Source organism: Haloferax marisrubri, from assembly GCF_001469875.2.
GTDB classification, from domain to species: Archaea; Halobacteriota; Halobacteria; order Halobacteriales; family Haloferacaceae; genus Haloferax; species Haloferax marisrubri.
The window spans coordinates 66,665-178,521 of the sequence record NZ_LOPW02000022.1; the positions used below are offsets into that span (position 1 = coordinate 66,665).

Sequence of the window (111,857 nt, forward strand, 5' to 3'; positions counted from 1 at the left end):
GAAGACGAGTTCGAAGCGCCGTCCGGCGAGTTCCCGCGACTCACCTACGAGGAGGCCATCCAGCGCATCAACGCGACGGGCAAGCTCGACGAGCAGCTCGTCTGGGGCGACGACCTCCCCACCGAGGGCGAGAAGGCGCTCGGCGAGGACGTCGGCGAGCACTACTTCATCACCGACTGGCCCAGCGAAATCAAGCCGTTCTACATCAAGGACCACGACGACGACGAGACGCTCTCGACGGGCTTCGACATGATGCACCCGAACATGGAGCTCGTCTCGGGCGGCCAGCGTGAACACCGCTTCGACCACCTCGTCGCCGGCTTCGAACAGCAGGGTCTCGACCCCGACGCGTTCGAGTACTACACGAAGATGTTCAAGTACGGCATGCCCCCGCACGCCGGCTTCGGACTCGGCGGCGAGCGGCTCATCATGACGATGCTCGGACTGGAGAACATCCGAGAGGCTGTTCTGTTCCCGCGCGACCGGCAGCGCCTGTCGCCTTAGGCGACGGCGCAACACGAGCGCGGGAGCAGGGAGCAACGCGAAGCGTTGCGACCGAGTTCCCGCGTGATCGCCAGCGTCTGAGCCCGTAAGGGCGAAGACGTGGCGAGCCAACGAGACGAGCGCACGCGAGTCTCGTCAGCCCGTCAGCGCCTGTCGCCTTAGACGACGGCGCACCACCGACGCGCCTCATTTTTGCGAAACAGTCGTTATCTCCCGGACACGTTAGAGCACCATGCACGAACGCCGTCGTCGCGGGGGAGACCGATGACCGACGCGGACCGAATCGTCGGCGACGCCGTCGAAGACGCGGGCGACGACGAGGACTCGGCGCTCGAAGAGCTGGTCGCCGGCGTCGTCATGGCGCTCATCTTTCTGGTCGGCTTCGGCCTGCTCGCGCTCGGGGTGTCGTGGTTCTGGATCGTCTTCCCGGTCGGCTTCGCGGGCGTGCTCCCCGCCGCGCTCGCCCTCGTCCGCATCTACGAGTCCCGCCGCGGCGACGACGCGGACGAGTCGATGACGACCGAGACCGAAGACGCGCTCGAAACGCTCCGGCGGCGCTACGCGACCGGCGAACTCTCCGAGGAGGAGTTCGAGGCGAAAGTCGAGCGGCTGTTAGAGACGGAGACGGTTACGGACGCCCGGAAGTCGACCGCTGCGCGGCGACGCGAGAGCAACGCAGGCGAGGCGGAGCGAGAGTCGGCGTTCGACCGCGACTGACGCGGACGCGACGAAACGCAACACCGTTAACCGACCCCCGTCGTAGAAAGACCGATGAGCGACGACGCGACGGCGTTCGTGCCCGGTCACGTGACTGGGTTTTTCAGCGCCCACCCCGCCGACGACCCGGCAGTCGCCGGCTCTCGCGGCGCGGGACTGACGCTCTCGCACGGCGTCACCGTGACGGTCGAACCGGCACCGGAGACCACCGTCAGTCTCGACGGCGAGGCGGTCGAGATGCCGCCCGTCGCGGACGTGCTTCGGTCGCTGGGCGTGACGGCCGCCGTCGACGCGGAAAGCGACCTGCCTCTCGGCGCGGGCTTCGGCGTCTCGGGGGCGATGGCGCTCGGGACGGCGCTCGCGGCGAACGCGGTCTTCTCCTGCGGCCGGTCGGAGAACGAACTCGTCACCCTCGCCCACGTCGCCGAGGTCCGCGCGGGGACCGGCCTCGGCGACGTGGTCGCGCAGGCCCGCGGCGGGATGCCCGTCCGGGTCGAACCCGGCGCGCCGGACCACGGCCGGATGGACGGCATCCCCGCGCGCCCCGAAATCGAGTACGTCGCGTTCGGCGGCCTCTCGACGGCCGACGTGCTGTCCGGGGACACGACCGCACTCACGGCGGCCGGGGAGACGGCCCTCGAAGCGCTCCGCGCAGAGCCGACGCTCGACCGGTTCGTCGCCGAGTCGCGGCGGTTCGCTCGCGACGCCGGCCTCCTGACCGACCGGGTCGAGACCGCCATCGACGACGTGCGCGCGACCGGCGGCGACGGCTCGATGGCGATGCTCGGCGAGACGGTGTTCGCGGTCGGGTCGGGGCTGTCGGACGCCGGCTACGACCCCGAGCGCTGTCGCGTCCACCCCGCCGGCGCGACGCTTCGGAGCGAGTGACGGCCGCGAGGCCCTCGCGGACAGTCGGCGTCGTTGCGGAATCCCGTCGGCCCCGATGAGAAAACGTGTTACTGCCGCGGCGACGACCCACCACCAATGAGCGACATCGAGATTCCCGAGAGCCACCCGAGATACCAGTCGCTTCTCACCCGCCACCGCATCGAGGAGGGCGTCGAGAAGGGTATCACGAGTCGGCAGGGACTCATCGCGCAGGGACGCGGCGAGGCGTTCGACTACCTCCTCGGCGAGCGGACGATTCCGAGCGCGGACGAGGCGGCGCGGGCGGCCGCGGCGCACCTCCTGCTCGCAGACCACCCGGTCATCTCGGTCAACGGAAACGTCGCGGCGCTCTGCCCCGGCGAAATCGTCGAACTCGCCGCCGCCGTCGACGCCGACATCGAGGTGAACCTGTTCAACCGCACCGACGAGCGCATGCGGGCCATCGTGGACCACCTGCGCGACCACGGCGCGGACGAGGTGAAGGGACTCACCGCCGACGGCCGGATTCCGGGCATCGACCACGAGCGCGCGAAAGTCGACGCCGACGGCATCGGGAGCGCCGATGTGGTCGTCGTCCCGCTGGAGGACGGCGACCGGGCCGAGGCGCTCGGCGCGATGGACAAAGTCGAAATCGTCGTCGACCTCAACCCGATGTCGCGGTCGGCGCAGGTCGCCACGGTCCCCATCGTGGACAACATCGTGCGCGCCGTGCCGAACGTCACGGCTCACGCCCGCGACCTGCGGGACGCCGGCGCGACGCGCGAGGAACTGGAAGCCATCGTCGCCGACTTCGACGCCGACGTTGCGCTCGACGCCGCCGAGCGGGCGATTCGCGCGGGCGGAGACGACGAGTAAGCGACCGAGCCGTCTCGCTCACTCGTCACGTCTCTCGATTCGGTACGCGGGGTCCTCCACAGAAAACATTTCCACGTTGACAGGCATAGCGACCAGTATGCCCTCCTCCGATTCGAGCGCGCCCGACGAAGCCGGAGCGACACACGCGCAGGACGCGTCGACCGACGACACGGCGGACGATAACCACGAGCGCAAGAAGACGATTCTGGACCGCCTCGTCGACGTGCTGTGGATTCTCCCGTGGTGAGGAGAGCCGCTAGCTGAACCCACTCACTAGCACCGCGAGCCACTGCGCCGGGTCGCGTCGCCGACGGACCTCGACCGCATCGACCCACTTGACCCACTGGAACCCGCGGCGGTTCGGCGCGACCAGTCGGAGCGGCGCGCCGTGGCCGTGCGAAAGCGGTTCGCCGCCGACGCGGGTCGCAAGGAGCATCTCGCGGGCCTCCGCGATGGGGAAGGACCACCGAAACCCCGTCACCGACCGGACCGTCACCCACCGCGCCGACGAGTGAACACCGGCGGTATCGAGCGCGTCACCGAGTCTGACGCCGGTCCAGTTCTGCTCGGTGTACCACCCGCTCGTGCAGTCCAAGAGGACCGACCGCGTCTCGTCGGGCGCGAGGTCGGTCCGGCCGAGTTCGAGCGGGCGGTCGACCAGCCCCGCGACCGAAAGTGACCACGAGTCGGGGTCGATGGGGTCGGGGTCGTCGGCGACCCAACTCGTCACCGGAAAGGCGTCGTTGCCCTCGCCCGGCGGGAGCGGCCGCGATCCGGTGAATCGTCGGCCGACGCCGCGGAGCGCCCCGACCGTCTCGGTCGCCCGGTAGGTCGCCGCGCCAAAGACGAGTATCGCACCGTACTGGAGCGCCCGGCGTCGCTCCGCGAAATCGACCCGGCGGGGCGGGCGAAAGCGCGCCCGGAGGTGGACGAGCAGAATCGGCAGCACGAGCAGGCCGAAGCCGATGTGGACGTTGAGAAGCGTCCAGAACCCGATTCGGACCTCGACGCCGAGCACCCACGCGACGCCGGTGCCGAGGGCCGCGAGCGCGACGACCGCGAGGAGCACCGAGAGCGAAGTGTGGCGGTCGCGGAGCCGCGAGTCGAGGACGCGCCGCCGGACCCGGTAGAGTTTGAAGCCGACGAGAACGACGAGCGAGAGACCGGCGACGCCGTGGGCGACGAACAGGAGGCCGTTGGCCGGGTGGCCGGCCCCGAGGCTCAGCACGCCCGAGAGCGTCTCGAAGACGACGAGCGCGAAGATGGACCAGTCGACCGCCCGCGGCGGCGGTTCGAACCGCCGGAGAGCGCGAGTCGCGCGGCTTGCCATGAGAAGTGATAGCGCTTCGAGCGGGAATAGGGTGTCGAGGGGGACGACGAGAACGGAGATGGGGGCGGAGACGGGAACGGAGCGAAGACCGGAACGGAGCGGAGACGGCTCAGTCGTCGGCCGTCAGCGCCGCGGGGAGGTCCGCCGGGAGGCGGTCGCGGTCGTGTTCCGCCTCGAAGTCGAGGTCGGGGCCGACGCCGTAGATGCGCTTGGGGTTGATGTCGCCGTGGCTGACGAAGTAGTGCCGGACGATGTGGTCCATGTTGACCGTCTTCTCGATGCCGGGGAGTTGGTAGAACTCCTTCGTGTAGTTCCAGAGGTTGTCGTACTCGTGGATGGCCTTCTTGTTGCACTTGAAGTGCGTGTGGTAGACGTGGTCGAAGCGAATCAGCGTCGCGAACATCGCGATGTCCGCCTCGGTGAGCACGTCGCCGGCGAGGAACCGCTGGTCGTCGAGCACCTCGTCCCAGTGGTCCAGCGCGTCGAACAGTTCCTCGACCGCCTCCTCGTAGGCTTCTTGGGTCGTCGCGAACCCGGCGCGGTAGACGCCGTTGTTGACCGGTTCGTAAATCTCGTCGATGAGGCGGTCGACCTCCTCCTCGTAGCCGTCGGGGTTGAGGTCCACGTCGTTGTCGGCGATGGGGTCGAACGCCTCGTCGAGCATCCGCATTATCTCGCGGGACTCGTTGTTGACGATGGTCTCGCGCTCTTTGTCCCACAGCACGGGGACGGTGACGCGCCCGGTGAACTCGTCGTCGGCGCGGAGGTAGATGTCGCGGAGGAACTCCTCGCCGTACAGCGGGTCCGGGAGGTCCTCGGAGAACTCCCAGCCGTCGTCGATGCGGACGGGTTCGACGAGCGACAGCGAAATCGCGTCTTCGAGGCCCTTCAGCGCGCGCGTCATCGCGGTGCGGTGGGCCCACGGACAGGCGCGGCAGATGTAGAGGTGGTACCGCCCGGCCTCGACCGGGAACCGCTCGTCCTCGCCGACCCAGTTGCGGAAGTCGGTCGTCTGGCGCTCGAACTCGCCGTCTTCGTTGTTGGCGACGAACTTGTCGGTTCGCCACTCGCCTTCGTAGAGCATGTTCATGCTACCACGACCTGGAGTGCTCGCATCGTCCGTCCGTTAGGACGTGAACACCAAAAGTAGGGAGGCGACATCGGTGTAACCGGCCGTCGATGAGGGTCGGCGGCGACGAACCGACCGGAGACTCCACCGACCAACAGGTTTTACTACTAGGTGGTATCACTAGGTGATATGTCGTTTGACGGATTCACCGACGCGACGGAAGCACAGGTCACACGCGCGATTTCCGACTCGTGGATGGAAGAGTTCCGCGAGCGCACCGATACGGAGGTCATCGTCGTCGGCGGCGGGCCCTCCGGCCTCGTCGCGGCCAAGGAACTCGCCGAGCGCGGCGTCGACGTGACCATCGTGGAGAAGAACAACTACCTCGGCGGGGGCTTCTGGCTCGGCGGCTTCCTCATGAACAAGGTGACCGTCCGCGACCCGGCCCAGCGCGTCCTCGACGAACTCGGCGTCCCCTACGAGGAGAGCGACGAGGCCGAGGGGCTGTACGTCGCCGACGGCCCGCACGCCTGTTCCGCGCTCATCAAGGCCGCCTGCGACGCCGGCGCGAAAATCCAGAACATGACGGAGTTCACCGACGTCGTCCTCCGCGAGGACGACCGCGTCGGCGGCATCGTCATGAACTGGACGCCGGTCCACGCGCTCCCGCGCGAACTCACCTGCGTCGACCCCATCGCGGTCGAGTCCGACCTCGTCCTCGACGCGACGGGCCACGACGCGGTCGTCCTCTCGAAGCTCTCCGAGCGCGGCGTCCTCGACGTGAACGGCATCGAACACGCCAAGGAACACAACACGGGCATGGACAAGACCGCCGACGGCGAGTACGGCGCGCCCGGCCACGACTCGCCCGGCCACGACTCCATGTGGGTCTCCGAGAGCGAAGACAGCATCGTCGACGCGACGGGCGTCGTCCACCCCGGCGTCGTCGCCTCCGGCATGGCCGTCGCCACCGCGCACCACCTGCCGCGCATGGGACCGACGTTCGGTGCCATGCTGCTGTCCGGTCGGCAGGCGGCGCAGTCCTGTCTCGACGAACTCGGCCGCGACGCGCCCGAAGTGAGCATCTCCGGGCCCGCTCCGGCCGACGACTGACCGCTTCCCGGCGGTCCGATTGTCGGTTCCCCCGACGCCTCTGACACTTGTTCTGGGTCGCTCCCGACCCGTTTTCGCCCGTATCCGAGACTCCCGAGACGTGGTGATAGCGCGGCGCTCGAAAGGCGACTTATTCTACTCCACGACGCCCGCACGAACCCGCGCGAAGCCGAGCGCGTGGGTCGTCTGGTGCGTCACCCGACACCGCGATTCGAGCGCCCGGTGGGCCGCGACGAGCCGCCGGTTCAGCATCCGGGTCGGTGACGCGCGCATCGTGCGCGACCCCGGCGGCGCGGTGACACGGACGAGCGCCCGAAACACCGGGTTGAGCGGTCGCCAGCGCCGGTCGGTCGTCTCCGCGAGGTCCACGAGACAGAGTCGCCCGCCGGGGCCGACGAGGTCGGCCCACGACGAGACCACGGCCGCGGGGTCGTCGAACATCCCCGAGACGAAGGTGGCGAGGACGGCGTCCGGCGATTCTTCGAGTTCGGGCGCGACCGGCGGTCGGGTCGCGTCGGCGCGGACGAGGTGGACGTTCGGGTACTCGCGGGTCCGCTCGCGGGCCACGTCGAGGACGCCGGGTGAGAAATCGATGCCGACGACGGTCCCCTCGGGACCGACGCGCTCGGCGAGGTACGGGAGGTTCGCGCCCGTTCCGCACCCCATCTCGACGACCGTCTCGCCCGGGGCGAGCGCGAGCGCGTCGGCGGCTTCGGTTCTGACGCTCCCGACGCCGGGCGCGCGGCGGGCGAGCGCGTCGTAGAGCGTCGCCCACCGGGTGTAGAACGACTGGGCGACCGACGACGGAGAACGAGAGCGAGAGTTGGACTGTTCGGCTGTCATGGGACGGGAGCCTCAGAGCAGGACGCGGACCACGTCGGCGACGGCGGGCGCGTCGGGGCCGAGGATGTACGTGATGGGTTCGATACCGTAACCGCCGCTCTGGTAGACGACGAACGTCTCCGGCAGGTCGCGGGCGGTGAGGAGTTCGCGGACCGGGTCGGTCGGCGCGTCCGGGTCGAACTCGATGCACTCGTAGCCCGCGGCTTCGAGGTCCTGGATGACGCCCGCGTCGTAGACGATGTTGAGCGCGGCGTTCACGTCGGCACCGGCGGCGCGGGCCGAAAGCAGGACGCCCGCGACGTGGCCGCTGACGCCGAACTCGGGTTCGCCGGGAACGGTCGCCTGGCCCTTCACGTCGAAGATGCGGCCGGGGATTGCGGCGATGTCGTCCACGCTGTCGGCGTCCGGCAGCGACTCCACGAGGTTGGAGCCGACGTTCGGGATGAGCCCCGCGAAGCCGGAGGTGTTCGTGAGCATGCGGAGGCCGCGGCGGACCGACGAGCGGACCTGCTCGACGGTTCGGAGGCGACCCTCGGGGTCGTGGATGCTCCGGAAGCCGTCGTGGGAGGCGAGTTCGGGCATCTCCTCCTCGTGGAGGTCGGACAGCAAGTCGCCTTCCTCCAGTTGGCGGATGAGGACCTCGGCCTCGACGAGCGCCTGCACGGGGGTCATATCGCCGGTTGCGAGGCCGTCGCCGACGCGGGAGACGAGGTCGACGACGCGGGGGTCGGTGGCGACCCGCTCGTTCGTGCTGACCTCGCCGTGGGCGTACTTCGAGACGGCGCTCTGGCTGATGCCGAGCGCCTCGGCGACCTCCGACTGGGTGAACCCGCGGTCGCGGAGGTCCTCCGCGAGGAGCGCGCGGAACGTGGGCAGGAACGCGTCCACGACGATTTCTTCGATGAACTTCATTCGTCGCCACCGAACTCGGGGTCGGAGCTGAGCCGCGACGCCTGCGGCCCGCGCTGGCCCTGATACTTCGAGCCGCGTTCGACCCCGTAGGGGCGGTCAGCGGGCGATTTCATCTCCGTGAACACGAGCTGTGAGATGCGCATGCCGGGGGTGAGCGCGACCGGCGCGGTGCCGAGGTTCGACAGTTCGAGCGTGATTTGCCCCTCGTAGCCGGGGTCGACGATGCCCGCGGTGGCGTGGATGACGACCGCGAGGCGGCCGAGCGAGGACCGCCCCTCGACGGTCGCCAGCAGGTCGTCCGGAATCGCCACGCGTTCTTTGGTCGTGCCGAGGACGAAGTCGCCGGGGTGGAGGATGAAGTCGTCGCCCTCCGGGACGTGCGTCTCGCGGACGTACTCGGAGACTTCGTGCTCTCGGTTCGGGTGGATACAGGAGATGTTCGTGCGCTGGAACTCCAGGAATTCGGTGCCGAGACGGAGGTCGACGCTCGCGGGCTGGACCTGCATGTCCACGTCGTCTATCGGGTCGACCACGAGGTCACCCTCGGCGAGGCGAGCGAGGATGTCCGAGTCGGAGAGTATCATACTCGAAGGGAGCGCGTCGCGGACAAGTAAATCCACCTTTCGACGGGAGACGCCACCCCGTCTCGGCGGAGCGACAGCGCCCCGTGTTGATGGTTCAGAGGAGTTCGAACAGGAGACCGACGAGGCTCAGGCCGACGGTGACGACCGCGGCCGACTCGACGTCGAGGTCGCGGGCGCGGGCCATCCCGTAGGTCCGGACGTACGTCGCCCACGCGACCGTGACGACCACGACGGCCCCGCTGACGAGGCCGAAGCCGGACAGCGCGGCCTGCATCGCGGCGACCGCGGCGTCGGGGGTCGACGGGAGGTCGATTCGCGGGAGGGCGTAGGCGAGGTAGCCGGCAATCGCGAGGGCGCGGGCCGCGCTCGGGACCATCCCCCACGCGGCGACCGTCAGGGACTCTGCGAAGCCGCCCTCGCCGCCGACGAGCGACGTGCCGAGGTGGAGCATCGCTCCCTCGAAGAGCCAGAACAGCGGCACGCCGACGAGCATCGCCCACGGGACCCACGAGATTTCGTCCCAGACGAGGTCGCCGAGGCGCTCGTCGAGCTGTTCGGGGACCGATGGGTCACAGCCCGCCGGCGCGTCCATGTCGTCGAACGGGCCGCCCTCTTCGTAGTTTTCGCACATCCAGTCGGGGGCGTGTTCGGGGTTGTCGACGCTGACCTGCTGGTCGAGCTGTTGGGTGAACGTGACGAGGATGCCGCCGACGGCGGCCGCGACGACGAGCGTCACGAGCGCGACGACGACGAGCGCCCGCCCGGTGTCGAGCGGTCGCGGCCGCGACGCGAAGTACTCGCGCGGCTTGAGGAGGGGCGTTCGGGGACCTGCCATCGGTCGAACCACGGAGATGTCGGTGAAATGTCTTCTGCCCGCACGCGACGCCCGCGATGGGAGGACATTTACCGCGTCGGCGGGGAGTAGCGGGCATGAAACAGGCCATCGTCGCACGCGCCGACCTCGGCATGGGCCGGGGAAAGCTCGCCGCGCAGGTCGCCCACGCCTCGCTGTCCGCCTACGAGGACACCGACTCGCAGACCCGGAAGCGCTGGAAGGGCGGCGGACAGAAGAAGGTCGTCCTCAAGGCCAACGGCGAGTCGGAACTGTTCAAACTCGCCGACAAGGCCGAGCGGGCGGGCATCCCCCACGCCATCATCCGCGACGCGGGACACACGCAACTCGACCCCGGCACGGTGACGGCGCTCGCCGTCGGCCCCGGTGAGGACGACGAAATCGACCGCGTGACCGGCGACCTCTCGCTGTACTGATGCGCGAGGCACACCCGCTGGAGCGCGCGGTCGGCATCGACAGCTACGTGAGCGACGCCGACGGCGTCGGCGGCCGCCTTCGCGTCGCCCCCGAGGACTTCCGCGTGCGCGAACTCGAACTCGACTCGCTGAACGTCCGCCCGCCGGACGCGCCGACCGGCGACTTCCCGAACCTCGTCCTCCGCGTCACCCTCCGCGGCTGGGACACCAACGACTTCGCGGGCCGGCTCTCGGACGAACTCGACGCGAGCAGAGAGCGCGTCTCGTGGGCCGGCACGAAGGACAAACACGCCGTGACGACCCAACTGTTCACGGTCAACGGCGGCGACGCCGACGACGTGCCCGAGATACCGAACGCCGACATCGAGGTCGTCGGCCGCCTCGGCCGCACGCTGAACTTCGGCGACCTCGCGGGCAACGGCTTCCGCATCCGCGTCCGCGACCCCGAGAGCCCCGACAACGCCGCGGCCGTCACCGACGCGCTCGCCGAGTTCGGCGGCCGCGAGGGCCGCGTCGGCGTCCCGAACTTCTTCGGCCACCAGCGGTTCGGCAGCATCCGCCCCATCACCCACAAAGTCGGCCTGCACGTCGTCCGCGGCGAGTGGCGCGAGGCCGTGTTGGCGTACTGCGGCGGGCCGACCGAGGACGAACCCGAGGAGACCCAAGAAGGCCGCGCCGTCGTCGACGAGGAAGCCGCGTCGGCCGACCCCGACTGGCACCGCGCGCTCGACCGGATTCCGGGCTACCTCGGCTACGAGCGCGGCATGCTCCACCGCCTCGCCGAGGACGGCGCGGAGACCGACGAGGACTGGCGCAACGCGCTCGAATCGGTCCCGTCGAACCTCCAGCGACTGTTCGTCAACGCCGCGCAGTCCTACGCGTTCAACCGGATGCTCTCGGAGCGCCTCGACCGCGGCCTCCCGTTCGACGAACCCGTCGAGGGCGACGTGGTCTGCTTCGCCGACCGCGACGCGCCCGAGGGGTTGGAACTCCCCGACGTGAGCCGTCTCCAGACCGCGACGGGTCGCAGAGTGGAGGTCATGGGCCGCCACATCGAACGCGGTCGCGCGTTCGTCACGGCCCCGCTCGTCGGCACCGACACCGAACTCGCCGAGGGCGAACAGGGCGACATCGAGCGCGCCGTCCTCGACGACCTCGACCTCGAACCGGGCGACTTCGACCTCCCCGGCAACTTCCGGTCGACCGGGACGCGCCGGGCGGTTCTCGTCCGCACCGACCTCGACGTGGACCGCGAGAGCGGCGACGCCGACGGCGCTGGCGGCGCTGGCGACGCTGACGACCTCGTCTTCGACTTCGCGCTCCCCCACGGCTCGTACGCGACGGCCGTGATGCGCGAGTACCTGAAGGCCGGTCCGCTCGACCTCTGAAAGGCGAACCGAGACGCGAATCTACTGTTTTGCGGCGCTCGCGGCGGGGCTGGCTCCCGCCTGTCGCTTCGCGTCCACGGTGCGCGTGGTCGCGTAGCCGATAGCCGCGAAGGGAAGCGAAAAGAGCGTCGCGGCGACCGCGAACCCGAGCGCGAGACCGACGGTTCCCAACTGGAAGCCGGCGGCCTCCGCGGCCGGTGGGAAGTACGCCCACGCGGGGACGGCGAACGCGAGCGCCGAGACCACCGCGCCGAGACGGAACCGACCGCGGGCGCTGGCGACGCCGAGCGCGTAGCCGACGGCCAGCGGGAGCGCCAGCGTCGCGGTCCGGGCGACCGAGGGACCGGCGACGAGCGACGCGACGACGCCGCCGAGGGCGACCGGTGCCATCGCGGACAGCGACCCGGTGACGACGCCCTCGGCGTTCGACCGGCCGGCGAAGACGGCTCCGGCGGCGGCGAGGAGCGCGACGCCCACGCCGGCGACGACGACGGGCCTGTCGCGGGCGAAGACGACGACGAGCGGGACGGTCGCCGAGGCGACGAGCGCGAACGCGAGTTCGGCGGTCGTCCGCGTGTCCGAGGGGTCGCGGTGGGAGACGAACGCGCGGAAACTCCCGGCGGCGACCCACGAGAGGGCGGCGAAGAGCGCCGTCGAGAGGGGCGCGGCCCGGCGGAGGTACGAGGCGACGGCGCGACCCGTGTCGAGCGCCGACTGGCCCAGTTGCGTGGCGAGGCGGACGGTCGTCTCGGGGTCGAGCGCGAGCGCGACCAGTCCGACGAGGCCGGCGAGCGCGAGCGGCGACAGCGACGCGAGAAGGGCGCGGCGGCGCATACGGAGTGGAGTCTCGGACACGGGGACGAATATGTTTCGCCGGGCGGGTCGTGCGCCGGGAGTCGCGGCGCGTCCGCTCCGACCCGCATAAACGGCCTTTTGTACGCGCACGACCGACACGTCGATATGCACTGTCGGCGGTGTGGAAATCCGTTAGAGAAGCCGGGAGACTACTGTCTCACCTGCAACACCGCCAACTGCGACGCCGTCGTGGCCGTCTTCGAGGCCGACCGCGCGACGCTGACGTTCCTCGACGAGGAGGACGTGCTCGGCGAGACGACGGTCACGACGATTCCCGAGTCGGACGACGAGACGAAGGTCGTCCAACTCCGCAACTTCGCCGGCCTCGTCGCCGACGAGATTCGGCGCAAGCGACCCGAAACGGTGTACGCCGCGGGCGAGCGCGCCCCGCTCCGCGAGACGCGCGCCCAACTCCACCACGAGTTCTATCGCGTCTCCGACGACGACCCCGTCCAGCGCGTCCTCGACACCCGCGGCGAGCGGACGCTGGAGGTCGTCGATATTCCGCCCGCGGAGAAGTTGGGCGGGAGCCACAGCACGCTCATCGGCGGGCGACGGGGTCGCCGGGCAATCGGCGTCGTCGCCGGCCACCCACACGTCAAGAAAGTCATCCCCGGCCCCATCGACGCCGGCGGCACCGGGTCGCGGACGGGCCTCCGAGCGAAGGTCACCCGCGCCGACGACAACGGGAACGTCAGGCTCCTCCTGCGAGACGGGTCGAGCGTCCAAGAGAACCGCATCGTCACGACGGCGATGAACCGAGAGACGGGCGAGCGCGTCCGCGACGACCTGAACGAGGCGCTGCGAGAAGACGAGTTACAAGACACATAGCGGCCGAAAAACACGTCGAGTCGGAATCGAGTGGCCGACTCAGGCCGACTCGGTCGCACCCTCCGGGACCGTCTCGATGTGAATCGGCTCCGTCTCGGCCTCGGCCTCGGCTTCTTCCCGTTGCGTTTCGTACCACGCGACCGTCTCGGCGATAGCGTCTCGCAGAGGAGTCGGTTCGACGGCGTCGCCGAACGTCTCGCGGAACTTCGCGTCGCGGACGACGTACGGCTCCTCGAAGGCGTAACGCATCTCCGAGAGCTCCTTCAGCGGCGCGCTCAGGTAGCCGCCGAGCGTCAGCGCGAGCCCCGGCGCGGCGATGATGTGCGGAAAGCCCGGGTCGACCTCGGCGGCCTCGTAGACGAGGTCGACGAAGCGGCGCGTCGAGACCGTCTCGGGGTTCGGGACGTGCCAGACCTCGCCGAGGGCCTCGTCGCGCTCGCCGAGGAGGACGAGCGCTCGCGCGAAGTCGGGGACGTAGGTGTAGGTGTGGGCGAGTTGCGGGTCGCCGAACACCTTCGCGCGCTTGCCGGCGACGGCGGCCCCGAACACCTGCTCGCCGACGGCCGACTCGCGGACGCGCGGGCCGAAGAAGTCGCTGGCGCGGCCGATGGTGGCCTCGATGCGGCCCGTCTCGTGGGCGTCGAGGACGATATCGGCGCACTCGGCTCTGGTCTGGCCTTTCGGGCCGGTGGCGGCATAGGGGAGGTCCTCGGTGAGGCGGACCTGCACCGGGCCGTACATGTAGAGGTTCTCGGCGACGACGAGGCGCGCGCCGGCGGCTTCGGCTCCCGCGACGATGCCGCGGGTGAGGTCGGGGAACAGTTCGGGCCAGTCGTCGTACGGCGGTTTGGCGCAGTGATAGACGACGTCGGCGTCCGCGAAGGCGGCGACGGCGCGGTCGGGGTAGAGCACGTCCGCGAGGCGGCTCTCGACGCCCTCTGGGAGGAAGTCGGGTTCGTGACGCGTCACCGCGGCCACGTCCGCCCCGCGCTCCCGGAGCTGTTCCATCACCGCGAGTCCGACGGGACCCGCACCAACCACCACGTGTTGTGTCATGGACTCCCGTACGCACGCCGGCGACAAAGCGGTGTCTAGGCCCGTCAGGTCCCGAGACGACTCGTAGGGTTTATCCATACCGGGGAGGTAGTTCGCGGTACTATGGCCGACAAGAAGGCACGATCCGTCGGTAGTTCCGGGCGCTTCGGCGCTCGGTACGGCCGCGTCGCTCGACGCCGCGTCAAGGAAATCGAAGCAGAGATGCGCAACTCCAAAGTCGACGGCGACGACGTCACTCGCGTCGAAACCGGCGTCTGGAAGAACGAGGAGACTGGCGAGATTTTCACCGGCGGCACCTACCGCCCGCAGACCCCCGCAGGCAAGCAGGTCCGCCGTTCCATCCGCGCCGCGCTCACCGGCGAGGACGAATAACGCCCAAGTAGCCTCGACTCTTCACATCTCACAATGAGCTACAAGTGTTCCCGGTGCAAGCGCGATGTCGAACTGGACGAGTTCGGTGGCGTCCGCTGTCCGTACTGCGGGCACCGCGTCCTGCTGAAGGAGCGGTCCCCCAACGTCAAAGAAGTCGCCGTCGAGTAGCGTGCGCCCAGCGCACAGCGCGTCGCTCGAATTCGACTATTCTACCGAGCGACGCGCGCGCGTCGTCGAACGAAGCGTCGCCGTCGAGGAAGGCGAAATAGACGACGCCCGGTCCGGCGCGCGCGTCGCCCGCGAAGGGCGGACCGTCGTCGTCACCGTCGAGGCCGGCGACCTCGTCGCGCTCCGCGCGGGCGTGAACTCGTGGATACGCCTCGTAGAGACCGCAGAGCGCGTCGCTGACGCCGGCGCGACGTATTCGGAGTCCGCGTAGGAGACCGCGGGTGTTTTAGGGCCGGCGTCCCGTCGGTTCGGGTATGCAGGGAAGTCTACCGCCGGAAGCCCAAGAGAAGCTCGAAGAACTGCAGAACCTTCAGGAGACCGCCCAGAACGTCTCCGAGCAGAAGCAGTCCTCCGAGACCGCGCTCAACGAGGCGCAGACCGCGCTCACCACGCTCGAAGAGATCGACGGTGACTCGAAGATGTACCGCGAGGTCGGCGAGCTCCTCATCGAGACCGACTACGAGTCGGCCAAGGACGACCTCGAAGAGAAGGTCGAGAACCTCGAAGTGCGCGTCGAACAGCTCACGAAGCAGGAGACGCGCGTGCAGGAGAAGTTCGAGAGCCTGCAGGAAGAACTCCAGCAGATGCTCCAGGGCGGCGCGGGCGGCGCGGGTCCGATGGGCCCCGGCGGCGCGTAAATGCCACAGCCGACGGACGAAGAAGTGGTCGAAACCGCCGCGGAGGCGGCTGAAGGCCTCATCTTCGCCCGCTTCAAGCAGTCTCGCGTCAAGGACTTCGACGTCACCGTGACGTTCGAAGACGGCGTCCTCGACGTCGACGTGTACGTCAACGCGCCCGACGACGCCGACGACGCGGAGGCAGTCGCCGAGGAGGCGGCGCTGACGGCACAGGAGGCCGTGGACGAACTGTTCGCGGCCGCCGACGAAGAGTAAGGGACGTTCTCGCGGGTACCCCCCGCACTCGGTTTCTCCCGGTGAGCGGCGGCGCTGTGCCGGTCGAGGCGCGGGCCGAACGTGAGAGAGTCGGGCGGTGATTTTTGCATTCCGCAAGTATCACCGAGCGTGGGTGTGACACCATACGACACAATTAAACACGATAGTGGTGTATGTTACCTCATGTCAATCAGAAGGACGCCGAGAGGAACGACTGCGTTGGACCGGTTGCGAGAGCGATACAGCGAGGCCGACCTCACCTGTTCGAAGTGCGGTTTCACCGACAGCGACGGCGAGTGGTCCGCCAAGACGACCGGGTCGAGCGTGTTCTACCGGCGGGTCTGTCCGAGTTGCGGTGCTATCGAGACGCGGACGCTCTCGCTGAAATAGTGCGACGGGGGCCGTTCGTCGCTCGAATCGAATCGTGAGTGGCGACGCGACCGGCGGAAAGAGCGGTGGTGAGGGCGACGGGCGGCGACGAGCCGTCTCGTTTACGCGAGGAAGAACACGAGCAGGCTGACGGCCATCGCCGCGAGGATGAGCGCGAGCGCGAGCGCCCCGCCCATCGAGACGACGACGTTGGCGTGGCTGGCGAGCGTCTCCGTGCGGTCGTTGCCGAAAATCGTCACCTCGGCGCGCTCGGTCGCCATGCCGGCGACGACGGGTTCAGTGTCCGCGAGCGCCTCGTCGACGAGTCGGTCGATGGTCTCGCGGAGTTCGTCGGGGTCGATGGCCGCGCCGACCTGATTTTCCGCCTCGACGGTGTTGACGATGTGCGTGTCGGTCGTCATGACCTCGGCCACGTCGGCTTTCGCGTCCGGCCCGTTCGTGAGCCCCTCGACGATGCGGTCGCGCAGGCCGGGTTCCATGTTGTTCCCGTCGATGAGGACGTACGCGGTCGTCTGGTCGTCGACGTTCGTCACGGCCACGCGAATGCCCAGCGGGCCGATACCCTCTCGCGGCGTCCAGTCGGTCGGGTCGAACGCCGTCCCCATGGAGAGCGGAGCGTGCGACGACGCGGAGAGTTCCTCGCCCGCGAGCCCGGCGGCGGTAATCATGTCGAACGAGCGCTTGCTCCCCGGCGTGACGTGGCCGAGGTCGGCACCCTGGAGCCCGTTGTTGCAGTTGTGGGCGTCGACGAGGAGCACGTCTCTGAGGCCCGTCGTCCGGGCTTCGGCGGACGCCGAGAGGCCGACCGCGTACTCCACGTCGTCGGCGAACTGCGGGGCGTACGTCGACACGAGGAGCGCGTCGTCGCCGAAGCGCTGGCCGAGCATCTTCGCGTCGCCGGACTGCACGCGGACGCTTTCTGTCACGTCCGGGCTGTACTCGATGCGCTCGTAGGCGTCGTCGGCCGCGTCGAGGACCACGTCGACCTCGCGTTCGGTGACGAGGTTGAAGTCGTGGCCGGCGGTGGCGTGCGGGGGGAACGCGAGGCCCTCGGCCCGGCGGGCGACCCGTTCGGGGAAGTTGCCGCCGCCGATTTCGCCCATCGGTCCGGGGTGAATCATCGGCAGGACGAACCGGGCCTTCTCGGTTCCGTCCTCGCGTTCGAACGAGAGCACGGTGACGGGGACGATGGCCTCCTGGCCGAGCTGTTCGAAGAAGTCCTCCAGCTCGCGGGTCCCCTCGGCGATGTGGCCGATGAAGCCGCGGATGAAGTCGAGGACGGACACGCCGAGGCTCCGCCGCCACGGGCGGTCGACGATGCGGAGGAAGACGTAGACGCCGAGGGCGTACACGACGCAGGTGATAGCGAGGAGTTGGAAGTGGTTCAGCGCGATGGCCGACAGCTCAGGCGGGGCCCGGTCGGGGCGGGCGAGGTAGGGCATCAGATAGGCGTCGAGGATGGGGCCGCCGACCTCGAAGAATCTGAGCGTCCCGCTGTAGACGAACAGGAGCGCGGCTGACGTGAGCGTCTGGATGCTCGCCGGGACCGCCGCGATGAGCAGCGACGACCGCGAGACGGCCATCACGATGAGCAGGCGGAAGGCGAACACCGACGCGAGGGCGACCACGAGCGCGTCGAAGATGAACGTCTGGCCGAGGCCGGTGAAGACGGAGATGATGGCGGCCCCGGTGAGGAACGTCACGATAATCACCTCGCCGGCGAGCGCGAGGAGCGACGAGCGGTTGTGCGTCAGTTTCCCGCCGACGAACCGGTCGACGCCGGTGGTGCCGAACGCCGCGACGACAGTCGGAATCCCGATGAAGAAGATGCCTTCCCAAGCGTCTCTCCCGAGGAAGAAGATGCCCCGCCACGAGCCGGCGATATCCCCGGAGTCGAACGCGCCGATACCCGCCATCGCGGCGACGAGCAGGGCGAACCCGAGACTCGTGTACCAGCTGGGCGCGCGGAAGATGAACCGCGAGAGCCCAGCGAGGTCGCTCTGGGTGGAGGTCATTTTCCGAACAGACAGAACGGAGGCCGGTAAATGTCTCGGCTTGCTTCCGAGGAACGACCGTGAGAGACCGCGTCGTGTCGCCGGATTGCGGTTTTTCCCCGCGGCGACGGAGAGAAAGAGGCGCGTCGCCGCGGAGAACGCGGTCGCGGTCGAAGGCGACCGACCGCTCGCAGTCGTCGATTACTGCTCGCAGATGTCGATGAAGTTCTCGAAGACTTCCTCGCCCTCGTCGGTGTGGGCGACTTCCGGGTGCCACTGGACGCCGTAGAGGTCGCGGTCGGCGTCGCTCATGGCCTCGATGGTACACACGTCGCTCGTGGCGGTGTGTGTGAAGCCCTCGGGGACTTCCTTGACCTCGTCGGCGTGGCTGGCCCAGACGCGGGTCTCGGGGGCGAGCGAGCCGATGAGCGGGTCGTCCTCGTCGAGGATTTCCACGTCCACGTCGGCGTAGCCGCCGTAGTCGCCGGAGCCGACGCGACCGTCGAGTTCTTCGGCGAGAATCTGCATGCCGAGACAGATGCCGAGGACGGGGACGTCGAGGTCGAGGTAGTCGGGACAGCGGCCGATGCGGTCCATGTCGGGGCCGCCGGAGAGGACGATGCCGTCCGCGTCGATGTCCGCGGGGTCGGTGTCGTTGTCGACGAGTTCGGTGTCGACGCCGAGGTCGCGGAGCGCGCGTCGTTCGAGGTGGGTGAACTGCCCGTGGTTGTCGATGACGACGATGCGGGTCATGTCCCGGATTGGACCACCGTGCCTAAAAGTCAATCGAAGAACGCCCGAGATACGCGTATCCGTGCATCGAACTGGCACATCGGGGCGGTTAGGTCGGGGAAGGTCGCTTCGGTGTGTGGATGGGTTCGTCGCCGCTTGTCACCTCGTCGGCTTCCGCGACTCACTCGTCGCCGGCGCGGTCCCGCGCCGTCTGAAACCCGAGTTCGTCGAGTTCCTTCGTCCGGCGGCCCTCCCGCTCGGCGAGTGCCTCGACGTCGGGCGAGGCGTCGTCGTCGATGCGGGCGAACGACTTGTGGACCTTCGTGTGGCACCACCGGCACAGCGCGACCGTGATTTCGTGGGAGGGTTCGTCGCCGTCGCCGTCACCGTCACCGTCGCCGCCGCGGCCCCCGTACGAGAGGTGGTGTTCTTCGAGTAACGGGCGGGCGGTCGAGTCGTGGGCCATGCGGACCTCTTCGAGGCCGCAGCGGATGCACTCGCGCCCGCTCGTCGTCGAGGCGTAGTGCGGGCAGTCGCGGAAGTCACAGCCCTCCGCGGCCGCGACGCAGTCGTAGTCCGCTCGGGCGCGCTCGCGGGCGAACGCCGGGTCGCGGTCGGCGTACTCGCGGGCGAGGCGACACGCGCCGTCGCTCGTGAGGTGGTCGCAGCGGCCGGCGTGGTCGTAGGGGTCGTCGACTCCCACGGGCGTGCCTGTCGGCGTCCGCTCCATGGAGCGCGTTCGGGGCGGGGCGGGCCTAAACGTTGCTCTCGACGGCGGACGGCCCGCCGTCTCGGCGGTGGATTCATCACGCCCGCCGTCGAAGCCGCCGTCGTGAGACTCGTTCACCGACAGAACGGTTCCCAATCGACGCTCGCGTCGAACGTCGAGACGGCCGACTCGTTTCTCTCGCAGGCGCGCGGGCTGATGTTCCGCGGCTCCGTCCCGGACGACTACGCCCTCGTGTTCCGGTTCGACGACGCCGACCGCCACAGCCTCCACATGGTGTTCGTCCCGTTCGACATCGACGCGCTCTGGCTCGTCGGCGACGAGGTGACGAAGAAAAAGCGGCTGTCGGCGTGGACGGGCATCGGCTTCGGCATGGCCGACACCATCATCGAACTCCCCGCGGGCGCGGCAGACGACGTGGACCCCGGCGACTTGGTCGAACTCTCGGAGTAGACGCCGGCGCAACCGACCGACTGCGACGCCGACACCGCCGCCGACCCCCGCGCCGCCAAGTGAACGCGCTTCCAACGACGGCCCCGCCGAGACACCAATTTCTGTCGGAACCATCTCTTTTATACACTCGACGACATATGTGTTCAACTACTATGTCGGGACCTACCACACCGACGGAGGATAGAGTAAGTCGTCGCGAGACGGCTGGCTGTGAAATTCGACGGTTCTAACCTACAAGGACACGATTCTACCGTGAACGAACGATTCGGGAAGACCCCCGAGCTACGCACTTCTGATTCAGTACAGCTCTTAGACACCACGCTCCGCGACGGCGAGCAGGCCCCCGGCGTCTCGCTGACGCCGGCCCAGAAAGCCGACATCGCCCAGGCGCTCGACCGCGCGGAGGTCGATTACATCGAAGCCGGGAGCGCCTGCACCGGCCCCGGCGAGCGCGAGACGATAAAGCGCGTCACGTCGCTCGGCCTCGACGCGACGGTGACGAGTTTCGCCCGCGGCGTCAAGAACGACGTCGACCTCGCGCTCGACTGCGACGTGGACGGCATCACGCTCGTCGTCCCGGCGAGCGACCGACACGTCGAGTCGAAGGTCGGGACGACCCGCGAGGGCGTCGTCGAGACGACCGACGAACTCGTCGCCTACGCAAAGGACCACGGCCTCTGGGTCGAGGTCATCGGCGAGGACGGCTCCCGGGCCGCCCCGGAGTTCCTCGAATCGCTCGCCCGAGCCAGCCACGACGCCGGTGCCGACCGCTTCTGTTTCGCCGACACGGTCGGCCACACGAGCCCCGAACACACCTACGAAGTCGTCTCTCGGCTCGCCGAACTCGGGCCGACCTCGACGCACACCCACGACGACCTCGGCCTCGCGATGGCGAACGTCCACGCCAGCCTCGCCGCGGGCGCGGACCTCGTCCACACCACGGTCAACGGCATCGGCGAGCGCGCCGGCAACGTCGCGCTCGAAGAGGTCGCCATCGCGCTCGACCACTGCTACGACGTGGAGTCGGTGAAACTCGACGAACTGTACGCGCTCGCCCAGAAGGTCGCACAGGCCACGGGCGTCGCGCTCCCGCCGAACAAGGCGGTCGTCGGCCAGAACGCGTTCACTCACGAGAGCGGCATCCACACCGACGGGACGCTCAAAGACGACGCGATGTACGAGCCGTACCCGCCGGAGACGGTCGGCCGCGAGCGCCGCCTCGTCCTCGGAAAGCACGCCGGTCGCGCCGGCGTCAAGGCCGCACTCGACGAACACGGCGTCGACGCCACCGACGAGGAAGTCGCGGCCGTCGTCGAACGCGTGAAGGAACTCGGCGACCGCGGCAAGCGCGTCACCGACGCCGACCTCCTCGCGTTCGCAGAAGACGTCCAGGGCCGCGAGCGCGCCCGACAGGTCGAACTGCTCGACCTCACGGCCGCCTCCGGGGGCGGCACCCCGACCGCGAGCGTCCGCCTCCGCGTCGAGGGCGAAGAACGCGTCGCCTCCGGCACCGGGTCCGGTCCGGTCGACGCCGCGGTGAAAGCCGTCCGCGAGGCGCTCGGCCCCGACGCCGACGCCCAACTCGACGAGTACCACGTCGACGCCATCACCGGCGGCACCGACGCCGTCGTGACCGTCGAGGTGACGATGTCGCTCGGCGACCGGAGCGTCACCGTCGCGGCGTCGCACGCCGACATCACGCGGGCGAGCGTCCAGGCGATGGTGAACGCGCTGGACCGACTGCTCGCGCCGAATCACACGTCGCCGACGCCCGCGTCGGCCGACGACTGAGAAAACGACCCTGTCGCGTCCGCGTTCGCTCCCGCTCCCGCTTCCCTTCTCGCGGACGACCGATTTCGCTCCGAGACCGCAGTCGACTCCGACCTACTGCGTGTCTTTGGCGACGAGGTAGGTCCAGCCGCCCCGGCGCTCGAACCCGATAGCGGCGTCGCCGAGTTCCGTCTCCGCGAAGTCGGCGACGCGGCCGGTCCGGACCGTCGTCACGTCGATGCGTCGCGTCCCGTCCCGTTCGCTCGTGTCCGCGCTTGCTACGTTCGCACTCATACCTGCGCTGACGCGGGCAGGGGATATGTATCGCATCCTAGTAGAGTGAAAGTGAAATCGAGGGACTGCGCGGGGGAGGCGCTCACGCGGGGGAGAGCGTGACTCAGGTCGAACTCGGCTTCGAGCCCAGTCCGAAGGTGATGAGAGTGGCCACGATGACGAACACGACGCCGAAGTAGCCGGCAAGTCGGTAGACCTCGATGGTGAGCAACAGGAACAGGAGGGCGATGATGACTTCGAGTCTGTGTTCGAGTGTGGCGTCCATACGGTCCACCATTCGTGTCTGATTAGTAACTATTTCGGCAGGCGAAGCGTGAGCCGTCGGGCGAATCAGAACCGATTTGCAAGCCAGTCTGGACTATCGAAACGATGGTTGCATTCACGGAACGCGAGCGGGCGGGCGTGTACAAGTCGATATACGCGCGGCGGGACATCCGGCGGTTCGGCGCCGACCCGGTGTCCGAGGAGACGCTGGCGCGACTGCTCGACGCCGCGCATCACGCCCCGAGCGTCGGCTTCTCGCAACCGTGGGACTTCGTGGTCGTCGAGGACGACGAGACGAAGGCGGCCGTCGCGTTCATCGCGGAGCGGGCGATTGCGGCGGCCCGCGAGGGCTACCGAGAGCCCCGAAAATCGGAGTTCGGTCGGCTGAAGTTGGAGGGCATCACCGACGCGCCGGTGAACATCTGCGTCACGTGCGACCCGACGCGGGACGCGCCGCACGTCCTTGGGCGCAACACGATGCAGGCGATGGACGCCTACTCGACGTGTCTCGCGGTGCAGAACCTCTGGCTGGCCGCGCGGGCCGAAGGCGTCGGCGTCGGCTGGGTGTCGTTTCTCTACCCGCACGAGGTCCGCGAGGTGCTCGGGATTCCGCACCACGTCGAGCCGATTGCGTATCTCTGCGTCGGCTATCCCGAAGACGGATTTCCCGAGGAGCCGGTGCTTCAGCGGGAGGGCTGGCGCGAGCGCATCGAGACGAGCGAACTCGTCCATCGAGAGCGATGGGAGGCGACATCGGACTGAGAAAACCAGAGTCGCGGCGCGATGAGACGAGACGCGCCGCTCAGAATGTTGTGGCCGCGAGAAGCGCCGAGGGTGAGATTTGAACCTCACTCGCTCACCGTGTTCGCTCGCTGGTTCAAATCTCGGGTCGTCGCAGATCCTCGTCACGCGGGGCGAGAGACACGAACGTCTCTCGCGAGGTGACGTTCGGAAGAAGCGCCGAGGGTGAGATTTGAACCGCAGTCGCTCCCATGCGGTCGCTCCTTGATTCAAATCTCAGGACGTTACACACGCGGCCACGGAGTCGCGGCGCGACGAGACGCGCCGCTCAGAATGTTGTGACCGCGAGAAGCGCCGAGGGTGAGATTTGAACTCACGTGTCCGAATGGACAGTAGATTTCGAATCTACCGCCTTGGCCGGGCTAGGCTACCTCGGCTTCCATCGTTGTCTCTCTCGCGGATAGTTTAATCCGTTTCGATTTCCGAGGGCCGCGGCGAGGTGTCGCACGGACGCAGTCGGCGAGTCTGCACCGAGAGGAACCGAGCGGGCGGACGGGGTCGGAGACGGGCGACCGACCGACCCGAATCCCGCCGACCAACGGGAATAAGTCGCACGCAGACCCGAGAGGTGTATGGATATCGACACGGCCAGCGAGACGTGCGACGAGGTGCTCGACGCCATCTCGGAGGCCGTCATCGCCGACCGAGCCTTCCTCGAAACCGTCCTGACGGGCGTCCTCGCCCGCGGCCACGTCCTCCTCGAAGACGTCCCGGGAACCGGAAAGACACTTACCGCGCGGAGCGTCGCCACCGCGCTCGGACTGTCGTTTTCCCGCGTGCAGTTCACCCCGGACCTGCTTCCCGCCGACGTGACCGGGACGAACATCTACGACGAGCGAGACCGGTCGTTCGAGTTCTCGCCGGGCCCCATCTTCGCGAACGTCGTTCTCGCCGACGAAATCAACCGCGCGCCGCCGAAGACGCAGGCCGCCCTCCTCGAAGCGATGGAAGAGGGACAGGTGACCGTCGACGGCGAGACCCACCAGCTCCCGAGGCCGTTCTTCGTCATCGCCACCCAGAACCCCGTCGAGCAGGAGGGGACGTTCACCCTCCCCGAGGCGCAGGTCGACCGGTTCGTCGTGAAGTCGGCCATCGGCTACCCCGACCTCGACGGCGAGGTCGAACTCCTCCACCGACGCGCGGGCCGAAGCGAACAGAGCCCGAGCGTCGAGCGCGTCCTCGACCGCGACGCCGTCGCCGCCATCCGCCGCGCCCCCGAGTCGGTCCGCGTCGAGGACGACCTCCTCGAATACATGGCGAAGCTCGTGCGGGAGACCCGCACCGACCGCCGGGTCCGCATCGGCGTCTCCCCCCGTGGGACCCAACGGCTGTTCGAGGCGACCCGCGCCCGCGCCGTCATCGAGGGCCGCGAGTTCGTCACGCCCGACGACGTAAAGCGCGTCGCGCAGTCCGTGCTCGCCCACCGCCTCGTCCTGACGCCGGACGCGCGGGTCGAAGACGTACGGAAATCAGACGTCGTCGACGACGTGCTCGGCCGGGTGACCGTGCCGACGCTGGAATGAGTAGATGTTGTGAGGCGGACACGCCGCTCAGCGCGTGACGACCGTCACGAGCGCGACGACGCCGACCAACAGTAAGACGACGGCCGTGATGGGCTGGCCGCCGGCGGCCGCCCGGTCCGCGCCGTAGACGACCGCTGCGCCGACCGCGAGGACGACGAGCGTCGCCGCCGCGTGGACGAGTTCGAGCCGGAGCGTGTCGGTCTCGCGACCGAGGTGCTCGCCGACAGAGCGCGCGTTCTCCGCGAGGTCCCACGCGAGTATCGACCCGAGCGTGGCGAGGAGAAGCGCCTCCGTCCCGGCCCCGCTCGCGCCCGCGAAGAGGAGCGAGAGGAAGAACAGCCCGCCCGCGGCGTCGACGATGCGCCGCGAGCCCCGGAACAGTCCGGCGGCGAGCGCGACCGTCGCGACGAGACCGCCGACCGCCGCCGTCGACGTGGTAAAACCGAGTGTGAACGTCGTGAGCCCGGCGACCGACAGCGCCATCGCGGTCCCCGTCCGGGTCGGCTTGCGGGTGATTTCGCTCACCGCGACCACCCCGCTTCGGCCCGCGCGAGCGCGACGCCGAGGGGTTCGTCACCCCAGTCGATGACGCGGACACCGCTCCGCCGGAGTTCGCGGAGTCGCAGGTCGCGCTCGATGCGCGCGAGTCGCGCGCCGACGGTCGACGTCGTCGTCGGGTCCGGAGAGACGACCGTCACGGCGTGGCCGTAGGCCTCCAGCCGACGGGCGACCGAGACGCCGTAGTCGTCCACGAGCGGCGAGCAGAAGATGACCTGCGCGTCGCTGGCGAGCCGACGCCGGAGTCGGCGGACGGCCACGGAGGGGAAGAAGGCCCCGTCCGGTGGCGTCGGCGCGAACGCCGGGTGGGTCGCGAACAGTCGCCGAGCGCGGGCGCGGTGGTCGGCGCCCGACGAGGGGGCGAGCCAGCACTCGTCGGGGCCAAAGGCTGCGACGCCGACGCTGTCACCGCTGTCGAGGAGCGCCGAGAAGGCGACGCTCGCGGCGTCGACGGAGCGCTCGACCGCGGTCTCCGCCTCGTCGTCGGGGGCGACGTGCGCCTCCGGGCGGGTGTCGACGACGAGGACGACGGACGCCGCGCGCTCTTCTCTGAACACCACCGTGGCGAGTTCGCCCGTGCGGGCGCGGCGGTTCCAGTCGATGCGCCGAATCGGGTCGCCGTGGCGGTACTCGCGGATGGAGGCGAACTCCAGTCCCGACCCCGGCACGTCGGTCTCGACGCGCCCGGCGTACTTCGAGGTGAGGCCCCGAAGCGGCAGGTCGGCGGTCGCGGCGAGTTCCGGCTCACAGCGGAGCGTCGTCTCGGTGCTGACCGTCTCGCGGGATTCGACGGCACCGCTCGGGTCGCGGACGACGACGACCGTCCCCTCCCACGCGTGCTCGCCGCGGACGGCGGTGACGGTGTAGGTCGCGGTCGCGGTCGCCCCCGGTCGGAGCGCCGTCCCCAGTCGGGCGGGGCCGTCGGCGACGCCGAGCGCCGGCGGCACGCCGTCGACGATTCGGAGGTCGAACAGCGTCCGCGACCCCTCGTTGGTGACGCGGAGCGTGACTTCGACCTCGTCGTCGGGGTCGGGCGTCGCGTCCGAGAGATCGCGCTCGATTCGCAGCGACACCTCGGGAATCGCCGCGACCCGGACGTAGCCGAGCACGACGACGCCGAGGCCGGCCGCGAGGAGGAGCGACGGCTCGCGGGTGAACACGCCGACGGCGGCCGCGACGAGGACGAGGCCGTCGAGGCCGGTCCAGCGTTCGGTGTCGAACCCGCGACTCATCGCCGCTCACCCGCGGGGCCGTCGGCGGTGCCGATGCGCTCTATCGCGGCGATGGTCCGCTCGGCGCGGTCGGTGAGCGACGACTTCCCCGACAGAAACAGGCGGACGCGCTGTCGGAGCGGAACCGAGACCGATGCGCCGAGAAAGCGCGCGGCGACCGGGTCGTCGGTCCAGCCGCCGGTGTCGAGGAGCGCGGCCGCTTCCTCGGGGGCGCGGCCGCCGCGGGCGACGAGCGCCGCACGCGCCCGCGCTTCGAGGCGGTCCACGACGCGCTCGCGGGCGGCCCAGCGAGTGCGCCGACCCGCCGCCGACACGAGGTCGTCGTCGAAGTCGGAGCCGGGTATCGGGACCGCGATTCGCGCTTCTGGGTCGCCGGTGACCGTGGTGTTCATCGAGGTGTCGCGGCGACGCTGGACGTACCGAAGCCCCTGAAGCGCCGCCAGCGCCGCCACGAGTCCGAGAAAGATGTCCGTCAGTTCGAGGCCGAGCGAGACGCCGGCGATGACCGCGAAACCCGCGGTCGTGGCGATGACGCCGACGAGCAGGAAGAGCCGACGCGCCAGCGTCATCGGTCGTCCTCCGGTGCATCGGCGTAGGTGTCTTCGATGTTCCTGAGCGCGGCGACCGCCCGGCGCTCGCGTTCCGGCGTCGCCTCGAAGCCGCCGTAGCGGACTTCCTCGAACAGCGTCGTCAGGTCGCCCACGTCGTCGCGGTCCATGCCCGCGTCGACGGCCGAGTCGGCGAACTCGGCGGGCGTCGCGGAGCGGCGGTTCGGCACGTCGAGGAGGGCGGTCATCTCACCCCACGCGCGGAACACTTCGTTTTCCACGTCGGCGTCGCCGTCTTCGATGCGCTGAGCCGCGGCCCCGGCGGCGCGACCCACGGCGGCGACGTTCGGCCCCTCGTCTTCCTCGATGGGTTCGACGTCGTCGTCGTCGGCCTCGGGCGAGTCGCCGGTCCCGGTGACGAGCATGAAGACCGCGACGACGAGCGCGGCCGCGAGCAGGAGGCCGAACACGAGCGTCGGCGGCGAGACGGCCTGTGCTGCGCCCCCGTCGCCGAGGCTACCGCCGCCGCCGGCGGGGAGAAACGACACGTTGCGCGCGGCGGCCGCGGCGCGAGACGAAAACGAGAACTCGCGGCGACACGCCGTGAGGAGGGCGAAAAGCAGGACGACCGGCGGCCCGACCGCCGCGTAGATGGCGAGGGGCGGCAGCAGGGAACCGGTCTCACGGTAGGCGTACGCACCGAGGAGGACGAAGACGAGAGCGACCCCGGCGAGGATTTCGGGCGAGAGCAACCACGGGAGACACGGCGTCGGGATGCTGAGGTCGCCGGACGAACCGCCGGTCGGTTGGATACCGGTCTCGTCTGTGTCACCAGCGACTGCGCCACCAGTCTCGCCGCCACCGAATCCGACCGGGCCGCCGTTACTGACGACGGTCGAGTCGATGGTGGCGGCGACGACCGAGAGGGCGACGACCGCGAGGAGGGCGAGTGCGAGTGCGCGGAGGGCGGAACGGTCCACGATGGTAGGTAACAGTATGCGGGGTAAAGACATTTCGAGGGACGGAGCGGTCGTCGGGCGCGTGGGCGACAGTCAACCGACCGACCCAATCAAGCGGGAGTCCTGCCGTTCGGCCCGCAGATGACGCGGGCGGACAGACCACCGCTACAAGTGAACTGCTCGTCGGTACGGCGGACGAAAGTCGAGGCTCGACACCCACACACCGCGCTTGCAAGTGAATTGGCGTCGAAACAGCGGGGTGGGGTACACCCACAGACACCACCGTTGCACGTGAAGCGCGCTGACGCCGCGGAGGGGGTGGCACCGGCGACCGTGCGGGGAGAGCACCGATACAAGTGAACCGCGAACGGGACTCGTCCCTCGTCACCCACCACCGTTGCAGGTGATTCGTGGCGTTTCAGGGCGGTTACGACTCGTTCACAGCAGACCGGTCCCACCGAGATTCGCATCGTGACCACCGAAACATGTCAACGCTTTAGTTGAACGCGTGCTCTGTTGTTCTACTAGTCACTCTCGCGTACTTACGTTCACTTGCAAAAGTGGTGTGTGTCTGTTCAAACGAGTTCACACGGACCACAATATACGGTAGCATGGAACAGTATACAATCGCAAGCGCCAGTCGAGAGCCGACGGTACCAGACGAGAACACGCGGTCCGACCCCGACGACACCGCCGCCGCAATTCACATGAATCAGATGAAATCGGGGTTTTAAATAAGGGGACGCTACAACGGACCGACGCTAATGCGCCGGTTCGAGCGAAAACAAAACGTCTTCACCAACAAGGACGCCCTCGGGGAGTCCTACAAGCCCGAGCGCATCGAGGAGCGCGACGACGAGATTTCGGAGTACATGGACGCGCTCCAACCGGTCGTCGACGGCTGGGAGCCGAACAACGTCTTCCTGTACGGAAACACCGGCGTGGGGAAGACCGCGGTCACCGAGTTCCTCCTCGAGATGCTCCTCGAAGACGTCTCGCAGTACGACGACGTGGACCTCAGCGTCATCTCCATCAACTGCAAGACGCTCAACTCCTCGTACCAGGTTGCGGTCGAACTCGTCAACGAGCTTCGGCCGCCGGGCGCGGAGATTAGCTCGACCGGCTACCCCCAACAGACCGTCTTCAAGAAACTGTTTCAGGAGTTGGACGACGTGGGTGGGACGGTGCTCATCGTCCTCGACGAGGTGGACTCCATCGGCGACCGCGACGAACTCCTCTACGAACTCCCGCGGGCGCGGTCGAACGGGAAGCTCGAAGACGCCAAGGTCGGCCTCATCGGCATCTCGAACGACTTCAAGTTCCACGACCAGCTCGACCCGCGCGTGCAGGACACCCTCTGCGAGCGCGAACTCCACTTCCCGCCGTACCAAGCGCCCGAACTGCAGAACATCCTCGAATCGCGCGCGGAGGTCGCCATCGCCGAGGACGCCTGCGAGGAGGGCGTGCTCAACCTCTGTGCGGCGCTCGCCGCCCGCGACAGCGGGAGCGCGAGACAGGCGCTCGACCTCCTCCGACTGGCGGGCGAACACGCCGAGAACAAAGACGACGAGCGAATCACGCTCGACCACGTCGATATCGCCCGGCAGAAACTCGAACAGGAGCGCGTCGTCGAGGGGATGCGCGAACTCACCGAGAACGGCCACTTCGCGCTCCTCGCGGTCGTCTCGAAGGCCGCTCACGACGAGACGCCGTGTCGGATGCGCGACCTCTATCAGGAGTACCTCCGGCTGTGCAACTCCGCCGGCATCGACCCGCTCGCCCAGCGGTCGGTCCACAACCACCTCTCTGACCTCCGGATGCTCGGCATCCTCTCGGCGGAGGAGAACCGAACCGGCTCGCGCGGGAACTACTACAGCTACGCGCTCGACGTCCCCTTCGCCAGCGCGATGGAGGCGCTGTCCGACGTGCTCTCGCTCGACTCCGTCCTCGACGAGATTCGGAAGACCGCGACGCAGGCCGAGGCGGCCTGAACCCACCCGGCAGACGCGACTCTCCCACCGGTCGACAGTTCTCCACCGAGAGTCGCGATTGTCGTCTCACAGAACGAACGCGGACACGTCGAGCAACTGCATCGGCACTCCCCCCGAGACGGCCTGAGCCGTGCTGTTCTGCGGCGTGGCACGTCGAGCCTGAGGTGGTTTCTTAGTGTGGCAGGGAGACGTGGACACCATGACGAATTTCTCCCAACGACTCTCCACGGGAATCTCCGGGCTCGACACGGTGCTAGACGGCGGGGTAATCCCGAACCGGACCTACATGGTCCGTGGGGTGTCGGGGGCGGGAAAGACCATCGTCGGCTACCACTTCCTGTCGGCGGGGATGGAACACGGCGAGGACGTGCTGTTCGTCTCGTTCGAGGAATCGGCCACCGAGCTCCGCGCGAACGCCGAGACGCTCGGGTTCGACCTCTCCGAGGTCCCGATTCTCGACTTGAGCCCGTCGCCCGATGCGTTCCTCGACGACGAAGCCTACACCATGCTGTCGCCGAGCGAGGTGGAAGGGAAGTCGACGGCGACCGAACTGCGAGACGCAATCGATGAACACGACCCCGACAGAGTCGTCATCGACCCGCTGAGTCAGCTCGGTCGGCTCTCGTCGGACAGATACCAGTTTCGACAGCTCGTCTCGTCGCTACTGAGCTACCTCAAACGGTCGGGGGCGACGACGCTGTTTACCAGCCAACCGACGAGCGACGAGACGGACGAGACGCTCGCGTACCTCTGCGACGGGTCCGTGTCGCTGTCTCGGTCCGACCAGGGGCGGTCGGCCCGCGTCGAGAAGTTCCGGGGGTCGGACTCCCAGACGGGGCCGCACGCCATGCGAATCGACGGCGGCCAAGGGATACGCATCTTCCCGCGGCTCGTCCCCGAGTCGCACCACCGCGAGTTCACCATCGAACCGCTGTCGTCCGGTATCGACGACCTCGACGCCCTGCTCGGCGGCGGCGGCATCGAACGCGGGAGCATCACGCTCATCAGCGGGCCCAGCGGCGTCGGGAAGTCGACGACCGGAGCCGCGTTCGCGCGAGCGACCGCCGACCGAGGCGAACGCGCCGCCGTCTACCTGTTCGAGGAAAGCAAGCGGAGCTTCCGCCACCGCTCCGAGTCCGTCGGCATCCCGATAGACGACCTCGTCGAGTCGGGGAACCTCCGAATCGACGCCGTCGAACCGCTCTCGCTTTCGACCGACGAGTTCGCCCAGCGCGTCCGCGCTGAAGTCGAGGCCAACGACACCAAATTCGTGCTGATAGACGGCACGGCGGGCTACCAACTCAGCCTCACCGACGAGCGAAGCGACATCCGCCGCGAACTCCACGCGCTGGCGCGGTACCTCAAGAACATGGGCGTCACCGTCGTGCTGACCGAGGAGGTCCAGCAGGTCACCGGCGCGTTCCACGCCTCCGACAACCACGTGAGCTACCTCGCGGACAACATCCTGTTCATCCGCTACATCGAGGTGCGCGGCGAGATTCGCAAAGCCGTCGGCGTCCTGAAAAAGCGGTTCGGTTCCTTCGAGCCGACGCTCCGGGCGTTCGAAATCGGGGCCGACGGCATCACGGTCGGCGAACCGCTGGACGAACTCCGAGGCATCCTGACGGGGACGCCGACGTGGAACGAGGCTGAGTGACAGTGAGCGAAGACGCGTCCCGGAACACACGTTCCGCGCGCGACGCGTCCGGCGAGGAGCGGATACTCCTCGCGATTCATGGCGCTCGCGACCGCGAGCTACTGGCGGACCTCCTCGACGCGTTCGACGTCGTCATCTGGGAACCCGACCGTGCGGACGACGCCGGCCTCCCGGAGTTCGACCTCTGTATCGTCGATATGGCGACGTACTCGGCGGTCGCCGACGCGCTCGCGGAGCGAAAAGTTGACGCCGGCGACCGCTTCGTCCCGGTGTTGTTGACGGTCACGCAAGACGAACAGCGCGTCGCCGCACAACGCCTCAACGACGTTCCGGACGACGTGCTCTCGGTGCCCGCGCCGAGTGCGGTCATCCGGTCGCGGGTCGAATCGCTCCTCCAGACTCGACGGCAGTCGCTCCAACTCGCGCTGTACCGTCGCGCGATGGACAGCGCGACCGTCGGCATCACCATCACCGAGGCCGACGGCGACCAACCGCTCACCTACGTCAACGACGCCTTCGAGGAGATGACCGGCTACGACCGCTCGGAGGCACTCGGTCAGAACTGCAGGTTCCTGCAGGGGGCCGAAACCGACTCCGAGCCGGTCGAGACGCTTCGCGAGGCGATCAAAAACGGTGAGAGCGCCGCGGTCAGCCTCACCAACTACCGGAAGGACGGGACGCCGTTCTGGAACGAACTGGAGATATCGCCGGTGTACGACGACGGCGAACTCACCCACTTCGTCGGGTTCCAGACCGACGCGACCGTCCGCCACGCGCTCAAGAACCAACTCGTCCACGAGACGCAGACGCTCAAACAGCTCTTCGAGACGAGCCCGGTCGGCATCGTGGTCCTCAACGAAGACGAAACCATCATGCGCGCCAACGAGGCGGCCCAAGAGATTCTCGGTCTGGGGCGGTCGGTCGTGCTCGGGCAGCCGTACGACGCGCCCGAGTGGGACCTCGTCGACGAGCACGGAGAGCCGCTCGGCCGCGACGACCTCCCCTTCGACCGAGTGAGAGAGACCGGCGAGATAGTCAGCGGCTACCTGCACGGCATCGGATTCGGCGACGACCGCCGGTGGCTCGTCGCCAACGCCGCGCCCCTGACTGGAAGCGACGGGGAGCACGTCGGCGTGATTGCCGCCATCGAGGACGTGACAGCACAGAAGCGACAGCAGCGCGAACGCGAGCGATTGCTCGACCTGTTCGACCAGAGTCAGAAAATCGCCTCGGTCGGCGCGTGGGAGGTCGACACCCAGACCGATTCGGTGCTGTTCACGAGCGGGCTCGCGGAGCTTCTCGGCGTCGACTCGGAGGCGACGTTCGAACTCGCGGAGGCGTTTTCGTTCTACCACCCGGACGACGAGCCCATGGTCCGCGCGGCGTTCGAGCGCCTCGTCGCGACCGGCGAAGAACAGTCCGTCGAGTGCCGCCTGGAGACGATGGACGGCGAGACGCGTTGGGTGAACGTCCGCGGCGTCGCGACGCAGGAAGGCGACCCCGTCTACCGAGGGACCGTCCAAGACATCACCGAGCGGAAGGCCCGCTCCCGGGAGTTAGAGCGCTACGAGCGCATCGTCGAGACGACCGCCGACCCGATTTACACGCTGGACGACAACCTCCGGTTCGTCCTCGCGAACAGCGCGACCGCCCACCTCGTGGGCCGTGCACCAGACGAACTCGTCGGAGAACACGTCTCGACGGTGTTCGGAGAGCGACACTCGCAAGCGCTCTTGGAGGCCATCGCGTCGCTTCTCGCGGGCGATAGCGTCGAGGAGACCACCGAGACGGTCGTCACCGACCAAACCGGTGCCGAGCGGCAGTTTCAGACGACCATCGCGGCGAAGTCTTCCGAAGACGAGTTCGACGGTATCGTCTGTGTCGGCCGCGACGTGACCGACCTCCACGAACACGAGCGTCGCCTGTCCGTCCTCGACCGCGTCATCAGACACAACCTCCGGAACAAGATGAACATCGCGCAGGCGCACGCGGAAATGGTTCTTGAGGGGACCGACGACGGCGACATGCGCGAGTCGGCGGCGGCCATCGAACGGGCGACGACCGAACTCCTCTCGCTCGCCGAGACGGCCCGGAAGTTCAGTTCCGCGCTCGACCCCGACGTGACGAAGCGGGTGCAACCCCAGAACGTCGCCGACTGCGTCCGCAACGTGGTCGAGGGGGCACAGCTCAGCTACCCCACAGCGACGATTTCCGTCGACACGCCGGAGACCGCGACCGCGTGGGCGCACTCGACGTTCGAACTCGCGGTGAACGAACTCATCGACAACGCCGTCGTCTACGGCGGCGACGAGGTCGAAATCGATCTCACGGTCACCGACGACGACGGGCCGGAGCAGGTGGTTATCCGTGTCGCCGACAACGGGCCGGGAATCCCACCGCTCGACCGCGAAGCGCTCAACTCCGGGCGGGAGTCACCGCTCCAGCACACGAACGGGCTCGGACTCTGGTTCGTCCGCTGGACGGTGACGAACAGCAACGGCTCGATGGATATCGTGGACAACGAACCCAACGGAACCGTCATCGAGATTCGACTGCCGAAAGCGTGAGTCCGGGGCTTCGCGCGGCCGACTCAGGCGATGGTGGCGACGACCGAACCGACCACGGTCGCCCCGAGCATCACGCCGAGGCCGAACCCGAGAATCCGGGCCATCGCCCGCCGAGCGTCTCGTTCTGTCCACCCCGTATCGGTGTCGAGGTGCGTCTGCATCGACTCGATACCGCGGCCGAGCGCGACCGCCCCGGACCAGCCGAGGAGGCCGAACCCGAACGCGAGCGACCCGAGCGCGAACGTCGTCTCGACGCTCCCGGCGAAGTCACCGACGACCAGCATGGCGGCCAGCCAGACGGCGGCGATGAGCGCGCCCGCGAGCGCCGCGGTGCCGACGAGGCGGAGGCGAATCGCCGCCCGCTCGCGTGCGGGGGGCGCATCCACGTCCGCGTCCGCGTCCGCGGCCGGCGGCTCCGGTGGCGCTGACACGGTCGATCAGTCGACCGCTTCGCGCATCCGCGGGTCGAGCGCGTCGCGCATGCCGTCGCCGAGGAGGTTGAACCCCAGCACGGTGAGCGCGAGGAAGAACCCGGGGAAGAACGACCACCACCAGACGCCCGTGAGCAGGCCCTGGCTCACGCCGTTCGAGAGCATGAGGCCCCACGAGGGCGTGCCGGCCTCGGCACCGAAGCCGAGGAACGACAGCGCCGCGAGGTCGATGATGGCAAGCCCGAAGTTGAGCGTGCTCTGGACCGTGATGGGCGCGAGGCAGTTCGGCAGGACGTGCCGAACCAACACGCGCGGGTCGGCCGCGCCGAGTGCGACCGTCGCGTCGATGTACTCGTTTTCGAGCACGGTCAGCGCGGCCCCGCGGACGACGCGGGCGAACCGCGGCGTGTAGACGAGCGTCAGCGCGGCGACCGCCCGCCACAGCCCGAGGTCGTCGGGGAAGATGGCGACGAGCGCCAGCGCCAACAGCAGCGACGGGAACGCGAGCAGCACGTCCATCGTCCGCATGATGACGTTGTCGGTCACGTCGCTGTAGTAGGCGGCGACGATGCCGAGGCCGACGCCGAGGACGGTCGAGGCGGCGACCGTCACGGTGCCGAACAGCATCGCGTACCACGCGCCGTAGGCAACCCGCGGCAGGAGACTCCGGGCCTGCCCGTCGGTGCCGAAGGGGAAGTCGAGGCTCGGCGCGGCGCGGTTCGGGTTCGTCCCGAGTTGCGACTGCGTGATGACCTCGAGGTCCAAGAACAGCCGCGCGTACAGCGCGATGACCACCATCGCGACGATGATGGCGATACCGGCGAGCGCGAGGCGGTTCGACAGCAGTCGGGAGACGAACGGCGACGCGGTCAGGCGGTCGATGAGCCCGCGCTGGTCGACGTCGGTCGCCGTCTCGTTCGTGGTCGTGGTTTCCGTGCTCATTGTTCGATCCGCGGGTCAAGGATGGAGTAGGTGATGTCGACGCCGAGGTTGACCAGCGTGAACAGGAACGCGAAGGTCAGGACCGTCCCCTGGACGATGGGGTAGTCGCCGACCTTGATGGCCTCGACCAAGAGCGTCCCGATGCCGCCGATAGCGAACACCGTCTCCGTGAGTACTGCGCCGCCGAGCAGGCCACCGAACTGGATGCCGATGACCGTGATGACGGGAATCATCGCGTTGCGGAAGCCGTGTTTCAGGACCGTAATCTTCGAGCCTTGGCCCTTCGCGCGGGCGGTTCGCATGTAGTCCTGCCGGATGACCTCCAGCATCGACGAGCGCATCATCCGAGAGATGAGCGCCATCGAGTAGACGCCGATGACCGACGCCGGGAGAATCATGTGGCGAACCGCGGAGACGAACATCTCCCAGTTGCCCGCGATGAGGGTGTCGACCGTGACGAGCCCCGTCACCCGGATGGCCTCGACGTTGTAGAGGACCGAGATGCGGCCGCTCGTCGGGAGCCACCCGAGCACCTGCGCGAACAGCAGGATGAGAAGCGGGCCGCTCCAGAAGATGGGCACGCTGATGCCGGCGAGCGCGCCGATGCGGGTCAGGTGGTCCGTGATGCTGTCCTGCTTGACGGCGCTCAGGATGCCGAGCGGGATGCCCAGCGAGATGCCGATGAGCTGGCCGTAGATGGCGAGTTCGAGCGTGACCGGCAGCTTGTTGGCGAGCACCTCGCGGACCGCGGTGTTCCGCTGGATGATGAAGGACTCGCCGAACTGGAACTGCGCGGCGTCGAGGAGGAACCGCCCGTACTGCACCCAGATGGGGTCGTTCAGGCCGAGGCTCTCTTCGACCTGCCGGACGAACTCCTCGCTGGCGCGCTCGCCCGCGATGGTGAGCGCCGGGTCGCCCGGCGAGAGGTGCAGGATGGAGAAGACGAGCGACGCCACTCCCACCAGCACGGGGACGAGCAACAGCAGCCGCTTGAGTACGAATCGTGTGGAAATCATGAAAGTCGAAAACGCGGTCAGTCCCTCAGTTCAGGCTGACCAGGTTGAGGTACGGACCGCTGATGGCGGCGATCTGGAACCCGCTGACGCGGTTGGAGACGCCGCGAAGCTCGTCCGCGTAGTCGAGGTAGACCCACGGGGCCTCGTCGTGTGCAATCTGGTTCGCCTCGTTGTACAGCGACTCGCGCTCGGCCTCGTCGTAGGTGCTCTGGCCCTGCTCGACGAGGTCCATGTACTCGCGGTTCGCCCACGCCGAGCGGTTACTGGTGTTGTAGCCTTCGGCGTCGAAGCTAACCCAGTCCTGTCCCTCCGTGAGTTCGCTCTCTTCTACCTGCGGGTGCAGGAGGACGTACATGAAGTTGTCCGGGTCGGCGTTGTCGGTGTACCAGCCGAGGAAACACGCGTCGTGGCGGCCCTGGGCGGTGTACTCGAGGAACGGTCCGAACGACTGCTGGTTGATGTCGACTTCGATGCCGACGTCGCCGAGGTTGGACGCGACGGTCTCGGCGGTCTGAATCGGCGACGGGTTGTAGCCGCGGGGGTTCTGGAACGTCGCCAGTTCGAACGAGAAGCCGTCACCGTAGCCGGCCTCTTCGAGGAGGCGCTGGGCCTCCTCGGGGTCGTACGGGTACGGGTCGATGTCGTCGTTGTGACCGAGGACGTTCGGCGGGAGCGGCTGGCTCGCCTGCGTCGCGAAGCCCGAGTAAATCTCGTTGACGATGGCTTCGGTGTTGATGGCGTGGCTGACGGCCTGCCGGACGCGGCGGTCGCGGAACTCCTCGCGGCTCGCCATGTTGAACGCCATGTAGCCGATGTTGATACCCTCGGTGCGGACGAGGTTCGCGTTGCTGGCGTTTTCGACCTGGACGGACGACTGCGCGCCGAGCCCGTCGATGATGTCGAGTTCGCCCGATGCGAGCGACTGGGCGCGCGTCGAGTTCTGCCCGATAGTGACGAAGACGACCTCGTCCACGTTCGGCCCGTCGCCCCAGTACTCGGAGTTGGCTTCGAGGCGGATGAGCTCGTTTGCGTCGTCGAGGTTGCTCAACTGGAACGGACCCGTGCCGACGGGGTTCGAACTGAGTTCCGTGCCGTACTCCTCGATTGCGGCGAGGGAGTGCACCGACGCCGCGAACATCGCCAGGTTACGCAGGAACGGCGCGTACGACTGGGTCAGCTGAATCGTCATCGAGTAGTCGCCGTCGACCTGAATCTCGTCGATCCACGAGCCGAGGGTGAACGGCCCGTACGCCGAGACGTAGTCGTCGCCGGCGTAGTACTCGTAGTCGCTGTCGACGAAGCGGCGATAGGTCGCCACGAAGTCCTCCGCCGTGAACTCCTCGCCGTTGTGGAACATCACGCCCTCGCGGAGCGTGATGGAGGCCGACTGGCCCTCGAGGGAGTACTCGGTGGCGAGTCCCTGCGTCAGCGTGGACTGGCCCGGCTCGAAGTTGATGAGCGTGTCGTAGATCTGTTCGGTCACCTTCGCGACCTCGCCGCTCGTGCTGTTCTGGAAGTCGAGCGTCGGCGAGTGACTGCCGCGACCGTAGCGGAGGACCGACGTGGACCCGTCGTCCTCGGTCTCCGTCTGGGTCTGGTCCGTCTCGCCCTCGCCGGTCGTCTCGCCGGAGTCGGTCGTGGTGTCCTCACCGCCGCCGCCGGAACAACCCGCGAGTCCGGCCGTCGCCGCAGCGGTCCCTGCAGCCGTCAGGAACCGACGACGCGAAAGTTCATTGCCATCTTGTGACATACGTGTACCTATCAATGGCACCCTATAAAAATAACGAAGCGATGAGAGCAGGAACGAGAGACACCGGCGACCTGTTCCGGTAAAAATACGGGACAATCAAAAAACGTCGGATAGGTGACGAGAGGCCGTATAGCCCCCGACGCGCCGTCTATTCGTCGATGAGGTGACACGCCGCGGGGTGTGTCTGCTCGCCCAGTTTGGGGGCGTCGCGCTCGCAGACGCTCTCGAATCGCTCGCGGAGAATCTCGCTCGCATCGTCCCAGTCGTCGTCGACGACGCGTTCGAGCGCGCGGTCGACGACGCCCCGGAGTTCGGGCGACAGCGTGTGCGACAGGTGGGATTCGCGGAGTTCGTCCACGACGGCGTTCGCGTCGGCGGTGCCGCCGTCGGCGCTCACCGTCGCTTCGGCGCTCGGGTCGCTCGAATCGAGCGCCGCGTCGCGGGCGGTCTCCACGTCCAGCGACTCGCGTTCGACGCGCTGGCGGAGGTCCATCACCTCGCGGTAGGCCGCCTGCTCGATGTCGAGGTCCGCCGGCGGGATGACCTGCGGGCACCGCGTCCGGAAGTGACAGCCAGACGGCGGGTTGATGGGGCTCGGCACGTCGCCTTCGAGGATGATGCGGTCGTCGGTCTCGGCGGCCGGGTCAGGCTCCGGAATCGCCGACAGCAACGCCTGCGTGTAGGGGTGTCGCGGGTCGTCGAACAGCTCGTCCGTCTCCGCGACCTCGACGATTTCGCCGAGATACATCACGGCCACGCGGTCGGAGATGTGGCGAACCACCGAAAGGTCGTGGGCGATAAACAGGTACGTCAGCCCGAAGCGCTCCTGGAGGTCTTCGAGCAGGTTGAGAATCTGCGCCTGCACGGACACGTCGAGCGCCGAGACGGGTTCGTCGGCGACGATGAAGTCCGGGTCGACCGCGAGCGCCCGGGCGATGCCGACGCGCTGGCGCTGCCCGCCCGAGAGTTCGTGCGGGTAGCGGTCGTACTGGCCGACTTCGAGGCCGACCGCGTCGAGCAGTTGGTGGACCCGGCGACGCCGGCGCTCGCTGGTGGAGTCGCCCGGCGTGACGCGGACGGTGACGCCCGAGACGACGTCACCCTCGCGCTCGACTTCGACCTCGGCGCGGAGCCGCTCTTCGACGGCCACGTCGACCTCGCCGTCGGCGACCGTCACGGTCACGGTGGCGGTGGCGACGCCGTTCGAGGAGCCGACGATGGCGTCGATTTCGTCGCTCGCGGTGACCGAGACGCGCTCGGCGTCGATGCCGGTCACGGTGACGTCGGCCTTGCCGCGCACGTCAGGGTCGGACTCGGGGAGGTCGTGGACGTCGAGCGGCTCGCGGATGGTCTGGCCGACGGTCATCCGCGGGTCGAGCGACGACAGCGGGTCCTGGAAAATCATCTGCATGTCGCGGCGCATCGCGCGGAGTTCGTCGCTGTCGAGCCCCGAGAGGTCCGTCCCCGAGAAGACGACGCGCCCGCCGGTCGGCGGCGTCAGATGCAGGAGGCTTCGCCCGGCCGTGGACTTGCCACAGCCCGACTCGCCGACCAAGCCGAGCGTCTCGCCCTCGTAGACCGTGAAGTCGATGCCGTCGACCGCCTTCACGCTCCGGTCGTCCGCCCCGAGGAAGCGGTCGAGGATGCCGTCGGCCTGTTCGTAGTATTTCTGCATGCCGTCGACTTCGAGCAGCGGCGTGTCGGAGGGCTCGGTGCCCGTCGAGGACTCGATGGCGTCCCCGCCGTACTCGTCGGTGTCGAAGTCGTCGAGGACGCACTTCGAGCGGTGGTCCACGGCGTCGTCGCCGTGTTGCTTGTACGGTATCTCGCCCGAGGTACACTCCGGCTGGGCCCACGGACACCGGGGCGCGAAGTGGCACCCCGCGGGCATGTCGATGAGGTCCGGCACGTTGCCCTCGATGGGCGTCAGCCGCTCTTTTTCCTCGCTCGGGAGCGATTCGAGGAGCGTGTACGTGTAGGGGTGCGAGGGGTTGTGGAAGATTTCCTCGACCGGCCCCTCCTCGACGATTTCGCCGGCGTACATGACCGCGACCCGGTCGCACGTCTCGGCAACGACGCCGAGGTCGTGGGTGATCATGAGCACCGACATGCCGAGGTCCTCCTGCAGGTCGTCGATGAGGTCGAGAATCTGCGCCTGAATGGTCACGTCGAGCGCGGTCGTCGGCTCGTCGGCGACGAGCACGCGCGGCTGGCAGGCGAGCGCGATGGCGATGAGAACGCGCTGGCGCATCCCGCCGGAGAACTCGTGGGGGTACTCGTCGACCCGCGCGCCGGGTTCGGGGATGCCGACCGATTCGAGCACCTCGATGGTCCGCTCGACGATTTCGTCGTCGATGTCGCGGCTGATGCGGGGGAGCAGTTCGCGGACCGCGTTGAACCACGAGTCCTTGCGGCGGCCGCCGTACTGGTGGAGTCGTAGGCTCTCTGCGACCTGCTCGCCGACCGTCAGCGAGGGGTTCAGCGAGGTCATCGGGTCCTGGAAAATCATCCCGAGTTCGCGCCCGCGGACGGCCCGCAGCGCCTCCTCGGGGGCGTCGACGAGGTTGACCACGTCACCGTCGACGAAGGCGGGGTTGTTGTACTCCTCGCGGAACTCGTCTGCGAGCCGGGCGCTTTCGAGCTCGACCGACCCGGAGACGATTTCGCCGGGGTCGTCGACGAGCCCCATCGCCGACAGCGCCGTCACACTCTTTCCGGACCCGGACTCACCGACCAGTCCGACCGTCTCGCCCTCGCCGACCGTGAGGTCGAGACCGTCGACGGCCTTGACTTGACCCCGGCCGGTCGAGAATTGGGTTCGGAGGTCCGAAAGAGAGAGTAGATTCCTCATTGAATGGGAATGACCTGCATGGAGTGAAATACCTTTTCAATTTTTGCCAATTGATAGATAGCGGTCATAATGGTCATTGGCCTGCGGTCGCCCGCGTGACGCGCGAAAGCGGGCGACGGCGGCGGGAGAAGCCAAAGTTTAGGTAGCGGACTCCGACACCATGCCGCATGGAAGAACATCCGCTCTCGGACGAGTCGGGCACGTGGGAGACCGTGGTCGAAGAGTGCGAGGCGCTCGCTGACGACTATCGGGAGCGAGACTGGACCGTCGTCGTCGCCCTGCCGGGTGACGTGGTTCCCGTCCCCGGGACGGGCGACGAAGTGGTCGAGCACGTCGGCCTCGACGTGGTCGTCGGCGACGACGTGTACCCCGACCTCGAAGCCGCCGTCGAGGGCGCGACGTTCGACGAGTACGAGGCGTTCCGCGCGGTCACCGGCGGCCTCGTCTACCTCGCGCTCGTCGTCCGCGCCACCGACGACGAAGTCGCCGTCTGCCTCCCCTTGTACTACCGCCTCGCGGAGTCCGAACGCATGTTCTCGCTGCTCGACGCCGGCGAGACGATGCGCACGAAGGTCCACCCGCTCGACCCCGACAAGGGCGTCGAGTTCGTCCACGAGGACCCCGACCCGCTGCTCCCGCCGGACTGGGACGCCGACCTCTCTGACGAGTTCGCGTAATCGTCGCGTCGCCGACTACCGAACACCGCTGGATGCAGACTGAACTGAACTGAACTGTACCGAGTCTCGAACAGGACCCGACGCCGCCCCCACCGTCAGTCGTGTCCCGATGCGATGACGAACTCGAACCGCGCGCCACCCGCGTCGCTCTCGGTGACGAGCGTCTCCCAGCCGTGTGCACTCGCAACCTCAGCGACGATTGCCAGTCCTAACCCCGTTCCCTCTCGGTTTGTCGAGTACCCGCTCTCGAAGACGTGTTCTCGCTGTTCGACGGGAATCCCGCGGCCAGTATCGGCGACGTAAAAACCACGGTGGTCCGGGAGGTCGCCGACGGTGATCTGGACGCCCGTTCCCCCGTGTTCGACAGCATTGCGAAACACATTCTCGAGGAGTTCCAGGAACCGGCTTCGGTCGACGTCGAGTCGTTGGTCGGTGTTCACGACGAGCGTCGAGTGCGCCGCATCGATACTGCTCCACGCGTCGAACGCGAGCGTCGCTAACTCGAACGGCTCGGTCTCGTTAATCTCTCTGCCGGCCCGAGCGAGCAACAACAGTTCCTCGATAAGCGACTCCATCCGGTCGTGGGCGCGGGCCACAGTCGCGAGCGGGTCAGTATCCCGGGCGTCTCGCTCGACGGCGAGCCATCCCTGTGCGACGTTGAGCGGGTTTCGGAGGTCGTGGCTGACGACCGACGCAAACTGCTCTAACCGCTGATTCTGTGCCTCGATGTCGTGTTCCCGTCGTTTCCGGTCGGTGACGTCACGGAAGACGAAGAGGTGTCCAATCTGCTGTTCGGCGGCGTTCTCTCCGCTGGTCGGCCGCACCCCGCGCGGGAGGATTTGAGACACGTCGAGTTCGTAGTAGCGCAGTTGACCGTCGATGTCCGCGGCAATCTCGATCGGGGCCCTCGTCTCGTAGAGATCTGGCAGCGACAGGGCGGGATACGACGAAAAAACCGTCTCGACCGTCGACCCGATGGCATCGCAGGGGATGTCGAAGAGGAGCTTTGCTTGCCGATTGAAATCGACGACGCGAGCGTCCATATCGATTGCGAGCACCGCGTCGTTCATGTTCTCGAGCAGCGTCTCGCGGGCGATCGGAACGAAGTCGAGGAAGTCGGCCTCGAAGAGCGCCCAGACGCTGATTCCCGCGCCGATAGCGATACCGACGACGCCGAAATCGAATCCGGGAACCGTGACGATGTCGAGTACCTCCAACAGCGCCGTTCCGACCGGCAGGACTCCGGCGATAACGAGGACGAGCGACTGGATTTCGACGACCCGCCGTCGCGTCGCGGCCTGTCGGTACGCGAAGTGCAGGCCGACGACGACCAGGCCGAGTTTCCAGGCCGCATGAACGTACAGCAGGAAGCCCGGTGTCGGGTCGAGTAAGCCGAGCGCAGAGACGCTCGACTCGGCGCTGATGTACCACTGGTGGAGCGGATTCGTCACGATACTCACCCACTCGAACAACACCAGTCCGAAGACGACCGCTCGAACGCGGGTCGTCTCCCACCACGTGTGGCCCGTGTACTCGACGACGGCGTAGAACCACGCGACCGTTGCCAGCGGGGCGACGCCGTAGACGACGAACTGCGCGGCCCACGTGATGTTCGGGGCCGCGACAAACGACGCCGTCGCGGTTGCGAACGCCCAGATAGCCGCAGTCACGCCCATCATGAAAAGCGGCGTGCCGGCGGGACGGTCCCGGTACTGCCACGAAAGCCCGGCGACGACGAGACACAGACAGCCGATACATGCCTCTAGCAGAGAGGCGGTACTCGGCGAAATCATCGTGAGAGACCCATTGCGGCGAACGTATCTGCGGCTTCGATTCGATTATGACGGCTTCCGTGCGACGCCCCCACGGGGAGCGTCTCCGTCGTATCGTCAGCAAAGTGTACGTTCCCAATCGTCTTGAATTATCCGTTGCGTGATATCTGTCTCTCGCGCCGTTGGAATCGGTCGCCGTCAGGGCTATGGCGCGATATTCTGATTCACACGGAACAGGTTCTCCGGGTCGTACCGGCGTTTCAGTTCGACCAGCCGGTCGTAGTTGTCTCCGAAGGCGGCGCGAACGCGCTCGTTCCCCTCGCGACTGAGGAAGTTCACGTAGACGCCGTCGGAGAGGTTGGGCGCGATCGCCGCGAAGAACGCCCGCGTCCACGCGATGTGTTCGTCGTCCTCGTCGGCGTCCGCCCACCGCGTGAAGATGTTGAACGAGTAGCCCGCGTCGCGGTGGGGGTACGCGGACGCCCCCGAGTCGGGGCGCGAAATCGCGCCTCCCAGATGCTCGATGACGATGGACGTGTACGGCGACGTCACCGCGTTCGCGTACTCGACGAGCGTCTCGATGGCCTCGTCGGAGAGTCCGGCTTCGCCGACGAACTGAGACTTCCAGTAGTTCCGGTAGCCCGGCGGGTACACGTCGTCGAAGAGTCCCTGAAACGCCGTGTATCGGCGCGGCTCGACGAGGTCGACAAGCGGCTCTCGAAACTCCCGGAGCGGCCGAATCGCCCGTTCGCCGTCCTCGATGGGACCCGCATAGCACAGGTAGGCGGTGACGATTCGCTCGCCACGGATGTCCGCCGGGACGAACGACGCGGACGGCGCGGTCCTGACGGAGGCGTAACAGCAGAGTTCCTCGGGGGCCGATGCCGTGAACTCCCGGTGGAATCGCAAGAGGTCGCCGGCGGCCTCGAACGGGTAGGCCAGCACCCCCGCGAGGACCGTCGGCCCGACCTCGTGAAGGGCGAACTCGAAGGCGGTCACGACCCCGAAGTTGCCGCCGCCACCACGGAGTCCCCAGAAGAGGTCCGCGTGCTCGTCGTCGCTCGCGTGACGGACCGCGCCGTCGGCCGTGACGATTTCGACCGCCCGGAGGTTATCGATGGCGAGTCCGTGCGAACGGCTGAGCCATCCCCACCCGCCACCGAGGGTCAACCCGGCGACCCCTGTCGTCGAGACGATGCCACTCGGCGTGGCGAGGCCGTGGGCCTGCGTCGCGCGGTCGAACTCCCCGACGGTGACGCCCGGTTCGACTCGGGCAGTCCTGGTCTCCACATCCACCTCGACCGCCGTCAGCAACGAGCAGTCGAGCAGCAGTCCGCCGTCACAGACGCCGTTCCCGGCGACGTTGTGGCCGCCGCCCTGCACCGCGAGTGACAGTCCGTGCCGACGGGCGAACTCGACGGCGACGACGACGTCGTTCGTGTCCGCCGGCCGGACGACGACTGCGGGGTAGCGGTCGACCATCGCGTTCCAGACCGTGCGCGCCGCTCGGTAGTCGCCATCTGCTGGACCGAGTGCATCGCCGTGGAGACGAGCGTCGAGGTCGCGGATGGCGGTGTCGTCCACCGCTGGGTTATCTCGGTCCATACCGTGTCTACAGACGTTGTCCGTCGGAATATGCGTTCCTCAGGGAAACGAGAGGTGGTTCAAGACGTGCTGACGAGTGGTGACGCCCGCTCGCCGTCAGTCTCGGTCAGTTCGGGTTCAGTACCGCTGTTCTCTCGGAGAAACGCGTTCAATTCAGACGGGCTGAACGTGAGCGCCTCGCAGACGATACACGCCTCGGGGGCCGTCGGCGACGCGGTCGCGTGGACGACGCCGCAGTGCTGGCACACGTGCAGGTGGTTTCTGTCTCCCATATGCACGTTCACAGAGGCGCTCGGACCACGTCATGATGCTTCCTGCAGAATCCACAGGGGGTGTGTGGCTTTCACCTCGTGAGCACGGCGCATCTGCCTGCGCTCCCGTCACAACGCGAACAGCTATGGATACGGCGTGCTACTATGTACCATGGATGGGGCGCTCGACGATATCAGGTACCTCGCGGACTCGCAGCACCGTCCGGTGGTGATTCGGATGCTCGCCGATGGTCGGTGCTCCAGAGCGGCGCTTCGGGAGGCGACCGGTGCCTCGTCGGCTACTGTCGGCCGAATCGTACGGGCGTTCGAGGAGCGTGGCTGGCTCGTACGAGACGGGTCCCACTACTCGCTGACGGCGCTCGGGAGGTTCGTCGCAGCGTCGTTCTCACGCTTCCACGACGACATGGCGGTCGCACACGAACTGAACGAACTCCTCCCGTACGTGCCGCTCGACGAGATCGGTATCGGTGTCGAGCAACTGGCCGACGCGACCGTCACCCGCGCAACACAGTACAATCCGTTCGCCGTGGTCTCTCGCGTCCGCGAACTCGAACGAGTTTCCGAGGACGCGCGCAGTCTCACCGACTTCTTTCCCGACCCGTGCATCGAGGGGCGATACAAATCCATCGTCCACGGCACGCAGACGTTCGAAGCGGTGTTCGCCCCGGTCGTCTTCGAGTCCGCGCTGGCCTCGGACTTCTCGGCGGAGTTCGAAGCCATCCTCGCCTCGGACCGCACAGACGTCTACGTGTACGAGGGAGCGATTTCACATCCCGTGATGGTCCACGACGGGGTCGGGTGTCTCGTCGTGCGGAACGACGTCGACGTCTCGATTGGCATGATCGAATCGGACGACGACGTGTTCCTCGAGTGGGTGACCGACGTGTTCGAGAGCTATCGGGCCGACGCGACCCTGTTGACCGCTGAATACCTCACGGCACCGCTAGAAGACGTGCTCGCCCAGGTCTGCGGCTGAGCGCACCGACCGCTCGCGACCAGCGGTCTCGATTGTCCCGCAGCGAAACGCGAGTCGCAGTCGAGGATTTCACCTAGTGAGCACCGCTCAGCAGGAATCATGACAACTGTTCGCATCGAATAGACCGGTCGAAGCACCATGGAAATCGTCTTCGCCACGTTCGAATCCGAACTCGACCACGACGCAATCGAGGAGACCATGCGCCAGCGGGCACAAAAGTTCCGGGAGGTGCCCGGACTCGTACAGAAGTACTTCGTGCACGACCGAGAGAACGACCGGTACGGCGCGTGTTTCATCTTCGATTCGGCGCAGTCCCGCGACGCGTACTTCGAATCGGACCTCAGCGCCGGCGTCGGAGCGGCCTACGCGGTGACGGGCGAGCCAGCGGTCACGAAAGCTCACCTCCTGTTCCCACTCCGCGAGGCCGACGGACTGCCAGACCCCGCGTGACTCGACTACGAGAGGCGGCTCAACACAGAACGTGGCGTTGTGAGCCCACCCGCCCGCCGAACTCGAATCCACCGTGGCCGCCGTCGGTTCCAAGGGCTCTCGTGTACTCGCGAATCGGAGTTCTCGGTGCGCGTTGTCGCGTCGAAGCCGTCCGAATCGGCCTACGGCTTCCACGTCGCTCGTGAACCCGGCGCGTCAGCGGTGTCAAGACAGCGGAGTGTCCGAGCCTGACCGTCGCCGCGCTGTGTTAGTGAAACCGAGGAGACGCCCAACAAGCGTTCGACCAGTCGGGACCGTTCCGTCACATCCGTGATCAGTCTGCGTTCGACACACCACTGCGGCCTGTCTAAGAGGCAGTCGTAACAGACGACGTGATTCTCGGACACCCGATACTCCAGGTGCCCCCAGCGAAGGTCCCGCTCCACGAGTGTGTGTGCGACGATGCCCATCACGACCGCGCTCGCACCGACGACTGCCCACGTCGCCCCGGCGACGACGTACCCGAGGAAGGCCGCGATGGCTGCCGCAGCGAAGCGTCGAGGGTTCAGCATTCCAAGGACCCCATCGAGAACCGCGCTGGCCCACACCGCACCGCGGTTCGTGTGGAACACATCGCTCGGGTCGCTCGCTGGGATGGTGAGTGGGTCCTGAACATCGTCGTCCGCGGTCTCGAACGCAGCCTCACTCGGGTCACGCGGGTCGAATCGGTCGCGGGGCCCGACCACGCTGTACACGTCGAACCCGACGCGAGCGAGGTAGACGAACACGAAGAGCACCCCCGTGTGCTCGGTCGCTGACGGGACGAGTGCAACACCCCAGACGACGAGTCCCGCGAGGACGACGACACCGAGAGTGGTTCGCGGGGTGAGGAGCGACTGGGGGACGAGTTCGCGGTAGTCGCGCGAGCGGAGATGGTCCGCGAGTGTCGTTCCCTCACGGACAAGCGTCGTCGCGCCCGCCACGAGGAGGCTCTCGACGAATATGCCACTCCCGAGGGTCGCGAACCAGAGTCCACCACCGCTGACGAGCGAGAGGCCGACGACCACCCGCCCGAGTCCGAACACACGCGGAAACGACCGTGGATAGAGCGGTGGGAGTGACGCGTGGAGTTGGACACTTCCACGCTTTTCTCGGAGCGAGCGGAACGGCGACCGCCACCCCCACCGCGAATCGACTGCTGCCCAGTCCGCTGCGGCACCGCGCTGGCCCGCGAAGGTTGCCTCCAGCAGCTGCCGGAGGGCTCCACCGGTCATCTCCGCCCAGTAGACGACGAGCAGGGTGACGAGACGCCAGTCGAACAGGAGGATTCCGACGAGCGGAAGCGCGTTGGCCACCACCAGTCCGACCACCGTGCGTCGCCCCGTCCGGCGTCTATGCTCCATCGTTCCCGAAAAATTGTCAGCGGTTGATTAATTCATTATGGGATATGTCTCGGGTCGTCGAACGGGCCACCCGTTCCGAGACGGGTTGTTCAACCCGTTCGCAACGCACCGAAGTGAGTGCAGTTGAACGGTGTTCTGGACAACTGCAACCGCAGCGAAATACACGTGGTCGACTCAGTTGAAATGTACATATGTAAATTGACAGAAGACGCGTGACATATACAGAGGATGAGTTCAGCAAGATTTCTCCGAGTAGTTGTGCTGACCGGTCAGCGTTCGATGCAAGACCGTCCGAACGCTTATTTGTAGACGCAACTCAGTTCCGATAGAAATGGCCAGCACGACTCGTGACAACCGTAACGGCGGCGTCGAGTTCATCCGCGAGGATGATGGCCGAGTCACCGCAAAGGACATCGAGACGGGTGTCGCTTCCTTCGGTGACGACCGCGCGGAAGCACTACGGATGCTCGCTGACGCTCTCGATGCCTATCACGGGAAGGGCGAGCCTGTCGACGATGACGAGCTGGCCGCCGAACTCGGTCTCGACGAAGACGAAATCGGAAGCGAAGGCCGCCCGCCGTGGGACAGGTAACGTGGGCCGGACGACGTTTACAGGCCGAGACGTCGCGAAGGTGCTGATGAAATTCGGCTACGAGCCGAAGTCACGGACGGGGAGTCACCTCACGCTGGAGTACGTCAACCCCGACACGGGCGAGGTTCGACGACCGACTGTTCCACTTCACGGTGAGATTCCTCGTGGAACACTCGGGAGTATCGCGGAGCAGTGCGGTGCAGAAGACTTCCACTCGTTCTGTGAGTGGATTGACGGCAACTGTTAGGGTTCGCTACGTAGACTGGGACGTTGCTGGCGTAATTCGGGGCCTGAATGGGCTTTCATGTCAAATATCTATATCTGGGCAGACTGAGAAGTATGTTCATTAGTGAAACTCAACGAAACCGAACTCCGCACACGGTTGAAGAGACGCTCATCGGCCAGACAGTCTGGATTTAGGGCGATACGGCGAATGACTGATGAAGGTCGCGTCCCGGTGTCTGCGTTCGACTGGCTGTCTCTCCAAGGGGGAGGACTCGGGACGACTGAACTGCTGCTTGGAGAGGTTCAAACTGCGCGTTCGTGGTTCGCTGAGGGGGCGTTAGCCGAAACGATGGTAAGTGAACTCGTATGGCAGCACCGCGAGGTAGTTGGGGAAGATGAGTGGTCGAATCTTCCCATTACCGCCGAACACGCACTTCGCGACGCGCTACTCTCGGCTGACCCACGAGTTGTCGGTGCCGCCGTTGACGAGATACTTGCACTCGACGAGTCGTACCTTGACGACTATCCCGACATGACGACCCGGTATTACCACCTCACTAGCCTTGCTCACTTGTTGCGCGAGGACACAGCCCAAGCTCGCACCGCGCTCGCAAGCCTCCGTGACTCGGTGGAGAAAGACAACCAGTACCTTGGAACCTACTTCGCCCAAGCGTTCGCCGATGCCCTCGAAGGGTTCCTCGACCACGACGAACAACTCGTTCAGCAGGCACTCGATTCGCTCACAGCCTATCACGAGGATGTTCGAGGCGGCGGCGACGGAACGGCAGAACTCCTCGACCACTACACGTGTGCATATCTCATACTCGCCCACCATCGGGGGATGAACGTTCACGTCGACAACGAGTACGTGCCAGCGGAACTCTACGATCTCGAATGGGGGTCAGTCGAACTCCCCGAGGATACACCTGATGCCTTGCGAGACCTGTACGAGAATGCCGCACCAATAGCGTAGTAACGGCCGAGAGTCGCCAGGTTTGTAATTGTGCTATGTAGGGGCGTGGTCCCTCCAAGTCGCTGTGACCGACTTGCGCGCTCTATTCAGCACGGTCTCAACGAACTACCCAGAGGCTGTCAGAACCGGTGTGCTGAATAGAGAGGATGGATTGGGCAAGCCGTCGCTCTTTTTCGCACTGAATGAGAGTTAAACTGACCGACAACGCATGGTAACTCACGAGGTCGAACTTCGGGTGTGGGTTTATTTTTGCGCTCTAACGTAAACACAGTATGAAGCGACGTGACTACCTTGCGACCATCGGCCTTGGTGTGGCAGGCCTTTTGGCCGGTTGCATAGGTAGCCAAGAGAACTCTCCCACGACGACGACGACCGCAGGCGAGTACTACGGCCCGACGTCGGAGAACTCGACGAACGTTGACCTCCGCCTCCGAGATTTCACCGACGACGGAATCGCTGACGTCCGGAACAACGCTTCATCGCCCGCCTACAATCACCTCCTCGAGAACATCGATTCATACACTAGAGAAGCAGTCCACTACATGGGGACAGTCGGACAGGTGACGAAGTTGGACCGAGAAGATAACTACTACTTCTTGGTCGCTACCGGCGACTCGTGGCACAACCTTCTCTACGCATCTTGGGTCGGCGACACCGTTCATCGAGGGGACGAGATAACCCTCTGGGGACGCGTCCTCGGTACAGAGACCTATCAACCCGTACAGGGAAGCCAGCGAACGGTCCCCGCACTCGCAGTCGCCGACATCGACGTCGAGAGGTCCAACTCGTAGCTTTCCACACACATCGTATCGACTTGTCTTCACGCCCGACGCGGTTGAAGTGGCAGGTTGGTAGGTAGACGTGTCAATCACCGCGTTCCACCGACAGACGACGACTGACGGGTGACCGACTTGCGCGCTGTGATCGGCACGAATAGCAACTGGCACCAATCGATACTCCTTCCTATCCAGAGGCATGGGACACCGTTCTCGGGCCCCCCCCGTCGTTTAGTCCGCCACGAGTGCCTACAGCGGGGGGGTTTACTCCACCGTGACGAGTACGCTCCCCACCTTGTGCCCGGTATCGACGTAGCGGTGCGCGTCGGCGATGTCGTCCAGTGCGTACGCTCGGTCGATCACCGGGCGGAACGCTCCTGATTCGACGAGTTCACGGAGTGTATGGAGGTGTTCGCGCTTCGTCTCCGCAGCCCCCAGCCCGGTGGCTGCGAAGCTCGCTCGCTTGTCACCGATCAGCCGAGTCGACAGCATCTGCAGCAGGATTCGCGTCGAGAGGACGGTCGTGAGGTAGCGCCCACCGGGGGCGAGCGACTCCTTGCACGTCGAGTACGGTCGCTTGCCGACGGCGTCGAAGATGACGTCGTACGTCGTGTCGGTCGCCGCGAAGTCGGTGGTTTTGTAGTCGACCACCGTCTCGGCGCCGAGCGATCGCACCAGCTCGACGTTCGCGGTACTGCAGACGCCGGTGACCGTCGCGCCGAGCGCGCTCGCGATCTGCACGGCAGCCGTCCCGACGGAGCCGGACGCCCCGTTGACCAGGATGGACTCGCCCGCCTGCAGGTGCGCGTGGTCTTCGAGGAACGCCATCGCCGTCAGCCCACCGTCACAGACGGCCGCGGCCTCGCTGTAGGTGAGTTCCGACGGCATGACGGCTACGGCCCCGTCTGCAGGGAGACACAGATACTCGGCGTGTGCGCCGCTCCCAGGAGCGGCGGTTCCGAACACGTCGTCGCCGGGAGCGAACTGCATGACGTCCCGACCAACCGCCACGATCTGGCCAGCGAACACGTTACCCGGTACCGCTGTGGGCCGTCTGAGACCATTGAAGAACCGAATGAGGAACGGACGCCCTTCCCGAGCGGCCGAGTCCGGCGGGCCGACGACTGTGGCATGAATCCGAACGAGCACCTCGTCGTCCTCGGGTATCGGCGTTGGAACCTCCTCGACGCGGAGGATATCCGCCGACCCGTACGTCTTGGCCACGACGGCCCGCATCTGCGTGCGACTCTTGACTGACTGTTCCTCGACACTCGGTGTCATCGCGAGGGAGCATACGACGTCAGAGAGCGTAAAGTGAGAGTACGCTTGCCGAACAGTCGGATTCGTTCGGGAGGTGCCTGCTGGACACGGAGGGGGTATTCAGCCATCCGTCCGTGGCCGTCTCGCACACGCCGTCGGTCGAGTTACTCCTCACGAAGATACGCGGACGCCTCGCGGCGACCTGCGCGTAACAGGAGGACGCCGAGCGCAACGAACCAGACGATCTGGGTCAGGCCGAAGACGCCACCGCCGATCTCGCCCAGCACTGGAATCGCCGAGAGGATGCCTGCACTCCCAACCACGAGCCCGAAGTAATTCACCAGCCTATGGAGTGCTCGCGTTCGAAGCGCGACTACGCTCACGAGAAGTGTCCAGAGGCCGCCGACGATCTCGTTGCCGCCGCCCAGCCCATCGATAACCGGGCTGAGTGCCAGCCAGACCGTCGTCGCCTGCGTCGGGTCGGCACTGTAGAGGTCGACGACGACGCCCGTCGCGAGGGTGGCGACCATCCCGCTGGCGATGACGAGACCCGCCCAGATGAGCCCAAAGGCCGTCGTCGCTCGCATCAGCATCGGTGCATCGGCCGCGAGTCGCTCGTGGAGCGCCAGAACGAGTGCCACCAGCACGATGCCGAAGACCACGTAGATGAGCAGGTACATCGCGGACAGACTCGTCTCGTTCGCGGCGAACAACTCGACCTGCTGGAGCGCCCCGCTAACGCTCGCGAAGTCGAGGACGACGAGGAAGTACGCGATTCCGGCCACGTAGATGGCCGCCTCAATCAGCGCGGCGAGGCCGCCGACTGTCAGATAGTTCCAGCGGCCCGCCGTGGGCGACTGCTCGATTTCCTCTACTGCTTGACCGGTCGTTGCTGCCATACGTTATCTGCCGTAGTGATATTACCGCCAGCGGAGATAGCCGTGTCGAGTACGACCCTCCCCACCAGCCAGACGCCCTCGAGGTAGTGCGGAGCCACCCGTCGTAGTCGACCGTGGGTGAGCGCACGCGCCACCGTCGGTGGCCCGTGATCGGGCGGGGGCTACGAGAGTGGACTCCGACCGAGCATCGTCGCGAGGCCAGCGAACACACGCAGGAGCGGTCGCTGAATCACCCACGGGAGTCCTGCGAGACGCACGTCCGCTCGGTAGTGAGAGAGAACTGCCGCCACCGCGAACAGATCTGGTTGCCTCCCTGCGCCGGCCTCGTAGAGTGCCCGAATGGCGGCTTCGAACTCCCCGGGCGGACGGAGCGTCGTCCGGACGACAAGGCTATCAGCACCGTCGTTTCGGATGCTGTGGGGCGCTCCGGGGGCGATGGTCAGCGCTTCACCGGCGAGCAGGGTGTGTGGTTCACCGCGAACGATCACCTCGGCTCGACCCGACAGCACCTCCGAGTGTGCCTCCGCCCGTGGGTGGAGCCGTGCGGGCCCGCTGTCGGTTCCCGGCGGAAGAACGCCGTCCATCAGCAAATACGCGCCCTGTTCGTCGGCACCGTGTTCGAGGAACGTGATGGACGCCCCTGTCGACGGGTCTTCGATCGTATTCGGGTAGCCAGCCGGGCCGGTTCTCGTGGAGCGCCCCGATCCCGTCAGCAGGTGCTCGTCCGACCGTGAGTCCATTCCGTTCGGTACGACGTAGATGATGCTAAGCGTTCCGCCGGCTCCGGCCGACACCGGAACCCGGGGGCTGTCCCCCGCTCTCATCTGTTCGGTACGGCAACGGCCGGCCGGGCTGTATCGCACCACCGTCTTCGGTCCGAGGGGAGCCGTTCACACCGCTCGTGACGTGGGTTCGTTTCGGGTAGCGGACGTCTTCGGACGCTCTAGGGCACCGTTATGCTGGTGCGAGACCTCCAGAGACGAATGGCTGGAGCAGCTGTTACCCCAGATCAGGAGCGGAGCGTCGAGTATCATCGACCGTCCACAACCGAGACGTCCGTCGGGCGAGCGAGCGTGATCGCTGGACTCGCTCTCTTGCTGATGACTCCCCTCGCTGTGTTCGCTAATTTCGTGGTGTTGGACGGGCTCGTCACGCCGGGGGACGCGACTCGAACGGCGACCGCTATCTTGGGTGCCGAGGGCACGTTCCGACTCGGCATCGCGAGCCTCTTCGCAGTCGCCATACTCGATTTGACCGTCGCATGGGCGTTGTACACAGTATTCAAGCCGGTACACGCTGGCATCGCACTCCTCTCTGGGTGGCTCAGAGCCGTCTTCGCTGGCATCTTCGTCGTCGCGATCAGTCAGCTCATGAGTGTCCCGCAGATTCTGGGTGCGACCGGGACTGGGTTCACCACGGAGCAACAGTCCACGCAAGCACTACTGAGCATCGAGGCGTTCTACAACATCTGGGACGGCGCACTGATTCTGGTCGGTCTCCATCTGGTGTTGGTCGGGTATCTGCTGTACAAGTCTGCGGCTGTCCAGTCGTACCCCTCGGGCTACGTGCCGAAGGTGTTAGGGATGCTCCTCGCTCTCGCTGGCATCGGCTACGTGGTGGATAGTTTCGGACGGGTGCTGTTCGCTGGCTACACCTTCGAACTCGCTGTGTTCACGTTCGTGGGCGAGGTGTTGCTGATCCTCTGGCTGCTCGTCTACGGCCGTCGAATCAGTTCGGCCGAAGACGGCGTGGACGAGGAGTCGGCGTCCGTGATGAGCTGAGACCGGAGCTGACCGCAGAAAGAGAGATACCAGGCCGTAACGCAGGAGTCTCGTTCACCGGGTTCGATCTGTTGAGGCGTACAGTACGAGAGAGGTCATTCGTCACAATCGACCGATGAATGCATCCATCACTATACGCTACTGATTCTGTCACCTCGACTGACTGACTCGCGCCCTCTGTTCAGCACCATCGTTATGAGTTACTAATCAACTGTCAGTACCGGCGTGACCGATACAGAGGGTGTATGCAGCAACCCTCTCGATTGGATTCTGGTAATTGGGTGGCAAACCACGAGTGCAATAGGTCGGCGTCCTCACTAGCGGGGTCAACCGAACCCCGTCTCGCTTTCTACGATGAGCCCGACCACGGCGTATGAACATTGCAGTCTTCGGAGCAACGGGCCGAACCGGGCGGCGAGTCGTCCGCCGATCACTCGACGATGGCCACCACGTGACGGCGGTCGTGCGGACGCCTTCGAAACTCGACGTGAACCACGACCGACTCACCGTGGAGCAGGGCGACGTCACGAACTACGATTCCTTCGCCGACACACTACAGGGCTCGGACGCGGTCGTCTCCACGATCGGCAAGGAGTCTGTTCTCGGCCGTGTCTCGTTGTACTCTGATGGCATCACGAACATCATTCAGGCGATGACCGAACACGACGTTTCACGGCTCATCGCCATCTCGTCTGGGGGCACGTATCCGGGCTGGGATTCGAACAACGCCGTCTTCTACGAGTTACTCATCAAACGCGTCCTGTTGCGACGGGTGTACGCGGATATGAAGCGTATGGAGGACATCGTCGTGGAGACCGACCTCGACTGGACGATTGTTCGACCGTCCGGGTTGAGCGACGACACGGGCTCCGGAAACTATCGGGCGACGGTCGGGTACAGTGACCCGGAGAGTAGTACGACGACGAGGGACGACTTGGCCGAATTCATCGTCGAGGAACTCGACTCCGGACAGTTCCTCCAGCAAGGAGTGGCAGTCGTGACCGTGTAATCGAGGGGGAAGTATCTCCTGTCCCGAAACTGGCCACTCCGTGCGTTCCATCGAAAACGAGCACGCCGTGTGACCGATTCGCGCCCTGTATTCAGCACACCTTCAGAAAACTATCAGCAACTGAGGATTTCAACGGAGCCAAGTATGACAAGAATTGCGCTTGGAGTGAGATCTGAGCCAGTTCCGCTGACCGAATCGCACCGATTCACGCATTACAACCCCGCTGAACCCAGTGTAGTCTCAACTTCCACACTCGGAAAGCGTACCGTTACACGATTGCCGTTGTCCTGGCGTTCGAGAGAGACCGTACCATCGGCAAACGAGAGACACCAGTAGACGAGCCATAATCCAGAGCCAGTACTGTGTCGGAGAGGGTCGGACTCGATATCATGAAGGCCCTCAAGAATAGCCTTCTCGTTTGTCGGGAACGGCGGAGCTTCGTCCACGATCTGGAATTCGATGGTGTCGCCGAACTCTGAGACCGAAAGTGAAATCGACGGAGCCTCTGACTTGGAGTGCTTGAGTCCGTTCTCCAATAGTTCCTTGACGACCGGAAACGCAACCGACGAGAGCTTCGTAGTTGATTCGCCTGTCTGAGTCAGCGAGATCTCGCCGTTCGGGTACTGGTCGTGGGCGTATTCGATTGCTTGTTCGACAATTGTGTCGACCCGTGTTGGAGTCTCTGCTGGTGGGTCGATGAGAAGTTTGATTACTTGGCGATGTTTGTCCGCTGCTTCGAGGAGCTCGTTACTCACCGATTTGATAACCGCAGGGGAATTATTGTCAGAGTGTTCTCCTTTGAGTGTCTCAGCGAGTCCGAGCACGACGTTGAGTTTGTTGCGCAAGGTGTGACGGAGGAGATTGTCCATCACGACAAGATGCATTTCTCGCTCTTTACGCTCGGTGATATTCCGGACGAACCCCGCGTTCATCACGACTTCGCCGTTGTCCATAACTGGAATTGTTTTCGACTCAATCCATGTCTGGTACCCGTTCTGCGGATTTACCCGGACCTCGGTCGTAGTCGTTTCCCCCTTGCTGTTCCGCTCCATGTTATCGGTGACAGCAACGACGTCTTCCGGGCGGACTGCAGCAATCACTTCTAAGGGGTGCTCATATATTGCGTCCTGTGTCACCCCGAATATCTCTTCAACCGAGTCGTTGACGAAGTACGTCTCTTCCCAGTCCCCACTTACCAAGTAGAGTACTTCTTCCGTTACCGAGGCGAGCGTACGAAGATCTTCCAGTATCTCGGTCTCACAACTGATTGACGTCGAGTCGTCCATCCGGCGCGAGACGAGGACGAACTCATCACCAGCCGTGGGGGCACCGGCGACTCGCGTCTCGACCCATTCCCAAGTGCCGTCTGGGCGGCGGTGTCTGTACTCGATTAGTGTGGCATCTGCATGGTTCCGTCTCGGGCCGTCGCAAAGCATTTTTTCAACATGCCGAGTGTCTTCGGGATGGACGTATGCCAGCAGGTCTTGGCCAACTAGCTCTTCGGGGTCAAATCCGATGACACGAGTCGTCGCCTCGTTCGCGTACGTGTAGTTTCCCGCAGCGTCAACGAACGTGACTTGATCCTCAAAATCATCAAAAAAGCTAACCACAGCTTCCCCCGAGTCCATTAGTGATTAATACCGGTCTCTTGACAAAGTTCTAACGCCCCTACGAGAACTGTTGAGAACGGCGGTCGAGATGTTGGAGTAGAGTATAAGAAGACGACTACGTCTACTTCATATGAGGTGGACCGGTGAACGTATCGTCCAGCACGGAACACTCCAATCGACATGAGCAGTTTTTGGGGACTCAAAGACGCCATTGAATCTTGGATAGGACGATACTTGCCCCTCTAATAGGAGGGCGGCTACAGCGAAGGTACCAACATAGAGGAGGAAGAGCGGTGATGTTGGTACGGCTGCCATAGTGGACGTGTCTGAAGAACGAGTAATAGTCTACCGATATAGACGGTGACGTAGTGTGGATCGCCTGCGAGACGTGCGCCCTGTATTCAGCACACCTTCAGAAAACTATCAGCACCAGATGAATTCAACAGAGCCACGTTGTCTGGTTAGTCTCGGTTACCGAGGACTCCAGAGCGGCCACCCGTGAAACGACAAAACCCATCGAACTCGGTTTTCCAGAACCTTCGCGTCTATTCCTCGCGTTCCTCGTGCTCGTCGTCCTGCTCCTCGCTGACCGAAATCTCCGTCTCGCGTTCCCGGTCGGCCTCCCGCCGTAGCTCCTCGGCCCGGAGTTCGGCCCGCGTGTAGGCGTCGTACACCGCGTAGAGCCACACGGCGGGCGCGAGGAGGAAGCCGATGAAGACCATCACCGAGACGGAGGCGACGATGAAGCCGACCGCGAAGACGAGGCCGCGTTCGAGCTCGCGGTTGTACAGTTGTCCGAGGCCGGGGAAAATCGCCGACAGCACCGCCGCGACGAAGGGGTTGCCGCCTTCGAACAGGTCGTCGAGCGCCGAATCGACCGACGACTTCGGCGGGTCGCGCTGGCGGACCCCGCATTCGGGGCAGATTTCGGCGCGCGCGTCGATGACCGCGCCGCAGTCGCGGCAGAACGCCTCGTCCGGGCCGCGTTCGCGAATCGAGTCGTCCGTGGAGGGCGATGACATAGCGGCTATCTGTCGGCCGGGGACGTTAGTCCTGCGGCGGTCGGACAGCGGGGCGGGACGACTCGGTCGAACACCGAGGACCCAGCGCCGCATCACCCGACTGACTGGGACACCGACCTGTCGAGTGACGTTACAATCGATAGAGAATTGCTTCGTACGGCCGGAACTCCCGTCCGTGTGGGTTCTCCGGTGATTGTTCGTAGTTAGAGAGCAGTATCTCAGCACTACTGGAATCGATGTCCGCAGCGTCGAACGTCGTCGGTTCGTCCGACCAGTTGAGAACGACCAGTACCTCCTCGTCACCGAGCGTTCGCGTGTAGGCGAAGAGTTGCTCGTGGTCGGGCAGTAAGAGCTCGTACGCCCCGTAAACGAGCGTGTCCAGTTCGTGCCTGAGTGAAATGAGTGACTGATAGTGGCGCCAGATGGAGTTCTCCTCGGTGAGTGCCGCATCGACGTTGATGTCGCGGTAGTTGTCGTTGACGCCGAACCACGGCTCACCGTCGGTGAACCCTGCGTGAGGGTCGTCGGACCACTGCATCGGTGTCCGTGCGTGGTCGCGACTCAGGTAGTTGACCAGGCCACGGACCTCCTCGAACGAGTCGATAGCACCCGCTTCGATGAGTTCTTCGACCTTCCCGATGGTCATCACGTCGTCGAGTTCGTCGAGGGTATCGAATTCGGCGTTTGTCATCCCGATCTCCTCGCCTTGGTAGATGTATGGCGTTCCACGCAGCGTCAGCAGGAAGGTGGCGATGAGTGCTGCGCTCTCCTCGTGATACTCCTCGTCATCGCCAAACCGAGAGACGATTCGGGGCACGTCGTGGTTCCCAAGGAACAGCGCCTCCCAGAATTCTGCGGCGAGTTCGTCTTGTGCGCGGGTGACGATTTCTTTGAAATCCGTGAGTTCCCACGCTCCCCAGCCATCGAGACTCCACGGACCGTTCGGTCCATCGTCGACGGCCAGGTGGTTGAACTGGAACATCATGTCCAACCCGCTGTTTCTCTCACCGAGGTACTCCGCGGTTTTGTCGATACTCGTCCCGCCCATCTCGCCGACGGTCATCGTGTCGTAGTTCGCGAGGGTATCGTCGTACACCGCTTGAAGGTATTCGTGGATGTGTGGGCCGTGAGCGTAGTGTTCGTGACCGACGAGTCGCGCGTCAGGATCACCGTCCGGGAGACCCTCGGGTTTCGAGATGAAGTTGATCGCGTCCATGCGGAAGCCGTCGATTCCCTTCTCCAGCCACCACGTGATCATCTCTTTGACGTCTTCGCGGACATCGGGGTTGCGCCAGTTCAGGTCGGGTTGATTCTCGTCGAACAGGTGGAGATACCACTGCTCGCGGTTGTCATCGTAGGACCATGCTGGCCCGCCGAAGATTGACTGCCAGTTGTTCGGTGGTTCGTCCGGTGAGCCGTCGCGCCAGTAGTAGTACTCCTCGTACTTCCCCTCGCGGCGTCGGGAGCGCTGGAACCACTCGTGTTCGCTGGAGGTGTGGTTGACCACGAGGTCCATGATGAGTCGCATGTCTCGTGCGTGGAGTTCGTCCAGCAGTTCCTCCCAGTCGGCCATCGTCCCGAACTCGTCCATGATGGCGCGGTAGTCGCGGATGTCGTACCCGTTGTCGTGGTTCGGCGAGTCGTACACCGGACAGAGCCAGACGACGTCCACACCGAGGTCGTCGAGGTACCCGACCTTCTCTGTGATGCCGGGGATATCGCCGATTCCATCGCCGTTTGAGTCGTTGAAACTGCGCGGGTATATCTGATAGACGACCGCTTCCTTCCACCACTGTCTGTCGATGTCTGTGCGCCGTCTCTGTGTCGTCATCTCGGAGTTGTCGTGAATCATGGTCGTGCGTCGAGTGCTGGTGTCTGTCGTGACGTCTTAGGGGGTCAGGTAGACGCGGGCTTCGTACGGACCGAGTTCGAACGTCTGCTGTGGAGCCGTCGGCACGTCGGTGTTCGCGATGGCGAGTTCGAGGCCGTCGAGCGCAACGCCATCGGGGACCGTGAACTCGACCGGGTCAGCGCCGACGTTGAGAACGATGAGTCCGCGTTCGTCACCGAGCGTGCGCGTGTAGACGAAGAGAGACGGGTCGTTCGGAAGGAGGAGGTCGAACGAACCATACACGAGGACGTCGCGTTCGTGCCGGAGTTCGATGAGGTCGCGGTAGTAGTGCCAGACCGAGCCCTCGTTCGCGCGGGCGTGTTCGACGTTGACCGTCTCGTAGTTCGCGTTGCATGCGATCCACGGTTCGCCGTCGGTGAATCCGGCGTGCTCCTCGCTCGACCACTGCATCGGCGTGCGGGCGTTGTCCCGACTGACGTATTCGATTGCATCTCGGAGGTCCTCGTAGGACTCGGCCGTTCCCTCTTCGAGCGCCTCCGCGACGAAATTCAGCGCCTCGATGTCCCGGAGTTCGTCCGTGGAGGCGAACGACGCGTTCGTCATCCCGAGTTCCTCACCCTGGTAGATGAAGGGAGTCCCCTGGAGCGTGTGGGTGAGCGTTCCGAGGAGTTTCGCGCTCGCTTCTCTCCACGCCTCGTCGTCGCCGAAGCGCGAGACCATCCGCGGCTGGTCGTGGTTGTTGAGGTAGAGACTGTTCCAGCCCGCTTCTGCGAGTCCGTTCTGCCACTTCGATAGGACCGCTTTAAAGTCGACGAGCGACCAGTCGCCAGCGTCCCATTTGTCCCCGTCGTGGTCGAAGGTGACGTGCTCGAACTGGAACACCATCGAGAGGCCATCACCGTCGTCGCCGACGTACTCCCTGGCGTCCGCAACACCGACACCGGGCGTCTCGCCGACAGTCAGGAGTGACTCGTCCGTGAGCACCTCGTCGCGCATCTCGCGAAGGTAGTCGTGGACGCTCGGACCGTTGAAGAAGTGCTCCGCGCCGGTCTGTTCGCTATCCTCGTCACCGTCTGGCAGCCCTTCCCGTTTCGAAATGAGATTGATGACGTCCATCCGGAACCCGTCGATTCCCTGGTCGAGCCACCAGTTCATCATCTCGTAGACGGACTCGCGGACGTCCGGATTACGCCAGTTGAGGTCCGGCTGTTTCTCGTCGAAGAGGTGGAGGTACCACTGTTTTCGCTCATCGTCGTACGTCCAGGCGGGCCCGCCGAAGGCCGACTCCCAGTTGTTGGGTGCAACCTCGTCGGTCGGCCCGTCAGCGGTGTCGTAGTCGGCATCGGCGGCCGGTCGTCCATCGCGCCAGTAGTAGTAGTCCTCGTAGTCGCCCTCCCGACGACGGGACCGCTCGAACCACTCGTGCTCGTCAGAGGTGTGGTTGACGACGAGGTCCATGATGAGGCGGATGTCCCGGTCGTGGAGTTCGGCGAGGAGCCGTCGCCAGTCGTCCATGTCGCCGTAGGCGTCGTGTATCGAGCGATAGTCACTGATGTCGTAGCCGTTGTCCGCCTGTGGCGATTCGTAGACCGGACAGAGCCAGACTGCGTCCACACCGAGGTCGTCCAGATAGTCTGCTCTGCGTTCGATACCACGTAAATCACCGATGCCGTCACCGTCTGCGTCGTCGAAGCTGCGCGGGTAGATCTGATAGACGACCGCTTCTTTCCACCACGACTCAGTCCCGCGTTCGACGACCGCCGTCCGTCTCATTGTCCCTCACCGGCATCAAACGACAGCTCGGCTGCAGAGCCATCGGGCTGGTCTGTTCGCGGCGAGTTCCATGTGGACTTCGTCGGCGATGCTGTCTGCGGCTGTCGGCGTCGGGAGTGTCGTCTCATGATCGGGAATCGGTCTGGAGCGACGTTGCTCTTGTTCGTCAAAGCCGAAGGGAGGCGGCCACTTAATTCTAGCTAGAATCTTAATCAACTGCTTGATTCAGAATCTTTATTGTGCCATCTATCACAATCGTAGATGCACCATGGGAACCAATAGCAACGAGAACACAGCGCAGTCACCGGTTACGCGCCGCCGATTCGTCAAAGCGGTCGGCGCGGCGAGCGGCGTGACGGGCCTTGCGGGGTGTCTCGGCGGAGGAAGTGGAGACAAGCCTGAGAAGGCGGACTCGGACCAGACAGTCGTTCGCCAGTACGCTGGCGTGGGGTCCAACGAATCGCCAGCGGTCAAGGACCAACTTCGCGAGGCGCTGTGGAGCGCAGGGCTCTCGGAGGACATCTACGTTGAAATCGTGGACGGCCCGTCGACAACAGACCAGTTGCTCAGTCAGTACCGCACGTGGCTCTCCGCAGGCCGAGAAGAACCGGATATCTTCACAATGGACTCCGGATGGACGATTCCGTTCATACAGCGGGGGCAAGTACAGAGTCTGGAAGAACTGTTGGACAGCAGTACGGTCAGCACCGTCAAGAACGACTTTTTCGAGGCGAGCGTCGCTTCCGCAAGTGCTCCTGACGGGACCTTGTACGGGGTGCCGGAATTCCCGGATTTCCCGACGATACAGTACCGGAAGGACCTCGTCGAGGACGCCGGGTACGACACCGACGGCTGGCAAACCGAACCGATGAGTTGGCAGCGGTTTGCCGAGATTACTGCTGACGTCAAAGCGCAGAACGACATCAAGTACGGCTACACGTTCCAAGCGGACAGCTACGGAGGGCTGGCCTGTTGTGACTTCAACGAATGGATGACGACGTGGGGTGGTGCCTACTTCGGTGGGTCCGAGAACCTGTTCGGACCGGTAAACGAACGCCCGGTCACGGTCAACAAAAAGGGAGCCGTGGACGCGATCAGGATGGTTCGGTCGTTCATCCACGGCGAAGACGACAAACACGGGATGGACATCCCCGGGAACATCGCTCCAGCCGCGACACTCGGGTGGACCGAGGAAACGTCCCGGAAACCGTTCACCAACGGCAACGCGGTCATGCACCGGAACTGGCCGTACTCGATTGCGATAAGCGGGGCAGAAGATGCGCTCGGTGACAAACTGGGCGTGATGCCGCTGCCGTACGGTGTCAAAGAAAGCGACGCCAAGTACAACGGGACTGGCGGAACCGCATCCGCGCTCGGCGGGTGGACCTCCGTCGTGAACCCGAACTCACAGAAGAAAGACGCGGTGGTGGAAGTGCTGAAAGCGAAGATGACCAAAGAGTTCTCGCTGTGGCAGTTCGAGACGCTCGGACTCTTACCGCCGAAGCCGGAGGTGTTCAACTCCGACGAAGCACGGAACGTCGACGTCATGGGACGCTACATGGATGCCTTGCAAACGGCGGGCAGCAACGCGGTCCCACGGCCGGTGACCACCGCCTGGCCAGACCAGTCTGGTGCGATTGCCAGCGCCGTCAACAAGGCCCTACAGAAGGGCAGCGGCGAGTCGCCACAACAAGCGATGGACAAGCTCGCGGGCAAGCTGACAGAAATCGAGGAACAGTCGGTCTGATCGCCTATGGCAACTGAACACAAGCAGTCGAGCGGCTTTCCACGCCCGGATTACATCATCGCCAACAAACTCGAGGGCCTCCCCGAAGAGCTGTACGCCTACCTCTTGCTGGTGCCGGCGTTCTTCATGGTGGGAGCGGTTGCACTCTGGCCGCTGGTGGACACGTTCACCATGTCACTTCACGCAGACGCCCTCACCGGCGTTTCTGTCGGTGATTTCATCGGAATCCAGAACTACGTGGACGTGCTGACCGGCCAACGCAACGCGGTGCTACCGGGGTCCTTCTGGTACGCCGTGGGCCTCACGGTCGTCTTCACAGTCGGGAGCGTCACGCTCGAGACAGTCGTTGGACTCGCACAAGCGTTAGTCCTCGATCAAGAGTTTCGTGGCCGTGCGTGGGTCCGGATGGCCATCATCCTTCCGTGGGCCGTCCCCGTCGTCGTTCAGGGGATGATGTTCTACCTCCTGTTCGAACCGAGCATCGGGTTTCTGGTCGCTCCGTTGCAGGAACTCGGCCTCTTCTCGTCGACACCGCTGTCGAACACACAAGATTCGCTCATCTTAATCACGCTCACGGACGCGTGGAAGACCTCCGCGTTCATGGCGCTCATCATCCTCGCCGGGATGCAGAGCATCGACCGGAGTCTCTACGACGTCAGCAAAGTCGCCGGGGCAACCGCCTGGCAACGGTTCAAGCTGATCACGTTCCCGTTGGTGCTTCCGGCTGTGCTGGTCGGGATGCTCTTCCGCACGCTGGGTGCGCTGAAAGTGTACGGCGTCATCGAGGTGCTGTCGGGGTGCCGCACAGTCCCGTCGATGACGTGTCTCGTCATCTCGGCGTTCCGGTCGAACCGCTACGGGACGTCAGCAACGCTCGCCTTCCTTACTGCACTGATAATCAGCGCGTTCATTCTCGTGTACCTGGTAAAGTTCGTGGACAGTCTCAGAGGAATCGGAGGGAGTGCATAGATGACGACCGCACAGAACACCGACGCCGAAGACGGTGGGGGGCCCTTCACCAACTGGGTCAAAAGCGCGATCGAGAACCCCGGGAAGGTGCACAGAGCGATGTTCTACGTCGCGCTCATCTTCTTCATGTTCACGACGCTCTTCCCGATCTACTGGCTCGTGGTGTTGTCACTCACGCCGAATGACCTCATCGTGAACATGGGTCCGATTCCACGCGGATTCAACATCTCCGTCTTCGTCGATATGTGGCAGACGGTTCCCCTCCACCAGTATATGTTCAACAGCTTCGTGATTGCCATCACGACGACGGCCTACGTCCTGCTCGTCTCGAGTCTGGCGGGATACGCGTTCGGACGGCTCGAATTCCGCGGGAAGGGTGGGCTCCTGCTGTTGCTGTTGATAATCTCGTTCTTCCCACCAGCGGCGTTCATCCTCCCGTTGTTCAAGCTCTTCACCGGGAATGTGGTGCTCTTCGGGCTTCACAGTCCGGACCTGTTCAACACGGTTGGTGCCATCATCGTTCCGTTCAGCGGACTGTTCCTTCCGTTGTCAGTTTTCATCCTGACGACATTCTACAGCCAGATTCCGGACGGACTCGAGGACGCAGCACGCGTGGAAGGGACGACGCGTATCGGCGCACTATTCAGAGTCATCATGCCGCTCTCGGCACCCGGGTTGTCGACCGCCGGGATTCTGACGTTCATCGCCGTCTACAACGAGTTCTTCTTCTCGTTCCTGATGACGACGGGACAGCCCGAGAACGGAGCCCCACTCGTGTGGGGCATTCTGGCCTTCCAGAGCCAGTACACCAGTCTGTACAACTACATGGCGGCCGCGAGCCTCATCGGGATTCTCCCGGTCGCGCTCATCGTGGTCGTCGCACAAGAGAAAATTGTCAGCGGTCTCACCGCCGGCGCAGTCAAGGAGTGATCCACTATGGGAAATGTTACACTTGAACACGTGACGAAGCAGTACGACGACGTAACGGCAGTCAACGACATGAATTTGGACATCCAAGACGGCGAGTTCGTCTGTCTCGTCGGGCCATCGGGCTGTGGGAAGTCGACGACGATGGAGACGATTGCTGGTCTCACGCTCCCGACGGCGGGCGAGATTACGATCGCTGGAAAGGACGTCACGAAGCTCCCACCGAAAGACCGGGGTATCGCGATGGTCTTCCAGAACATCGCGCTGTTCCCGCACATGGACGTCTACGACAACGTGAGCTTTGGGTTGCGACTCCGTGACTTCGAGACGGAGGAAATCGACCGCCGGGTCGAACGAGCGGCGGACATCCTCCAGATCGGTGACCTGTTGGACCGGCAACCCTCAGAACTGTCCGGTGGGCAGCGCCAACGCGTCGCCATCGGACGCGCGATCGTCCGAGAGCCAGAGGCGTTCCTCATGGACGAACCGCTCGCGAACCTCGACGCGAAGCTTCGCGTTCACATGCGAACCGAACTCCAGCGCCTGCACAAGGAACTGGACACGACGATCATCTACGTGACACACGATCAGGCGGAGGCGATGACGATGTCCGATCGTATCGCGGTCCTCAACAACGGTCAACTGCAGCAAATCGCACCACCGCTAACCTGTTACAACGAACCAGCGAACCGCTTTGTCGCCGGGTTCATCGGGTCGCCATCGATGAATTTCATCGAGGGTGAAGTCGGCCACGACGGCTTCGAGTCGGAGTTCATCTCCGTCGAGTTCGACCCGACTGCGTTCGACGTCTCCGTCGGTGACGCGGTAACACTCGGAGTTCGACCAGAAGACGTCCATCTCACCGGCGAAGCCGGTAGCATTGCGCACCCGACAGACCCAGTCGACACGGTCACTGACGTCATCGAGCCGATGGGGAACGAAATCTTCGTCTACCTCACGCACGGGTCTCGCGAGCGAACGACCATGGACGAGGAGCAACGAAAGGGAGACCAGTTGCTGATGAGCGTCGACCCCGACGTCGAACTCTCAGAGGAAGAAGCCGTCACGGTTCGCTTCGACCGTGCGAATCTCCATCTGTTCGACCAGCAGTCGGGCGACGCGCGCTGTCACGGTCTCGTGAGTTCTCACAGCACAGCGACGAGCGAACAGCGCACCACCGCCGAGGACTGACGATGCTCGAGACACTCACTATCGTGTACGTCAGCGCGGTTACGGTGCTGTTTTTCTTCTGGATCTACGGCATCTACGCGTTCTTCCGCGACTGTCGACGGACGTACGTTCCGAAGGGTCGCCAGACCCTTCGTGGGTGGCGTTCGATGTGGACCGAAGGAGACGAACAGGAACTCGACGAACACGAGAAACAGCTCCTCTAAATCGACGAGACAGATATCCACCAACAGTCTCTCCGAACGTTGACAGATGAACAACCAAATAACTCGATGACCCCTACCTACCACTATCATGTCTCAGCGCGGTGAGGAAAGCGACGCGATGCTCAGAGAGGAACTGGGCGACTTCGGATTCTCGGACAAAGAGATCGATGTCTACCTCGCATTGTTGTCCTTAGGCGAAGCGGCGACGAGTGCGATTTCGGAAGCGGCGGACGTCTCTCAACAGGCGGTCTACACCATTACTGACCGACTCGAAGACCGAGGCCTGGTCCGTGTCAACGACCACGCTTCGCCGAAGACGATTCGTGCAGTTCCCCCAAAAGAGTCGATGGCTGCGTTATCGAGTCGGATCGATTCGATTACACCGGTTCTGGATAGTCGGTTCAACGACACGAAGCCACAGACGCCTGAGCTCAAGATGGTGAAATCCCACGAGACAGCTCTCAAACGGCTTCAGGAGGCGATTTCCCAGGCTCAACGCGAGGTCATCGTTGCGATTCCAGAGCGCGTCTATCCGGATATCGAACACGAGTTACAGGCTGCGAGAGAGCGGGACGTGCTGGTATTCCTGTTAGTACAGGACGTCGACGACCCCTCGACGGCACGGGAGCGTTTCAGCGGTGCCGCGGATATCGTTCGCTGTTGGACCGAGAACATCTTGTTCCTGTTCGCGACGGATACGCAGTCGGCGAACCCGTCGGTCCACCAGTCGGCCTTAGTTGGCGACGCGCTCTTGCTGTCCGGCACACACGAAACAGGTGACGGTGTGGCGGTCTCTGAGAAACATCTTGCAGGTTCGATTCACGGGATGTTCTTCAGTGCCTACTGGCCGGCCGGAACTGAGGTGTTCATCACCGACCCCGACCCACTCCCGAAGACGTACGACTGGTTCCGACAAGCGGTCTTCCACGCGATGCTCCACAAGAAGCGTGGGACGGATATCTGGGCGGACATCGAGACGGACGACGGAGAGACGATTTCCGGACGAGTCAGCAACATTAGCCAAGCACTCATTGCACCCACGACGAACGAATACACGTTACAGACGAGTCTGACCCTCGAGACCGACGAGGGTGAGATGAGCGTCGGCGGACGGAACGCGATTCTCGAAAACTACGAAGCGAAATCTGTCACGCTTCGCGTGGAATAAGTGGGTCCGAAGTTCGGCGGAGGCGTACGCGTCGTACGCCGAAGCTCCTCACTCGCAAGCCCCACTCACACGCAGTACAGAAACGGCTTCATGAGCGCGACGCGGTCGCCGTCTTCGAGTCGCGTGTCGAAGCCGTCGAGGTTCTCGTTGAACACGCCGTTGACGAGGACGCGGGCGTAGGGCCGCGTCTGCTCTCCTTCCGGGTTCTTCCGCCACGTGCCCGGGGGTTGTTCCACCCGCGCCCACCCGCGCGTCGTCGCGTCCGCCTCGCGCTCCGCGATGACGAGGTCGCGCACGTCGTACGCCGCGAAGAACGCGTCGAGGAACGCCCGGAGCGTCTCGCCCGCGAAGGTGAACTCCACCCGGTGGGTGCCCGCGGCCGACCTGACGTGGCCGGTCAGGTTGACCTCGACCGTCGTTTGTGTCGTCTCTGTGGAGTCCGTTGTCTCCGACGCCGCTTCTGTCGCTTCCTCTGCCGCTCCCGCCGCTCCCGTCTCTCTCCGCTCCGCCCGCTCGGTGATCCCTGTCTCCATAGGTCCCGCTACGCGCCGAAGCCGAATGAGCGAGGTCCCGAACACGTTCGATCGCGAGCGAAAACGGGATTCCCGGGAAAAACTGTTGTCTGGTTAACAACTAATTCGCTCGCGCCACGACACGAAGGTGCCATGCGAATCGTTCCAACTCGCCTGTACGGTGCAGTCGTCCACAGTTCGGTGTTCCTCGGCGCGTCGACAATCGCCGAAGTGTTCGTCGCGTCCGCGCTCGCCGGAATCACGCCGAACGCCGCCCTCGTCGTCGGTTTCCTCATCACCATCGGTATCTACAACTTCGACAAGCTCGCGGACCTCGACGCCGACGCGGAGAACTACGCGGAACGGACCGCCTTCGTGGCGTCTCACCCGCGGCTGTACGCCGCCTTCTCGGTGGTCGTCGTCGCCGTCGCGCTCTGGCTCGCCGTCCGCCACGGCGGCGTCTACGGTCTCGGGCTGACGCTGTTCCCGGGCGTCATCGCGGTGTTCTACACCGTCCCGCTCGTTCCCCTCCCCTCCGTCGACCGGCTCAAAGACGTGTTCATCGTCAACACCGCGACGGTGTCGCTCGCGTGGGCGGTCCCCGTGGCGTTCATCCCGCTCGCGGTCGCCGCGACCGCACCCGACTACGCCGCCGGCGCGGCCGTCGCGGCGGGCTGGTTCTTCCTCCGGTCGGCCATCTCGGTCGAAGTCCACAACGTCCGCGACGTCACCGGCGACGCGCGAAACGGCGTCGAGACCCTGCCGACGGTCGTCGGCGTCCGCCGCACGCAACTGAGCCTCTACGGGTTAGAACTCGTCTCGCTCGGCCTCGTCTCGGGTGCAGCGTGGCTCGGCGTCGTCCCCGCGTGGGCCCCGGTCGCGCTCCTGCCCGCCGTCGCCTACTCCACGTGGATTACCGCCGCGCTCACCGAGTCGAACCGCTCGGTCGAGCGGCTCTGTACGCTCCGCGACGGCGAGGGCGTGCTGATGGCCGTCGGCGTCGCGGTCGCCGCCGCGGCTGTCGGAACCGGCGGCGCGCTCGCGTGACGTGTCAACAGCGGATACAACGCCGCTGAGACGGGGTTGGAGGCGTCGTCGTCTCGCGACAGTCGGCTCGAAATCTCGAATACGTTTTTGTCATGTGGTGAATAACTATTCAGTTAGTGTTCCCGAGCATCGAGTGGGTCCCCTTCGAACAGTTGGTGTTCGGAAGCGACGTCAGCGCACGCCTGCTGATACAGCCGGTCTCACTCATCGTCGTCGTCGTCGGCCTGATGGTCATCACCGGCGTCGTAAGCGGCTACGTCGCCCTGTTCGCGTGGCGACGGCGCTCGACGCCCGGCGCAACCGGGCTCATCGTGTTCGGCCTCGCCAGCGGCTGGTGGTCGGCGGGCTACCTGTTGGAACTCCTCGTCGCGGACCTGACGCTCAAACTCGTCCTTGCGAACCTCCAGTGGGCCGGCGTCCTCGTGGCCCCCATCGCCTGGTTCCTCTTCGCGTTTTCCTACGCCGGCCGGGACCGGTTCACCGCGCCGGCGGTGCTGCTCGTCCTCTCGGTGCCCTCTCTGGTCGGCCTCGTCGCCGTCTGGACCAACCCCGCACACCACCTGATGTGGAGTTCGGTCAGCGTCGTTCCAGCTATCGGCCAGACGATTACCGTCCTCCAGACCGAGTGGGGACCGCTGTACTGGCTCGTGTTGGGATACAGCTACCTGCTGTGGGTCGCCGGCACGGTCGTCATCTTCCGGACGGCGCTCGACATGCCGACGATCTACCGACTCCAGGCCGCCACTCTCATCGTCGGGGCACTCATGCCCGTGCTCGGAAACGCCGCCACGACGCTTCTCGAACTCTACGGCCCGGCCATCGATATGACGCCCGCGGCGTTCGCGTTCGCCGGGCTCGCGTGTACCGTCGCGGTCAGCCGGTTCGAACTCCTCGAATCCCGGCCGGTCCCCCGGTGGGTCGCCCGCGAACGCGTGGTCGAGACGATGACCGACGCGGTCCTCGTCACCGACACGAAGTGGCGTATCACCGACGCGAACCAGGCGGCCAAGCGAATCCTCGGCGACCCCGCCGCAGAACTCAAAGGCAACCCCGTCAGCGACGTTATCGAGGAGTTCTCGCCCGACGAGCGGGACACGGACCACCTCACCGTCAGGCTCGGGTCGGGACACCGGTACTTCGAACTCCGGACGAGCGCCTTTACCGACCACCACGGCCGCGATATCGGCCACGCGCTCGTCTTCCGCGACGTGACCGACCGCCGGCTGAACCTCCAGCAACTCGAGGTGATGAACCGCGTCCTCCGACACAACCTCCGGACCGAGGCGAACCTCCTCGAAGGCTACGCGAACCTCGTCTTGGACGACATCGACGCCGGCGAACTCGACGACGCGCGGACCCACGCGCAGACGGTCCACGACCACGCGTCGACGCTCGTCAACATCAGTCAGAAGGCGCGCAAACTCGGCGCGACCCGCGAGGGCGACGGCGACGGCAACGGCGACATCCGTCTCCGCCCCGCGGCCGTCCAAATACAGGCCGCCGCGGACGCCATCCGAACCGAGTTCGCCCACGCGAACGTCCGCGTCCACGACCTTCCCGACCACGACTTCGTCTGTGCTCCCACGCTCGAACCCATCGTCCGCGAACTCGTCGAAAACGGCGTCCAACACGACCCAGCGGCGACGCCGGTCGTCACGGTGACGACGACCCACGAGGGCGACGAACTCACGATTCGAATCGAGGACAACGGCCCCGGTATCAGGCCGAGCGAACTCGCCGCCATCAACGCCCACGGCGAGACGCAACTCCGACACGCGAGCGGCCTCGGTCTCTGGCTGGTCAAGTGGGGCGTCGACCAACTCGGCGGGACGGTCACGTTCGACGCCCACGACGAGGGCGGGACCGAAGTGGTGCTTCGGATTCCGGCGTTGCGGGGGGAGTAGCTGGAGGGTTCAGAGAACCGCGACCGAACCTCGACGGTTCCAGTTTTGATAACCACGCGCCTAGAGATTGTTCAATATCGCAACTAGTAACGCGATGTCTAAATTCCTTAGACCGGTTTATAGGCCCGATTAACCGCGTAATCACCGGTTTCAGTTCGATTTGCATCAGCAACACGGTGCAGTAAATTCTTAAATATGAATACTCGGCAAGCCACGGTGTATGCCTACCCAAGGCGATAACGACGGGGCGGAGCCACCCACTCCGACCCTCGAATTCGGTGCTGCCTCGACTCCCGCGGCGGCGGGCGCGGTCCCGGCGCCCGTCCCCCCGGACGACCCGAACGCGTGGTACGCCCCGACCGTCCGCTCGCAGTACGAAGTCGCCCCCGACACCGTCGTCACCATCAGCGACGCGGACCACGGCTTCGACTACGCGGTCCGAGAGCCGACGCTCGGGACGCGCGAGACCGCCGCGCTGGAGACCGTCCGCGACCACTTCTCGACCGTCGCCCGACGACGACCGCTCACCCGCGAGGGCGCGGCGACCCGCGCCGAGACCGGTCTCTCGCCGAAGTACCGGCGCATCTTCGACCGACTGCTCGACCTCCCGCCGACCGCCCGCAGACGCGTCGAACACCACGCGCTGTCCGAGCTGCGGCTCCTCGGCGCAGTCACGCCGCTGGCGCTCGACGAGCGCATCGAAGTCGTCGACGCCGGTCGCGGCGACGGCTCCGAGCGACTGGTCGTCCACACCGAGGACTTCGCGCCGGCGACGACGACGTTCGACTCCGACGTGACGTTCGCCGACCGCATCGCCGCCGAGCGGGTCGACCACTACACCGTCCCCTTCGCCGGCTACGACGTGGACGTGGTGGTCTACCGCGACCGACTCCTCGGCGACGACCGCTTCGCCACGAAGTACGCCGTCCTCGAACCGGACCTCGTCCCCGGCGACGCCGAACTCATCGAGGAGTGCAAGGAGCGAATCTGGGAGGCGAACGTCGACGACGTGGTCACGGACCGCATCGAGTTCGTCCGCGACCGCGCCCGCGAGTTCCTCTCGCGGCGACTGACCGCCCGCAACACCCGAGCGTGGGTCGACGCCACGAGGTTCCGCGTCCGCGCCGCGCTCTCGGAGTACGGCCTCGCGCTCCCGCCGGTCGACCGCCGGTTCGCCGAGGACCGCCTCGACGACCTCGTCTACTACGTCCTCCGCGACTACGTCGGCGAGGGCGTCCTCACCGTTCCCATCCGCGACCCCCACCTCGAAGACGTGGAGGCCAACCGCGTCGGCGAACGGGTCAAAGTTATTCCGCGGGCCGACGTGACCGGTCGCGGCGGCCTCCGCGTGCCGACGAACCTCGTCTTCGAAGACGAGACGGAGTTCACGAACGTCGTCACCCAACTCGCCGCGGCCGACGGGGTGGAGCTGAACGCCTCGAACCCGAGCGCGAAGGTGAACCTCCGACCCGGCGCGGTCGGCGGCGACCCCGCGTCGGCCGACACCGACGAGACGATTCGGTGCGCCGTCGCCCTTCCCGTCATCTCCGAGGGCGGCCCGCACGTCTCGATTCGCAAGCAGACCGGCGACGTACTCACGCCGGTCGACCTCGTCGAGAGCGGGTCGCTATCGACCGAGCTCGTCACCCTGCTGTGGCTCTGTTACGAACACAACCGCGTCGTCCTCTTTTCGGGTGCGACTGGGGTTGGAAAAACGACGTTGATGAACGCGTGCATGCCGTTCGTCCCGTACGACCACCGACCAATCAGCATCGACGAGGGCTCCCGCGAGGTCCACCTCCCCCACGAGACGGGCGTCTCGCTGACGACGCGCGACCACGAGTCCGAGTTCAAGCGCGTCTCGATGGCCGACCTGATGACCGAGGCGAACTACCTCAACCCCGACGTCGAGGTCATCGCCGAAATCAACACGCCCGAGTCGTTCGCCACCTTCGCCGAGACGCTCAACACCGGCCACGGCGTCATCGGCACGACCCACGCCGCCGACATCGAGACGCTCGTCAACCGCGTCATCGAGCAGGGTCTCCCGCCGTACCTCCTCCGCGAACTCGACCTCGTCGTCTTCCCGCACAAGGTCGACGGCGAGCGGTACGTCTCCGAGGTGGTCGAACTCGTCCCCGAGTCCGAGTACGACGAGACGTGGGGCCGACGCGGCGTCGTCGAGAAAGGCGGCCGAACGCTCCATTGGAACACGGTCGGCCGACGGACGCCCGACGGCTCGTTCGACCTCTCGTACGAGCACCCGCAGTTGGGCGACGACCGCCGACGCGTCGGAATCCGGCTGTTTCACCGTATCGCTGAGGCCACCGACCGCGACGTGGAGGCCGTCGAGCGCGAGTTCCACCGGAAGCACCGCTACGTGGAGTACCTCGTCCGCGAGCGGGTGACCGACGTGGACCGGCTGTTCGGCTTCCTCTCGGACCTCCGGACCGACGAGGCCGCGACGGTCGAGCGGGTCCGCCGGCGGATGGCCGAGCGAACGGCAACTGACGGAAACCGCGACCGCGACGACGAGGCCGAGTCGTGACCGGGTTCGACGCCGGATTCGACGAGCGACGGGTCGGCCGCGTCCGCTCGCTTTCGGTCCTCGACAGGGCGCTGTACGCGCTGTTCGCCCGCCACGTCGACGCCGCGCGACACGACCGGGACCGCCGCCGCTACCGCGGCACCGACATGCGGATGAGCTTCGACCTCTATCTCGCCCGTGCCTACGGTCTCGCGTGGGCGACCGGCCTGTTCGTCGCGTTCCCGACGGTGCTCGTCGTGCTCGCCGTTCCCGACTCGACGGTCGACGCCGTCCTCTCCGTCCTCCGCGCGGTGCTCCCGTTTTTCGAACACGTCCCGATACCCGTGGTTCCGCGGCTTCCCGTGGCCGGCGTGTTCGCACTCGCGGTCGCGATGGCGACGCGGCGCGTCCTCCTCGCCGTCGCCGGGCAGTACCTCGGCTGGCGGGCGACCGCTCGGCGAGAGAACATCGAGCGGACCCTCCCCGGTGCGGTCCGCTATCTCCACGTCCTCTCGTCGGGGAGCGACGGCCCCCGCGAGATGCTTCAGCGCGTCGCCGAGACCGACGCCTACGGCGAGACTGCGGTCGCCTTCCGGGGCGTCCTCAACACAGCCTCGCTGACCGGCAACGTGAACGAGGGCCTGCGGCGCGTCGCCCGCGACACGCCCTCCGAGGGGATGCTCGCGCCGTTCCTCCTGAAGTTCCGCGAGCACGCGGGACAGGGCGACGACGCGCTCCGGAACTATCTGCGAATGGAGAGTCGGATGCTCGGCCACCGACAGGACCGCGCCCGCGAGCGCGCCGAGGGCTTCCTCGAACTGCTCGCCGAGTTGTTCATCGTCCTCCTCGTCCTTCCCTCGCTGCTCGTCATCGTCCTCACGGTGATGAGCGTCATCGCGCCCGGCCTCTCCGCGCCGGTCGTCACGCCGCTCGGCCAGACGACCACGCGCGGTATCGTCGTCTACGCGAGCGCCGCGTTCATCGTCGGCGTCGGCCTCGGCGCGAGCGTGCTCGTCGCAGGGCTCCGACCGCCGGACCAGTCCGTCGAGTACGACCGGCCGACCGGCGCGGTCCGCGTCCTCGACTCGGCGCTGTCGAACCCGGCCAGCGCGGCCGTCGTATTCGTCCTCCCGGCGCTCGTCGTGGCCGGTGTCGCGTGGGTCGTCGGCGCTGACGCCGTCGGCGTCGCGCTCGCCGGCTACGTCGCCTACGCGGCCCCGGTCGGCCTCGTCGGCGTCCGCCGCGCCCGCCTCGACGACGCGAAAGACCGCGAGTTGAAGGACTTCGTCCACGCCGTCTCGGGCCACGTCAGCCTCGGGCGACCCTTCGGGGATGCGGTCGAGCGCGTCGGCCGCGACGTGGACCTCGGCCCGCTCGATTCCGACGTGGCCGACCTCGCGCTCAACCTCCGATTCACCGCGCCGAGTTCCGGCACCGACGTGAACCTCCGGACAGCCGCGTTGGCGCGGTTCGTCGACCGCGTCGGGACGCCCATGGCCGAACAGACCATCGGCCTCGTCGTCGGCGCGCTGGACGGCGGCAGCGACACGGGGACCGTCTTCGACACGCTCCAGACCGAAATCGGTCGCCTCTATCACGAAAAGCGCGCGCTCCGGTCGGGGCTGCTCGTCTACGTCGCCGTCGGCTGGACGACTGCGCTCCTCGTTATCGGAATCACCGTCGCCGTCAACGTCCACGTCTTCGACGGCTTCGCCCAACTCTCGACGCTCTCGACCGGTGGGTCGTTCGCCATCAACGCCGGGGCGGTCGACCTCGAACGCGACCGCTACCGGATGTACGTCGTCACGCAGGCGACGATGCTCGCGTCTGGCTGGTTCGCCGGGACGGCGAGCCGCGGGCGCTACGAGGCGTTGCTCCACTCCGGCGCGCTCGTCGTCGCGTGCTACCTCGTCTACGCCGGGGTGGGACTGATATGAGCGCGGCGCGCGGCCAAGCGAACGTCGTCGGCGTCGCGCTCCTGCTCGGCATCGGCGTCGTCGCAATCGGCCTCCTGACCGCCAGCGTCGGCGGGCTCGTGGACGCCCAAATTGCGACCGCGGACGCCGACACCGCCGCCGACGGGCTGTCGTCGCTCCGAGACGGCGTCGTCGCCGGCGCGAACGACAGCTACCCGGTTCGCGTCACGGACGGCGACCTCTCGCGGGTGAACAGGACGGTCCGAGTCATCCCCGAGACGGGGGCCAACAGAACCTACGACGCCGACGGCTACGTCGCCGACCTCGGCGGCCAACGCGTGGCGTTCGTCGGCGGCGCGGTCGTCCGCGGAACCGGCGACGCGGCCTCGCTGGTCACGCCCGTCCCGCTGTCGTTCGCCGGCGACGCGGCGTTTCTCACGGTGCCCGTTCTGACTGACGAGGCCACAGACGGCGGCGGTCTCGGCGGAGGTGCGGCGCTCCGAACCCGCACGACGCGAGTCGTGTCCGACCTGCCGAGCGACGAGTACACCGTCGCCGTCGAGACGGCGACTCCCGAGGCATGGGAGCGGGCGTTCGAACGTCGCGGGTTCGGCACGGCCCGAGCCGACTTCGACGGCGACGGCACCGAGAGCGTCGTCGCCACCGTACCCGGCGACCGGACGCTCACGGTCGCTCGGTACGACCTCTCCGTGGTGGTCGCCCGTGGCTGACGCTCCTCAGCCACGGCTCCCGTCGCCGCCGGAGTTCGGCTTTCACGCCGCAAATCGAGCCGCGGTCCCCGTCGTCGGAAAGGCGCTCGAAGCCGCCATCGTCGTGCTGTTCATCGGGCTCTTGACGACCGTGCTGTTCGGCGGCGTCGTCCCCGACCACCGCGCCGCGGTCGGTCACGAACTCGCCGACCGAACGCTCGCGACGGCGACTGAGCAAGTCGAAGCGACTGCCGTCGTCCCCGGGTCGGCGGTCCGCGGGTCCAGACGGGCCGACGTGGACCTCCCCCGCGCGATTCGCGGGAGTTCCTACCGAATCGCGTACGTCCCGAACGCCACGCTCACGGCCGGCCCGAACGAGACTGGCTCGAACGCCACCGCACCGATGCTGGTCCTCGACCACCCGAATGACGCGTTCGACCGCCGACTCCCGGTCACTCTCCCCGAGTCGGTGACCGTCACCGGCGAGTGGGACAGCGGGAACGATTGCGTGGTTCGCGTCGCGGTCGAGGACGACGGTGCGACGCTCGAACTCGCGAACGAGCCCGTGGCCGGAGGAGACGATGAGTAGCCGTACCCGCGCCACGGCACGCGCCCAGACGACGCTCGCCGGACTCGCGGTGGCGCTCGTGCTCGTGACCGCAGTCACGGTCGGGGCCGTCGCCGCCGCCGACCGAGTCCTCGCGGACGCGGCCGGCGAGTCGCTCGAACAGCACCGCGCCGAGCGCGCCGCGGACGCGCTCGTCACGGACTCTCCGCTCGTCTCGTCCGACGACGGGAGCGACGCGATCGACCTCGCGCTCGCGAACGACACGAACGCGACCGCGCTCGCCGCCGCCGTCCCGTCACTCCGCGACGCGGCGTTTCGCGTCCGAGTCGATGGCCGGACGATAGCTGAGCGGGGCGACCCGTCGGGCGGACACACGGTCGGTCGCGGCGCGCTCGCCGTCAGTCGGCGGAGCGTCGGCGCGACAATCGACCTCTCGGAGGAGACCACCGCGACGCTCGACGGGCGGACGAACCGCGTCCGACTCGACGTGAACCCGGGGGCAAACACGACGATTCGAACGATTCGAGTCGACGACAGGGTCGTCCTCCACCGACCGACCGGAATCGAGGGAGAGCGCGTCGTCGAGGTGTCGTCCCGCTCGGACCCGCTGATTCGCGTCGAAACCGCCGAGTCCGACCCGTCGGGGAGCGTCGACGCGTCGGCGACGGCGCTCGACTCGACCGTCGTTCGACTCGAGGTGACCGTCGATGCGTGAGCGTCGCGACGACCGTTCGCGGCGGATGCGCCCCCACCGCGCGGCCGTCGGAACCCGCACGAGGAACAGAGACCGTGGACAGCTTTCGCTGACGGTCGTCGAAGCGGCCGTCGCAACGTTGTTCGTCCTCGCCGTCGCGGCGGGATTCGCGCTCGCACCGCCCGCGCCGGCTTCCGAGTCGGACTCGCTGGAGCGGCAGGCGACGGACGCCGCGTCGCTGGTGGCGTCAGTACCTGCGGAAGCACCGGGAACGCTCCTCGGCGTGGCCTGCACGTCGTCGGGCGACTTCGACGCCCGGGCGGCGCGGCTTCACGAAGTCGCCTCGGCCGGACTCCCGAACGGAGCGTTCGTCTCGCTCCGAACCGACGTCGGTTCGGTCGGTCGGCCGCCGCCGGAGACCGCTCGGGTGGGAACCGCGACCGCCGTGGTCCCGCGCTGTACCGCGACGCTCGAGGTGTGGTATCCGTGAGCCGGTCCGCCACCGACTCGGACGACTGGGCCGCCTCGTCGGACGACGACCGAGGTCAACTGGTGCTCGTCTCCGGGGCGGTCGTCGTCGTCGCCCTGCTCGCGCTTCTCGTCGTCCACGCGCAACTCGGCTTCGCCGGCGTGGCCGGGACGACCGAGCAACCACCGCTGAACGCCGTCGTGGGGACGACCGACGACGCGGTCGAACTGGCGACCGCCGGCGTCGCGGGCCGGTACGTCTGGGCGACGAGGGACGCCGCGGTCGAAGACTTCCGCTCGCGTCTCGACCCCGCGCTGACGAGCGTCGAACGCGCACACGCCGGCGAGGGTGGCGTCGCGCTGACGACGAACGACTCCGCGGCCGCCGGATGGGCGCTCAGAAACTGTCCCGACGGCCCGTACCGGGAGTTCGGCCCCTGCGTCGCCGACGACGGTGTCGTCGTTCAAGAGCGCGCAGGGGAGACGGCCGTCGTCGCCGTCCTCGTCGATGTTCGAGTCGCCACGCCCCGCTCGCGGACGGACCTGACGGTCGCCGTACGCCCGAACTAACCGCCGGCCGAACCGGCGCTCACGCGCTCGGCACGTAGCCGAGGACTTCGTACGTGTGTTCGGCGTCGTCTTCCGGTTTGGACTCGGTGTACCGCGCCTCGTGGACCCGATCCAGTCGGGCGGCGAGGAGCGTCTTGTAGGCGTCCAGAATCGGTGCTTCGGTGAGCGGGGCTTCCGGCCCCTCGTCTTGGTCGACGATGTTCGCCATGCAGAGCACGCCGTCGGGAGCGAGTAGGCCCGCCACCACGTCGAGGAAGCGGTGGAACTCGGGAACGCTCATCGTATCGCCCATGTAGTAGATGGTTTCGCTCCAGACGACGACGTCGAACTCCTCGTCGAGGCTGTCGAGATACGCGCTCGCCTCGCCGGCGAAGAACGTCGCCCGGTCGGTGTCAGTCCGCTCTCGCGCGCGCTCGACGGCGGCCTCGGAGATGTCGATTCCGTGGAGGTCCGCGTCGGGGAAGCGCTCCAAGAGGAGTTCCGAGTGCACGCCCTCGGCGCACCCGATTTCCAGAATCGAGTCCGGCGAGCCAACGTGGCTCTCGACAACGCGGTTCTGGCGGCGGTATTTGCGTTGCTCGTAGGTCGAGGAGTCGAAGTCCCACGGGTCCGGCTCGTCGAACTCGTCGTCGAAGTAGTCGGCGTTCCAGCCGTCGTTCGGCACGTTAGTTCACCTCCCCATCGGTGGTCTCGGCCGGATTGTAAATGCTCTGGATGACCCGGGACTGGAGCGCCGGGTCCTGGAGCCAGAGTTTGCACAGAACCCCGTACGTGAACAACTGAATCGCCGCGAAGAGGATGAGGTCTCGCGCCTCGGGTTCGACGGCGTAGGCGTCGAGTCGGACGAGGCCGTTCCGGCCGTACAGCGAGCGCTCGCGGACGGCCTGCTCGGCCGGCCCGCCGTTCAGCGTGAACGCGATGAGCGGGACCTTCTGGTCGAAGTCCGCGGACTGGAGGACGTTCCACACGGAGGTTTCGTCGCCGAACAGCACGTCGTTCCACTCGCGATACGTCGCGGATCCCTGCTGTGGAATCGCCGTCACGAGGTAGCTCGAACCGCCGTGGAGGACGTTGACCAGGCGGTGGACGATGTTCTGGAGGTGCGCCGATTCGGCGTGGACGTGGAGAAATTCGGTGAGCTTGAGTTGCGCCTCGTTTCCGAGCCCGCGCTGTGACCCGAGCGTCCCGAATATCGGGTCGCTCTGGAGGTCGTTGTGGCGCTGGAGTTCTTCGATGGCCGCGAGTATCTCGCTTTGACCCGAGAGGCCGGCGGCGTCGTCGCCCTGTTTGAACTGGCCTTCGACGAACTCGTCGAGCGCCCTGAACCGGGCTTGAAACCGCTGGATATCGACGTAGTCGTCGAGGAAGACGACTTGGAGGACGGCAAGTTGCGCGACCAGGCTTTTCGTCGCGTAGATGTCGATTCGCTCTTCGATGTCCGGAAGTGGGACGACGTGGTCGGCGCGCTCCGAGAGGGGGCTGTCCGGGTCGGTCACGGCGACGACGGTCGCCTGCTGGTTCGCACAGAGGTCGAGAACAGAATCCGTCTTCCCGCTCCGCGAGATGGCGACGATGGTGTCGTCCGTCGACGAGTGCATCTCGGTGGCTTCGACGCCGCTGCGGACCTGCGACCGGATGCCACGGTCGCGGAGGCGGTCGGCGAGCCAGTAGCCGACCGACGTCGAGGACCCTTGCCCGGCGATAGTGACGACGCCGTCGGCGTCGAACACCGGCCGCCGAACCGCCTGTCGGAAGGCGTCGTCGGCGATGGTCTCCCAGACCTGCGCTTCGATAGCCTCGTACACGCCCGTCCGCTCGCCCGTATCGCGTGCAATCGAACGAAGGTCGTCTTCGAACAGCTTCGGGATGTTGACCGACGTGCTGTCGTCTGTAAGGTTCGCCTTGATGACCGACCGCACGTATTCGGACGTTTTCTTGTTTTTCTGCTGGGCGATTTCGTCCACCTGCTGCTTGACCCGCTTTGAGACGCGGGCCTGGAGTATCTCGTCTTTCGTCATAGTCGCCGGTATGTCAAACGACGCGATAGTTCTTGTCATCGTGTATGTCATACGATTTTGCCCTACTGTATACGCATATAAACTGTATACGCGGGGTACAAAACACGGCTGATTATGTCACACGCAAGATATTTGTTTACAGTCATACAATCTGTTTGTGTGACGCGAAGACGAAAACGAGACCGTCACGAGAACCCCTACAAACGCGATACACAACAGATTACGATGGCCAACGACTCAACCCAACCCAGAAACTCGACGGAATCGGATTCGAACACTCTGAATATAGACATTAATTCGCGGCACGACCACGGGTGTACCCGCCCGGCGTCGGAGGCACCGGAACGGCCACCGTCCCTAACGACCGTCGTCTTCCGAGCCACCCTCGCGGCGCTCGTCGTGCTTTCGATGTTCGCGGTCGCCGTCCCAGTCGTCACGGCCGACGCCGGCCCGGCGGCACTGTCCGGTCCCCCGACCGCTTCGGTGAGCGCGGACGAGGCGCTCGACGCCCGTGAGGCGGCGAAGGACAGACTCACGGAGCTCCGCCGCCTCGACGACCGACCGATGGTCTCGGTCGAGGCGAGCACGCTCCAGACGGTCCAGAACCGCATCGAGACGGGGAACTTGAGCTACACGCGGGCGAACTACGACACCGCGGCCGAACACTGGTCGGTCGCGGAGAAGCAGGCGACCGCGGCCCTCGCCCGCGCCTATGCCGAGGGGACCGAACGGAACCTCAACGCGACGGTCGGCTTCATCGAAAAGCGCGAAGCGGAGGGGTACGCGACGGCCGACACCGCCGAGTACACCGAGCGCGCCGCCGAACTGCGCGCACAGACCCCCGAGACGCTCGCCGACCACCGGAAGCGCTACCGGGAGGCCCGACAGCTCCACAGCGACGTCGAGTCGTCGCTGCCGTCGATGCACGCGGTCCGACTGGCGAACTGGCTGTCTCCGACGTGGTTCGCGGGCGGGGTTGTCGTCGCCCTCGGCGCGGTGACGATCGTCATCGGCTTCGCCCTCGGCCGCCGCGGACAGTCCAAATCGAAGACGAAACCCGAAATAGACGACCGCGAGGTCGAGGAGTCCGGCCTCAGATAACCACTCACGGAGACATCTATGAACATATCCAACTACGTACGCAACGCGGTTCCGTGGAGCGGCACCGACGAGTCGAACGACGACGCGGTCATCACCGACGGCGCGGGCGGCGGCGCGGTCGAGGCGAACGCGGCGGCGAATCGGCCGACCGGCGACAGCGACGACCACGACGAGAACAGGGTGGGCGTGTTCTTCCCGCCGAACACGCTCGCGGACGTGGTGCGACGCGAGTGGTTCGCCCGCGCCGAGGAGATGCTCGGAACGTCGATTCCGACGCGGTTCGTCCAGGACGTCCGACTCGGGCGCAACCCGCTTCGCATCGAGGACGTCACGCCGATGCTCGCCCCGGAAGTCGAGCGCGAACTGCTCAGGCTGTCGTACGACGCCGACCACGCGCTGGTCCCGTCGTCGCTCGGGACCGGCTTTCCGGCCTACAAGTTCGTCGACGTCGGCCTCGTCTTCGAGGAGACGGTCGACGTGGTCGTTCCCTCGCACAAGACCGCTGACGGGCTGCACAAGAACCCGCAGAACGCGCTGTTGGCCGGCCTCGGCGTCGCGGTCATGGACGCGCCGGCGATACTCATCGACCACCGGGCGCAGGCGGTCGGGATGGACGACGTGCCACCGGAACTGGCGAAGTTCCTCGCGGCGACGACCCACACCGACGTGGCGAACCGGTCGTTCGGCTACTGGAGCGCCGCGATGACGACGGTCCCAATCGGCGGGCGCGCCGAGATGGACCTCAACCCCGCGGTTCAGCGGGCGGCCAACAGCCTCACGCCGTGGCTGTCGGCCGAGCAGTGGGCCCCGTGGGCCATCGAAAACGGTGACATCGAACCCGACGCGACGGTCCCGACGCTGGCCGAGCCGGACCTGATGGTCGTCCTCCCCCACGGCGTCAGCCTCGGCCAGCACCACAACCTCCGGACGATTCACGCGGACGTGGCCAACGCCCACGTCGTCGGCTTCTGGCCGCTCGACGCGGCGTGGATACACACCCACGTCCGGCGGGCCGGCGCGGCGTACATCGACGCGGAAATCCACGACGAGTCGTCGCCGCTCCGGCAGGTGTGGGAGTCGCACACGGCCAAGTTCGGCGTGAGCGACCCCGTGGACCGATGGGAGCGCTTCTACGCCGAGCACGTCGAGCCGGCGCTCCCGGAGCAGTAAGCCGCACCGTCCACAGACGACCCGCGACTCCGCGTTTTCACCGACCATGACAGACGATATCCAACTCGTAGAACTGAGCGCAGTCATCGACCCGACCGACGACGACCACGAGCGCGCCGACGAACCGAGCGACAGCGACCCCGACCGACGCCGCTGGCTCCGCTGGGTCGCGGTCGGAGTGACGGCCGCCGCGCTCCTCGGACTGAGCGCGCTCGCGGTCGTAGACCCGGCTGCGGGCGACGCGGTCGCCTTCCCGAGCCTCGGTCTACTGGGAGCGACGCCGACGCTCCGACCGCGCCTGCGGGCGTTCCGACGGGCCGTGAGGAGACTGGTCCCGTTTCGGACGAACCGAGACGAACCACCGGACCGGCGAAAAGCGAGCGACTCGTCGCTCGATGGGCCGGGCGTTGCGGGCGAGGGCGACCCTGACGACTCCGAAGAAGCCGACCCGACCCCGGACGCCCCGGACCGCGCGGACGGAGACGACGCGAGCGACGCCAGCGACCCGCCGTCGATTTCGGTGAGCCGCCTATCCGACGAGCGGGACGTGTCCGTCATCGTCGACCACCTCATGCGCGCGTCGGACTCGCGGCCGCTCCCGGACGCGTTCGGCGTCGTCTCGCCCATCAAGCGCCCGCTGGCGTCGACGCTCGAAGGCATCCCGCGGGAACTCGGCGTTCACTGTCGGGACGTGAGTCCCGTTCTCGTCGGGACCGCGAACAACGAGACGACCGTCGAGCGCCTCGGACGGACGTACGAGCTACTGCTCGTGGTCACCCCGGACCACGAGGCTGTCCTCTCAGACGTGCTCCGGTACCTCCCGGCGCTGATTCGGACCGATGGGGTCTCCGGTATCGGGTCGGTTCGAACCGTGACACTCCCGGCGTCGGACCGACCCGGGACCGAACGCGAGAGCCAAGGGACCCTGAAGGCGCTCCGCGGACACAAGGGCGAGCCACGACACCCGATGGCCCGGACCGAGCCCGACTTTATCGCCGCATCGGCACCGTCCGAGTGGACGGGACCCGTCCGGTCGGTGCTGTCCGACTACGCGCCGGTCATCGAGGTCGTCGAATGGGACCGCGCCGCAATTCACGTCGCGGGGTTCGTGTTCGCGTCGGCGGTGGACCTCCCCGACCACGTGACCGCGTCCAGCGACGACTCGACGGAGCGCATTCCGCGCGGAGCTTCGTCGTCTGACGACGCCGACGGGCGACCGACCGCGACTGGCAGTTCGACGCCGACTGGCAGTTCAGCCCCCGCTGAGGAGTCAACGACTACCTCCCCGCCCGAGTCCGACGATGCGTCACCTACCGGCTCGACGCCCGAATCGACGGGTGAAGAACCCCCGAAATCGACCGATTCGGACGACGGGGCGGCGCCCCGCGACGAGACGACACAACAGACCACCACGGACGGCGGCCGGGCGTCAGGCGGGACCTACCCGTCCGGCTCCTCGCAGGTGTCCCCGCAAACGAGAGGTGATGAACCCGAGGGGGGCGCACCGCGGACTGATGCGGAATCAGACGACTCGACGATCGGACCGACCCCCGAACAGGACGGGACGGACCGGTCGAGTCAGGGGCCCGATTCGGCACCGGAGACAGACGGGGCGAGTCCGGGCGCTGGCGGTCCCGAAGCCGGGTCGGATGCCGACGACGCCGACGCAGATGACGCCGAGGGTCCAGGTGGCGCTGACAGCGCTGACGGTACTGACGGAACTCCCGAGACGGGAGGCGACACGCCACCGAGCGAACGCGCGCCGTCGGACGACGCGGACACCTCGGCGGGGACGCCCACGAAGCCCCCGAGCGAGTCGACTCAGCCGCCTTCCGAGTCGGACGACTCAGCTCCCGGGTCGGACTCCGCGAAAGTGACGCCCGAGAGCCGGTCGACTGCGCCCGAGCGCGGAACGAATCCTCCGTCCCCGGGCGGAGCGCCGAGCGGCCGAGTGCCGTCCGACGACGAGGCGTCGCAGACTGCACCGAAGTCCGAGACGGCGCTCCCGGCGGAGTTTCCGGTCCCCGCGGGGACGACTCCGGGCGACGAAGCCGACAGTTCGCCGAGCGGTGACGGTTCGAAATCGCCCTCGTCGGAGCCGTCAGCGACGCGACCCGGGGAATCGTCAGCGTCGCCGGCGGCAACCCCCGAGACACCCGCGGACGATGTCGACGCCGGTGCGGGAATCGTCCCGTTCGGCGACGCGCCCGCGTCGAGCGACCCCTCGGTCGTCGACGTGACCGAACACGTGCTGAACGAACTGACGTTTCAGGCCACGGCGACGCCGGGGCGAGAGGTCTACTCGACGGTGTACGCGGACGAGCAGGGGCTGATTCGGCACCACCACGCCATCGATCACCCGGACTTCCTCCGGAGTCGCACGGACTCCATCTCCTTCACGCCGGAGTTCTTCTCGCACCTCCGGCGACTGGCCAGCCTCCACAAGGACATCGACCACCGACTCGCCGGCGGCGCACACTCCCACCCGGTGAGCGGGCAACCGCTCCAGAGTGGCGCGGACAAGCGGTTCGTTCGGAAAGTCTGGCGGAACACCCGAAACACCTCGTTCATCGTCGGCGTGACCGAGGGCGAGGGTCCGGACGAGTGGACGATTGCGGATGACGGCCGTGAAGTCCGACGACAGTCCAACGACCACCTCGTCCGAATCCGCGCGTTCTCGGGACGGAACGAGCCGAAGCGGATTCGACTCCATCAGAACATGGGCCAGTAGTCGTGGCGAGGGTCAAGAGACAGAATACCTTGATATTTGATGTTTTTAATAAAACATATTATATCATAGAATTGTTCGGTGACACAGGCGAACATCTCATCCGACAAAAGAAACCGTATTTTTAGCAGTCAAATCGGGGGAAGTAGGCCAAATCCCACATACACACACGGTGTACTCGCAACACCGATTCGAAAATAGAGGGCACCACGAATATCGGCTCATCAGCCACCAAAACAAGGATTCAAGAGATATCTGACAGCGTAACCAAACAGTACCGCTATCACAGACGCTCAAACATATCTACTCACAGTACATCAAATAATTCTGTGATGTTCGGGTTGCGAACGTAGTCGGCGCTGTGTCGTCGAGCGTGCGCCGACCGGACGCACCGCTGACCGGTTCGGCCCGAACTCGTTCAGTACGACAGCGTCCACTGGCGGTCGATAAGCCAGTCGTCCAACTTCCCGAGCGGGTCCTCCGCGACGTGCGACCCGTGGCTCACGAGGACCGTCTCGATGTCGTAGTCGAACAGTTTGATGAGATTCCGCTCGGCCTCCTCGTGGCTCAGGTCGTTGAACTGCGCCGCGGGCGGGACGAGGAACCCCGGCGGGAGGCCGCGGCGGTCCGAGCCCTCCAGTACGTCGCCGGCGATGAAGACGCCCTCGTCTTCCAAGAGGAGGCCGCTGTTCGCGACCGTGTGACCGGGGACCTGCACGATTCGAATCCCGCCGTCGAGGACCTCGTCGTGGCGGAAGTGCCGGTCGGCCTCGACGTCGAGCGCGTCGTAGAACCCCTTCGCGCCGCCGGGGACGAGGAGTTCGGGGTCGAACGCGTCCAACACCGCGGGCGTCCCGCCGAAGTGGCCCTCGTCGCCGTGGGTGATGATGAAGCGGTCGACGCCGCCGAACTCCGAGCCCAGTACGGACACCAGTTCGTCGCCGTCGTCGGGGAACGCCGTGTCGACCAGCGTGGTCGTGCCAGTCGGTCGGTCTTCGAGGACGAACACGCGGACGTGGTCGAACTGTATCGTGTACACGCCGTCTGCGACTGCTGTTACTGTCATGCGCAGTCGAGGCTACGGCGAGTCGCGGTAAAAAGGGGGTCGCGCGTTCTCAAGGACGGATAACGGGTGCCCCGAAACGGTACTGCGCGACGACCGCCCGGTGGGTGTCGTCCCCGGTAGACGGCTATTCCTCGGCGGCGAGCGTCGAAACGACCGGACACGACGCGTTCAGGAGAATGGACTGGGCGACGCTCCCGAACAGCATCTTCCCGGTGCGCGAGCGCCGTCGCGGACTCACCACGATGTAGCTCGCGTCCTGTTCGTCGGCGTACTCGGTGACTTCCTCGGCCGGGTTGCCGACGAGGCCCACCGTCTCGTACGGGACGGACAGTTCCGGCACGGCGTCTTCGGCCATCTCGGCGGCGGCCGACCGAATCTCCGCCATGTCCTTCGGCTCTTCGGCCTGCGCGCTCGTCAACCCGAGGTCGACGAACTCAGAGCGGGTCAACGCGTGGACGACGTGGACCGGTTCGTCGAACGCCGCCGCCAGCGACGCGGCTTCCGAGACAACGTGTGATGATCGACCTGACCGGTCGACTGCTGCAACAACGACCATACCAGCGTGTACCACGGTGGGATATAATATCGTTTCGCCGAATCCCACTCGGAGCGACCGCCGAACACCGCATCGGAGCGGCTCGCGGCATCTGCGGCTGTTCTCCACGCACGGGTTCGACCGTTGACCCGGGTGATTTTCAACGATGTCGTAACACGAACGGAAATCGGCGAATTTCATTACACAAATACTTCTGTAATTTCACAGATAAAAGTGAGAAAATTACCCTTGTATTTCAACATCGTCGGATTCGAGTGGGCAGTTCGAGCAGCAGACGCCGACGCCGGGGCAGTTGCGGTGGGCACTCGAACGGCAAGACAGAACGGACCGTCACCAGTCGTCGTCCCTCTCGCGAGGCGTCGAAAACGTCAGGCGGTCAGTCCTCGGTTCGACGGTCGACCGGGCGGAGTCGCGGGATGACACTCAGCGGGATGCAGACGGCGTGAGAAAAGCGACGGGGTCGGAGGCGGCGTTACGCGTTCGCGCGAATCGAGCGCACGGCGGGGAGCGCAATCGCGCCCAGACCGAGCAGGATGATGACGAGGGCGATGGGGCTCGTGAGGAAGATGGTCGGCGAGCCGCCCGAGAGGACGAGCGACCGGCGGAGGTTCTCCTCCGCGATGGGCGCGAGGATGAGCCCGAGCACCATCGGTGCCAGCGGGTACCCTCGGAGCCGCATCACGTAGCCCAACACGCCCGCGCCGAGCATGATCCACGCGTCGAAGACGTTACCGCGGAGCGCGATGGCTCCGATGACACACAGCACGAGGATGACGGGCCAGATGTGGGACTTCGGGATGTTGATGAGGCGCGCCCAGTAGTTCGCGCCGAGCATGCCGAAGATGAGGATGAACACGTAGATGAGGAGGAACCCGACGAAGATGGTGTACAGCAGGACCGGCTCCTCCTGGTACAGGCCCGGACCGGGGTTCACGTCGTGGACCAACAGCGCGCCGATGAGGATGGCGGAGACGGAGTCGCCCGGGATACCGAGCGTCAGCGTCGGAATCAGCGCGCCGCCGGTGCTCGCGTTGTTCCCGGATTCGGCGGCCGCGACGCCGCGGATGTTCCCCTCACCGAACGACGGGACGGTGTCTTTGAGCCAGCGGGTGGCCTCGTTGTACGTGATGAACGCGGCGATGTCGCCGCCAGCGCCGGGAATCGCGCCGATGAACGACCCGAGGACCCCCGACCCGACGCTGACCGGGGCGATGGACCGCAGGTCGGAAAGCGAGGGGAACACGCCGGTTATCTCCTGGTCGACGCGGTCGTTCCCGCTGTTGATGCCCTGAGAGTACTTGCGAAGTCCCTCGGCGATGCCGAAGAGACCGATCATGACGGCGATGAACTCGACGCCGGTGAGCAGTTCGGGAAGGTCGAACGTGAAGCGATGGAAGCCAGTCACGGGGTCGATACCGACCGTCGCGACGAGCATCCCGAGCAGTCCCGAGACCATGCCCTTGGTGAGCGAGTCGCCGCTCACGCTGGCGATGATGGTCAGCCCGAAGAAGGCGAGCGCGAAGAACTCCGGCGACCGGAACCGGAGGGCGGCATCGGCGATGACCGGCGAGAAGAACATCAGCGCGAGGACGCTGATGATGCCGCCGACGAACGACGCGATGGTGCTCACGCGAATCGCGCGACCGGCCTCGCCCTTCTGGGAGAGCGGGTGGCCGTCGAAGATGGTCGCCGCCGCCGACGGGGTGCCCGGCGTGCGGATGAGAATCGCCGGAATCGACCCCGCGTAGACCGCGCCGCCGTAGATACCCAACAGGAGAATCATCCCCTGACTCGGCTCCATCGTGAAGGTGAACGACAGCAGGACCGCGATGGTCATCGTCGCGGTCATCCCCGGAATCGACCCCATGAGGATGCCGAGGAAGATACCACCGACCATCAACAGGAGGACGAACGGGTCGGCGAGGTTGACGAGCGCCTGGGAGATGTACTCGACGACCATCAGAAGGTCACCACCAGCGGGAGCTGTGGCAGCAGCCGCGACACCGGGATGACGCCCTCAGGCAGGCGCACGAGGAAAATCCGGCCGAAGATGTAGAACAGCGCGACGGGGAACCCGATCGACAGCGCCGCGACGAGCAACTTCGAGCGGATGTCCGAGTAGTAGAGGACGACCGGCATGAACAGCATGGTCGACACGAGGAACCCTAAAAGCGGCATCAGCAGGACGTATCCGACGAGGAACGCCGTGACGACGGCCGCGGGTCTGAAGTCGAACTCCGAGATTTCGAGTTCCGTCTCGGACCCGGTCAGCACGTCGATACCGGCGAAGAAGATGATGCCGAGCGACACCGCAATCGGGAAGAACGACGGCCCGACGCCGTCACCCGAGGGGAACTGGCTCGCGAAGAAGATGACGACGGCCGAAAACAGGATGAAGAAGACTGACAGCGGACTTGAACGAACACTCTCCAAGCCGATTCTATCAAGCACGGCCCCGACTTTCTGAATTACCATTATTTCTTCTGCCTCGTGGTATGATACCAAGCAATCGTATGTAATAAACATATTGGTCTTTCCGCGCCCGTTCGGGGCTGAAAGTCACGATTTCGACACGAAGCGAAATACGACCGAGACTATCGTCCACCGGCGCGCGCAGCGAGCCGTCGAGAGTGGGCGACTGCACAACGGACCGCGATTCGGTCGCCGGTCGATGGGATCGGCGATGCGACATGTCCGCGGACGACAACGCCGGGGTTCGCGGCCATCGATAGAATTAACCAGCGTTGCGAACTACCGTTCCACCGGAATGAGTGTTAGCAACGTCACCGAGGGTATCGACCAGATTCAGTTCGAACACGTCCGGGTGCTCGTGTTGAAGGACACGCCGGCGGGCAAGACGACGCTCGTGGACACCGGCTTCGACGAGGACGGCGACGAACTCGTCGAGATTCTGGAGCGGGAGTACGGCGGCGTCGACCGCGTCATCATCACCCACGGCGACCACGGCCACCACGGCGGCCTCCCGTCGGTGATGGAGGCGTTCGACCCCGAACTCCTCGCGTCGGCCAACGAGTCGAAGCTCCACGAGGCCATCGACTACGAACCGGACGTGGCGTTCACCGACGGCGACGTGCTCGACGGGAACATCCGCGTCATCGAGGTGCCGGGCCACACGAAGGCGACGTCGGCGCTCCTGCTCGAAGACCGCGGGATTCTCATCTCCGGGGACGCCCTCGACGGGGCCGACCGCGCGGGCCTCCCGGCCGGCTACCTCCTCCCGCCGCCGGCGCTGTTCAACGACGACCACAAGGCCGCAGAGATCAACCTCTACGACCTGCTCCAGTACGACTTCGAGACGCTGCTCGTCTTCCACGGCTCGCACGTCTTCGAGGACCCCAAGGGCAAACTCGACGACTTCCTCGTCGAGCGCGAGTGGGACCCCCGGCCGGAGTGACCCCGACGCTGACCCGTCGTACCGACCGACGCCGACGGCGTCACAGTCCTCGATAGCCCACTCCGCGGCATGCTTTTCCGACTGTCGAATCCGGAGCGACGGCTCCGAAACCGACGTCCGACCGAGACACGCGAGAGTGGTGAGTGACTGGTGAGTGACGGATGACTGACCGATGACTGAGAAATACCGCGGTTGAGAGATGAGTCGCTGCGGCAGTCGGCGACGAACGAGCGGAGTCGGTCGCGTCAGTCTCGAAGGACCGAAACGTCGAACACCGGCTTGCAGGTCTCGCCGGCGAGGAACGCCTCGAAGGCGTCTTCGGACTCGGTGAGCTGGAAGCGGTCGTCGAGGAACGTGGCGTGGTCGACGTCGCCCGTGCCGATGAGTCGGAACGCCCGCTCGAAGTCCTCGAAGGTCGCACCGTAGGTACACTGGAGGTCGATTTCGGCGCGGACGAGCGGCGTGAACTCCATCGTGGTCTCGCCGGTCTGCCCGACGAGAACGATTTGGCCGCCCTTGCGGACCTGCTCGACGGCCATCGGCAGTCCCGACGGGTGGCCGGTCGTGTCGAAGACCACGTCGAAGCCGACGCCGCCGGTCAGCTCGCGCTGGATGGCGGTCAGGTCGTCTTCCTCGATGTTGAGCGCGGGGTAGCCGAGCTCCTCCGCGAGCGGCAGTCGGTAGTTCGTGTCTCGACCGACGCCCGCGACGACGACCTCCGCGCCCTGCGAGGCGGCCACCTGCGCGCAGAGCAATCCGATGGGGCCGGGGCCGGCGACGAGCACTCGGTCGCCCGCTTCGACGCGGGAGTTTCGGAGAACCGCGCGCGTGCAAATCGCCGTCGGCTCGACGAGCGCCGCGTGCTTCGGGTCGACGTTCGACGGTACCGACTGGAGCGCCGACTCGGGGACGGCGATGTAGCCGGCGTACGCGCCGTCGTGGTCGATACCGGTCAGTTCCGCGTCCTGGCAGATGCTCTCCTCGCCGATTTGGCACTGGAAGCACTCGCCGCAGCCGCGAATCGGTCGTTCGACCACGCGCTCACCGACGGAAAACCGGGTGGCGTCGTCGCCGCGTTCGACCACGCGGCCGGTGTACTCGTGGCCGATGATGGTCGGCATGTTCATCCGCTCGAAGGCGGACTTGAACTTGTAGATTCCCGCGTCGCTCCCGCAGAGCCCGGCGTAGTCGATTTCGATGAGGACCTCGTTCGACGCCGGCTCGGGTGTCTCGACGTCGACGAGTTCCATAGCTCCGGGCTCTCGGCTCGTTTTGGCTAACCCGCGCATACATCTCCTTGAATACCGCCGGGGTATAAATCTACGCTCTTGGGGGAGAAGCTTGCGGGCGGCGACCAGTCGCGCTCGCGCGCGAATCTGTTCGTCCGACTCGACGTTCCACAGTTGATTCGACCGAGACGGCGAACGACCCTCGCGGCCGCGCGGAACGAGCGACCACGCCGAACCCGCGGCCTTCGCGCCATATTCGGAGCGACCACAATGCTTATTGTATGGATTGTTCAAACATTCGGGTACAATGGGAGACGATACCATTAGCAATCGGAGTGGACGCAGCGCGCTGAACAGACGGAACTTTATCAAGGCCGCCGGCGTCGGCGGAGTGGCGCTCTCTGCCGGCTGTCTCGGCAGTCTCTCCGGCGAACAGGAGTGGCCCTCTCGGCCGGTCGAAGTCATCTCCCCGTGGTCGGCCGGGGGCGGGGCCGACCGAACCAGTCGCGCGGTCGCCGACGCGGCCGAGAACCACACCGATGTCTCGTGGAACGTCAGCAACCAGACCGGCGGCTCCGGCTCGGTCGGGATGAACGCGGCGGCCAACGCCGAACCCGACGGCCACACCATCGGCTGTACGGCCCCGGAAATCGCGCTGTTCGAACACCTCGGTATCGCCGACCTCAGCCCCGACGACATCACGCCCATCATGCAGTACACCGAGTTCCCCGCGGCGCTCGTCGTCAGCGAGGACGCTGAGTTCTCCACGCTCGAAGAGTGGATTACCTACGGGCAGGACAACACCCTGCAGATGGCGAACTCCGGCTTCGGCTCGTCGTGGCACATGGCGGCCGCCGGCATCGCCAGCGAGGCCGGCGTCAACGTCGAACACATCTCCTACGAGGGTGCCGCGCCGGCCATGACGGCCGTCGTGAACGGCGAGGTCGACTGTACCGCGGTCGGCGCGGCCGAGGTCGCCCCGCAGGTCCAAGACGGCGGCCTGACCGCCCTCGGCGTGGCGTTCGACCAGCAGGTCGAGGCGCTCCCGAACACGCCGACGCTCCAAGATCAGGGCCTCGACATCTCCATCGGCTCGTGGCTCGCGCACTTCGCGCCCGCCGGCATCGACGACGAGCTGAAGCAACAGCTCGCCGACGTGTACAGCGCCGTCTACGAGGACGACTCGTTCGTGGAGTTCATGGAGAACAACAACTTCATCCGCGTCGAACGCGGCCCCGACGAGCTCCAGGACTTCCTCGACCAGCAGTACGAGTTCTACGGCAACCTCGTCGACGAACTCGGCATCGAAGAGCAGTAAGCCGCACTCGAATCCCGACTCCCCCGCGACTGAGGCACCCTACTCGACACGTACCTGCGCCCTTCTCCCTTTCGTCGGTTCCCGTGCCACCGCGAGCGCCAGTAGTTTCGACTCGGAGCGCGGACCGCAAGCGTTCGACCGACCGATAGTTTAACGTGAATCGTCCGCATCGAGTCGGGTATGCACACGATAGAGCCCGACGTAGAGCGACCGGACCGCGAACTCGTCGAGGCGTTCGAGGAGATTCCGAGTACCATCGTCTCCGACGTGACCGGTAACATCGGACTGACCATGGACGCCGGCCTCCGGCCCGCCTACGACGGCGTCGAGATGGCCGGGACCGCGGTCACGGTGAAGGCCGCGCCCGGCGACAACCTCATCATCCACAAGGCAATCACGATGACCGAGCCCGGCGACGTGCTCATCATCGACTGCGACGGCTACACCGACACGGGCCACGTCGGCGAACTGATGTGTACCTCCTGTCAGGCGAACGGCCTCGCCGGGCTGGTCATCGACGGCGCGTACCGCGACAGTCGGGAAATCGCCGAGATGGAGTTCCCGGTGTACGGTCGCGGCGTCAACCCGCAGGGGCCGCTCAAGCAGGACCCCGGCTCCATCAACGTCACCGTCTCCGTCGGCGGCGTGAGCGTCGACCCCGGCGACATCGTCATCGGCGACGACGACGGGCTTGCGGTCATCCCCCGCGAGGGAGCCGAGGAGGTCCTCGAACGCGCCCACGAGAAGCTCAGCGCCGAGGACTCCGTCCGCGAGGAAGTGCTGGACGGCGAGTACCTCTACGAACTCAACGGCTACGACGAACTGTTCGAGAACCTGACCATCGTCGGTCCCGAAGACTCGATTCAGTAACGTCACCGAAGACGCGGCGAACCGCGACTGCGACCGACTCGAACAGTCCGCGCATCGACTGTCATGCCACCCGCGCGACCCGCGTTTTTCCGAGACCTCACCAGTCGCGAGCGACGCGTCGGCCCCGCGACGCCGACGGTCGAGGCGTTCGACCCTTCGAACTCCAACATCGTTGAAACGAATCGGTGCTATTAGGGACGCGGTGGCCGAGTATCGAGTCATGACGAACTCCACCGGGTCGGGCTCGCGGCGGATACAGAGCGTCGAACAGGCGTTCGACATCATCCGATACCTCCGCGAGGTCGACGGCGCGACGCTGTCGGAGACCGCCGAGGACATGGAGATGCCGGTCAGCACGGCGCACATCCATCTGGCGACGCTCGTGGACACCGACTACGTCGTCAAGGTCGGAAACGAGTACCGCTGTAGCCTCCGGTTCCTCGAGATGGGCGGGTCGATGCGCGACGGGATGGCGCTGTACCGGGTCGCCAAGCCGGAACTCGACGAACTGAAAGAGCAGACCGGCGAACACACCAACGTGACGGTCGAACAAAACGGGTTCGCCGTCCAACTCTACAAGGCCCAGAGCCCGGAGTCCATCGACGACGACGCGCCGCTCGGCGACCACCTCTACCTCCACTCGACGGCGACGGGGAAGGCAATGCTCGCGGAGCACTCGCGGGACGAGGTCGACCGAATCATCGACCGCCGCGGCCTCCCGGCGCTGACCGACGACACCATCACCGACCGCGAGGCGCTCCACGAGGACCTCGAAGTGGTTCGCGACCGTGGCTACTCCATCAACCGCGGCGAACACTACCCCGGCGTCTGCGCCGTCGGAACCGCAATCACTTCGGAGCCGGACGACGCCGTCGGCGCGATAAGCATCAGCGGCCCGATGAGCCGTATCGAGCCGGGGCGTATCGAGGAGGAACTCGGCCCGGCGCTCCTGAACAAGAAGAACATCATCGAGCTGAAAATCAAGCAGTACTGAGCGGGCGGTCTCGCCGCCGCCGGGCGTGGCCGTCGCTCCCGGTGACGGTCTGCCGTCGTCTCACTCGGGCGGGCTGTCCCACTCGGAGCCGTCGTCGGCCGGTTCGTAGTCGAGGACCGCCTTCGCGTGGTCGATGTCGAACCAGCGGGCCTTGTTGCCGCTCACCGCGTAGAACGTGTCGTAGGTGACCGACTCGTCTTCGAGACAGCATTCGAGCAGGTGCGCGAAGTCCCGCTGGGAGGTCCACGTCGCCTTGAGTCGCTTGACCATCTCCTCGTACTCGGTGCTCCCGCGCTCCCACGACCCGGTCTGGGACTGGTCCCACACCTCGCCCTCCTCGACTTTGTGCTCGTCACCGCGGTCGACGCCGCGCTCCGCGTCGCCGTAGGGGTGGTCGTAGCGCTCGGTCCGCACGCTGGAGATGCGAATCGAGTAGACCTGGTTCGGCGCGCCGTCGCGGCGGGCGTGCGTCCGGCAGATGTGCTCGCCGAACACCTTCGAGGCACCGTAGTAGCCGTCGGGCTTCGGGAGCGTCTCGTGGGTGAGCCGAAGCGGGTCGTACTTACTGGGATAGTCCTCCTCGTAGAGGTCGGGCGCGAGGTCCTCCTCGTACAGCCCAACCACGCGCTGGGAGGAGGCGTAGATGAGCTTCTCGACGCCGGCGTCCTCCATCGCCTTGAGGACGTTGTACGTGCCCATGATGTTCGGCTCGACGATGTCCTCGAAGGCCGCGCCCGCGTCGGACTGCGCGGCGAGGTGGATAACGGCGTCCTGCCCGTCGAACGCCGGGCGAATCGCCTCGTAATCCGCGATGTCTGCGACGAACGTCTCGTACTCCGGGTGTTCGGTCCGGTCGAGATACGTGAACTCGTACTCCTCTCGGTCCGCGAGGTGGTTGAGAATCGCTTCGCCCGCCTCACCGAACGGACCCGTGACTAGGACTTGCTGCGTAACCATCGATACTGAGGGATACGGAACTCGCCGATTTAAATCTTGGTGGCGGCGGTAAGTTCAGCCCGGTCAAGCGAGCGACGTGTCGACGCATATTTTTCGACATCGTTGAAACGAATTTGGGCTGTAAGACCATGATGATTACAGACATAAGTTTGTAATCTATTGCGGGCGAACAGCGTCGTCGGCCGAGATTTCGCGGCTCTCGCTTCGTTACAACATTATAGAAACGGCGGCGTCAGCGACTGCAGTTGGGGTTTCACGGCGATGACAGGACCCGGCTCGACGCGCCCGCCGAGGGAACTATTTTTATACGAGTGATTGGTATCAAATCCCATGGGTGCGGACGCATACGCGCTGGCCGGAGTGACCGAGACGCTAACCGAAGCGACGGCCGCGGAGGGCATCGCCGACTACGTCGAGTTCCGGATGGACGGGGCAGTCCACCCGCTCGACGCGCTCGACGAGTACGACCGAGAGGTCCCGCTCATCGTCTCGAACCGGCCGGAGTGGGCCGGCGGCACCGCCGGTGAGTCCGACCGACTGGAGACCCTCGCGGCCGCCGCCGCGTTCGACGCCGTCGAGATGGTCGACGTGGAACTCCGGACGATTCGCGGGTGCGAGTGGCTTCGGGACGAGCTGCGCGCGCACGACGTCGAACTGGTCGTCTCTCACTACGACCGCCGCGAAACCCCTCAGAAATCAGAACTGAGTCGGATTATATCAGAATGTAGTGAATACGGTGACGTGGCGAAAGTCGTCGTGTTCGCCGAGGAGAAGACGGACTCGCTTTCGCTGTTACAGTCGTTCAACGCCGCCTCCGAGCGAGGCGTGCGTGTCACCGGGTACGCGCTGGGAGATATCGGCCGTCACACCCGCGTTATCGGCGTCTTCTACGGCGCGTCTATCGCCTACGCGCCCATCGTCAGCGACGAGCGCGGCCCGAACGACATCGACCTCAGAAAGCTCTCGAACCTCCTCGATTGGGTCTCTTCCGCGCGCTGAGGTCGGGATATCCGGTGCCAAGCGCGCGAACTCGGACGCGCATCGACGCGACCGAGGTGTCCCGAAGAGCAGTCCGTGGTTCTCGGAACCGAGGGCGAGAGCGTCGAGGACATCGAACGTCAAACGGAGATAGTATCAAGAATAACGCACTCAAAGAAATCCGATAGTTTCGTTAGAATCTCCGTCTCATCTCGACCGCGCGTGGGTCAGCGACGATCTGTGCTCGCCCAGTTGGGCGGGGAGTCCGTGCGCCCGCACGCTCACTCGCGGGACATCAGCACCGGCGACTGTCTCTCGCCGGACCCGACTCGGTCCCACCGGTCTCGACGCGGGTCAACAGCGAATAGCCGACCACGAGCGACGAACGCCGAAGATATCTCGGCTCCATTCAAAACCGCGCCGACAGAGCGTCGGTTCACGGCTGATATTCTCGATGAACGTTCCGGAGAATTCGCTGAAAACGGCCTCTCTCACCGCCTACGCGGGGTGAGAGGTCTTGCGGCGACAGCTAAGATTTATAGGCGACGGGGTGATAGGCGTTCACATGAAACTCGACGAGTCTGCACTGGCGGCGACAACAAACGACCTCACACGAGAGGTAGACGCACGAGGGGTGGCAGACCTCATCGAATTCCGAATGGACAAGGCGGACGACCCGCTCGAACAACTCGCCGCGTACGACGGCGAACTCCCGATAATCGCGACCAATCGCGCTCGCTGGTTCGGGGGAAAGGCAAGCGACACCGGACGACTGGACGACCTGTTTTCCGCATCTCGGTACGACGCTGTGGAGTTCGTGGACATCGAACTCGAGACCGTACGCGCCAAGGAGTGGCTGGCTCACGAGTTCCGCGAGAACGACGTGCAGCTCATCATCTCGCATCACGACTTCGAGGAGACGCCCGAGCGCGAGGTGCTCGATGCCATCATCGAGCAGTGCGCGGAGTTCGGCGACATCGCGAAGGTGGCGGTGTACCCCCAGAATCAGGGTGACACGCTCACCCTTCTGGAGGCCGTCAACGACGCGACCAACCGCGGCATCGACGTGGCCGGCATCTCCATGGGCGAAATCGGAAGCCACACGCGCGTCATCGGCCATCTCTACGGGTCGAAGCTCGGATACGCGCCCCTCCTCGCGGACAACAACGACTACGCGCCGGGGCAGATTCCGCTCGAAAAGCTCGCCTCGCTCATCGAACTCACCAAGAACGAGCGCGTCGACGGACAGGTCATCGACACGATTCGGAGCGAAGTGTCGGTGCCGAAGGAACTGACGCTCTCGGACTGACGGCCGCGACTCACCGGTCGCCCGCCGTCAGCAGACTCGTTTCATCTCTTCTCGCCGCGGACTCGTTGCCCGGCGTCAGTCGGCAAGTCGTTCGACGTCCGTCAGCACCGCGCTCGCCGTCTCGGGACCGCCGGCCCCTTGGCCGGTGATGCCCAGTCGGCCGCAGTAGTCGGCTTCGATTTGGACGGCGTTTTCCGTTCCCGACGGGGCGACCGCCCCGTGTCCGGGCACCAACCGCGGGCCGACACGGACCGCGCCGTCCGCGACTTCGACGATGAGTCGAATCGTCTGACCGTCTTCCTGTGCGAGGTCGAGCATGCTCCCCGAAAGCTCCTGAATCCCCTCGACGTCGGCGTCGTCGAGCGTGAACTCCGTCTCGCCCTCGGAGAGGACGTTGGCGACGATGACGCCCTTGAGCGCCGTGTCCGTGCCGTCCACGTCGAAGGTGGGGTCGGCCTCGGCGACGCCGAGGTCCTGTGCCTCCGCGAGGACGTGCTCGTAGTCGAGTCCCTCGGCGGCCATCCGCGAGAGGACGAAGTTGGCCGTCCCGTTCAACACGCCGTAGACCGCCGACACCCGCGACGGGCCCACGTCCTCGATGGTCGAGAGGATGGGAAGCGCGCCGCCGACCGTCGCGCCGAAGCGGACGGTCCCCTCGCTCTCGGCTTCGAGCGCCCGCACGTCTGCGTAGCGTTCGGCGACCGGGCCCTTGTTCGCCAAGACGACATCGCGGTCGTCGGCCAGCGCGCGCTCGACGTGCGAGAAGCCGGGTTCGGCGTCGCCGAGCGTCGTCGGCGTCGCCTCCACCAACACGTCGTAGTCGGCGTCGAACACCGCTTCGGGGTCCGCCTCGCCGACCACGCCGTCTTCCTGCTTCTTCGCGAGCACCGCGTCGGCGTCGATACCGTCGGCGTCGACGACGGCGCTCTCGGAGTCCGCGAACGCCGTCACGACGTGGCCGTGTTCGGCGGCGAGTTCGACGACTGCGCTTCCGACCGCACCGGCACCGAGCACGCAGAGTCTCACGCGCGACCCCCCACCGTCAGCGGTTCGACGAGTTGCAGGTCCTTCTCGTCGGCAATCTCGCGCATCGCGGCGAGAACCTTCTCGGTCGAGCCGGATTCGGCGGCCAGTTGGAAGCGGGCGCTGGAGACGTCGATAGAGCCGGCGGGCGCGGACAGCGAGATGTCGGTGACCGTCGCGTTCCGCGTCGCCTCGATCTGCGTCAGCGTGTCGGAGAGGTCCGTCTCGATGAGGTGCCCGGAGAGGATGATGGTCAGGCGCTCGCTGTAGCGCTCGGTTCCGGCCTGAATGACGTTGATGCCGGCGTCGCTCAGCCCTTCGACGATGTTGTCGAAGCGGTCGGGCGTCGCCTCGATATCGACTTCCACCGGGATGTAGCCGCGCGGGGTGACGTTACCGCGCTCGTGGAAAATCGAGAGGAGGTTCCCCCCGTGGTCGGCGATAGGCTGCAGCGAGCGCAGGAGTTCGCCGGGCTCGTCGACGAGTTCGAGTCGAAGCGTGTACGCTTGGACGTCGTTGTGCACCTCACTCATCCGTACAACACCGTACCAACGTGTCGTTCATTGTCGGGAGTCGAGCGAGCACACCCATATACGTATTGCGTTCGAACGGCTCGGACGCCGACCGCGGACGCGGCCGTCGTCCCGCCTGCTGTGAGAGAGTCATCGCTGAGGGTTCGCCGTACGCACGTCGGCCCGAAATGTACTCAGGTTCGCTACAAAGATTACCGCGCCGGGCCGACGAGCGAGAACCGAGAATGAATCAGAATAGCCACAATACTATCGGCTGACGATAAACTATCGGACTTCACGCAGATATTGATTCAAACATAGATATGGCTAATTTGCTATCAAAAATGCCACTAACGATGTTCTACAAAATATTTTCGAGAATTATTAGTCGAGGAATAGTCGAGGGGTTCTCGGCACGACCAATACTCACCTGTAGTTGTGCTCTATATACAAACTACTCTCCGCCGATTCCAGAGATTCTAAACAAACAATAGTTAACATCCCACACAGCGTAGAGTCGGGTGTATCCGCCGCGGTCGGCGAGCGAACGCGCGGCCGTCCGCGGACGGGTGCGATGGAGAGGAGAGAACACAGAATGGCATCAGCAAGCACACCGACACCGACGCCGACCGGGAACGAGCGAATCGCTCGACGCTTCCCGGAGGAAGTCGCGAGCGAGGGGAACATCGGCCTCATCGACGAGATTTGTGCCGAGGACGTCCTCGACCACAGCCCGCTCGGAGAGGTTCGCGGACGCGACGATCTCAAAGCGCAGATTTCGGGCCTTCGAGAATCGTTCAGCGACTTCTCGGCGACGGTCGAAGACGCGATTACGGAGGGTGACACGGTCGCGATGCGCGTCACGCTCCGCGGGACGCACGACGGCACGTTCATGGACATCGAACCGACCGGGAAGACCGTCGAAGTCGGCAACATGCTGTTCACTCGCATCGAAGACGGCATGATAGCCGAGCGGTGGGTCCAACCGGACATGCTCGGCATGCTCACGCAACTCGGTGCGGTCGAACCGCCCGAGCCGTGACTAACGGAACCGATACTTTTTGCGCGACGGACGCGTCGCTCGGCAACTAAGAAGGAAGCACGGGCGACCGGGCACCCGCCCGCACTCCACGGACACTGGGGAAAAACCTCCCCTGTATACGCAACCCAAGTGCAGGTATCTACCTGCAGTAGACGCTACAACGTCCTCTGTTAAAACATTTTTCAAATGTCATATGTGGAGTGTGGACAGCAGTCACTCGTCGGCGGCTGACGAGTCAGCCGTCGAACTTCGAAAGTCTGCGGCGCTCCTGTGCGAGGATTCGCGCCCAGTAGTCGAACAGGACGCTGTCGATGTCGTACACGTCGGCGATGCGTCGGACCCACTCGTCGTCCGAAAACAGCAGTCGCTGGAAGGTCCGCACGTCGGGGTCGAGGTCGGTCCGCCGGCCGGTGTAGTAGGCGACGGTCTGCTCGCGGGTCCGCTCGACCAACAGCGGGGGGACGAAGATGCCCGACTCGCGGGCGACGTAGGTGAACCACTCCACGTGGAGGATGGCGTCGGCGAGGACGAACCGCTCGGCGAAGCCGTCGACGTACGCCGTCGCGGGTCGGCCGTCGACGTACACGTCTTCCGGCCGGGAGAACCGCGGCACCGACAGGTGCGGGAGGTCGTCGGCGTACCGCTCGGCGACCCGCCGCAGGCGGTACTTGGCGTAGGCACACGGGGCCGCGAGGCCGAGTTCGTACCACAGCGGCATCCACTGGCAGAACGGGTCGCAGAACACCGCGTCGGCCAGTAGGTCGGCGGCGACCGAACGGGCGAGGTCCGGGGGGAGGTCAGTCCGCCCCGCCCGCATGGCGTCCGTCGCGCGGACCACCCGCGACTCGAAGTCGCCGACGCGGAGGCCCATGCCCGCGGCCACGTCGTGGACGTACTCGGCACCGATTCGGTACCAGTCCGCGAAGTCGGCGGGCCGGCGGAGTCGAAGGAGGCACAGAACGGTCACAGGAGAACTACGGGGGACGGCGGTTTGGCTCTATCCCCGTTGCGAACGGAAGACGGCGCGGTCGACGGGCGATTCCCGCGGCGGCGACGGCGACGCGAGGGCGGCACCTACCGGCGGTCGAACGAGAGCGCGAGCGGCGTCGCGTTGCTCAGGTTGTCGCTGACCGGACAGCGCGATTCGACCGCGGAGAGCCACGCGCCGATGGTCTCGGCGTCGGCGTCGACGTCGGCGGTGACCGCGACGCGAACCTCCTCGTAGCCGGCGCGGGCGTCGTCGCCCTTGCCCATGAACTTCGCGGGGTTCAGGTCGCCCTCGATGGAGATTTCGAGGTCCCGTACGTCGAGGTCCATCTCGCGGGCGACCACGTGGGCCGTGACGTTCAGACAGCCGGCGAGCGCGCCGAGGAGGTACTCGACGGGGTTCGGGCCGGCGTTCGCCCCGCCCAGCGATTCGGGCTCGTCGACGACGAACTCGAAGCCGCGGGTGGAGACGCGGGTCTCGGTCGGCGATGCGGCTTCCGCGGCGACGGCGAAGGTCAGGGTCTGGGATTTCTCGGCGGACATGCCTAGAGAGAGACGCGCCGGGACGATAGCCACAGAAGACGGTTCTCAGCCCTCGGGAAGCGTGTTAGCGACTGTCTGGCCCGGGTTCTATCGCGGCCGAATCGCCCACGTCGTCCGCCAACACGTCGTCGAGTCCCCACTCCGACGCCCTCGCGCGGGCCTCCTCGCGGGCCTCGGACCGAATCTCCTCGATTGCGTCGGCGTCGGCGAGGAACGCTTCGACCGCGCTCCGGTCGCGGCCCTCCTCGCGGCGGGCGGCGGGGGCGGCGTCGGTGGTCCGCTCGGCCAACCGCTCGTCGCCGGCGAGGACGCGGGCCGGCTCGCCCGGCGGGACGCGGAACTCCTCGACCTCGTGGGCGTCCGCGAGGGCGTCGGCGTCGACGGCGTGGACCGCGGCGCGGGTCGGGCCGGTGACGGCGAACCCCTCCAGCCCGTCGCGGCCGCCGACCTCGCGCTCCGTGTCGTAGGCGAGGACGGGGACCCCGTCTTCGAACGTGACGACGCCGCGGGTGGTCTCGCCGAGGAGGAGCGCGTCCTGCGGCTCGAAGACGACGTAGCCGGTCAGTTCCTCGTCGAGTACCGCCCGAAGCACCGCCGCGGCGTCGTCGACGACGCGCGACCGGCGGAGTTCGCCCCGCGGGATTCTCATATCCGCTCGGGGGCGACGGCGCTCTTGAACCGCTCTGCCACGTCGCGGCCGTCGCCGTCGCGCACGTCGAGTCGGGCGGCCGCCTCGCGGAAGGCGTCGGCGGCCGGGTCGTCGGGGGCGTGCGCGAGGAGGGGTTTCCCCTCGCGGCGGGCCGCGCGGACCGCGTCGCTCTCGGGGACCGACGCGAGGGTCTGCCCACCGAAGTAGCGGCCGGCCTGCTCGGCGATTGCATCGACGTTCTCGTCGGGGCGCACGCGGTTGAACACCACGCCCGCCGTGTCGGTGCCGTAGGAGTGGGCGTACTCCTGGACTTTCAGCCCGTCGGACAAAGAGGGGACGGTAGGCTGGAGGACGACGACGATGCGGTCCGCGAGGACGACGGGGAGCACCGCGCTCTTCGAGCCGAGCGCGGCGGGCGAATCGAGGAGGAGCACGTCCGTGTCGGCGGCGAGTTCGGCAACCACGTCGCGGAGGCGACCGGGGTCCGCGGCCTCGAACGCGGCGAGACTCGTCCCACAGGGGACGACCGACATGCCGAACCGCTCGTAGACCGCGTCGGACACCGCGGCGTCGCGCTCGTCGATGAGTAAGTCGTGGAGCGTCACGTCGGCGTCGTCCAACCCGGCGTGGAACAGCAGGTTCGCCATGCCCGTGTCCGCGTCGATGACAGTCACGTCGTAGTCCTCGGCGAGCGCCATCCCCAGCGCGAGCGTACTCGTCGTCTTCCCCGTGCCGCCCTTCCCGCTGGCGACGGCGAACGCCTCGACCATGCCCCCACGTGCCCGGTGATTTCGCATAAGTGTTCGGAACGGGTGTGGACGCGCGCCGACGAATGTCGTGTCAAACAGTAACAAGCATTATTAGTGAGGGAATCATGGTGTGAAACGACCACCGATGTTCCGAATTGCTATCCAATCGTTCGCTTTCGCAGTCGATGGCTCGACGTTCGCGGTGTACGCGACCCTCCTCACAATCGCGTTCATCGTGTACCTGAATCGGTGACTCGGCGTCGGTTCGAACCGTGACGTGCAGACGAGTTCCGCGGCCCCGCGCCGGACGAGACTGGCGTTGAGTGCCCGGTCGGCGTCGGCTCGTCGTCACTCAGGGGGCGGAGAGTCGGCGTTCGACGGGGCAGCGGCTCAGCCCGCGGCGGCTCAGACCGCTTCGGCGAGCGCGTCGAGCAGGCGGTCGTTCTCGTCCGGGCGGCGGACGTTGATTCTGACGTGCGAGTCGAGGCGCTGGTAGTCGCGAGCGTCGCGGACGGCGAAGCCGCGCCGCCGAGTCTCGTGGAGGACGCGGTCCACGTCGGCGGCGCGGAACAAGACGAGCGTGCTGTCGGCGGGGTGCGGGTCGTAGCCGAGTCGGTCCAGCCCCGCGATTATCCGCGGGCGCTCCCGTTCGACCCGGTCGCGCGTCGCTTCGAGGAAGTCGTCCTGTTTGAGACAGAAGGTCGCGACTTCCACCGCCGGGGCCGACAGCACCCACGTACAACGCGCTCGCGAGAGCCGGTCGCCGAGGTCACCTGTCGCGGCCGCGAATCCCGCACGAAGCGAGGGGACGCCGAAGACGTTCGTCACCGAGTGGAGGGCGATGACGCCGTCGAGGCCGGCCGTGCTCGGGAGACGCGTGAAGCCGAGGTACGATTCGTCGACGATGACGGGCGTGTCGGCCCGGCGGCAGTCGTCGATGAACGCCCGAAGCTCGTCTCGCGGATAGGCCGTCCCGAGCGGGTTCGCGGGGTAGCTGAGAATCACCGTCGCGTGCTCGGCGGGGTCGACGGTTTCGAGCAGTCGGTCGTGGGGCACGTGGACCGGTTCGCCCCCTTGGAGCCGGATTTCGCGGGCGTACTCGCCACAGCAGGGGGCCGGAAGCGCCACGCTGTCGCCCGGCGAGACGGTCACTCCGACGGCGAGCCGCATCGCCTCGATGACGCCCGCGGCGGGGACGACCTCGTCGGGGTTACAGCCGACGAACTCCGCGGCGGCGACGCGGAACCCCGAGTAGTCGTCCAACGAGTACCGCCGCGAGGTGGAGAGCGCCGACTCGTAGACGCCGGCGAGTCCGGAGGGGCGCTCCGGGTTCGAGCCGGTGCTGAAATCGACGAGCGAGTGGTCGGCGGTCCCGCCGTGGGTCACGTGGTCGACGTCGGAAACGGAACCGGGGTCCATACCAACGTGCTAGCCACCAACCATAATCAAGGCTTCTGCGAGGACCATTTATGTACCACCGTTGATTTCTCGGCCGAGAAGTCGTTTCGCCGGCGGTTCTCAAATCGAAGAGACGGTCGCGCGGTCGTCGGCGACGACGCCGTAGCTCGCCTCGTCGACGCCCCGCGGAATCGGGTCGGCGTCGTACCGCGAATCGATGCTCGCGAGCACCGCGTCGCGGACGCACACCCGGGCCGCGTTGCCGACCTCGGTCGCGCTCCCCGAGAACGTCACCGAATCGCCGGTGGGGTCGCACGCGGCGACGACCGCGTCGGTCGTCGTCCCCGGCGCGCCGCAACGCGCGAGGAGCGTCGCCGCCTTCGCCTCGGCGGCCACGGCGACGAGGTTCGCGAGCGCGCCCGGCTCCAGCGACCGGGTCGTCCCGACGAAGACGTTGACCGTGCCGACCGAGCCGTCTCGCTCGGCGTCGCCGCCGACTGCCGCGTCAGACGTGTCCGACTCGTCGCACCATCCCATCGACTCGCCGTCTATCGGGAGCTCCGCCGGGTTCGACACGCCCGCGGTGGCGACGACTTCGACCGGGCCGAATCGGGCGCGCCGGGCGTGTTCCTGCCCGACGCCCGTCAGGAGCGTCGGCCCGCGCTCGTCGAAGCCGGCCGCCGAGAGCCGCCGCTCGACGTACGCGTCGAGGTCCGTCTCGGGCCACCCCTCGGGGACGGTGACGTTGAACGCGGCGTCGGCCCGCGACTCGCCGCCGGCGTAGCCCGTCGAGAGCCAGCGCGTGTTCGGACGGGTCAGCCGACAGACGCCGTCGCGACGTGTCGCCTCAAACATCGGTGGCGACGGCGGCGAGCGCCCGGAGCAGTTCGTCGTTCTCGTCGGGGCGTTTCACCGCGACGCGGACGTGCGAGTCGAGCGTCGGAAACGTCGTCGCGTCCCGGACGGCGACCCCGTGGTCGCGGGCGGTCTCGACCACCGCGTCCACGTCGCGGTCGCCGACGTCGAAGAGGAGAAACGGCGCGTCCGACGGGCACACGTCGAAGGCCTCGGACAGCGTCTCACGGAGTCGCTCGCGCTCGTTCGCGACGCGCTCGCGGGTGCGCGAGACGAACTCGGCGTCGTCCATGCAGTACGCGCCGACGGCGGCCGCGGGCGTCGAGAGCGACCACGCACGTCGGGCCACGGCGAGTCGGTCGCCGAGGTCGCCGGTGGCGACGGCGAAGCCGGCGCGGATTCCCGGCAGGCCGAACATCTTCGTCAGCGAGCGAGCGACGACGACGCCGGCTTCGCCCGCGAGGCTCGGTTCGTCGGTGAAATCGAGGAACGCCTCGTCGACGACGAGCGTCGTCTCGGCCTCCCGACAGCGCGCCGCGAACGCCCGGAGGTCGTCGGCGGGCGCGAGTTCGCCCGTCGGGTTGTTCGGCGTGCAGACGACTGCGACCGCGTGGTCCGCGGGGTCGGCGTCGAGTATCGCGTCGTGGGCGACGGGAACCGGCTCCGCGCCCTGCAGGCGAATCTCGCGGTCGTACTCCCCGAAACTCGGTTGAGGGACGAGTGCGGTGTCGCCGGGCGAGAGCGTCACCTCGAACGCGAGTCGCAGGGCTTCGAGACCGCCCGCGGTCGGCACGACCGCTGCAGGGACACAGCCGACGTAGTCGGCGGCGGCCCCCCGAAAGTCGGCGTAGTCGTCGTCGGGGTAGCGGGTCGAGGCGTCGAACGCCTCGCGGTACACCGCCTCGACGCCGTCGGGGCGCTCGGGGTTCGTGTTCGCGCTGAAGTCGAGAACGGTTGGGTCGGTCGTCCCGCCGTGGGGGACGCGGCTCCCCGCCCGGACGGACTCAGGGTCCATCGTCGATGTCGGCGTCAGCGCCGCCGGCGTCGGCCGCCGCGGTCCCGGTCTCGACCGCTTCGGGGTCCAGCGTCGAGAGCACGTCGAGCGTGGCCGCCTCCACGTCGTCGAGGACGCCCATTCGGTCGGCGAGCATGAGCGCGCCGCCCATGCCCGCACCCTCCTTGGCCTCGCCCGCGTCGTAGCGGTCCAGCGGGTGCGTCTCGAAGCCGGGGTCGGTGACCGTCAGGTCCACGTCGAGCGCGTCTGCGGCGTCGGCCAGTTCGGGCACGTCGTCCGCGAGGTACGAGGTGGTGGCGAGCGTCAGGTCGCCGTTCGCGCCGGCGTGTCGGGCGAGCGCGGCGGCTGCGAGCAGTTGGGTGCCCCCGCCAAGCGTCACGTCGATGCCGTTTTCGAGCGCGCCGACGGTGAGTCCGGCCACGACCGGAAGCACCGGGTCGCCGAGATAGCGGGCGGCGCGCCGGGGCTTGTGGGCCGCGAAGCCGGGTTCGACGTCGCTGGCTTCGAACGCCTCGGCGACGACCTCCTCTTTCAGGCTCGTCGGGTTGTCCGGCAGCGACGACGAGACGGGGAACTCCTCGCCGAGCGCGCGGAACACCGCGAGCGCCGTGGTCGTCCCGCCGGGGACGGTCTCGCCGATGACGAGTTCGTCCTCGGGGAGCGCGAGGCCCATCCGCCGGGCCGCCTCGAACGCGCCGGGCGCGGTCGGGACCGGTTCGCTCTCGCGGATGTCGCGGCCGGGTCGCGCGCCCACGTCGATGGTCGGCGCGGCGCTCGGCTTCGCGAGGCCGGCGTCCACGGTGAGCACGTCGAAGCCGGTGAGTTGCTTGACGGCGCGGGTGACGGCCGCGGGCGTCGGACAGCCCGTCGGACTGACCGGCGTCACCGGCGAGCGGACGGGTTCGCCGTACTCGATGATTTCGGCGTCGGCGCTCGGCGTGTGGCCGACGAGCGACGGGTCCGCGCCGGCGGCGCTGATGCCGGGAATCTTCGCCGTCTCGGTCGTGCCGGCGACGAGGACTACTCGCATCGGTCCTCCGCGAGCGCGATGTCTGTCGGACGGTTCACGTTGAGTGCGAGTCTGGAGTCGGTGGAGAGGTACATGGTCGGGTGAGTGTCGGTGTCGGTGTCAGTAGGGGTGCCCGCCTCAGCGTCCGCGGGGCCGACGACGCCCAGTCCGGTCGGGCAGACGGCGGTCCCCTCGTGGTCGAAGACGAGCGCGTCGTCGACGCTGGCTCCGAGGGCTCGCTTCAGTTCGACGGGGACGCACGCGGTGGCGGCCCCGCCGTCTGCGGCCGAAACGACCGCATCGACGTGTTCGGGAGCCACGAGCGGCAGGTCGGCGACGACGGTGACGACCGGCCGGGAGACGCGGTCCAGCGCGAATCCGAGGTCGGAGACGTAGCCGTCACCGGGAGCCTCGATGGGGTCGAGGCCGAGGTCGGCGGCGCGGTCGCGGGTGTTCGGCGTGTGCGGCGAGGTGACCGCGCGGACGCTCTCGACGCTCGAATCGCGGAGCGCCGCGGCGACCCGGTCGAGCATGGGCCGCCCGCAGATGTCCACGAGCGGCTTTTCGACCGGCGCGTCGAGGCGGGTGCCGCGGCCGCCGCACATCACGAGAGCGTCCACGTCACCACCCCCACGTGGACGGCCGCGGCGCGGGCCAGTTCGTTCGTCGCGCCCAGCAGGTCGCCGGAGACGCCGCCGAGTCGGGCGCGCCCCCACGAGCGGACGAGCAACGCGACGACCGGCCCGCAGCAGAGCGCCGCGACGACGGCGGGGCCGCCCGTGACCGGCGCGAGCGCGACGACCGGGAGACAGGCCACGGCGACGGCGAGGAGCCCCGACGGGCTGTTCTCGCCGACGAGCGCCGAGCCGAGTCCCTCGTGGGCGGGCGCGCCGAGACACACCAGCGTCGCCATGCCGGCTTTCGCGCCGACCTCGGCGGCGAGCGCGATTGCGACGGCGGCCGTGAGGCCGACGCGACCACCCGCGCCCGCGAGGCCGAACGCGCCGAGCGCGAGGACGACGAGCGTCAGCCCGAACGCGAGCAGGCCGCCGACGCCGGTCTGTGAGTCCTTCAGGACCGACAGCCGCCGGTCGGCATCGCCGTGAACGACCGCGGCGTCGCCGAGGTCCGCGAGGCCGTCGGCGTGGGTGACGCCCGTCACGAGATACAGCGTCACGAGGTACAGCGCGGCCGCGGTCGGAATCGGCAGCGGGAGCAAAAGCGGGAGCGCGGCCAGCGCGCCGACGACGTAGCCGACGAGCGGGAACGCCATGGGCGCGCGCCTGAAAGCGTCCCAGTTCGACTCGTCGCCGCCGACGGGGAGGCGGGTGAGGAAGCCGAGCGCGCCGCGGAGGGCGGTCAGAACCACGCGACCACCCCCGCGACGGCGAACGCGGCGAGGCCCGCCCGCGAGACGAGTCGGACGCCCCGCTCGGCGGTCGCCGCGTCGGGAGCCTCGGGACCGCCGTCGAGCAGGTAGTGACCGGGCTTTTCCAGTCGCGTCTCAAGGAGGACCGCGAGCGTCGCCATCGGCCATCCCGAGTTGGGCGACGACGGCCGCCGTGCCAACTCGCCGACCCGCGTCACCGTGGCCGGCGCGCCGGCGACGACGGCCAGTAAGACGGCCGAGACGCGCGCCGGGAGCCACATCACCGCGTCGTCGAGGCGGGCCGGCACGCGACCGACCGGCTTGTGTCGGTAGCCGAGCATCGAGTCGAGCGTGTTGACGCCCTTCACCCACGCGGCCGCGCCGACCGCGAGCGGGAGCGAGACGGGCGCGAGGAGCGTAAACGCGAGCAACGGGGCGACGAGGCCGTCGGCGAGGTTCTCCGCGGCACTCTCGACGGCGGCGCTCCGGATGTCGGCCGCCGAGAGCGACGACGGGTCGCGCCCGGCCAGCGCCCGGAGTTCGTACCGGGCAGCGTCGAGGTCGGATTCGTCCGCGGTCGCCGAGACGACCATCTCGGCCGCATCGAGGAGCATCCGAAGGCTGGTGGTCGAAAACAGCGCGAGCGCGGCGACGGCCGCGCCGAGCCACGGCGAAACGAGCGTCGCAGCCCACGTCGCACCCGCGGCGACGCCCGCGGCGAACGCCGGGAGCGCGACGGCCGCGAGCGCGCCGACGAGCGTCGGACGGGCCCACTCGCGGTCGACGGGGGAGACGAGTCGTCCGAACAGCGCGACCGGGTGGATGCGCGCCGGGGGTTCGGCGAAGCCCCGGTCGAGCGCCGCGGCGGCGACGACGGCGGCCGCGGCGGTCACGGGCACGGGTCCTCCCCGGCGCGCAGTCTCGCCGCGACCGATTCGAGCGTCGTCTCCCGCAGGTTCACGAATCGGCCGCCGACCGCCTCGATGCCGCCATCGGAGTCCGGGTCGTCGCCGACGTGGACCAGTTCGGCCGCGTCGACGCCGAGGCCGCGGGCGGCCGCCTCGAACGCCTGCCGATGGGGTTTCCGCCACCCACAAGCGACGCTCGTCGTGATGTCGTCGAAGCCGCGCCGGTCGAGGTCCGACCGGATGAGCGTCCGCGCGACGAGTTCGGGAACGGAACAGTTCGAGAGGAGGCCGACCGGGCCGGCCTCGCGGGCAGCAGCGACCGCTTCGACCGCGCCGGGACGAGTGGTCACCTCGGGGTCGAACGCCGTGATGACCGCGCGGCGGGCGGCGTTGTCCGGGGAGGCGACGCCCCGAGAGCGAAGCGCCGCGGCGACGTGGGCCGGAAGCGGGACTTCCGCGCCCTCGGGCGCGTCGATGTGGACCTCGCGGTAGGCGTCGTCCCAGTCGTCGGGGACGGCGACGCCGTACTCGCGGAGCGCGTCTGCGACCGCCGCACCGGGGTCTGACGGGTACTCGGCGTCGACGAGCGTGCCGAAGAGGTCGAACGTGACTGCCACTAGAATTTCATTGGCGAAACTGTACTTGAATATAGCGAAGCGGGGGATTCGGTTGTGGTGACCCATCGAGTTTCTCGCTGGCCGTCAGCGACGGACCTCGGGGCCGTCGCCCCAGACGTACCGCCCCCAGCGTTCGAGGACGTACCATCCCCCCGCGAGGAGCGCAATCCCACTCCCGAGCAGGTACCCCACGTCGTGGAGGTTAGTGCCCACGCCCGCGTATCGGGTTGACAGCGGGGGTTGGGTCACGTGGTAGTGCCGCCCGTCGTGTTCGATGAGAACGGCGGT

113 protein-coding genes and 1 tRNA gene (2 of these 114 running past the window's edge) are annotated in these 111,857 nt (G+C 66.3%); 56 read left to right on the plus strand and 58 right to left on the minus strand.

The features are described 5' to 3' along the window. From aspS to AUR65_RS20110, 5 genes are all read left to right on the plus strand, one after another. On the plus strand, positions 1-504 hold the 3' end of the coding sequence (aspS, locus tag AUR65_RS17880; protein ID WP_058568472.1) for an aspartate--tRNA(Asn) ligase. It extends 801 nt beyond the left edge of the window; the window shows 504 of its 1,305 coding nt (coding positions 802-1,305); the start codon falls outside the window, past its left edge; the stop codon is at positions 502-504. 264 nt (positions 505-768) lie between these two features. Next, positions 769-1,221, plus strand: coding sequence for an SHOCT domain-containing protein (locus AUR65_RS17885; protein ID WP_058568473.1), 453 nt, complete (start codon positions 769-771; stop codon positions 1,219-1,221). Between the two features lie 54 nt (positions 1,222-1,275). Further along, the gene (locus tag AUR65_RS17890; RefSeq protein ID WP_058568474.1) at positions 1,276-2,109 is read left to right on the plus strand and encodes a pantoate kinase; all 834 of its coding nucleotides are present in this window, start codon (positions 1,276-1,278) and stop codon (positions 2,107-2,109) included. A gap of 96 nt (positions 2,110-2,205) precedes the next feature. Beyond that, a complete protein-coding gene (locus tag AUR65_RS17895) occupies positions 2,206-2,964 on the plus strand; it encodes a 4-phosphopantoate--beta-alanine ligase (RefSeq protein ID WP_058568475.1) in 759 nt (252 codons plus the stop codon). Between the two features lie 97 nt (positions 2,965-3,061). Then, positions 3,062-3,211 (plus strand): hypothetical protein, encoded by a 150-nt coding sequence (locus tag AUR65_RS20110; protein ID WP_199180646.1) that lies wholly within the window; start codon positions 3,062-3,064, stop codon positions 3,209-3,211. A gap of 9 nt (positions 3,212-3,220) precedes the next feature. On the opposite strand, the gene AUR65_RS17900 is transcribed toward AUR65_RS20110, so the two are convergent. Next, the gene (locus tag AUR65_RS17900) at positions 3,221-4,294 is read right to left on the minus strand and encodes a molybdopterin-dependent oxidoreductase (RefSeq protein WP_058568476.1); all 1,074 of its coding nucleotides are present in this window, start codon (positions 4,292-4,294) and stop codon (positions 3,221-3,223) included. Positions 4,295-4,403: 109 nt separating this feature from the next. Further along, positions 4,404-5,384: a glutathione S-transferase family protein gene (locus AUR65_RS17905; protein WP_058568477.1), complete on the minus strand. Its 981-nt coding sequence runs from the start codon at positions 5,382-5,384 to the stop codon at positions 4,404-4,406. Between the two features lie 168 nt (positions 5,385-5,552). On the opposite strand from AUR65_RS17905, the gene AUR65_RS17910 reads away from it, so the two are divergent. Further along, positions 5,553-6,476, plus strand: coding sequence for a sulfide-dependent adenosine diphosphate thiazole synthase (locus tag AUR65_RS17910; protein WP_004065032.1), 924 nt, complete (start codon positions 5,553-5,555; stop codon positions 6,474-6,476). 135 nt (positions 6,477-6,611) lie between these two features. Here AUR65_RS17910 and AUR65_RS17915 read toward each other — a convergent pair whose 3' ends face one another. From AUR65_RS17915 to AUR65_RS17930, 4 genes are all read right to left on the minus strand, one after another. Next, complete coding sequence (locus AUR65_RS17915) at positions 6,612-7,319, minus strand: class I SAM-dependent methyltransferase (protein WP_058568478.1); 708 nt, start codon at positions 7,317-7,319, stop codon at positions 6,612-6,614. Between the two features lie 12 nt (positions 7,320-7,331). Then, complete coding sequence (locus AUR65_RS17920) at positions 7,332-8,231, minus strand: thiamine-phosphate synthase family protein (protein ID WP_058568479.1); 900 nt, start codon at positions 8,229-8,231, stop codon at positions 7,332-7,334. Then, positions 8,228-8,815, minus strand: a complete 588-nt coding sequence (dcd, locus tag AUR65_RS17925) for a dCTP deaminase (protein ID WP_004972933.1) — start codon at positions 8,813-8,815, stop codon at positions 8,228-8,230. The genes AUR65_RS17920 and dcd overlap by 4 nt, the downstream gene beginning before the upstream one ends. A gap of 94 nt (positions 8,816-8,909) precedes the next feature. Beyond that, positions 8,910-9,650, minus strand: coding sequence for a Yip1 family protein (locus AUR65_RS17930; RefSeq protein ID WP_058568480.1), 741 nt, complete (start codon positions 9,648-9,650; stop codon positions 8,910-8,912). A gap of 95 nt (positions 9,651-9,745) precedes the next feature. On the opposite strand from AUR65_RS17930, the gene pth2 reads away from it, so the two are divergent. Together pth2 and truD are read left to right on the plus strand one after the other, a co-directional pair. Beyond that, positions 9,746-10,084, plus strand: a complete 339-nt coding sequence (gene pth2 / locus AUR65_RS17935; protein WP_058568481.1) for a peptidyl-tRNA hydrolase Pth2 — start codon at positions 9,746-9,748, stop codon at positions 10,082-10,084. Then, on the plus strand, positions 10,084-11,472 hold the full coding sequence (gene truD, locus AUR65_RS17940) for a tRNA pseudouridine(13) synthase TruD (protein WP_058568482.1): 1,389 nt from the start codon (positions 10,084-10,086) through the stop codon (positions 11,470-11,472). The genes pth2 and truD overlap by 1 nt, the downstream gene beginning before the upstream one ends. A 21-nt stretch (positions 11,473-11,493) precedes the next feature. Here the strand turns inward: truD and AUR65_RS17945 are convergent, their stop codons facing one another. Next, complete coding sequence (locus AUR65_RS17945) at positions 11,494-12,306, minus strand: hypothetical protein (protein WP_058568483.1); 813 nt, start codon at positions 12,304-12,306, stop codon at positions 11,494-11,496. 126 nt (positions 12,307-12,432) lie between these two features. Here AUR65_RS17945 and AUR65_RS17950 point away from each other — a divergent pair, with 126 nt between their 5' ends. Then, entirely contained in the window at positions 12,433-13,158 is a 726-nt protein-coding gene (locus tag AUR65_RS17950) for a DUF2103 domain-containing protein (RefSeq protein ID WP_058568484.1), read from the plus strand. Positions 13,159-13,197: 39 nt separating this feature from the next. Here AUR65_RS17950 and AUR65_RS17955 read toward each other — a convergent pair whose 3' ends face one another. After that, on the minus strand, positions 13,198-14,214 hold the full coding sequence (locus AUR65_RS17955; protein WP_058568485.1) for an NAD-dependent epimerase/dehydratase family protein: 1,017 nt from the start codon (positions 14,212-14,214) through the stop codon (positions 13,198-13,200). A 102-nt stretch (positions 14,215-14,316) separates the two neighbouring features. Between AUR65_RS17955 and AUR65_RS17960 the strand changes: the two genes are divergently transcribed. The 6 genes from AUR65_RS17960 to AUR65_RS19620 all read left to right on the plus strand — a co-directional run bounded on the left by AUR65_RS17960 (position 14,317) and on the right by AUR65_RS19620 (position 16,097). Continuing rightward, the gene (locus tag AUR65_RS17960; protein WP_004044282.1) at positions 14,317-14,586 is read left to right on the plus strand and encodes an eL43 family ribosomal protein; all 270 of its coding nucleotides are present in this window, start codon (positions 14,317-14,319) and stop codon (positions 14,584-14,586) included. A 33-nt stretch (positions 14,587-14,619) separates the two neighbouring features. Then, positions 14,620-14,754: a DNA-directed RNA polymerase subunit P gene (locus AUR65_RS17965; RefSeq protein WP_004044283.1), complete on the plus strand. Its 135-nt coding sequence runs from the start codon at positions 14,620-14,622 to the stop codon at positions 14,752-14,754. A gap of 1 nt (position 14,755) precedes the next feature. Further along, complete coding sequence (locus tag AUR65_RS17970) at positions 14,756-15,025, plus strand: KEOPS complex subunit Pcc1 (RefSeq protein WP_058568486.1); 270 nt, start codon at positions 14,756-14,758, stop codon at positions 15,023-15,025. Between the two features lie 43 nt (positions 15,026-15,068). Next, positions 15,069-15,452, plus strand: a complete 384-nt coding sequence (locus AUR65_RS17975; RefSeq protein ID WP_007275749.1) for a prefoldin subunit beta — start codon at positions 15,069-15,071, stop codon at positions 15,450-15,452. Beyond that, positions 15,453-15,707, plus strand: coding sequence for a DUF3194 domain-containing protein (locus AUR65_RS17980; RefSeq protein WP_004970217.1), 255 nt, complete (start codon positions 15,453-15,455; stop codon positions 15,705-15,707). Between the two features lie 183 nt (positions 15,708-15,890). Next, a complete protein-coding gene (locus AUR65_RS19620; RefSeq protein ID WP_049904953.1) occupies positions 15,891-16,097 on the plus strand; it encodes an HVO_0649 family zinc finger protein in 207 nt (68 codons plus the stop codon). Between the two features lie 101 nt (positions 16,098-16,198). On the opposite strand, the gene AUR65_RS17985 is transcribed toward AUR65_RS19620, so the two are convergent. The 3 genes from AUR65_RS17985 to AUR65_RS17995 all read right to left on the minus strand — a co-directional run bounded on the left by AUR65_RS17985 (position 16,199) and on the right by AUR65_RS17995 (position 19,553). After that, complete coding sequence (locus tag AUR65_RS17985; RefSeq protein WP_058568487.1) at positions 16,199-18,112, minus strand: DUF2070 family protein; 1,914 nt, start codon at positions 18,110-18,112, stop codon at positions 16,199-16,201. Positions 18,113-18,292: 180 nt separating this feature from the next. After that, positions 18,293-18,844, minus strand: coding sequence for a GMP synthase subunit A (locus tag AUR65_RS17990; protein ID WP_058568488.1), 552 nt, complete (start codon positions 18,842-18,844; stop codon positions 18,293-18,295). Between the two features lie 160 nt (positions 18,845-19,004). Beyond that, complete coding sequence (locus tag AUR65_RS17995; protein ID WP_058568489.1) at positions 19,005-19,553, minus strand: DUF7097 family protein; 549 nt, start codon at positions 19,551-19,553, stop codon at positions 19,005-19,007. A gap of 102 nt (positions 19,554-19,655) precedes the next feature. On the opposite strand from AUR65_RS17995, the gene AUR65_RS18000 reads away from it, so the two are divergent. After that, positions 19,656-20,003 carry a DUF192 domain-containing protein gene (locus tag AUR65_RS18000; protein WP_058568490.1) on the plus strand — a complete coding sequence of 116 codons (348 nt, stop codon included), beginning with the start codon at positions 19,656-19,658 and terminating at the stop codon, positions 20,001-20,003. 252 nt (positions 20,004-20,255) lie between these two features. Then, positions 20,256-21,794, plus strand: a complete 1,539-nt coding sequence (locus AUR65_RS18005) for a (R)-citramalate synthase (RefSeq protein ID WP_058568491.1) — start codon at positions 20,256-20,258, stop codon at positions 21,792-21,794. A gap of 93 nt (positions 21,795-21,887) precedes the next feature. On the opposite strand, the gene AUR65_RS18010 is transcribed toward AUR65_RS18005, so the two are convergent. Both AUR65_RS18010 and AUR65_RS20115 read right to left on the minus strand, forming a co-directional pair. After that, complete coding sequence (locus AUR65_RS18010; RefSeq protein WP_004972970.1) at positions 21,888-22,067, minus strand: hypothetical protein; 180 nt, start codon at positions 22,065-22,067, stop codon at positions 21,888-21,890. 103 nt (positions 22,068-22,170) lie between these two features. Beyond that, positions 22,171-22,332: a hypothetical protein gene (locus tag AUR65_RS20115; protein WP_199180647.1), complete on the minus strand. Its 162-nt coding sequence runs from the start codon at positions 22,330-22,332 to the stop codon at positions 22,171-22,173. A gap of 104 nt (positions 22,333-22,436) precedes the next feature. Between AUR65_RS20115 and bluB the strand changes: the two genes are divergently transcribed. Continuing rightward, a complete protein-coding gene (gene bluB, locus AUR65_RS18015) occupies positions 22,437-23,093 on the plus strand; it encodes a 5,6-dimethylbenzimidazole synthase (protein ID WP_058568492.1) in 657 nt (218 codons plus the stop codon). A gap of 331 nt (positions 23,094-23,424) precedes the next feature. On the opposite strand, the gene AUR65_RS18020 is transcribed toward bluB, so the two are convergent. Next, positions 23,425-23,509, minus strand: a tRNA-Ser gene (locus tag AUR65_RS18020). A gap of 195 nt (positions 23,510-23,704) precedes the next feature. Here AUR65_RS18020 and AUR65_RS18025 point away from each other — a divergent pair. After that, complete coding sequence (locus AUR65_RS18025; RefSeq protein WP_058568493.1) at positions 23,705-24,655, plus strand: AAA family ATPase; 951 nt, start codon at positions 23,705-23,707, stop codon at positions 24,653-24,655. Between the two features lie 27 nt (positions 24,656-24,682). On the opposite strand, the gene AUR65_RS18030 is transcribed toward AUR65_RS18025, so the two are convergent. Genes AUR65_RS18030 through AUR65_RS18045 form a run of 4 tightly spaced genes read right to left on the minus strand, consistent with a single transcriptional unit; the run spans position 24,683 to position 27,973 of the window. Then, positions 24,683-25,189: a DUF7519 family protein gene (locus tag AUR65_RS18030; RefSeq protein WP_058568494.1), complete on the minus strand. Its 507-nt coding sequence runs from the start codon at positions 25,187-25,189 to the stop codon at positions 24,683-24,685. Continuing rightward, complete coding sequence (locus AUR65_RS18035) at positions 25,177-26,445, minus strand: DUF58 domain-containing protein (protein ID WP_058568495.1); 1,269 nt, start codon at positions 26,443-26,445, stop codon at positions 25,177-25,179. Before AUR65_RS18035 ends, AUR65_RS18030 begins: the two co-directional genes overlap by 13 nt. After that, positions 26,442-27,014, minus strand: coding sequence for a DUF7269 family protein (locus AUR65_RS18040; RefSeq protein WP_058568496.1), 573 nt, complete (start codon positions 27,012-27,014; stop codon positions 26,442-26,444). Before AUR65_RS18040 ends, AUR65_RS18035 begins: the two co-directional genes overlap by 4 nt. Continuing rightward, positions 27,011-27,973, minus strand: coding sequence for a DUF4129 domain-containing protein (locus tag AUR65_RS18045; RefSeq protein ID WP_058568497.1), 963 nt, complete (start codon positions 27,971-27,973; stop codon positions 27,011-27,013). Before AUR65_RS18045 ends, AUR65_RS18040 begins: the two co-directional genes overlap by 4 nt. 743 nt (positions 27,974-28,716) lie before the next feature. Here AUR65_RS18045 and AUR65_RS18050 point away from each other — a divergent pair. The 3 genes from AUR65_RS18050 to AUR65_RS18060 all read left to right on the plus strand — a co-directional run bounded on the left by AUR65_RS18050 (position 28,717) and on the right by AUR65_RS18060 (position 34,167). Then, complete coding sequence (locus AUR65_RS18050) at positions 28,717-29,943, plus strand: orc1/cdc6 family replication initiation protein (protein ID WP_058568498.1); 1,227 nt, start codon at positions 28,717-28,719, stop codon at positions 29,941-29,943. A gap of 199 nt (positions 29,944-30,142) precedes the next feature. Further along, positions 30,143-31,600 (plus strand): ATPase domain-containing protein, encoded by a 1,458-nt coding sequence (locus tag AUR65_RS18055; RefSeq protein ID WP_058568499.1) that lies wholly within the window; start codon positions 30,143-30,145, stop codon positions 31,598-31,600. Beyond that, on the plus strand, positions 31,597-34,167 hold the full coding sequence (locus AUR65_RS18060) for a sensor histidine kinase (RefSeq protein WP_058568500.1): 2,571 nt from the start codon (positions 31,597-31,599) through the stop codon (positions 34,165-34,167). Before AUR65_RS18055 ends, AUR65_RS18060 begins: the two co-directional genes overlap by 4 nt. A gap of 23 nt (positions 34,168-34,190) precedes the next feature. Here AUR65_RS18060 and AUR65_RS18065 read toward each other — a convergent pair whose 3' ends face one another. From AUR65_RS18065 to AUR65_RS18085, 5 genes are all read right to left on the minus strand, one after another. After that, complete coding sequence (locus AUR65_RS18065) at positions 34,191-34,598, minus strand: DUF7268 family protein (protein WP_058568501.1); 408 nt, start codon at positions 34,596-34,598, stop codon at positions 34,191-34,193. Between the two features lie 6 nt (positions 34,599-34,604). Further along, complete coding sequence (locus AUR65_RS18070; protein ID WP_058568502.1) at positions 34,605-35,540, minus strand: ABC transporter permease; 936 nt, start codon at positions 35,538-35,540, stop codon at positions 34,605-34,607. Further along, on the minus strand, positions 35,537-36,556 hold the full coding sequence (locus AUR65_RS18075) for an ABC transporter permease (protein WP_058568503.1): 1,020 nt from the start codon (positions 36,554-36,556) through the stop codon (positions 35,537-35,539). The genes AUR65_RS18070 and AUR65_RS18075 overlap by 4 nt, the downstream gene beginning before the upstream one ends. 25 nt (positions 36,557-36,581) lie before the next feature. Further along, positions 36,582-38,306: an ABC transporter substrate-binding protein gene (locus tag AUR65_RS18080; RefSeq protein ID WP_058568504.1), complete on the minus strand. Its 1,725-nt coding sequence runs from the start codon at positions 38,304-38,306 to the stop codon at positions 36,582-36,584. 148 nt (positions 38,307-38,454) lie between these two features. Continuing rightward, positions 38,455-41,157 carry an ABC transporter ATP-binding protein gene (locus AUR65_RS18085; protein ID WP_058568505.1) on the minus strand — a complete coding sequence of 901 codons (2,703 nt, stop codon included), beginning with the start codon at positions 41,155-41,157 and terminating at the stop codon, positions 38,455-38,457. Between the two features lie 167 nt (positions 41,158-41,324). Between AUR65_RS18085 and AUR65_RS18090 the strand changes: the two genes are divergently transcribed. Next, a complete protein-coding gene (locus AUR65_RS18090; RefSeq protein ID WP_058568506.1) occupies positions 41,325-41,834 on the plus strand; it encodes a DUF7529 family protein in 510 nt (169 codons plus the stop codon). Positions 41,835-41,929: 95 nt separating this feature from the next. Here the strand turns inward: AUR65_RS18090 and AUR65_RS18095 are convergent, their stop codons facing one another. The 3 genes from AUR65_RS18095 to AUR65_RS18105 all read right to left on the minus strand — a co-directional run bounded on the left by AUR65_RS18095 (position 41,930) and on the right by AUR65_RS18105 (position 45,483). Next, positions 41,930-43,627, minus strand: a complete 1,698-nt coding sequence (locus tag AUR65_RS18095; protein ID WP_084816529.1) for a sensor histidine kinase — start codon at positions 43,625-43,627, stop codon at positions 41,930-41,932. 183 nt (positions 43,628-43,810) lie between these two features. Then, positions 43,811-45,211: an FAD-binding oxidoreductase gene (locus AUR65_RS18100; protein ID WP_058568507.1), complete on the minus strand. Its 1,401-nt coding sequence runs from the start codon at positions 45,209-45,211 to the stop codon at positions 43,811-43,813. A 59-nt stretch (positions 45,212-45,270) separates the two neighbouring features. Beyond that, entirely contained in the window at positions 45,271-45,483 is a 213-nt protein-coding gene (locus AUR65_RS18105; RefSeq protein ID WP_058568508.1) for a hypothetical protein, read from the minus strand. Between the two features lie 151 nt (positions 45,484-45,634). Between AUR65_RS18105 and AUR65_RS18110 the strand changes: the two genes are divergently transcribed. Beyond that, entirely contained in the window at positions 45,635-46,459 is an 825-nt protein-coding gene (locus AUR65_RS18110; RefSeq protein WP_058568509.1) for a helix-turn-helix transcriptional regulator, read from the plus strand. A gap of 138 nt (positions 46,460-46,597) precedes the next feature. Further along, the gene (locus AUR65_RS18115; RefSeq protein ID WP_058568510.1) at positions 46,598-46,909 is read left to right on the plus strand and encodes a YdhR family protein; all 312 of its coding nucleotides are present in this window, start codon (positions 46,598-46,600) and stop codon (positions 46,907-46,909) included. Between the two features lie 161 nt (positions 46,910-47,070). Here the strand turns inward: AUR65_RS18115 and AUR65_RS18120 are convergent, their stop codons facing one another. Further along, a complete protein-coding gene (locus AUR65_RS18120; protein WP_058568511.1) occupies positions 47,071-48,291 on the minus strand; it encodes a DUF6498-containing protein in 1,221 nt (406 codons plus the stop codon). A 331-nt stretch (positions 48,292-48,622) separates the two neighbouring features. On the opposite strand from AUR65_RS18120, the gene AUR65_RS18125 reads away from it, so the two are divergent. The 4 genes from AUR65_RS18125 (at position 48,623) to AUR65_RS18140 (ending at position 50,872) form a co-directional block, all read left to right on the plus strand. Next, positions 48,623-48,883: a type II toxin-antitoxin system HicB family antitoxin gene (locus AUR65_RS18125; RefSeq protein ID WP_058568512.1), complete on the plus strand. Its 261-nt coding sequence runs from the start codon at positions 48,623-48,625 to the stop codon at positions 48,881-48,883. Between the two features lies 1 nt (position 48,884). Beyond that, complete coding sequence (locus AUR65_RS18130) at positions 48,885-49,130, plus strand: type II toxin-antitoxin system HicA family toxin (protein ID WP_058568513.1); 246 nt, start codon at positions 48,885-48,887, stop codon at positions 49,128-49,130. Positions 49,131-49,232: 102 nt separating this feature from the next. Beyond that, positions 49,233-50,081 (plus strand): Imm49 family immunity protein, encoded by an 849-nt coding sequence (locus AUR65_RS18135; RefSeq protein WP_146047446.1) that lies wholly within the window; start codon positions 49,233-49,235, stop codon positions 50,079-50,081. A 272-nt stretch (positions 50,082-50,353) separates the two neighbouring features. Continuing rightward, positions 50,354-50,872: a hypothetical protein gene (locus AUR65_RS18140; protein ID WP_058568515.1), complete on the plus strand. Its 519-nt coding sequence runs from the start codon at positions 50,354-50,356 to the stop codon at positions 50,870-50,872. Between the two features lie 249 nt (positions 50,873-51,121). Here AUR65_RS18140 and AUR65_RS18145 read toward each other — a convergent pair whose 3' ends face one another. From AUR65_RS18145 to AUR65_RS18155, 3 genes are all read right to left on the minus strand, one after another. Beyond that, the gene (locus AUR65_RS18145) at positions 51,122-52,081 is read right to left on the minus strand and encodes an NAD(P)-dependent alcohol dehydrogenase (RefSeq protein WP_233194425.1); all 960 of its coding nucleotides are present in this window, start codon (positions 52,079-52,081) and stop codon (positions 51,122-51,124) included. 200 nt (positions 52,082-52,281) lie between these two features. Continuing rightward, positions 52,282-53,016 carry a DUF4386 family protein gene (locus AUR65_RS18150; RefSeq protein WP_058568516.1) on the minus strand — a complete coding sequence of 245 codons (735 nt, stop codon included), beginning with the start codon at positions 53,014-53,016 and terminating at the stop codon, positions 52,282-52,284. A gap of 161 nt (positions 53,017-53,177) precedes the next feature. Next, positions 53,178-53,756 (minus strand): cupin domain-containing protein, encoded by a 579-nt coding sequence (locus tag AUR65_RS18155; RefSeq protein ID WP_158250854.1) that lies wholly within the window; start codon positions 53,754-53,756, stop codon positions 53,178-53,180. A gap of 243 nt (positions 53,757-53,999) precedes the next feature. Between AUR65_RS18155 and AUR65_RS18160 the strand changes: the two genes are divergently transcribed. Both AUR65_RS18160 and AUR65_RS18165 read left to right on the plus strand, forming a co-directional pair. Continuing rightward, positions 54,000-54,797 carry a DUF4386 domain-containing protein gene (locus AUR65_RS18160; protein ID WP_058568518.1) on the plus strand — a complete coding sequence of 266 codons (798 nt, stop codon included), beginning with the start codon at positions 54,000-54,002 and terminating at the stop codon, positions 54,795-54,797. A gap of 373 nt (positions 54,798-55,170) precedes the next feature. Then, complete coding sequence (locus tag AUR65_RS18165; RefSeq protein ID WP_058568519.1) at positions 55,171-55,806, plus strand: NAD(P)-dependent oxidoreductase; 636 nt, start codon at positions 55,171-55,173, stop codon at positions 55,804-55,806. A gap of 212 nt (positions 55,807-56,018) precedes the next feature. Here AUR65_RS18165 and AUR65_RS18170 read toward each other — a convergent pair whose 3' ends face one another. The 4 genes from AUR65_RS18170 to AUR65_RS18185 form a co-directional block, all read right to left on the minus strand. Then, positions 56,019-57,434, minus strand: a complete 1,416-nt coding sequence (locus AUR65_RS18170) for a PAS domain-containing sensor histidine kinase (protein WP_058568520.1) — start codon at positions 57,432-57,434, stop codon at positions 56,019-56,021. 527 nt (positions 57,435-57,961) lie between these two features. After that, entirely contained in the window at positions 57,962-58,438 is a 477-nt protein-coding gene (locus AUR65_RS18175) for a hypothetical protein (RefSeq protein ID WP_058568521.1), read from the minus strand. Between the two features lie 130 nt (positions 58,439-58,568). After that, the gene (locus tag AUR65_RS18180; protein ID WP_103429273.1) at positions 58,569-60,290 is read right to left on the minus strand and encodes a glycoside hydrolase family 13 protein; all 1,722 of its coding nucleotides are present in this window, start codon (positions 60,288-60,290) and stop codon (positions 58,569-58,571) included. Between the two features lie 36 nt (positions 60,291-60,326). Beyond that, positions 60,327-62,063: a glycoside hydrolase family 13 protein gene (locus AUR65_RS18185; protein ID WP_058568522.1), complete on the minus strand. Its 1,737-nt coding sequence runs from the start codon at positions 62,061-62,063 to the stop codon at positions 60,327-60,329. A 268-nt stretch (positions 62,064-62,331) separates the two neighbouring features. Between AUR65_RS18185 and AUR65_RS18190 the strand changes: the two genes are divergently transcribed. From AUR65_RS18190 to AUR65_RS18215, 6 genes are all read left to right on the plus strand, one after another. After that, positions 62,332-63,810: an extracellular solute-binding protein gene (locus tag AUR65_RS18190; RefSeq protein ID WP_058568523.1), complete on the plus strand. Its 1,479-nt coding sequence runs from the start codon at positions 62,332-62,334 to the stop codon at positions 63,808-63,810. 6 nt (positions 63,811-63,816) lie between these two features. After that, the gene (locus AUR65_RS18195; RefSeq protein WP_058568524.1) at positions 63,817-64,779 is read left to right on the plus strand and encodes a carbohydrate ABC transporter permease; all 963 of its coding nucleotides are present in this window, start codon (positions 63,817-63,819) and stop codon (positions 64,777-64,779) included. Then, a complete protein-coding gene (locus AUR65_RS18200; protein WP_058568525.1) occupies positions 64,780-65,709 on the plus strand; it encodes a carbohydrate ABC transporter permease in 930 nt (309 codons plus the stop codon). A gap of 6 nt (positions 65,710-65,715) precedes the next feature. Next, a complete protein-coding gene (locus AUR65_RS18205) occupies positions 65,716-66,897 on the plus strand; it encodes an ABC transporter ATP-binding protein (RefSeq protein WP_058568526.1) in 1,182 nt (393 codons plus the stop codon). Between the two features lie 2 nt (positions 66,898-66,899). Beyond that, complete coding sequence (locus AUR65_RS18210) at positions 66,900-67,100, plus strand: hypothetical protein (RefSeq protein ID WP_058568527.1); 201 nt, start codon at positions 66,900-66,902, stop codon at positions 67,098-67,100. A gap of 88 nt (positions 67,101-67,188) precedes the next feature. Further along, positions 67,189-68,268 (plus strand): TrmB family transcriptional regulator, encoded by a 1,080-nt coding sequence (locus tag AUR65_RS18215; RefSeq protein WP_084816531.1) that lies wholly within the window; start codon positions 67,189-67,191, stop codon positions 68,266-68,268. 65 nt (positions 68,269-68,333) lie between these two features. Here AUR65_RS18215 and AUR65_RS18220 read toward each other — a convergent pair whose 3' ends face one another. Further along, entirely contained in the window at positions 68,334-68,801 is a 468-nt protein-coding gene (locus AUR65_RS18220) for a ubiquitin family protein (protein ID WP_233194426.1), read from the minus strand. A 132-nt stretch (positions 68,802-68,933) separates the two neighbouring features. Here AUR65_RS18220 and AUR65_RS18225 point away from each other — a divergent pair, with 132 nt between their 5' ends. The 9 genes from AUR65_RS18225 (at position 68,934) to AUR65_RS18265 (ending at position 79,184) form a co-directional block, all read left to right on the plus strand. After that, positions 68,934-69,827: a UbiA family prenyltransferase gene (locus tag AUR65_RS18225; protein WP_058568528.1), complete on the plus strand. Its 894-nt coding sequence runs from the start codon at positions 68,934-68,936 to the stop codon at positions 69,825-69,827. A gap of 116 nt (positions 69,828-69,943) precedes the next feature. Beyond that, on the plus strand, positions 69,944-71,731 hold the full coding sequence (locus AUR65_RS18230) for a histidine kinase N-terminal 7TM domain-containing protein (protein ID WP_058568529.1): 1,788 nt from the start codon (positions 69,944-69,946) through the stop codon (positions 71,729-71,731). Positions 71,732-71,951: 220 nt separating this feature from the next. Further along, positions 71,952-74,279, plus strand: coding sequence for a type II/IV secretion system ATPase subunit (locus tag AUR65_RS18235; protein ID WP_058568530.1), 2,328 nt, complete (start codon positions 71,952-71,954; stop codon positions 74,277-74,279). Further along, positions 74,276-76,195, plus strand: coding sequence for a type II secretion system F family protein (locus tag AUR65_RS18240; protein WP_058568531.1), 1,920 nt, complete (start codon positions 74,276-74,278; stop codon positions 76,193-76,195). The genes AUR65_RS18235 and AUR65_RS18240 overlap by 4 nt, the downstream gene beginning before the upstream one ends. Then, on the plus strand, positions 76,192-76,905 hold the full coding sequence (locus AUR65_RS18245; RefSeq protein ID WP_058568532.1) for a DUF7289 family protein: 714 nt from the start codon (positions 76,192-76,194) through the stop codon (positions 76,903-76,905). Before AUR65_RS18240 ends, AUR65_RS18245 begins: the two co-directional genes overlap by 4 nt. Then, positions 76,898-77,473 (plus strand): DUF7266 family protein, encoded by a 576-nt coding sequence (locus AUR65_RS18250; protein WP_058568533.1) that lies wholly within the window; start codon positions 76,898-76,900, stop codon positions 77,471-77,473. The genes AUR65_RS18245 and AUR65_RS18250 overlap by 8 nt, the downstream gene beginning before the upstream one ends. After that, a complete protein-coding gene (locus AUR65_RS18255; protein WP_058568534.1) occupies positions 77,466-78,167 on the plus strand; it encodes a DUF7263 family protein in 702 nt (233 codons plus the stop codon). The genes AUR65_RS18250 and AUR65_RS18255 overlap by 8 nt, the downstream gene beginning before the upstream one ends. Continuing rightward, positions 78,160-78,636 (plus strand): DUF7262 family protein, encoded by a 477-nt coding sequence (locus tag AUR65_RS18260; RefSeq protein WP_103429274.1) that lies wholly within the window; start codon positions 78,160-78,162, stop codon positions 78,634-78,636. Before AUR65_RS18255 ends, AUR65_RS18260 begins: the two co-directional genes overlap by 8 nt. Beyond that, a complete protein-coding gene (locus AUR65_RS18265; RefSeq protein ID WP_058568536.1) occupies positions 78,633-79,184 on the plus strand; it encodes a DUF7261 family protein in 552 nt (183 codons plus the stop codon). The genes AUR65_RS18260 and AUR65_RS18265 overlap by 4 nt, the downstream gene beginning before the upstream one ends. A 19-nt stretch (positions 79,185-79,203) precedes the next feature. Here AUR65_RS18265 and AUR65_RS18270 read toward each other — a convergent pair whose 3' ends face one another. Together AUR65_RS18270 and AUR65_RS18275 are read right to left on the minus strand one after the other, a co-directional pair. Continuing rightward, entirely contained in the window at positions 79,204-79,848 is a 645-nt protein-coding gene (locus tag AUR65_RS18270; protein WP_058568537.1) for a class I SAM-dependent methyltransferase, read from the minus strand. 1 nt (position 79,849) lies between these two features. Further along, positions 79,850-81,202 carry an SIS domain-containing protein gene (locus AUR65_RS18275; RefSeq protein WP_058568538.1) on the minus strand — a complete coding sequence of 451 codons (1,353 nt, stop codon included), beginning with the start codon at positions 81,200-81,202 and terminating at the stop codon, positions 79,850-79,852. A 408-nt stretch (positions 81,203-81,610) separates the two neighbouring features. On the opposite strand from AUR65_RS18275, the gene AUR65_RS18280 reads away from it, so the two are divergent. From AUR65_RS18280 to AUR65_RS18290, 3 genes are read left to right on the plus strand one after another with little or no spacing between them, the layout of a single operon-like run. After that, on the plus strand, positions 81,611-82,303 hold the full coding sequence (locus AUR65_RS18280) for a hypothetical protein (RefSeq protein ID WP_233194427.1): 693 nt from the start codon (positions 81,611-81,613) through the stop codon (positions 82,301-82,303). Positions 82,304-82,321: 18 nt separating this feature from the next. Then, positions 82,322-83,473 (plus strand): hypothetical protein, encoded by a 1,152-nt coding sequence (locus AUR65_RS18285; RefSeq protein WP_058568539.1) that lies wholly within the window; start codon positions 82,322-82,324, stop codon positions 83,471-83,473. A 46-nt stretch (positions 83,474-83,519) separates the two neighbouring features. Further along, positions 83,520-86,204: a hypothetical protein gene (locus AUR65_RS18290; protein WP_058568540.1), complete on the plus strand. Its 2,685-nt coding sequence runs from the start codon at positions 83,520-83,522 to the stop codon at positions 86,202-86,204. Positions 86,205-86,619: 415 nt separating this feature from the next. Here AUR65_RS18290 and AUR65_RS18295 read toward each other — a convergent pair whose 3' ends face one another. The 4 genes from AUR65_RS18295 to AUR65_RS18310 form a co-directional block, all read right to left on the minus strand. Continuing rightward, a complete protein-coding gene (locus AUR65_RS18295; RefSeq protein ID WP_058568541.1) occupies positions 86,620-87,267 on the minus strand; it encodes an MBL fold metallo-hydrolase in 648 nt (215 codons plus the stop codon). Positions 87,268-87,391: 124 nt separating this feature from the next. Further along, a complete protein-coding gene (locus tag AUR65_RS18300) occupies positions 87,392-87,823 on the minus strand; it encodes a universal stress protein (RefSeq protein WP_058568542.1) in 432 nt (143 codons plus the stop codon). Between the two features lie 472 nt (positions 87,824-88,295). Next, positions 88,296-89,783: a tripartite tricarboxylate transporter permease gene (locus tag AUR65_RS18305; protein WP_058568543.1), complete on the minus strand. Its 1,488-nt coding sequence runs from the start codon at positions 89,781-89,783 to the stop codon at positions 88,296-88,298. Further along, positions 89,783-90,298, minus strand: a complete 516-nt coding sequence (locus AUR65_RS18310) for a tripartite tricarboxylate transporter TctB family protein (RefSeq protein WP_058568544.1) — start codon at positions 90,296-90,298, stop codon at positions 89,783-89,785. The genes AUR65_RS18305 and AUR65_RS18310 overlap by 1 nt, the downstream gene beginning before the upstream one ends. A gap of 292 nt (positions 90,299-90,590) precedes the next feature. Between AUR65_RS18310 and AUR65_RS18315 the strand changes: the two genes are divergently transcribed. Continuing rightward, positions 90,591-91,238, plus strand: coding sequence for an MBL fold metallo-hydrolase (locus AUR65_RS18315; protein WP_058568545.1), 648 nt, complete (start codon positions 90,591-90,593; stop codon positions 91,236-91,238). Positions 91,239-91,483: 245 nt separating this feature from the next. Here AUR65_RS18315 and AUR65_RS18320 read toward each other — a convergent pair whose 3' ends face one another. Further along, entirely contained in the window at positions 91,484-92,527 is a 1,044-nt protein-coding gene (locus AUR65_RS18320; protein WP_058568546.1) for a zinc-dependent alcohol dehydrogenase, read from the minus strand. 247 nt (positions 92,528-92,774) lie between these two features. Here AUR65_RS18320 and AUR65_RS18325 point away from each other — a divergent pair, with 247 nt between their 5' ends. From AUR65_RS18325 to AUR65_RS18335, 3 genes are all read left to right on the plus strand, one after another. Beyond that, a complete protein-coding gene (locus AUR65_RS18325; protein ID WP_058568547.1) occupies positions 92,775-93,785 on the plus strand; it encodes a Bug family tripartite tricarboxylate transporter substrate binding protein in 1,011 nt (336 codons plus the stop codon). 180 nt (positions 93,786-93,965) lie between these two features. Beyond that, entirely contained in the window at positions 93,966-94,655 is a 690-nt protein-coding gene (locus AUR65_RS18330) for a 4-carboxy-4-hydroxy-2-oxoadipate aldolase/oxaloacetate decarboxylase (protein ID WP_058568548.1), read from the plus strand. Between the two features lie 220 nt (positions 94,656-94,875). Beyond that, the gene (locus tag AUR65_RS18335; RefSeq protein WP_058568549.1) at positions 94,876-95,649 is read left to right on the plus strand and encodes an IclR family transcriptional regulator; all 774 of its coding nucleotides are present in this window, start codon (positions 94,876-94,878) and stop codon (positions 95,647-95,649) included. Positions 95,650-95,709: 60 nt separating this feature from the next. On the opposite strand, the gene AUR65_RS18340 is transcribed toward AUR65_RS18335, so the two are convergent. Beyond that, on the minus strand, positions 95,710-96,606 hold the full coding sequence (locus AUR65_RS18340; protein WP_058568550.1) for an NAD-dependent epimerase/dehydratase family protein: 897 nt from the start codon (positions 96,604-96,606) through the stop codon (positions 95,710-95,712). 330 nt (positions 96,607-96,936) lie between these two features. On the opposite strand from AUR65_RS18340, the gene AUR65_RS18345 reads away from it, so the two are divergent. Then, positions 96,937-97,605 (plus strand): type I 3-dehydroquinate dehydratase, encoded by a 669-nt coding sequence (locus AUR65_RS18345; protein WP_058568551.1) that lies wholly within the window; start codon positions 96,937-96,939, stop codon positions 97,603-97,605. A 613-nt stretch (positions 97,606-98,218) separates the two neighbouring features. Next, a complete protein-coding gene (locus AUR65_RS18350; protein ID WP_084816540.1) occupies positions 98,219-98,893 on the plus strand; it encodes a type I 3-dehydroquinate dehydratase in 675 nt (224 codons plus the stop codon). Positions 98,894-98,968: 75 nt separating this feature from the next. Here the strand turns inward: AUR65_RS18350 and AUR65_RS18355 are convergent, their stop codons facing one another. After that, positions 98,969-99,919 (minus strand): homoserine dehydrogenase, encoded by a 951-nt coding sequence (locus AUR65_RS18355; protein WP_058568553.1) that lies wholly within the window; start codon positions 99,917-99,919, stop codon positions 98,969-98,971. Further along, a complete protein-coding gene (locus AUR65_RS18360) occupies positions 99,916-100,449 on the minus strand; it encodes a hypothetical protein (protein ID WP_058568554.1) in 534 nt (177 codons plus the stop codon). The genes AUR65_RS18355 and AUR65_RS18360 overlap by 4 nt, the downstream gene beginning before the upstream one ends. Positions 100,450-101,023: 574 nt before the next feature. On the opposite strand from AUR65_RS18360, the gene AUR65_RS18365 reads away from it, so the two are divergent. Beyond that, positions 101,024-101,470 carry an ester cyclase gene (locus tag AUR65_RS18365; protein WP_058568555.1) on the plus strand — a complete coding sequence of 149 codons (447 nt, stop codon included), beginning with the start codon at positions 101,024-101,026 and terminating at the stop codon, positions 101,468-101,470. A 235-nt stretch (positions 101,471-101,705) separates the two neighbouring features. On the opposite strand, the gene AUR65_RS18370 is transcribed toward AUR65_RS18365, so the two are convergent. The 13 genes from AUR65_RS18370 to AUR65_RS18430 form a co-directional block, all read right to left on the minus strand. Then, positions 101,706-102,437, minus strand: a complete 732-nt coding sequence (locus AUR65_RS18370) for a hypothetical protein (protein ID WP_058568556.1) — start codon at positions 102,435-102,437, stop codon at positions 101,706-101,708. Between the two features lie 107 nt (positions 102,438-102,544). Next, positions 102,545-103,000: an OsmC family protein gene (locus tag AUR65_RS18375; RefSeq protein ID WP_058568557.1), complete on the minus strand. Its 456-nt coding sequence runs from the start codon at positions 102,998-103,000 to the stop codon at positions 102,545-102,547. A 64-nt stretch (positions 103,001-103,064) separates the two neighbouring features. Continuing rightward, on the minus strand, positions 103,065-103,649 hold the full coding sequence (locus AUR65_RS18380; RefSeq protein WP_058568558.1) for a hypothetical protein: 585 nt from the start codon (positions 103,647-103,649) through the stop codon (positions 103,065-103,067). Then, positions 103,646-104,419: a nucleotide-binding protein gene (locus AUR65_RS18385; protein WP_058568559.1), complete on the minus strand. Its 774-nt coding sequence runs from the start codon at positions 104,417-104,419 to the stop codon at positions 103,646-103,648. The genes AUR65_RS18380 and AUR65_RS18385 overlap by 4 nt, the downstream gene beginning before the upstream one ends. Before the next feature lie 384 nt (positions 104,420-104,803). Next, positions 104,804-105,817 (minus strand): pyridoxal phosphate-dependent aminotransferase, encoded by a 1,014-nt coding sequence (locus tag AUR65_RS18390; protein ID WP_058568560.1) that lies wholly within the window; start codon positions 105,815-105,817, stop codon positions 104,804-104,806. Positions 105,818-105,916: 99 nt separating this feature from the next. Continuing rightward, the gene (locus AUR65_RS18395; protein ID WP_058568561.1) at positions 105,917-106,651 is read right to left on the minus strand and encodes an adenosylcobinamide amidohydrolase; all 735 of its coding nucleotides are present in this window, start codon (positions 106,649-106,651) and stop codon (positions 105,917-105,919) included. Then, on the minus strand, positions 106,644-107,666 hold the full coding sequence (gene cobD, locus AUR65_RS18400) for a threonine-phosphate decarboxylase CobD (RefSeq protein ID WP_058568562.1): 1,023 nt from the start codon (positions 107,664-107,666) through the stop codon (positions 106,644-106,646). Before cobD ends, AUR65_RS18395 begins: the two co-directional genes overlap by 8 nt. Beyond that, entirely contained in the window at positions 107,656-108,696 is a 1,041-nt protein-coding gene (locus AUR65_RS18405; RefSeq protein WP_058568563.1) for a nicotinate-nucleotide--dimethylbenzimidazole phosphoribosyltransferase, read from the minus strand. The genes cobD and AUR65_RS18405 overlap by 11 nt, the downstream gene beginning before the upstream one ends. Beyond that, positions 108,687-109,280, minus strand: coding sequence for an NTP transferase domain-containing protein (locus AUR65_RS18410; protein WP_058568564.1), 594 nt, complete (start codon positions 109,278-109,280; stop codon positions 108,687-108,689). Before AUR65_RS18410 ends, AUR65_RS18405 begins: the two co-directional genes overlap by 10 nt. Next, the gene (cobS, locus tag AUR65_RS18415; RefSeq protein ID WP_058568565.1) at positions 109,280-110,044 is read right to left on the minus strand and encodes an adenosylcobinamide-GDP ribazoletransferase; all 765 of its coding nucleotides are present in this window, start codon (positions 110,042-110,044) and stop codon (positions 109,280-109,282) included. The genes AUR65_RS18410 and cobS overlap by 1 nt, the downstream gene beginning before the upstream one ends. Continuing rightward, the gene (locus tag AUR65_RS18420; protein ID WP_058568566.1) at positions 110,035-110,943 is read right to left on the minus strand and encodes a CobD/CbiB family cobalamin biosynthesis protein; all 909 of its coding nucleotides are present in this window, start codon (positions 110,941-110,943) and stop codon (positions 110,035-110,037) included. The genes cobS and AUR65_RS18420 overlap by 10 nt, the downstream gene beginning before the upstream one ends. Next, positions 110,934-111,569, minus strand: a complete 636-nt coding sequence (locus AUR65_RS18425; protein WP_058568567.1) for an HAD family hydrolase — start codon at positions 111,567-111,569, stop codon at positions 110,934-110,936. The genes AUR65_RS18420 and AUR65_RS18425 overlap by 10 nt, the downstream gene beginning before the upstream one ends. An 84-nt stretch (positions 111,570-111,653) precedes the next feature. Next, positions 111,654-111,857, minus strand: the final stretch of a protein-coding gene (locus AUR65_RS18430; RefSeq protein ID WP_233194428.1) for a hypothetical protein. It continues 510 nt past the right edge of the window; the window shows 204 of its 714 coding nt (coding positions 511-714); its start codon lies beyond the right edge, outside the window — the gene reads right to left on this strand; the stop codon is at positions 111,654-111,656.

Bases quoted from the DNA above. Each gene is read 5' to 3' on its own strand.
- AUR65_RS17885 (WP_058568473.1), top strand. From the start codon at position 769: ATGACCGACGCGGACCGAATCGTCGGCGACGCCGTCGAAGACGCGGGC.
- AUR65_RS17890 (WP_058568474.1), top strand. From the start codon at position 1,276: ATGAGCGACGACGCGACGGCGTTCGTGCCCGGTCACGTGACTGGGTTT.
- AUR65_RS17895 (WP_058568475.1), top strand. From the start codon at position 2,206: ATGAGCGACATCGAGATTCCCGAGAGCCACCCGAGATACCAGTCGCTT.
- AUR65_RS20110 (WP_199180646.1), top strand. From the start codon at position 3,062: ATGCCCTCCTCCGATTCGAGCGCGCCCGACGAAGCCGGAGCGACACAC.
- AUR65_RS17900 (WP_058568476.1), bottom strand. From the start codon at position 4,294: ATGGCAAGCCGCGCGACTCGCGCTCTCCGGCGGTTCGAACCGCCGCCG.
- AUR65_RS17905 (WP_058568477.1), bottom strand. From the start codon at position 5,384: ATGAACATGCTCTACGAAGGCGAGTGGCGAACCGACAAGTTCGTCGCC.
- AUR65_RS17910 (WP_004065032.1), top strand. From the start codon at position 5,553: ATGTCGTTTGACGGATTCACCGACGCGACGGAAGCACAGGTCACACGC.
- AUR65_RS17915 (WP_058568478.1), bottom strand. From the start codon at position 7,319: ATGACAGCCGAACAGTCCAACTCTCGCTCTCGTTCTCCGTCGTCGGTC.
- AUR65_RS17920 (WP_058568479.1), bottom strand. From the start codon at position 8,231: ATGAAGTTCATCGAAGAAATCGTCGTGGACGCGTTCCTGCCCACGTTC.
- dcd (WP_004972933.1), bottom strand. From the start codon at position 8,815: ATGATACTCTCCGACTCGGACATCCTCGCTCGCCTCGCCGAGGGTGAC.
- AUR65_RS17930 (WP_058568480.1), bottom strand. From the start codon at position 9,650: ATGGCAGGTCCCCGAACGCCCCTCCTCAAGCCGCGCGAGTACTTCGCG.
- pth2 (WP_058568481.1), top strand. From the start codon at position 9,746: ATGAAACAGGCCATCGTCGCACGCGCCGACCTCGGCATGGGCCGGGGA.
- truD (WP_058568482.1), top strand. From the start codon at position 10,084: ATGCGCGAGGCACACCCGCTGGAGCGCGCGGTCGGCATCGACAGCTAC.
- AUR65_RS17945 (WP_058568483.1), bottom strand. From the start codon at position 12,306: ATGCGCCGCCGCGCCCTTCTCGCGTCGCTGTCGCCGCTCGCGCTCGCC.
- AUR65_RS17950 (WP_058568484.1), top strand. From the start codon at position 12,433: ATGCACTGTCGGCGGTGTGGAAATCCGTTAGAGAAGCCGGGAGACTAC.
- AUR65_RS17955 (WP_058568485.1), bottom strand. From the start codon at position 14,214: ATGACACAACACGTGGTGGTTGGTGCGGGTCCCGTCGGACTCGCGGTG.
- AUR65_RS17960 (WP_004044282.1), top strand. From the start codon at position 14,317: ATGGCCGACAAGAAGGCACGATCCGTCGGTAGTTCCGGGCGCTTCGGC.
- AUR65_RS17965 (WP_004044283.1), top strand. From the start codon at position 14,620: ATGAGCTACAAGTGTTCCCGGTGCAAGCGCGATGTCGAACTGGACGAG.
- AUR65_RS17975 (WP_007275749.1), top strand. From the start codon at position 15,069: ATGCAGGGAAGTCTACCGCCGGAAGCCCAAGAGAAGCTCGAAGAACTG.
- AUR65_RS17980 (WP_004970217.1), top strand. From the start codon at position 15,453: ATGCCACAGCCGACGGACGAAGAAGTGGTCGAAACCGCCGCGGAGGCG.
- AUR65_RS19620 (WP_049904953.1), top strand. From the start codon at position 15,891: ATGTCAATCAGAAGGACGCCGAGAGGAACGACTGCGTTGGACCGGTTG.
- AUR65_RS17985 (WP_058568487.1), bottom strand. From the start codon at position 18,112: ATGACCTCCACCCAGAGCGACCTCGCTGGGCTCTCGCGGTTCATCTTC.
- AUR65_RS17990 (WP_058568488.1), bottom strand. From the start codon at position 18,844: ATGACCCGCATCGTCGTCATCGACAACCACGGGCAGTTCACCCACCTC.
- AUR65_RS17995 (WP_058568489.1), bottom strand. From the start codon at position 19,553: ATGGAGCGGACGCCGACAGGCACGCCCGTGGGAGTCGACGACCCCTAC.
- AUR65_RS18010 (WP_004972970.1), bottom strand. From the start codon at position 22,067: ATGAGTGCGAACGTAGCAAGCGCGGACACGAGCGAACGGGACGGGACG.
- AUR65_RS20115 (WP_199180647.1), bottom strand. From the start codon at position 22,332: ATGGACGCCACACTCGAACACAGACTCGAAGTCATCATCGCCCTCCTG.
- bluB (WP_058568492.1), top strand. From the start codon at position 22,437: ATGGTTGCATTCACGGAACGCGAGCGGGCGGGCGTGTACAAGTCGATA.
- AUR65_RS18025 (WP_058568493.1), top strand. From the start codon at position 23,705: ATGGATATCGACACGGCCAGCGAGACGTGCGACGAGGTGCTCGACGCC.
- AUR65_RS18035 (WP_058568495.1), bottom strand. From the start codon at position 26,445: ATGAGTCGCGGGTTCGACACCGAACGCTGGACCGGCCTCGACGGCCTC.
- AUR65_RS18040 (WP_058568496.1), bottom strand. From the start codon at position 27,014: ATGACGCTGGCGCGTCGGCTCTTCCTGCTCGTCGGCGTCATCGCCACG.
- AUR65_RS18050 (WP_058568498.1), top strand. From the start codon at position 28,717: ATGCGCCGGTTCGAGCGAAAACAAAACGTCTTCACCAACAAGGACGCC.
- AUR65_RS18055 (WP_058568499.1), top strand. From the start codon at position 30,143: ATGACGAATTTCTCCCAACGACTCTCCACGGGAATCTCCGGGCTCGAC.
- AUR65_RS18070 (WP_058568502.1), bottom strand. From the start codon at position 35,540: ATGAGCACGGAAACCACGACCACGAACGAGACGGCGACCGACGTCGAC.
- AUR65_RS18075 (WP_058568503.1), bottom strand. From the start codon at position 36,556: ATGATTTCCACACGATTCGTACTCAAGCGGCTGCTGTTGCTCGTCCCC.
- AUR65_RS18080 (WP_058568504.1), bottom strand. From the start codon at position 38,306: ATGTCACAAGATGGCAATGAACTTTCGCGTCGTCGGTTCCTGACGGCT.
- AUR65_RS18085 (WP_058568505.1), bottom strand. From the start codon at position 41,157: ATGAGGAATCTACTCTCTCTTTCGGACCTCCGAACCCAATTCTCGACC.
- AUR65_RS18090 (WP_058568506.1), top strand. From the start codon at position 41,325: ATGGAAGAACATCCGCTCTCGGACGAGTCGGGCACGTGGGAGACCGTG.
- AUR65_RS18095 (WP_084816529.1), bottom strand. From the start codon at position 43,627: ATGATTTCGCCGAGTACCGCCTCTCTGCTAGAGGCATGTATCGGCTGT.
- AUR65_RS18100 (WP_058568507.1), bottom strand. From the start codon at position 45,211: ATGGACCGAGATAACCCAGCGGTGGACGACACCGCCATCCGCGACCTC.
- AUR65_RS18105 (WP_058568508.1), bottom strand. From the start codon at position 45,483: ATGGGAGACAGAAACCACCTGCACGTGTGCCAGCACTGCGGCGTCGTC.
- AUR65_RS18110 (WP_058568509.1), top strand. From the start codon at position 45,635: ATGGATGGGGCGCTCGACGATATCAGGTACCTCGCGGACTCGCAGCAC.
- AUR65_RS18115 (WP_058568510.1), top strand. From the start codon at position 46,598: ATGGAAATCGTCTTCGCCACGTTCGAATCCGAACTCGACCACGACGCA.
- AUR65_RS18120 (WP_058568511.1), bottom strand. From the start codon at position 48,291: ATGGAGCATAGACGCCGGACGGGGCGACGCACGGTGGTCGGACTGGTG.
- AUR65_RS18125 (WP_058568512.1), top strand. From the start codon at position 48,623: ATGGCCAGCACGACTCGTGACAACCGTAACGGCGGCGTCGAGTTCATC.
- AUR65_RS18140 (WP_058568515.1), top strand. From the start codon at position 50,354: ATGAAGCGACGTGACTACCTTGCGACCATCGGCCTTGGTGTGGCAGGC.
- AUR65_RS18150 (WP_058568516.1), bottom strand. From the start codon at position 53,016: ATGGCAGCAACGACCGGTCAAGCAGTAGAGGAAATCGAGCAGTCGCCC.
- AUR65_RS18155 (WP_158250854.1), bottom strand. From the start codon at position 53,756: ATGGACTCACGGTCGGACGAGCACCTGCTGACGGGATCGGGGCGCTCC.
- AUR65_RS18160 (WP_058568518.1), top strand. From the start codon at position 54,000: ATGGCTGGAGCAGCTGTTACCCCAGATCAGGAGCGGAGCGTCGAGTAT.
- AUR65_RS18165 (WP_058568519.1), top strand. From the start codon at position 55,171: ATGAACATTGCAGTCTTCGGAGCAACGGGCCGAACCGGGCGGCGAGTC.
- AUR65_RS18170 (WP_058568520.1), bottom strand. From the start codon at position 57,434: ATGGACTCGGGGGAAGCTGTGGTTAGCTTTTTTGATGATTTTGAGGAT.
- AUR65_RS18175 (WP_058568521.1), bottom strand. From the start codon at position 58,438: ATGTCATCGCCCTCCACGGACGACTCGATTCGCGAACGCGGCCCGGAC.
- AUR65_RS18180 (WP_103429273.1), bottom strand. From the start codon at position 60,290: ATGATTCACGACAACTCCGAGATGACGACACAGAGACGGCGCACAGAC.
- AUR65_RS18185 (WP_058568522.1), bottom strand. From the start codon at position 62,063: ATGAGACGGACGGCGGTCGTCGAACGCGGGACTGAGTCGTGGTGGAAA.
- AUR65_RS18190 (WP_058568523.1), top strand. From the start codon at position 62,332: ATGGGAACCAATAGCAACGAGAACACAGCGCAGTCACCGGTTACGCGC.
- AUR65_RS18195 (WP_058568524.1), top strand. From the start codon at position 63,817: ATGGCAACTGAACACAAGCAGTCGAGCGGCTTTCCACGCCCGGATTAC.
- AUR65_RS18200 (WP_058568525.1), top strand. From the start codon at position 64,780: ATGACGACCGCACAGAACACCGACGCCGAAGACGGTGGGGGGCCCTTC.
- AUR65_RS18205 (WP_058568526.1), top strand. From the start codon at position 65,716: ATGGGAAATGTTACACTTGAACACGTGACGAAGCAGTACGACGACGTA.
- AUR65_RS18210 (WP_058568527.1), top strand. From the start codon at position 66,900: ATGCTCGAGACACTCACTATCGTGTACGTCAGCGCGGTTACGGTGCTG.
- AUR65_RS18215 (WP_084816531.1), top strand. From the start codon at position 67,189: ATGTCTCAGCGCGGTGAGGAAAGCGACGCGATGCTCAGAGAGGAACTG.
- AUR65_RS18220 (WP_233194426.1), bottom strand. From the start codon at position 68,801: ATGGAGACAGGGATCACCGAGCGGGCGGAGCGGAGAGAGACGGGAGCG.
- AUR65_RS18225 (WP_058568528.1), top strand. From the start codon at position 68,934: ATGCGAATCGTTCCAACTCGCCTGTACGGTGCAGTCGTCCACAGTTCG.
- AUR65_RS18235 (WP_058568530.1), top strand. From the start codon at position 71,952: ATGCCTACCCAAGGCGATAACGACGGGGCGGAGCCACCCACTCCGACC.
- AUR65_RS18245 (WP_058568532.1), top strand. From the start codon at position 76,192: ATGAGCGCGGCGCGCGGCCAAGCGAACGTCGTCGGCGTCGCGCTCCTG.
- AUR65_RS18255 (WP_058568534.1), top strand. From the start codon at position 77,466: ATGAGTAGCCGTACCCGCGCCACGGCACGCGCCCAGACGACGCTCGCC.
- AUR65_RS18260 (WP_103429274.1), top strand. From the start codon at position 78,160: ATGCGTGAGCGTCGCGACGACCGTTCGCGGCGGATGCGCCCCCACCGC.
- AUR65_RS18275 (WP_058568538.1), bottom strand. From the start codon at position 81,202: ATGACGAAAGACGAGATACTCCAGGCCCGCGTCTCAAAGCGGGTCAAG.
- AUR65_RS18280 (WP_233194427.1), top strand. From the start codon at position 81,611: ATGTTCGCGGTCGCCGTCCCAGTCGTCACGGCCGACGCCGGCCCGGCG.
- AUR65_RS18285 (WP_058568539.1), top strand. From the start codon at position 82,322: ATGAACATATCCAACTACGTACGCAACGCGGTTCCGTGGAGCGGCACC.
- AUR65_RS18290 (WP_058568540.1), top strand. From the start codon at position 83,520: ATGACAGACGATATCCAACTCGTAGAACTGAGCGCAGTCATCGACCCG.
- AUR65_RS18295 (WP_058568541.1), bottom strand. From the start codon at position 87,267: ATGACAGTAACAGCAGTCGCAGACGGCGTGTACACGATACAGTTCGAC.
- AUR65_RS18300 (WP_058568542.1), bottom strand. From the start codon at position 87,823: ATGGTCGTTGTTGCAGCAGTCGACCGGTCAGGTCGATCATCACACGTT.
- AUR65_RS18305 (WP_058568543.1), bottom strand. From the start codon at position 89,783: ATGGTCGTCGAGTACATCTCCCAGGCGCTCGTCAACCTCGCCGACCCG.
- AUR65_RS18310 (WP_058568544.1), bottom strand. From the start codon at position 90,298: ATGGTAATTCAGAAAGTCGGGGCCGTGCTTGATAGAATCGGCTTGGAG.
- AUR65_RS18315 (WP_058568545.1), top strand. From the start codon at position 90,591: ATGAGTGTTAGCAACGTCACCGAGGGTATCGACCAGATTCAGTTCGAA.
- AUR65_RS18320 (WP_058568546.1), bottom strand. From the start codon at position 92,527: ATGCGCGGGTTAGCCAAAACGAGCCGAGAGCCCGGAGCTATGGAACTC.
- AUR65_RS18325 (WP_058568547.1), top strand. From the start codon at position 92,775: ATGGGAGACGATACCATTAGCAATCGGAGTGGACGCAGCGCGCTGAAC.
- AUR65_RS18330 (WP_058568548.1), top strand. From the start codon at position 93,966: ATGCACACGATAGAGCCCGACGTAGAGCGACCGGACCGCGAACTCGTC.
- AUR65_RS18335 (WP_058568549.1), top strand. From the start codon at position 94,876: ATGACGAACTCCACCGGGTCGGGCTCGCGGCGGATACAGAGCGTCGAA.
- AUR65_RS18340 (WP_058568550.1), bottom strand. From the start codon at position 96,606: ATGGTTACGCAGCAAGTCCTAGTCACGGGTCCGTTCGGTGAGGCGGGC.
- AUR65_RS18345 (WP_058568551.1), top strand. From the start codon at position 96,937: ATGGGTGCGGACGCATACGCGCTGGCCGGAGTGACCGAGACGCTAACC.
- AUR65_RS18360 (WP_058568554.1), bottom strand. From the start codon at position 100,449: ATGAGTGAGGTGCACAACGACGTCCAAGCGTACACGCTTCGACTCGAA.
- AUR65_RS18365 (WP_058568555.1), top strand. From the start codon at position 101,024: ATGGCATCAGCAAGCACACCGACACCGACGCCGACCGGGAACGAGCGA.
- AUR65_RS18375 (WP_058568557.1), bottom strand. From the start codon at position 103,000: ATGTCCGCCGAGAAATCCCAGACCCTGACCTTCGCCGTCGCCGCGGAA.
- AUR65_RS18380 (WP_058568558.1), bottom strand. From the start codon at position 103,649: ATGAGAATCCCGCGGGGCGAACTCCGCCGGTCGCGCGTCGTCGACGAC.
- AUR65_RS18385 (WP_058568559.1), bottom strand. From the start codon at position 104,419: ATGGTCGAGGCGTTCGCCGTCGCCAGCGGGAAGGGCGGCACGGGGAAG.
- AUR65_RS18390 (WP_058568560.1), bottom strand. From the start codon at position 105,817: ATGGACCCCGGTTCCGTTTCCGACGTCGACCACGTGACCCACGGCGGG.
- AUR65_RS18395 (WP_058568561.1), bottom strand. From the start codon at position 106,651: ATGTTTGAGGCGACACGTCGCGACGGCGTCTGTCGGCTGACCCGTCCG.
- cobD (WP_058568562.1), bottom strand. From the start codon at position 107,666: ATGGACCCTGAGTCCGTCCGGGCGGGGAGCCGCGTCCCCCACGGCGGG.
- AUR65_RS18405 (WP_058568563.1), bottom strand. From the start codon at position 108,696: ATGCGAGTAGTCCTCGTCGCCGGCACGACCGAGACGGCGAAGATTCCC.
- AUR65_RS18410 (WP_058568564.1), bottom strand. From the start codon at position 109,280: ATGTGCGGCGGCCGCGGCACCCGCCTCGACGCGCCGGTCGAAAAGCCG.